Raw genomic sequence first — 115,343 nt, 5'->3', positions numbered from 1 at the left:
ATATGAGTATGAAGGCGATGGCGCTAAAAATAGAGATAGAGAAAAATGGGAAGAACCATAGTACAGCAGCAATAGCTGAACCTAAGATAGGGCTTAATACTTTACCAAAGGTATTTGATGTCTCAATCAAACCTAAGGTGGAGCTTGTCTTCTCTGGATCATCTTTAAACAAATCACCTACTAGAGGCAAGACAATCGGCATAGCACCGGCAGCACCCATGCCTTGCAAAACCCTACCAATAATGATCATCATGTAAGGACTGTCCATTTTCCAGGAAGCCATTCCAGCTATAAGACCACCGATCAATGCTAAAAGTAAGCAAGGCAATATAATTTTCTTTCTCCCAAATCGATCAGATAAATAGCCAGCAACTGGAATAAGAATGATGGCAGCAATTGAGTAGCTAGTTATAATCATACTTGATTGAAAAGAACTAATATCTACCTTTTTCTCCAGTATTGGAAGCACGGGAATAAGCATGGAGTTCCCAAGTGTCATCACTAATGGAATCGAAGCTATACTAATAATAGTCATCTTGCTTACGCTAAGATTTTCATCTTTCTTCCCCAACCTACACACCTCAATTTTTATAGAATAAAGGTATGTTCTCCTGAAGGGATTTTTTTATGCATATATTTATAAGAAATGATTTCTCGTTAAAAATTAAAATAAAGAATAGTAAGCCTGAATTCCGAAGTAAATACCAAAACCTATCATGGATATAGAAGAGATGATGGACACAGTTTTTAAAAGAGGAGTAGATAATAATTTTCTAGAACCACTAGAAATAGTGGCCATCGTCAGATCGACAAGTGTAATTCCTAATAAGATAGTAATACTATACAAAATAACCTCAAGCCCTGATAAAGAGCCGCTTGCTCCACCAACAAGTATGGAACCATAAATTCCAAGCCAAAATAAAATAGTCAAAGGATTCAATAGAGCCATAAGTAACCCAGATAGAAAGGAATGTCTCAACCGTACGACTTTTCGATATTTCGCATCCATAGAAATATTATTTACCGTTAACAAGTTTTCAATCCCTGTGTACATGAGGACAAAAAATCCAAAAGACCAAAGAAACGTTTTCATCATTGGATTGTCAATAAACTGTCCGACACCAAAGTACACCATTAACATGTAGAGAATATCAGTTGCTATTGCTCCTAAACCAAAAAACCAAGCATGAAAAAAACCGTTTTTTATGCCAGTGTTCAGTAAGGTCGCCTTTACAGGGCCGATTGGTGCAGCCAGGGATATACCTAATATAAAATAAGTGGTTAGTGAATTCACATAGAGCCCTCCGTTTAATGTCTTGTCTATGTATATTATTCATAGACAAGGATATCTAGGACTAGTTTTATAGAGTATTTTTATCGACGTTTGAAAGTGTGAGAGAAGGGAAGGATAATGGAAGAAAGCTATTATATATGATATATCTACTATCCTTCATGATTCTGAATAGTCAAATAATATCATGGTATATTCATTGAAGTTTTAAAAGGGATATGCTATTATACAAGTAATACGAATCCTGATGTGTTCGCGAAACGCCAATCAGTTTTGACCGAACAATTATATCGTCGGGAGTCTCACTTTTATTGTTAATGACATGCCCTCTAGTTAGGGACTTCAAAGACAATGAAGAGGACACCCACCTGCTCTGTGCGGGTTCAAAACGATAAGCACTATTAGTCGGCACGATTGGGATTCGTCTATTTAAAAAAGTCCCCTGTATTTGCAGGGGACTTTTTTAGTGGAATGAATAATAAATACATTTACTCTTACAAAACTCTATTATATTTTCATAATTTAAAGCATCTAAATGTCATTATTCTTATAAAAATAAACTTTTTTAAAGTTATTGGTTGATTTTGACTGAAAATTCTTTTTTATAGTGACTGTAAACATAAAAAAAGACCGTTCAAATGGCTATTAAGAACATAAATAGATGATGAAATTGGTTGGTTACAGTTTTTCAGCTTTTTTTATGCGATTAAATTGATTAGCACTTTATCGATGCTAAAGCGGTTTCCATTTATTAATTGGAGCTACAGGCGGCGACTCCTACGGGATGAGGGAGACAGATAAGACATCACAACCATGCGCGTAAGCGATGGGTGATGGCTTATCGCTCACCTCGAGGAAAGCGTCCGGCTGGGGCGGAAATCAATTCTACTCTCTGATTTAAGATTTCTTTGCATCATAAATCAACCCTACCCTTTAACATAGCCTAAAATAAACTGGAAATTAGAGTTACTCTAATCCAATCTAGCATTTCCTAACGCTATAAAATTAGTGAATTTAGTAAATACTTTATCTGTGTACCATAGTACACTCCATCGTTTATAATAAATTTTCGAGGGTAAAATATTAATAGAATAGTACTCGACTGGAACTAATGTGATAATATTTGAGTAGTGAAAAGATAAAACCAACTAATCTTATATAAATGGAGTGTTTTTTTATGTTACATCAATTTTCTAGAAATGAACTTGCGATAGGAAGAGAAGGAGTAGAGCTGTTAAAGAATACAACAGTAGCTATTTTGGGTGTAGGAGGCGTTGGGTCATTTGCCGCGGAAGCATGCGCCCGAAGTGGCGTGGGTAGAATTATTTTAGTAGATAAGGACAATGTGGATATAACAAATATAAATCGTCAATTAGTAGCTTACATGTCTACTGTAGGCCGATCAAAGTCTGAGGTAATGAAAGAAAGAATCGCAGACATTAATCCAGATTGTGAAGTAATTGATATGCATATGTTCTATACCGAAGAAACGTATGAACAATTTTTTGATATGAAAATTGATTATGTTATAGATGCATCGGATACAATAATATATAAAATTCATTTGATGAAAGAATGTTTAAAGCGTGGCATTAAAATAATTTCTAGTATGGGAGCTGCCAACAAAACAGATCCAACTAGATTTAAAATTGCTGATATTTCTAAGACACATACCGATCCACTTGCTAAAGTAATCCGTACAAAGTTACGTAAGGAAGATCGGATCACTAAAGGAATTCCAGTTGTATTTTCAGATGAAAGTCCCATTGTAGTAAGAGAAGACGTAGTAGAAACAGTTGGAAAGCCAGATGCTGCTATCCGTAAAGCTAAGATGCCACCATCCTCTAATGCATTTGTGCCCTCTGTCGTTGGCTTAATTTGTGCTAGTTGGGTAATAAATGACATTACAAAAAATATTACAATTAATAGAGTGCAGTAAATAGGTTGCAGTTTTTTTTACATCACTTATACTAAAACTAATCACATTTCAAACGAGGTGGAATCTAAAATGACTGAAACAACAAATCAGGAAGAGCCAAAGAAAAAAATGACTCTTCAAGAAGCTGTGAAACAAAAGCTAGAAGAAAAGAAAAACCAAGCTGGTGGCGGTAACTTAAAAGGGACTGGTCCAGCAGCTAACCAAAAAATGAAAAGTCAACAAACTAAAAAGGTAAGCAATACACGCAGAAAAATGGGTGTATAATCCTTAAAAGATGAGACAAAACAAAACGCTACCGATTTTTTTCGGTAGCGTTTTAAATTTATATGACTTGTGTTCTCTTTTGACTTTATTTTTCCTTCTTAAAGTTCTCTAAACGATTATAAATAGCGGCCAATCGCTTTTCTTCTCCAGCATCTATCGGATCATAAAATCTTGTGCCGACTAAATTATCTGGAAGATAGGTTTGTTTCACCCAACCGCCGAATGTTCCTATTTTATGATCGTGAGGATATACATAGCCCCCATGCGCAAGTTCCTTAGCACCAGCGTAATGAGTATCCTTTAAATGACTTGGAATATCTCCGGTTTTACCGGCATGGATACTGCTAATCGCCTTATCGAGTGCTACATATGCAGAGTTGGATTTCTCGGATAAGCACATTAAAACTACTGCATTAGCGAGGGGAATACGCGCTTCTGGAAGCCCTAGTCTTTCTGCTGATTGAATTGCCGCTAATACTTGTGGTCCTACTGCAGGATTGGCAAGTCCAATATCCTCATAGCTCATTACCAAAAGTCTTCTACTGACAGCTACCAAATCCCCATTTTCTAAAAGGTGTGCAAGATAATATAAAGCTGCGTCCGTATCACTACCTCTCACTGATTTTTGTAGGGCTGATAATAAGTTATAAAAGTGAGAGCCCTTTTTATCTCCAAATACACCTACGCGATCAATAAGGCTATCCAGCGTAGAATCTTCTACTACGGTAATACCATCTTCTTCAAAGCTTGCAAAAATAGTTGATTCTAATAGAGTCAAAGCCTTACGAGCATCCCCATTCGAGGCATCTGCAATCTTTAATCGTTGTTCTTCTGTTATTTTAATAGGGGTTTTACCGAGACCTTTAACGCTATCCTCTAAAGCTCTTTTTAGAAGAACGTCTACATCCTCCGTAGTAAGCCGCTTCAACTGTTTAATCTCTCCACAACGGGAGCGGATCGCTGGATTGACATCATGGAAAGGATTTTCCGTTGTTGCACCGATCAGAATGATAGAGCCATTTTCAACGTGTGGCAAAAGAGTATCTTGCTGTAGTTTGTTGAATCGATGAATTTCGTCTAAGAATAATATAATTTTTCCACTGATTCTTGCGTCGGCAACAACATCCTCCACGTCTTTCTTCCCAGCTTTAGTTGCATTTAAGGCGACAAAAGGGAGCTTGGTTGTTCCAGCTATGGCAAAAGCCAAAGAGGTTTTGCCTACACCTGGGTCTCCGTACAGAAGCATGGAAGGAACATGCCCATTGATAATCATTTTGTATAATGCTGTATTCTTCCCAATTACATGTTGTTGTCCTGCAATTTCATCTATTGTTTGTGGTCTCATACGATAGGCTAACGGTTCATTTTGCAAAATGAATCTCTCCTTTTTCTATGTATTTATCTAGATTATTTCTTTTAGTGGATCAGGCTAAGCCTAAGTGGTGATAAAACCAAGTATTGTAAGAGAAAAGTTATTATGGCTTTAGAATATATTTGGCTATTTCAGTAAATTAAAAGCTTCAACTAGTTGCATATTTGTTATTTTAACTCAGCCATTTAAGAAACAAATGATTTTTAGTACTTTAAAACGTACATTTGTTCCTTTATTATATAGAAGATGGCACTAAAAGTCATTTTGAAGTCGTTAGCACTATGAGTTATGCTATACTAGGGAAAGAATTTTTTATACCCTGATGAATATAACATTAAACGCAAAAATTATACTTAAGAATGATTAAATAAGTAATTTGTTAAATTAAAATGAGGTGAAAACGTTGAAATTTTCAACAAAGGGTCGGTATGGACTTACCATCATGGTAGCTTTAGGGAAACAGTATGGAGAAGGTCCACATGCTTTACGACAAATTGCTACGGAGCACTCCTTATCTGAAGCTTACTTAGAACAAATTGTATCACCCTTACGTAATGCTGGCTTAGTAAAAAGTGTTAGAGGAGCGTATGGTGGTTATATGCTATCTAAAGCGCCAAATGAGATAACTGCTGGCGACGTTATTCGTGTATTAGAGGGTCCAATTCAAATTGTAGAAGGTATAGATGAGGAAGCAGCGCCACAGCGCGAGCTTTGGTTAAGAATTCGTGATGCAGTTAAAAATGTGCTTGATACGACAACGATTGAAGATTTGTCCAAATACACTGAAGAAAACCCTGATTTGGAAGGGTACATGTTTTATATATAAGGAGTTAAGAGTTCATTATGAATAGAATATATTTAGATCATGCTGCAACAACACCTATGGCAGAGCAAGTTGTTCATACTTTAGTAGAAGAGATGAATAATGTTTATGGCAATGCATCAAGTATCCATCAAACAGGAAGAATTGCTCGAAAAAAATTAGATGATGCTCGTAGAATATTAGCTCAATCAATTGGAGCACAAGAAATTGAAATAACTATAACAAGTGGTGGGACAGAAGCAGACAACTACGCATTATTTGGTACTGCCTATGCCCGTAAAGCTTTAGGTAAACATATTATTACGACACAGATTGAGCATCATGCAATCTTGCATGCATGTCAGCAACTTGAAAAAGAAGGCTTTGAAATAACATACTTACCGGTTGATCAAACAGGCTTAATCAGTATAGATGACTTGAAAAAAGCTTTAAGACAAGATACTATTTTAGTTTCCATTATGTTTGCCAATAACGAGGTAGGTACGATTCAACCTATAAAAGAAATAGGCAACCTATTAAAGGATCATCAAGCATATTTCCATACAGATGCAGTACAAGCATACGGAAGTGTTTCAATTGATGTAAAAGAGACCTATATCGATTTGCTGAGTGTCTCCAGTCATAAAATTAACGGACCAAAAGGAATCGGCTTTCTATATCAAAATAAGGATATTTACCTTAAACCATTATTGTATGGTGGTCAACAGGAGCGCAAAAAACGTGCAGGTACAGAAAATGTTCCGGCAATTGTTGCCTTTGCAAAAGCAGTGGAAATTAAGCAGCAAAACATTAAAAAAAGCAACGAGCATTATCGAACGTTAAGAGATACATTTGTTGAGCAATTACAAACAAATGGAGTAGAGTTTAAAATAAATGGCTCACTAGAAAATTTACTACCTCATGTAGTAAATGTAAGTATCCCCAAAACAGATGTGGAGACTTTTCTCGTACAGTTAGATTTAGCTGGGATTGATGCGTCAAGTGGTTCTGCTTGTACCGCTGGCTCCATTGACCCTTCGCACGTCCTAGTAGCGATGTATGGTGAAAAAACACCTGAGCTGAGAAATTCAGTGCGATTCAGTTTTGGATTAAACAATACAAAAGAAGAAGCAATAGAAGCCGCCAATAAAATAAGTAAAATTATTCTTGGATAACTGAAAAGAGTGAGTTAAATGATGAAGAAAAAAGAAGATACAAGAGTAGTAGTAGGTATGTCTGGTGGAGTTGATTCCTCCGTAGCTGCTTATCTGCTAAAAGAGCAAGGTTACGATGTAATCGGTATATTTATGAAAAACTGGGATGACACCGACGAAAACGGTGTATGTACAGCAACAGAGGATTACGAAGATGTTATAAAGGTTTGTAATCAAATTGGTATCCCTTATTATGCCGTTAACTTTGAAAAACAGTATTGGGATAAAGTATTTTCTTACTTTTTAGAAGAATACAAGGCGGGCAGAACGCCAAACCCTGATGTAATGTGTAACAAGGAAATTAAATTTAAAGCATTTTTAGAGTATGCATTGGCACTTGGAGCTGATTATCTTGCAACAGGACATTATGCACAAGTAGAAGTTAAAGAAGGCCAAACGAGAATGCTGCGTGGTAAGGACAATAACAAAGACCAAACCTATTTCTTAAATCAGCTTAACCAAGAGCAATTAGAAAAGGTTATGTTTCCAATCGGTCATTTAGAGAAGAAAAAAGTCCGTGAGATAGCATTAGAACAAGGTCTAGCAACTGCCACTAAGAAAGACTCTACTGGTATTTGCTTTATAGGTGAAAGAAACTTTAAAGAATTTTTAAGTCAGTACTTACCAGCTAAGCAAGGTACTATGGAAACAATGGACGGTCAAGTAATGGGGAAACATGATGGCTTAATGTACTACACAATTGGTCAACGTCATGGTTTAGGTATAGGTGGAGCTGGAGACCCTTGGTTTGTTATCGGAAAAGACCTAGCAAGAAATGTTTTATTAGTCGGTCAGAATATTAATAATGACGCCTTGTTCTCTACGAGTCTTACAGCTACTGATTTATCATTTACAACTACGCTAGACAAACCATCGTCCTTTACGTGTACGGCGAAATTCCGCTATCGTCAGGAAGATGTCGGAGTTCACGTAGAGCTACTGCCTGAAAATCGTGTTCGTGTAGTATTTGATCAGCCAGTTCGTGCTATCACTCCAGGACAAGCAGTTGTTTTCTATCAAGGAGATGAGTGTCTCGGTGGAGCGACGATAGACGAGGTTTTTAAAGATGGACTTAAATTGGATTACGTTGGTTAATGGAGGTATTGGATTTGAATTACAATGAACTAGGGATACAAGCAATACAAGAAGAAAATTATGAAAAAGCAGCAGAATTGTTTAACAAAGCAATTGAAGAAAACCCAGAAGAATCAATCGGTTTTATCAACTTTGGAAACCTACTAGCTTCTATGAATGAAAACGAACGGGCAGAACGCTTTTTTCAAAAGGCAATCACATTAGACGAAAAAGCTGCAACAGCCTTTTATAGCCTAGCTAATTTGTATTATAATACAGAGCGCTTTGAAGAAGCAGCAAAGCTTTATGAAAAAGCAATTACAAATGGTATTGAAGGTCCAGATGCTTATTTCATGCTAGGAAAAAGCTTTCAGAAGATTGATCAAACGAAGCTTGCACTTCCATATCTTCAAAGAGCTTACGAATTAGACGAGACACAAGATATTCAGATTAAATTAACGTATGGTATCGCTCTGGCAAGCCTTGAAATGTTCGATGTGGCAGAACCAATTTTTAAAGAAATATTAGAGCTAGACCCAGAAAACGCGGATGCCCATTACAACATGGGAGTTTTATATGCAGTGTCTACATCTGACACAGAAAGCGCTCTTAAACATTTAAAAGCAGCTTTTACAATACAACCAAACTATGATCAAGCTAGATATGTATACGATATGATTTCACTACGCAATTAGGAAGTTAGGAGACGATTGAAATGATAAATGAAATAAATAACGAAAAACAATTTATATCTGGTCGACCAATCGTCTCTATCTTTCATAATCCACAAAATCTATTCTCCATTATTAAACTAAAGATAAAATCCACTAATACTACATACACAGATAAAGAAATAATTGTTACAGGTTATTTCCCCCAGTTAGTTTTAGAAGAAGCGTATAAATTTACAGGTGTTATTAAAAATCACCCAAAGTATGGAATACAGTTTCAAGTCGAAACGTTCCAAAAGGAGGTCCCGGCAACAGAGACAGGGATTGTTCATTATCTATCTAGTGATATGTTTCCTGGGATAGGTAGGAAGACCGCGGAGCTAATTGTTAAGAAACTAGGAGAAAATGCGATTAATCGAATTTTAGATGATCCAGCGTCTCTAGATATTATTCCAAAGCTAGGTGAAGATAAAAAACAAACTATTAGAGCCACATTAGAACAAAATTTAGGATTAGAAAAAGTGATGATTCAGTTAAACGAGTGGGGTTTTGGTCCCCAAGTTGCCATGAAAATCTATCAGGCGTATAGAGAAGAAACAATTGCTAAGTTAACAGAAAACCCATATCGTTTAATAGAAGATGTAGAGGGGGTTGGTTTTGTACGTGCCGACGAGTTAGGTTATAAGCTCGGGATAAAAGGAAATCATCCGGATCGTATAAAAGCAGCGATATACCATTTACTTCAAACTTCTTCGCTAAGTGAGGGTCATGTCTTTCAATATGCTGAGCAGCTTTTAGAAGACGTTAAAAGAATGCTTGAAAATGCACAAAGAGAAGAAATCTCTTACGAGTCAATAACACAATGTTGTATAGAGCTAGCTGAGGAAAGTAGGATTGTTGGTGAGGTAAATAAATTTTATATCCCATCTCTCTATTTTTCAGAGGTTGGCATCAGCTCCAAGGTAGAAACTTTACTAATGGCTAAAGATATTCACCAATTTCCTTTAAAAGAAATTAAGAAGCATTTAGGTCCTTTAGAAAAACGTCTTGGCGTTAAATATGCCAATACACAAATCAAGGCTATTGAAACAGCTCTTAATTCGAATATTACCTTATTAACAGGAGGACCTGGGACAGGGAAAACAACCGTTGTACGAGGAATTGTAGAACTATACTCTGAATTGCACGGGCTGTCCTTAGATCCTAAGGAATGGGCGAAGGAGCAAAAGCCCTTTCCAATTGTTCTGGCTGCACCTACCGGTAGAGCAGCCAAGCGCTTAAGTGAATCTACAGAGCTGCCTGCAATGACCATTCATAGATTACTTGGCTTTAATGGCCAAGAGGACACCGATACAGAAGGTAAAGAAATTGAAGGAAGACTAGTTATTATTGATGAGACCTCTATGCTAGATACTTGGCTAGGTCATCAGCTTTTAAAAGCTATCCCTAAGGATGCTCAGGTTATTTTTGTTGGTGACCAAGACCAGCTCCCGCCTGTTGGTCCAGGTCAAGTATTAAAGGACTTACTGGCATCTAAAAGAATTCCAACAGTGGAACTGGTTGATATTTATCGACAATCAGAGGGATCCTCCATTATAGAATTAGCACATGAAATGAAACAAGGAAGTGTACCTGCTACACTTACCGCTAAAACAAAAGATCGATCCTTTATCAAGGCAACGACTGAACAAATCCCTAAAGTAGTAGAACAAGTGTTAAAGGCGGCATTGTCTAAAGGTCAATCCATTCGAGAGATACAAGTGCTAGCTCCTATGTATAGAGGGCCTGCTGGAATAGATGCGTTAAATAAAATGATTCAAGAGATGGTCAATCCGAATACCGATGGAACACGTAAGGAAATGACCTTTGGAGATACAATTTATCGAATAGGCGATAAAGTACTTCAACTAGTAAATCAACCGGAAAGTAACGTTTTTAATGGTGACATGGGGGAAGTTGTTGCTATTTTTAGAGCCAATGAAACGGTTGAGAAGAAAGAGATGCTTGTTGTCTCTTTTGATGGCAATGAAGTTACGTATGAAAAGAATGACTTAAATCAAATTACTCTAGCGTATTGTTGCTCCGTTCATAAATCACAGGGTAGTGAGTTCCAAACAGTCATTATGCCTGTTACGAGAAGCTATATGAAAATGCTTAGACGTAACTTGCTTTACACCGGAATTACTCGTGCTAAAAATTTCTTAATTCTTTGTGGAGATCCAGAGGTATTTAAATTTGGCGTTGAACGAACAGATGACTTGCAGCGTTTAACTACATTAAAAGAACGTTTAGCAGATGAAGAAAAAGAAGAAATAGAGACAAAATCTACATCATCTGTATCTACAAAAAAAAGTAGTACTGAAGAGACGTTGTCTGTTGAGGCTGATGAAGTGGATTCAACATATTTGTCAGCAGATAATTATCATTTAATAGATCCTCTTATAGGTATGAAGGGTATCACCCCATATGAGTTCTTAGATACCGATTGACATAGTACAAATTGTTAATTATAATCAAAATTGCATATAAAACATGATGACGGAGAAAGTACTGTTGTTACCTGAAGAGAGAAGGATTCCTTTGGCTGAAAGAATCCCCAGCGTATAACAATTAGGAAAGCTACTCCTGAGTGCAGCTAATACCTGCCGTAAATCTGCGTTAAGGATTCTTAAGAGACATAATAAGGTTGTATTCTATTATGTAACTAGGGTGGTACCGCGAAATAATAGCTTTCGTCCCTTTTTGGGATGAAGGCTTTTTTTATTTTATTTTGCATAGCGTCAAATCTTTTGTTAAAGAGGAATAATATTATTAGGAGGAATAAAAAAATGAAACATTTAACTGGTGCACAAATTAGACAAATGTATTTAGACTTTTTTATAGAAAAAGGTCATTCACAAGAACCATCTGCTCCACTTGTACCGATTAATGACGCTTCACTTCTTTGGATCAACAGTGGAGTTGCTACGTTAAAAAAATATTTTGATGGACGTGTAATTCCAGAAAATCCAAGAATCACAAATGCACAAAAATCTATTCGTACAAATGATATTGAAAATGTAGGAAAGACAGCTAGACATCATACGTTCTTTGAAATGCTAGGAAACTTCTCAATCGGTGAATATTTTAAAAAAGAAGCAATTCATTGGGCTTGGGAGTTTTTGACTGATGAAAAGTGGATGGGCTTTGAACCTGAAAAGCTATCTATTACCATTCATCCAGAAGATGAAGAGGCATATGTTATTTGGAAGGATGAAATTGGTATTCCAGAAGAGCGTATTATTCGTTTAGAAGGAAACTTCTGGGATATTGGAGAAGGACCGAGTGGACCTAACTCAGAAATTTTCTATGACCGTGGTGAAACCTATGGTAATGATGTAAATGATCCAGAACTTTATCCAGGTGGAGAAAATGATCGATATTTAGAAATCTGGAACTTAGTTTTCTCTGAGTTTAACCATAATCCAGATCACACATATACACCATTACCAAAGCAAAACATCGATACTGGAATGGGCTTGGAGCGTATGGCTAGTGTTGTACAAAATGTTCCAACTAACTTTGATACAGACCTATTCATGCCGATTATCGAGCAAACTGAAACAATTGCAGGTAAGAAGTATCGCCAAAACAAGGAGAATGACGTAGCTTTCAAAGTAATTGCTGACCATATTCGTACCGTTGCATTTGCTATTGGAGATGGGGCTTTACCTTCCAATGAAGGACGCGGTTATGTACTGAGAAGACTTCTTCGCAGAGCTGTCCGTTTTGCAAAACAACTAGGTATCGATCAGCCATTTTTATTTGAGCTTGTACCTGTAGTAGGGGAAATCATGAAGGATTTCTATCCAGAAGTTACAGAGAAAAAAGACTTCATCATGCGTGTTATTAAAACAGAGGAAGAAAGATTCCATGAAACACTACACGATGGGCTTAGCATTTTAGAAAAAGTAATTGAGGAGCAACGTTCAAAAGGTGAGTCATTTATACCTGGAACAACGACTTTTACACTTTATGACACATACGGCTTCCCGATTGAGTTAACAGAGGAATATGCAGAAGAAGCAAATATGACAGTTGATCATGAGGGCTTTAAAGCTGAAATGGAAGCTCAACGTTCTAGAGCACGTGCTGCTCGTCAGAATGTAGATTCTATGCAGGTGCAATCTGCTGTTTTTAGTAACTTACAAGATGAAAGTGAGTTTGTTGGCTACGATACGCTAAGTGTCACTACAAAGGTTACCTCTATTGTACTTGGGCAAGAATTAGTTAAATCTGCTCAAGAAGGCGATGAAGTGAAAATTATTTTAACCCAGACACCTTTCTATGCGGAAAGTGGGGGTCAAATAGCAGATCATGGAACAATTGAAAATGATAATTTCCGTGGGTTTGTAAAGGATGTTCAAAAAGCTCCAAATGGTCAAAATCTACACACTGTTATTATTGAGTCTGGAGAAATGGTGGTTGGGGCTGACATAGTAGCAACAGTAGATCAAACATTAAGAGGCCACACTATAAAAAATCACTCGGCAACACATATTCTACATCAAGCTTTAAAAGACGTTCTAGGAACACATGTAAACCAAGCTGGCTCATATGTTGGACCAGATCGCTTACGTTTTGACTTTTCTCATTTTGGGCAAGTAACGAAAGAAGAGCTAGAAACAATTGAGCGTATAGTTAATGAGAAGGTGTGGGATAATATCCCGGTAGTAACTGGATATCACAATATTGAAGAGGCAAAAAATATGGGTGCCATGGCTCTTTTCGGAGAAAAATATGGAGATATTGTGAGAGTAGTTCAAATGGGAGCTTATTCATTAGAGCTTTGCGGTGGAGTGCATGTGAAAAACACGTCGGAGATAGGCTACTTTAAAATCCTTTCTGAAGGCGGTATCGGTGCAGGAACACGTCGTATTGAAGCAGTTACTGGAAAAGGTGCATTTGAGGTTATTAAAGAGGAAGAAATGCTTCTTACGGAAGCTGCTTCACTAGTAAAAGCTCAACCAAAGGATTTGGTTATGAAGGTTTCTCAATTGTTAGGTGAATTGAAAAACATTCAAAGAGAAAATGAATCATTATCTGCTAAAATCGCTAATAGTCAGGCATCTTCTGTTTTATCATCAGCTCAAACTATTAATGGCATTACGGTGCTCTCTGTTAAAGTAGAAGCTAAGGATAATAATCAGCTAAGACAAATGATGGATGATTTAAAACAAAAAATGGATAATGCTGTCATAGTTTTAGGCGCAGTAGACGAGGAAAAAGTAATGATTTCTGCTGGAGTGACTAAGGATTTAGTAGGTGGGAACTACCATGCTGGAAATATTGTCAAACTAGTCGCTGAACAATGTGGAGGTAAAGGTGGGGGCCGTCCGGACTTTGCCATGGCTGGGGCTAAAGACGCAAGTAAGCTAGAGCTTGCACTTAACTCCGTTTACGAATACATCAAATCAGTTTAAACTATTTCAAAAATAGGGTATACTTAACAAATAACTAAGCAAACATTATTACCAATTTGAAAGCGAGGTGCTGATCATGAGTTCATTTGATAAAACAATGAAATTCAATTTCCCAGAGGAATCGATGGAACAAGAAGTCAAACATGTGATGCTTCAGGTTCACTCTGCATTAGAGGAAAAAGGATATAACTCTATAAATCAAATTGTTGGCTATTTACTTTCTGGTGATCCAGCTTATATTCCTCGCCATCAAGATGCTCGAAATATGATCCGTAAATTAGAACGAGATGAAATTTTAGAGGAGCTAGTTAAGTTCTATATTAAAAAGAATAATGAGGCGTAATTATGAGAATAATGGGTTTAGATGTCGGTTCTCGCACCGTGGGCATTGCAATAAGTGATGCCCTCGGTTGGACAGCCCAGGGAATTGAAACGATCAAAATTAACGAAGATGCACAAGAATTTGGGATGGAACGAATTGATGAATTGGTAAAACAACATCAAGTGAGTGAGTTCGTGGTAGGCTTTCCTAAAAACATGAATAATTCTATCGGACCGCGTGCAGAAGCTTCGGAACAATTTGCCAAGCTGTTAACTGACAAATATAACTTTCCAGTAACATTATGGGATGAAAGATTGACAACTATGGCTGCAGAACGTATGTTAATAGATGCGGATGTTAGTCGTAAAAAACGCAAGCTAGTTATTGACAAAATGGCTGCTGTAATGATTTTACAAGGATATCTTGATAGAAAAAACAGATGAGGTGACCACAAATGGACCACGGACAAGAAAATATCACAATCGTTGATGACAACGGAAATGAACAGCTTTGTAACGTATTATTTACATTTGAATCAGATGAATTCGGTAAATCATATGTACTTTACTACCCTATCGGTGCTGAAGAAGATGAGAACGAAGAAATAGAAATTCATGCTTCTTCTTTCACTCCAAATGAAAACGGAGAAGATGGAGATTTACATCCAATCGAAACAGATGCTGAATGGGATATGATCGAAGAAATGTTAAACACATTTTTAGATGAAACAGAAGAAGACGAAGACTAATTCAAATCTAAAAAGGGTGGACTGAGTATTCTCATTCCATCCTTTTTCTTTTTGTGAAGCATCATGTATAATAAGGGAGAATAAAGGGGGAAAGCCCGTGGAAAACAAATCAAAAAAAGAGATCATGTTTGATCAGATGAAAAACAAAAAAAAAGAAGTAAAACTTGTTAGAAAAATAGTAATGATAATAGCATTGGTTCTCTTGATCATTATTGCTATAGCTGGATTCACTGGTTATAACTATGTAAAAGGTGCTCTTTCACCAATGGATCCTGACTCTACTGAGAAAGTGACTGTTGAAATTCCAATTGGCTCAGGTATCGATAGCATATCTTCGACCCTTGAAAAAAATGGAATAATTAAAAACGCAAAGATTTTTAAATACTATGTTAAGTTTAATAACCAATCTGATTTTCAAGCAGGTACATATGATTTGTCTAAGGATATGACTTTAGATGAAATTATCGAAAGTCTTAAAACTGGTAAAATTTACAGGGAACCACTACTAACCTTAACCATTCCAGAAGGATTGACTCTAGAGCAAATTGGAGATGTAGTGGAGAAGAAGACTGGAAATTCTTCCAAGGAATTCTTTGAACTAGTTACTAACGCTGAATTTGTTGATCGCATGATGAGTAAGTACCCTACATTGTTAACAGAAGAAATCAAAGGGGAAAATATCCGTTACGCATTAGAGGGTTATTTATATCCATCGACATATCCATTTTACGAGGAAAATCCGACAAATGAAGAAATAGCAGAAATGTTATTGGCTCAAACGGACAAAGCATTGGCACCTTATTATGAATTGCTACAAGCAGAAGAAAAGTCAGTTCATTGGCTTTTAACCTTTGCTTCCTTATTGGAAGAAGAGGCAACTGCTCAAACAGACCGTGAAAAAATAGCTAGTGTCTTTTTCAACCGTTTAGAAATTGATATGCCATTACAAACCGACCCGACTGTACTTTATGCTTTAGGAAGCCATAAAGATCGTGTATTATTTGAGGACTTAGAAATTGATAATCCATATAATACTTACCAAAACAAAGGATTACCACCAGGTCCGATTGCAAATGCAGGGAAAATGTCCATAGAGGCAACTTTAGATCCAGAAAAGACAGAATACTTCTATTTCCTAGCTGATAAAGAAGGAAAAAATCATTTTTCTAAGACATATGATGAACATCTTCAAAAAATAGACGAACATTTAAAATAATTAGCATGCAGGAGAAGGAAGGTTATCGCTTTCCTTCTCCTGCTATGTTATTATAAGATGGGTTTTTTACGTATCAGGTTATATTTGTCTGTTGATTATCCTTGTACTTAGGAGTAGAATTTCGGGAAGCAGAGATATCTCCAGTTTACATAACGAAATAACCTTGCATCTAAAAGGAGTTAAGCTATGAACATCAGTGAAGATTTTATGAAAAATCTAATTAAGCCAAGAGAACCTATCTTTATTGAAATGGAGAGCTTTGCAAAAGAAAACCACGTACCAATTATGCAACTGTCGGGAATGGAAGTATTGCTACAGTTACTCTCTTTACAGAAGCCAGCCTCTATTTTAGAACTTGGAACAGCAATCGGTTATTCTTCTATGCGCATGGCCGACAAACTAGAAGCTTCTATAGTCACAGTAGAGCGTGATGAGCAAAAAGCGATGTTAGCTAAGGAATATATTAACCGAGCCAACTTGGAGGAACGCATCAGAGTCATTATTGGAGACGCCTTAGAGTTAGACGAGGATACTTTGAATAATCAAAGATTTGATGCTATTTTTATTGATGCTGCAAAAGGACAATATAAAAAATTCTTTGAAAAGTACGCACCTTTGTTAAACGATAGGGGCGTTATTTACTGTGATAATATATTGTTAAACGGTCTCTCCGAGCTTCCAATAGAAGAGGTTCCAAGAAGGAAAAGAACCATGGTGCGAAACCAGCATCAGTTTATGGAATGGTTAATGCAGCATCCAGACTATGACACAGCATTCTTTTCTGTAGGAGACGGAATGCTAGTAAGTATAAAGAGGTGACAAGCGTGAAAAAAGCAGAATTATTAGTGACACCTAAAAATGTAGAGCACATTCGAGAGCTTATACAGGCGGGTGCAGATGCTTTTTTAGTAGGCGAACAGTATTTTGGGTTAAGGCTAGCAGGAGAATTTACACTAGATGATATTCAAGCAGCGACAAAGCTAGTAAAAGAACATAATAAAAAAATTTACGTTGCCATGAACGGCATTTTTCACAATGACAAAGTAGAAGAACTTGGCCCTTATATGCAGAAAATACAAGAAATTGGTGTAGATGCAATTGTATTTGGTGACCCGGCGGTAATTATTGCTAGGAGAGAGGCGGGAGTTACACTACCTCTTCATTGGAATACTGAACAAACAGCTACTAATTACTTTACAGCAAACTATTGGGGAAAACGTGGTTCTACAAGAGCTGTTTTAGCTCGTGAGCTTAGCTTAGAAGAAGTGATAGATATAAAGGAAAATGCAGAAGTCGAAGTAGAGGCACAGGTGCACGGAATGACGTGTATGTTCCAGTCTAAGCGATCTTTAATCGGCAACTATTTTCTTTTTCAAGATAAAGCAATGGAAGTGGAAAACCGCTCTCAAAATAAAAATATGTTTTTACATGATAAAGAGCGATCGAATAAGTATCCTATCTTCGAGGATCAAAATGGAACCCATATTTTTAGTCCAAATGATATCTGTATGATTGATGAGTTAGATGAGTTTTTAGATGCAGGAGTGGATAGCTTAAAAATTGATGGTATTCTCCATGAAACGTCATATGTAACGGAAGTCACTAGCTACTATCGTCAGGCAATTGATGCGTACTATGAATCACGTTCAGCCTATAAAGAGCTTAAAAAGGAACTACCTAAGAAAATTGAAGCTATTCAACCTCCACTTAGACCCTTGGATACCGGATTCTATTTTAAAGAAACAGTATACTAATTGCGTAGCTCTTAGCTGAAATTATTTTCGGTTCAGAAAGGACAGAATTCATGTGATAAACACGAAAATAGATGAAATAAGTGAATTAGTCGACGGCAAACGTGTCATTACGAAAAAGCCTGAGTTATTGGCTCCGGCCGGTAGTCTAGAAAAATTAAAAATCGCTGTTCATTATGGTGCAGATGCAGTATTTATAGGTGGTAGAGAGTTTGGCTTACGTTCAAACGCAGGTAATTTCTCCATTGATGAAATGCGTGAGGGTGTCGAGTTTGCCAATCGATACGGAGCAAAAATTTATGTTACAACTAATATCTTTGCTCATAACGAAAATATGGACGGGCTAGAGGAGTATTTAAAGTCAATAGAGGCTGCAGGAGTAACTGGAATTATAGTTGCAGATCCTTTAATTATAGAAACCTGTAGGGAGGCAGCTCCTAAGCTAGAAATTCATCTAAGTACTCAACAATCCCTTTCTAACTGGAAAGCAGTCCAATATTGGAAGGAAGAAGGCTTACACCGAGTTGTTTTAGCTCGAGAAACAAGCGGTGAAGAAATAAAGCTAATGAAAGAAAAAGTGGATATAGAGATTGAGACATTTATCCATGGAGCTATGTGTATAGCATATAGCGGTAGATGTACACTCTCTAATCATATGACTGCTCGCGATTCTAACCGCGGTGGTTGCTGCCAATCATGCCGATGGGACTACGATCTCTACGAAGCAAGCTCTAATGGAGAAGAGAAAGCATTATTTGAAGAAGAAGATACTCCTTTTGCTATGAGTCCAAAAGATTTGAAGCTGGTTGAATCTATTCCTAAAATGATTGAAATGGGAATTGATTCTCTAAAAGTAGAAGGTCGTATGAAATCTATTCACTATATAGCTACAGTTATTAGTGTATATCGTAAAGTCATCGATGCTTATTGTGCGGACCCAGAAAACTTTGTTATGAAGCAGGAATGGTTGGAAGAGCTTGAAAAGTGTGCAAACCGAGAAGCAGATACAGCATTCTTTGAGGGTGAACCTGGTGTTGAACAACAAATGTATGGCGTTCATGACAAAAAAATGGGATACGACTTTGTTGGGCTAGTTCTAGACTATAACGATGAAACACAAGTAGTAACATTACAACAGAGAAACTACTTCAAGCCAGGAGATGAAGTAGAATTCTTTGGACCCGAAATCGACAACGTTCGATTGGTAATTGGTGAACTTAAAAATGAAAAGGGAAAAGTTCTAGATGCAGCAAGACATCCCTTAGAAATAGTTCAATTTACATGTCCGACTAAATTATATCCAAACAACATGATGAGAAAGGGGTTAAACTAATGGCTAAACGTACTCCGCTTATCATAGGCATCACTGGTGGTTCCGGTTCAGGAAAGACCAGCGTTACCCAAGCAATTAGTGAAGTTTTTAAAGACCATTCTGTAGTAGTTATTGAACAAGATTATTATTATAAAGACCAAAGCCATTTAGCTTTTGAAGAAAGATTGAATACAAATTACGATCATCCCTTTGCTTTTGACAATGACCTACTTATTCAGCATGTAAATGATTTGCTGAACGACAAAGCAATTGAAAAACCAATTTATGATTATGCACAACACACGCGTTCAAGTGAAACAGTCCTGATCCAACCAAAGGATGTAATCATTTTAGAAGGTATCCTAGTGCTAGAGGACGAGCGTTTAAGAAACCTCATGGATATAAAATTATTTGTAGATACAGACTCGGATTTACGTATTATTCGAAGAATTTTACGTGATATTCATGAGAGGGGCCGTACGGTAGAATCTGTAGTAGAACAATATTTAACAGTCGTTCGCCCGATGCATAATCAGTTTATAGAGCCTACTAAAAGATACGCAGATGTAATTATTCCTGAAGGCGGTCAAAATGAGGTAGCAATCGATTTAATGGTTACAAAAATAAAAACTATTCTTGAAACTAATGCTATTGTATAATATGATGATGAAAGATTTACAAATATTTCATTAAATTCATATCATTTTAACTCGAAGCATATGAATAGGAAATATATGTTTATAAAGAGGGATTTTAAAGGAGTGTATGGAAGTGTCAACTGAGAAACAATTTCCGATGACTGTAGCAGGTAAACGTAAACTAGAAGAAGAATTAGAAGTATTAAAAACTGTAAAACGTAAAGAAGTCGTAGAACGTATTAAGATCGCTCGTAGCTTCGGTGATCTATCGGAGAATTCGGAGTATGATTCTGCTAAGGAAGACCAAGCTTTTGTTGAAGGAAGAATCTCTACAATTGAATCCATGATTCGAAATGCTGTGATTATCGAAGAGGAAGATAATAATGATGTTGTCTCTTTAGGTAAAACAGTGACATTTGTTGAAATTCCAGATGGAGATGAAGAAAGCTACACTATCGTTGGATCTGCTGAAGCTGATCCTTTAGAAGGGCTTATCTCAAACGATTCTCCTATTGCTAAAGGCTTACTTGGAAAGACAACCGGAGATAAAGTGAAAATCCTTACTCCAGGCGGAGAAATGGATGTAGAAATTATTTCTATTTCTTAAGACGGACAATATATTTTCAAAAATGAGGAGTAAACATTTATATGTTTGCTCCTCATTTTAAATTTACAAAGAATTTAAGTATAAATAGTTAAGACCTTTGTCATATTGTTTATTCTTTTTATAACTGTAATGTATTTTTGATATTCCTAAGGATATAAGTGGATGGATTCACTCTTTCTTCTATGCATATTAATGATAGGGCAGAAATGCTATAAAATCCTGAGGACATGTGCTAGGGGAAGGTAATATCTGAGCTCATATGCTCTCATGAAAACGTCCGCTGTAGTGGAAAAAAGCTATTATCGTAGATATTAATTTTGTATCATTCTCTTTTTATCCCTATGATATAATATTTGGAAGAAAAATGAGACTTGCTAAAAGCATTTATATGTATTAAATTAGTTAGCACCTAAAGTTTTGAAACTTAGTTTCTATTATCACGTCTATTATTTATAGTTCTCTATCTTTTAAAAGGAGGAAGAGTATGTCAGAACAAAATCAAAAAATTAACTCACGTTTAAACAAAAATAATCGCAAGAAAAAAACTAATACAATACTGAATGTCTTAATTGGAGTAGTACTTCTGTTAATCATTATTGTAGTTGTTAATTTAGTGACAGGTGATAAAGAGGAAAAAGATATTGCCCAAGAACCAAAAGAAACTGAATCCGTTTCAGAGAGTAGTGAAGTCGAAGAAGAGGAATCAGAAGACGTTGAATTGACTACTGAGGAAATAGCCGAAGAGGACGAACAAAACGAAACAGCCAATGAAGAAAATGATTCGACCACAGAGTCAGGCTCTTCTTCTAACGACTCAAATGAAATTATAGAAGAATCCGATGATCCAAATGTGGAGGCTGTTGTAGTAGACCCTTCGTGGGAACCAATAGGGACAGCTCAAGTAGGAGAACATGTCTCTAGCTATACGAAGGAAACAGTAGATTGGGAAGAGAAGGTTGACGCATTAGCTTACGCGGCAAACTTAGACCCATCTAATATGATTGTCCAATTTCTAGGTAATGGTGGAAGTCCACAAAAGTCTATAGGAACTGTTACTTCTAAAGATGGAAAAGAAATCTATCGTATATCCTTAGAATGGGTCGACGGTCAAGGATGGAAGCCAACCAAAAAAGAAAAGCTGTTATCAGCAAAATAAATATACAATGTGGGAGCGGTACTTGACTAAAGTGCCGCTCTCCTTTACTTTAAAAGAAGTACTTTTAGAGAGGGGTTTTTAATAATGAAGATTGCCGTAATTGGAGCAATGGAAGAAGAAGTAGAATTATTAAGAAATGCGGTTGAAAATGCAAAGACTATAGAAATTGCAAATAGTGAGTTTACAACTGGTACATATAAAAGCCATGAAATAATCCTGTTGAAAAGTGGAATTGGCAAAGTAAATGCAGCCATGTCTACTGCTATTCTTTTAAATGAGTATAAACCAGATTATGTCATTAATACAGGGTCTGCTGGCGGATATGATCCTCAGCTAGAAGTAGGAGCAATTGTTATTTCAGATGAAGTAAGACATCATGACGTAGATGTAACTGCATTTGGATATGAGATGGGACAGGTTCCTCAAATGCCACCTGCATTTAAATCCGACGAGCGTTTAATGAAGCTTGCAGAAGATGCGGTAAATGAAATTGGTGAGCATCAGGCCTCAACAGGCTTAATTGCTACTGGTGATACCTTTATGCATAATCCAGAACGAGTAGAACTAGTTCGCAGTTATTTTCCTTCTATGAAAGCTTGTGAAATGGAAGCTGCTGCCGTCGCGCAGGTTTGTCATCAATTTTCAGTACCATTTGTAGTTATTCGTGCTCTTTCCGATATTGCAGGAAAAGAATCCTCGATTAGCTTTGATGAGTTTCTGCCAGTTGCAGCTAAGCATTCCACACAAATAGTGCTTCGTGTAATTGAAAACATTTAGTTGTCATTAATTGGACAAACTATAGCATAGAATGCATGTAATCAGTATTTCCTATATGTGCTATGATGAAAGTATTAAAAGCTTTCCACAATAGTCTAGGAGGAGATCTGATGGTTTTTATCATGGCTATGTCTGTTTTGGTTACAGCTGTATTAGCATTTGTAATGATTGCCGAAACAAGTGAAGATTAATTTTCTCTAGCTCTCTTGGTGTTTGATCCATCAAGAGAGTTTTTTTCATGGATGTAATACTGATAGAGCTTAACAAGCGCACGCTTTTCAATACGAGAAACATAGCTTCTTGAAATTTTTAATTGCTTAGAAATTTCTTTTTGAGTCATTGGCTCATGGCCCAATAATCCATATCTTCGAACGATGATATCTAGCTCTCGTTTCTCGAGTTGGGATAGGTGTTTATATAAACGATTGGTATCTTCTTCTTCCACTAGCTGTTCGTCCGAGCTTTTATCTAGCCCTTGTAGTAAATCGGTGATTTCTAAAGAATGTCCATCTTTATCCATTCCAATAGGTTCATGTAAAGAAATATCCTTTTGAACTTTTTTTAATGAACGCAAATACATAAGAATTTCATTTTCGATACAACGAGCAGCATATGTTGCTAATTTTGTTTTTTTGGTAGGTGTATAGCTATTAACAGCTTTCATCAGCCCAATTGTTCCAATTGATATATAGTCATCTAAAAGCTCATGCTTCGGGTGAAATTTCTTAACTACGTGTGCAACAAGCCGCATATTACGTTCGATAAGTTCATCTCTTGCTGTGAGGTCTCCATCTAGAAAACGTTGAATCATTACTTGTTCTTCCTCCGGAGAAAGGGGCTGATGGAACGCCTGCCCTTTTAAATAACCAAGCACAAGTGGCAAATCGATGACCATGTTTATAAATGCGGTTAGAAGACCGGAAATTATGTTCACCTCCATCTAGTTATACTTTCAATATATGTGGAATTACGACAAAATATGAAAAAAACGACTGCATTTGCAGTCGCCTTTTAAGAAATATATAATTGCTTAAAGCATATCAGACCTTTTTTAAAGTAAAAGTACTAATCATTAATAATGCAAGAATAATAAATAAAAACATGTACGTAACTGGCGGAACAAAATTAATAGCGAAGTATGATAATGTTAAAATTACTCCGGCAACCGTAATTGGTAGTCCTGTAAAAAATCCATTTGACTCAGAAATATTAAAGCGGGCTAATCTAAATGCGCCACAAGCTATATATATAACAGTAATAATCATTCCTGCAATACTAAATTCCTGTAAAACTAAGGAGTACATTAAAAGAGCAGGTGCAATTCCGAATGATATAATATCACTCATCGAATCTAATTGTTTACCAAGCTCTGACTCTAAGTTGAATCTTCTGGCAACCATGCCATCAAAACGATCTAACAAGCCTGCTATAAATATAAATAACACGCTAAACGTGTAGTATTCATTTACTGTAGCCATAATTGCTGCTCCACCGAATGCTAAATTACCAATTGTTATCATATTAGCAGCCTGCGTTTTTAGTTTTTTTATTGTTTGAGTCATAGCATTTTGTAAATACATTGCAAATCACTCCTTTACAAATAACATATTTGTTCATTATACTTCGAGTAAACAAAAATTGTAAGTAAATTTTTATAGGGAGACTAAGAAATGAAAGAAAAAATATATCAATCTATGATTGAGCTAACCAATGGTAGGTGGTCATCATCATTAATCAAAGGCTTTGCTCAGTCTAATCTCAGTAAGAAAATAATACCTGCCTATATGAAACATTTTAATATAGATCCTTCTGAAATGCCATGTCATCTCCATGAATTTTCTACATTGCATGATTTTTTTGTTCGCCCATTAAAACAAAATAGTAGAAATATAGACCCTGCTGTCAACGGAATTATAAGTCCAGTAGATGCAACTATTGAAACTTTCGGGGATATAACGTATGATGGAATTTTTCATGTAAAAGGAAAACCATACACGCTATATGATATGCTCGGCTCCGACAAAATAGGTAAAGAATATGAAAAAGGTAAATTTATCATTTTATATTTAAGCCCGGCGGAATATCACCGAATCCACTCTCCAATTGATGGGAAGGTCACTCGGCAGTATGTGCTAGGAAAGAAATCCTATCCAGTGAACAAATGGGGACTAGCTTATGGTAAAGAAACAATTAGTGGCAACTATCGGCTATTAACAGAGCTTTTGATGCCTAATGATAAGCGTTGTTTTCATATTAAGGTGGGGGCAATGTTCGTGAATTCCATTGAACTCACTAACAGGGAGTTAGAATGGAAAAAGGGAGAAGAGGTAGGTTACTTTTCTTTCGGTTCAACAGTAGTTTTGTTATTTGAAGAAGACAGTATAGAGTTTTCAAGAGAAATAACTCCTGGAAAGTTTATTCGAATGGGTGAGAGACTCGCAAATATGCTATAATCGTTAAAGAAAAAGTGTCGAAGTGGAGTGTTTGTCTTTGTATTCAAATTTTATACCAAGTGAATTTGTTAGAAGTGTCTTTCATATAACACCGGAAATGTTAAAGGAAAAGGGCGTAAAGGCAATTATTACAGATTTGGATAATACATTAGTTGAATGGGATCGACCAGATGCAACCCCTAAGCTAATAGAATGGTTCACTAATATGAAAGAAGCAGGTATTCAAGTAACCATTGTATCCAATAACAATGAATTACGTGTTAAGTCATTTGCAGATCCATTAGGGATTCCTTTTATATATAAAGCAAAAAAGCCTTTAGGAAAGGCTTTTCGTCATGCTCTTAGTATAATGTCCGTTAAAAAAGAGGAAGTTGTAGTTATTGGTGATCAGCTATTAACGGATGTCTTTGGCGGAAATAGACAAAAGCTCCATACCATTCTAGTGATACCTGTCGCAAAATCAGATGGTTTCGTGACGAAGTTCAATCGTATGGTGGAGAGAAGAATTTTTAGTTACTTGGACAAAAAAGGACAAGTTACATGGGAGGAAGAAGCGTGACAGAAGCACCAAAATGTATAGGTTGTGGAACAGTAATCCAAACCGAGGTAGTTGGAGATCCAGGATATGCTCCTGTTTCTTCGTTAGAAAAAGAGGACATTATTTGCCAGCGTTGTTTTCGTTTAAAAAATTACAATGAGTTGCAGCCGGTATCTTTAACCGATGATGATTTCTTAAAAATCTTAAATGGTTTAGGAACAAAAAAAGGACTAATTGTGAAGATTGTAGATATTTTTGATTTTAACGGAAGCTGGCTACCCGGCCTACACCGATTTGTTGGTAACAATCCGATACTATTAGTAGCAAACAAAGCAGATTTACTGCCGAAATCAGTGAAGAAAAACAAAGTAATCAATTGGATGAAGCAAGAAGCAAAAAAACTTGGCCTATCACCAATTGATGTTCTATTTGTCAGTGCACATAAAGGTACTGGTATGCCAGAAGCTATGGAGGCCATAGAGCATTATCGCAAAGGTGAAAATGTTTACGTAGTAGGCTGTACCAATGTTGGTAAATCTACATTTATAAACAGGATTATTAAACAGGCTACCGGTGTAGAAGCAGTTATCACTACTTCTCATTTTCCTGGGACAACCTTAGACATGATTGAGATACCTTTAGACGATAAAAAAGCTCTATATGATACTCCAGGAATCATCAATCATCATCAAATGGCCCATTTCTTAGATCCATCGGAGCTAAAATATATCACACCTAAAAAAGAAGTGAAGCCAAAGGTTTTCCAACTAAATAGTGAGCAAACTCTCTATCTTGGAGGACTTTCTCGATTTGATTTTATAAAGGGCGAACGATCTGCCTTTACTTGTCATATAGCAAACGATATTCCAATTCATCGTACGAAGCTTGAGAATGCTGATACTTTATGGCAAGAGCATCGCGGTCAATTGTTGTCACCGCCTTCTGAGAAATTTATAGACCTATTACCACCTTTAGTAAGACATGAATTTAAGATAAAAGATGATAAAACGGATATCGTATTTTCAGGACTTGGTTGGATTACCGTGCAAAAAGGCGGAGTTGTGATAGCAGCACATGCTCCTGCCGGTGTAGAGATTTCTATTCGTCCATCTCTTATTTAGGGGGAAGTAAGTTTGAAAAAATGGTTTGCAGTCATAGGTGATCCAATTGCCCATTCATTATCACCTTATATGCATGATGCTTGGCTACAGGAGCAAAATATCAATGCAAGCTACATTCCTATTCATGTGAAGGATGGGAAGCTAGAGGACGCTATCGAAGGTTTAAAGCTTCTGGGGTGTAGTGGATGGAATGTAACGGTACCATATAAAGAAGCCATCATTCCTTTTTTGGACCGCCTGGATGAATCAGCTGCCAAAATTGGAGCTGTAAATACAGTCGTCAAAACCGATGAAGGGGAATTCGTGGGCTATAATACGGATGGATTAGGGTTTATCCGTTCGCTTGGAGTAACTGACCAATCCAATAAAATATTGATGCTCGGTGCAGGCGGGGCAGCTAGAGGAATTATATTTGCCTTTAAGCAGCTGGGATATAAAAATCTATCCGTTGCAAATCGGACATTAGAAAATGCAAAAAAACTTGTAGATGAGCTTCAATTTGGTCAAGCAATTACATACCTAGAGGCAGAGGAACAATTACAATCGTTTGATGTCGTTGTTCAAACAACTCCTCTTGGTATGAAAAGTAAGAGTAAAGAGCTTCCTATTCAACTAAAAGGTATTAAAGAGTATACAATTGTTGCGGATATTGTATATAATCCTTTAGTTACCCCTTTTTTAGAGGAAGCAGAAAAGTACAATGTTCGAACAATTAACGGTTTAGGTATGCTTGTCCATCAAGGTGCCTTAGCTTTTTCATATTGGAACGGAAGTTATCCGAATACAGATGATATGATTCAACGATTGACAGAGCAATTAGGAGGATAATTATGTTAACAGGTAAACAAAAAAGGTTTTTACGTAGTCAAGCTCACCATTTGTCACCAATATTTCAAGTAGGTAAAGGTGGCGTTAATGATGCAATGACTAAGCAAATTAGCGAAGCGTTGGAAGTACGTGAATTGATCAAGATCAGTATTTTACAAAACTGTGAGGATGAAAAGCACGAGGTGGCAGAAGCACTTGCAAAAGGCACTAGAGCAGAGCTTGTCCAGTTAATCGGTTTAACGGTTGTTTTGTACAAGCAGTCTAAAAACAACAAACGAATTGAGCTTCCAAAAGTGAATCGTGCATGACAAAAAAAGTAGGGATATTGGGGGGGACTTTTAACCCTCCACATATTGGCCACTTAATCATTGCAAATGAAGTGTATCATGCACTTCATTTAGATGAAGTAAGACTGATGCCGAATGCTATTCCTCCACATAAATCAAAGGATACAAGAGTTACTTCCGAACAGCGATTAGAAATGCTAAAGCTTGCTATTGAACAGGTGCCATATATGGCTATTGAAACGATTGAGCTTATTCGAGGGGGAACCTCATATACTGTTGATACGATGCAACTATTAACAGAACAAGAAGCAGACACCGAGTTTTATTTCATTATTGGCGGAGACCAGGTAGAGTATTTATCTAAATGGCACCGTATTGACGATCTTTTAAAATTAGTGCGTTTGGTTGGTGTTGCAAGACCAAATACCTCTATCGTGTCTGCATATCCTATTATTACCTTAGATATTCCCCAAATCGATATTTCTTCTACTGTCATACGGGAACGACTGAAGAATGGAGAAACAACAAAATTTCTAATTCCTGCTCAGGTTAGAGAATACATTCAAAAGGAGAATCTGTATGAAATTTGAATCTATGCTTCTTCAAATGAAAGACAGAATGCCAGAGCGCCGTTTTATCCATACGAGAGGTGTAGCCGAGACAGCTACACAGCTTGCAGCTAAATACGGTGAGGATATAGAAAAAGCTGAAATTGCTGGCATATTACATGACAGTGTAAAATATGCAGAAAAGTCCTGGCTGAAAGAAATAATTATCTCAGAGCAAATGGACCCGATGCTTTTAAATTTTCACCATGAATTATGGCATGCTCCTGTGGGAAGCTATGTAGCAAGGCAGGAGTTTAATATTGAAGACGCGGATATTCTTAATGCTATTCAGTATCATACGACGGGCCGGGCAGGGATGTCTAACTTAGAAAAAATCGTCTATATTGCAGATATGATTGAACCTAGTAGAAGTTTCCCTGGAGTAGAAGTATTAAGGGAAATTGCAAATCAAGATTTAGAAGAAGGGATGCTTAGTTGCGTCCAGCACAGCATGACATTTTTGATCAAAAAAAGACAGCCGGTTTTTTCGGATTCATTTCATTGTTATAATGACTTGATACAAAAGAGAGGAAAAGTGAAAGAATGACTTCAAACAAATCATTAGTAGAAATAGCTTATAAAGCGGCAGACGACAAAAGAGCGGAGGATATTGTAATTTTAAATATGCAAGGCGTATCTTTACTTGCGGATTACTTTCTAATTTGTCACGCTAACTCAGATCGTCAAGTTCAAGCGATTGCAAAGGAACTGTTTGAACAAGCAGATAAAGCTGGATTCAATGTAAAACGTATGGAAGGCTTCGATGAGGCTCGTTGGATATTAGTTGATATGGGAGATGTGGTAGCACACGTATTCCATAAAGATGAGCGCTCTTATTATAACCTAGAACGTCTATGGGGCGATGCTCCAATGATTGAAGTAGGACATGACGCATAATGTCTACTTACGACCAGTTCGCCTTCATCTACGATTCGTTGATGTCAGATATACCATATGATAAATATGCAGAATGGGTGCTGGCTAAAGCACCTATTTTTAAAAATAAACGTTTAATGGACATAGGCTGTGGCACAGGTGTACTAAGTGTCAGCTTTGCAAAAGCTGGATATGAAGTAATCGGCATTGATTTATCTGAGTCAATGCTGACAGTTGCCCAAAGTAGAAGCACCGAGCAAAATACAGATATAACGTTTTTGTGCCAGTCTATGACCGATATCGATGGAGTTTCCGATTTAGACGTTGCAGTGATAGCGATAGATTCATTAAACTATCTGGAAACTTTAGAAGAGGTAGAACAAACCTTTCTACAGGTCTATTCTGCATTGAATGAAGAAGGTCAGTTATTCTTTGACATTCACTCGGAATATAAAATGAATCATATCTTTCCTGATGGACCATTTACATATGAAGATGAGCGGGTAGCTTATATATGGAACACGGAGCAAGGAGAAGAAGAACATTCTATTTACCACGATATTACTTTCTTCGTCCGTGATGCTGCATCAGGCTATTACGAAAGATTTGAGGAATCCCATTATCAAAGAAGTTTTCCTCTTGAAGTTTATATAAAACTTTTAGAGCGTGTAGGATTTTCGCAAGTTTATACGGAAACAAATATTTTTGACGAACAGCCCACCGATGAAATTGAAAGATATTTTATACGTGCAGTGAAATAACTCTTTTCAAGAAGAGGTAAATTTGGTATATTTTGTACATCTCCATATCATTTACCTCTTTAAGAAAAGAGGCTGATGCATGATCCCCAAGATTAAATCTAGTAAGCTTAAAAAGCTGATACTCCCTATTGGAGTATTAACTCTCCTAGTGTTTCTATTTCTTCAAAAGCAATTTTTTTCAGCTGTCCCCTCGGCTGAACCAATACAACCCTCCCTTTTAGACGATACAAACTTACAAGAAACTGTAGAAACAATAAACATTGAAGAAGATAACTCCATATTTATAGAAGTTAAAGGAGCTGTCCAAAATCCAGGAGTCTATGAACTCGAAAATGGTGATCGGGTGTTAACTGCTATAGAACTAGCGGGTGGGTATTTGCCTGAAGGTGATAGTAAAACAATTAATCATGCTCAAAAAGTAGAAGATGAGATGATAATTTATGTCCCTTTAGTTGGTGAAGAGGTTGTAACCCCTGCTAATTCCGCTACCAGTTCATCAAAAGATCAGCTGATCAACATTAATAAAGCAGATATACAAGGCTTGACCTCTTTACCAGGAATAGGTCCGGCAAAAGCTGAAGCCATTATTTCTTATAGAGAGGAAAATGGTGGTTTTAAATCTGTTCAGGATTTAATGGAGGTTACTGGAATCGGTCAAAAGACTTTTGAAAAGCTTGAAACTTATATCACTGTTAAATAATAGGCTTGATTGAAGTTTATCCATGAAAGATTTAAACTAAAAGAAGTATTATTTAGGGGGTATTTAATATGGAGAGAATTACATGGGATCAATTTTTCATGGCACAAAGCCACTTATTAGCACTAAGAAGCACATGTACGCGTTTAGCAGTTGGAGCTACCATTGTAAGAGATAGAAGAATCATGGCTGGAGGATATAATGGGTCCATATCGGGTGGGGAGCATTGTATCGATGATGGATGTTATGTAGTTGATAACCATTGTGTTAGAACGGTGCACGCTGAGATGAATGCACTTTTACAATGTGCAAAATATGGTATTACAGTCGGTGGAGCAGACTTATATGTGACCCATTTCCCATGCTTACCTTGTACGAAATCAATCATTCAAGCTGGTATTGCAAGATTGTACTATGCGCAAGACTATAAAAATAATTCCTATGCAATAGAATTACTGAACAAAGCAGGCGTAGAGACCATTCACGTGCCCTTTGACGAGCGTAAGATTGATTTCCTTAGTGACGAGAAGGTAACCCTTTATATGGAGCTTATAACGAAGCTAAGGGACAAGGGAGCAAGTGAGGAGGAACTTCTGCCTTATGAGAGGAAGGTGGCAGAATTATTCGGTTTGGAGGAATCCAAGGTAATGTAATATATGTAGCCTTGTCCATTTTACTTGCTACTCTAGCAGCATTTGAAACGACAAGGCTGCTAATCTTATTCGTGCTATTATTCTGTTGGTTTATTTATAGGCAAATTTCGATAATGTTAACTATTACTATTATTTCTTTAGGCTTCTTTACTTTTTTTTATGTAGATCATATAAATCCAGAAAAGGTCGAACATAAGGACGTAAAAACAATTACTTGGACGGATAACTATCGTATTAATGGGAGATTTATAAGAGGCTTTGCTACTTCAGATACAAACCAAAAGTGGTATGTTCAGCTAAAAATATTAAACGAAGACGATAAAGACTACTTTTCTAATAACTCTTTAACTGGTTTGGAGTTACAAGTTAAGGTGGAAAAAGCTATAGAAAGACCAACTTCTCATAAATATGCTTTTGACATAGAAAAGTATATAAAGAGTCATGGGGCTATTGGTCAAATAGCCGTTGAAGAATATAAAATGTTAACTTTGAAGACGGGATTTAGAACTTATATGGCTAAACAACGCTTCAAACTAAAGCAGCATATCCAACTTACTTTTCCAGCAAGCCTCCAAGCCGAAGCAGAAGCTTTACTAATAGGTAGCAGAGAAAGTATGCCTCTAGATCTTCAGGATGCATATCTGACCCTAGGTATCACTCACTTATTTGCAATCTCTGGTTTACATGTGGCATTAGTAGTGATGTTGCTCTATGAAGTAATGGTGCGTCTAGGCGTTAGAAGAGAAACCGCAAATTGGCTTCTAATTTTAGCATTACCGTTATACGGATTTATTGCAGGAGGAGCTCCCTCGGTATGGAGAGCTGTATCTGTAACAGAAATTTTGTTGATCAGTAGTCTTATAAATAATAAGTTAATCATATCAGATGCATTTTCTTTAAGTTTCATTTTATTTTTGTTTTCCTCTCCTTGGGTTGTTTATCAAACAGGCTTCCAATTATCCTACTTAGCTGCATTTTCACTAATATTTTCCTCAAGCTTGTTAAGATTAAGCAACAATCCTTTAGTTCAGTCCTTTCTTATTACAGCTATTTGTCAGCTGATGGTATACCCTCTCTTAATCTATCAATTTTATGAGATTTCTCTTTCTTCTTTTTTAGCCAACCTTTTGTTTGTTCCTCTATTTTCATTTGTTATACTACCAATTAATATTTTTGTGCTCCCATTGACATTTCTTTCTCCCGTAATCAGCAATATTATTTTTCGAATCTATGAGCCACTACGAATTTGGCTAGATGACTTCATCATTTTTTTAGGTGCATTGCCATTTCAAATGTGGAATCCTGGACAGCCTGAGCTATGGTTAGTCGTGACTGCTTATATAAGTATTTTTACTTTTTTCATTTTAGTAGAGAACAAATCTAAAGTGTTTCTATCACTCTGCATTCTTTTTGTACCAATCGTTATACTCCATTTATCTCCCTATTTTGATACTAAAACTAGAATAACTTATTTAAACGTAGGTCAAGGGGACTCTATTCTTATCGAAATGCCGAAAAGGGAGAAGGTTATTTTAATTGATGCTGGTGGTTTATTAAGATTTGATCAGGAAGAATGGATGGAAAGCGAAAATGTGTATGAGGTTGGTAGACAAGTCGTAGTCCCTTTTTTAAAAGGGAGAGGTTTCAGTAAAATTGACGTGATGATTTTATCTCACGCAGATGCAGACCATATGGAGGGAGCAGAGGAAATTCTTCAAGAGATAAAAGTTGAGGAAGTACATATTACTCCAGGTTCTTATGAGGAAGATGCTATGAAAGACTTAAGAGAAGAAATTAATAAGCAAAGAATCTCAGTTTTTGAGAAAGGGGCGGGAGAAGTGATTGAGTCGTCCTATTATCAGCTTATTTATTTATATCCAAAGGATGTAAACTATGAAGGAAATGATGATTCTTTAGTGCTGTCTATGAAAAATGCATATTTCAAGGGGTTGTTTATAGGAGATTTGGAGAGCAATGGAGAGCGAGTGTTAGCTACAGAGTATTCCAAGCAGATTGAGGGACAAACCATACTTAAGCTGGGCCACCATGGAAGTAAAACTTCTAGTACGCAGCTTTTTTTGGAGAAAGCTAATCCTAAATTTGCCATAGTATCGGCCGGGTTGAATAACCGTTATGGGCATCCGCACCCTGAAGTTGTAGAGCGTCTTAACAAATTGGACATACCCTATTTTCAAACAGGGAAGGATGGGTCTATTGAGGTTATAATAACGAAAAAAGGGGAAGTAACTATTTTTCCACATTAGAATAGAGAAAAGGGTCTTGTCTATAAATTAGACAAAACCCTTCTCATGTATTATCGAGCAAGAAACTCAATAACTACTGCAATTACAAACATAATTGTAAAAAATCCAAAGGAGACTACAAAGCCTACGCCAGAATCGATCGCGTCATTACGCTTCGACTGTACATTTTGCTCAAATTCATTCATTGTTACCCCTCCTATTTCCACATAATTATATAGGATAGCGAAAAAAAAATCTACACACAAACTTTTCTTTTTCGCTATAAATACATAATGTCACAAAGTTTTCACTTCAATTGCGTTATAATAAATATACTAATGATGAGCAAGGAGATTCAAAATGATTTCAGAAAAATGGATGCAAATCTCTAACGGTAAAATATCAAACGTCTATTTATTATATGGCACGGAAGCATATTTTATCGAAGAAACAATAAAAAAATTAAAGAATAAACTCGAAGAAGATGGAGAAGCAGAAGTCATTTACTTCGATTTAGAGGAAAAAAATATTGAACATGTCATTTACGAGGCAGACACACTTCCTTTTTTCTCTGAGAAAAAGTTAATAATCGCCAAAAATGCATTTTTCTTAAAAGCCTCGGAAAAAGGCAAAGAAAAAATTGTTCACGATACTGCTCTACTAGAAAATTGGCTTAAAGATCCTTCTTCTACTGCCATTGTTGTGTTTGTAGCACCTTATGAAAAGCTGGATGAACGCAAAAAGATAACTAAAGCTATAAAGCAAACAGCAAATGTGATTGAAGCTGCTGGTCTACAAATTCATGATTTAAAAAGCTGGGTGTTGCATGAAGTTTCAAATGAAGGAAAAACGATTACAGATGAAGCTATTGAACGACTAATTGAAAGTGGGGGAACAAATTTAGTTCAACTAAGAACAGAAATAGCTAAAATTTCGACATATATCGGAGAAGAGAATGAGATTGATGCAGATACCGTCAAATCTTTACTTGTCAGAACGCTAGAGGAGGACGTTTTCACTTTAGGCAACGCGTATTTATCTGGACGAAAAAGTGAGGCAATGGCGATTTATCATGATTTACTTAAGCGTAAGGAAGATCCTTTGAAGTTAAATGCCTTGATCGCTTCTCAAGTGCGATTAATGATTCAGGTGAGTCATCTTAAGAAAAAAGGCTATCATGCGCAACAAATCGCGTCTCAATTAAAAGTGCACCCTTACAGAGTTAAATTGCTATTTGACAATCCTTTGTTACATCAAGAGGAAAAGCTCTTAAATACATTGAATGACTTGGCTACAGTAGATTTGCAGTTAAAGTCATTGAATACAAATAGAGACCGTATTCTTGAACTATTTTTATTGAAATAATGGCATTGGATTGAAAGATTCTTATGAGTTTAACGGGTAGTATAAGAATAGAGAGCTTGGAAATAGTTCTCCAAGCTCTTTTTTCTATTTCTGAAACTTCTTAGAAAATATGATTTAATGAAAAAAAATAAAGACTGACCGAGTTTGACATCGGAACAGTCTTTTTTATTTACGCTTTTTTCATTAATTGAGCTTTCTTACGAGAAGCTGCGTTTTTATGAATTAAACCTTTAGAAGCTGCTTTTTCAACTTGTTGAATCGCAGTTTTAATAAGTTCTTTTGCGTTTTCATCGTTATTAAGTGCAGCAGTGTCAGCTTTTTTGACAGCAGTACGCATAGCTGATTTTGCCTTTGCATTTTGAGTGTTTAAAGTCTCATTTTTCTTAACACGTTTGATTGCAGATTTAATGTTTGGCATACCTTTCACCTCCTAGTAAGGTCTGAGATGATACATTTTGTTGGTAACTGAATTTATACAACAAGCATTATTTTAACAAACGAAAAAACAAATTGCAATATATAAATGCAAAGAATATTTACTTGACACTTTGAACAAACTATTTTGGAGGTGATTATTATGTGGGGAAGAACAGACTTAATCGATGAATCCGATGAAATGGTAAAGCACCGTTCGGAAAGTCAAAAAGAAACATTGGATAAATCCAAGGGTATAAAATTTGAGGAATCTCGTAATGGCGCTGTATTGGTTACATCGATAGAAGTGGATGCAGAAGGGGAGAAACAGATAGGTAAAAAACAAGGGAAATATATTACCTTGACGGATCTGACCTTAAGTCCAGATGATGAAAAAAGTTTTGAGAATATTGCTAGGACCTTTATTGACCATCTCCGGGATATGCATAAAGAGATTACACTTACAGACCAATCCAAAATATTAATCATTGGTCTTGGAAATGCAACCATTACCCCGGATGCAATTGGTCCAAAAGCAATCGAGTATCTTCAAAATTCATCTTTGACTAATAATGAACGAATAAAGGTAGTCATGTATGCACCAGGTGTTACTGGCCAGACAGGCTTTGAAACAAGCGACTTTGTAAGTGCTATTAGTGAAGCGTTTCAACCGGATTTAATTATAGTGATGGATGCTTTAGCAGCTAGAAATAGCGAGCGTTTATGTAAGACGATCCAAATCACGAATACGGGGATTCACCCAGGATCAGGAGTGGGGAACCAGCGTAAGGAAATTTCTAAAGAAGTATATAACGTTCCTGTCACAGCGATTGGGGTACCTATGGTGGTGGATGGGCCAGTTTTATATGCAGATGCGATTGAACAGGTTATTCATCATGTGGCGGCACGCGTAGAGGAAAAAGGAAAACCATCTTCAGCCTTAGCCGTTACTCCTATGGTTTCTAATAAAACGAATATAGATAAAAAAGTCCTTGAGCCAATATTTGGTGAATGGGTTGGCTGGTCGACGGATGAAAAAAGAAAATTATTTGAGGAAGTATTTGTTGGAAAAAATCCATCCTTATTTGTTACGCCAAAGGAAACAGATTTATGGGTGGAACAGTACGCGTATATGCTTTCTACGGGGATTGAAACCTGGCTTGTAAGTAAATAGGTCGTTCTAAAAATTCTTCTCTTCTCATACGATTGTGTGAGGAGAGTGGAACCTATGACTAATACGTTAAAGAAGCTAACTAGTATTTTATTGCTCTTATTTTTGGCGCCTATTATTATCGCAACAGTCCAAACACCTCTTAGCATGGACATGACAACGGAAAAAGCAGTAGAAAAGAAAAAAGAGGATATCCCGGTTGTTTATGCGGCACAAATTGAAACACCGCCGGTAACTGAGACCGAAACCGAAACCGAAACGGAAGCTGAGGCCGATCCGGTAGCAGAGATTTTGCAGCCGCCACGAAAAGCTTTCGTGTACTTTACCCATTGGCAAGAAGCTTTTAAACCAATTTTAGCTGCCAGCGGAGAAAAAATTGAAATCTATCATCCAGAAAAAAATATTACTAATTTTCAAGAGCAAATTACTGCTCAGTTTGCATTTCATAATGTAGAAACTGATTTTCTAACAAGCGATAATCCACATGGCACAAAAGATTATCACTCGGTTAGACCTTTAGTCCAGAAAGCCTTATCTCAAAACAACTATGATATTGTACTAGACATTCACCGAGACTCTGCAAAAGCAAAAGTGACTACGTTAAAAGTTGGAGAAGAGAGCTATGCAAAAATCATGCTTGTTGTAGGTGGCGAGCATGCAAATTATAAATGGAATGAGCAACTAGCTAATAAACTATCGGAACAAATGAATACAATAGTCCCAGGTATCTCAAGAGGCGTTCTCTTGAAAACTGGAAAAGGTGTAGATGGAGTCTATAATCAAGACCTAAATAAAAACACCATACTTATTGAATTAGGTGGCATTGACAGTACAGAAGTCGAACTAAATAGGACAATTGCAATCTTAGCGAAAGCAGTTTCAAATGTTTTTGATCAACAAAATGCATCCTAACATTGATGTATCGCTTGTTCACTGCTATAATTCATAATAGTTTAATTAGGAGTGAACAAGCATGAATAATGAAGAGAGACTGGCACGACAGAAAAAGATACGAAACTTTTCTATAATCGCCCATATAGATCATGGGAAGTCAACGCTTGCTGACCGTATTTTAGAAAAAACAAAGACGTTAACATCTAGAGAAATGAAAGACCAATTGTTAGACTCTATGGATCTTGAAAGAGAACGTGGAATTACAATTAAATTAAATGCAGTTCAGCTAAAGTATTTGGCACAGGATGGAGAAGAATATATTTTCCATTTGATCGATACCCCTGGACATGTCGATTTTACTTATGAGGTGTCTAGAAGCTTAGCAGCCTGTGAAGGTGCTATTTTAGTTGTAGATGCTGCACAAGGAATTGAAGCACAAACGTTAGCTAACGTTTATCTTGCATTAGATAACGATTTAGAGATTTTACCAGTTATCAATAAAATTGATTTACCTGCAGCTGATCCAGAACGTGTAAAAAAAGAAGTGGAAGAAGTAATTGGTTTAGATGCTTCAGAAGCTGTTCATGCCTCAGCAAAAGCTGGTATTGGTATAGAAGAAATTTTAGAGCAAATCGTGGAAAAAGTCCCTGCGCCAACTGGTGATCCAGAAGCACCTTTAGAAGCATTGATTTTTGACTCATTATTTGATCCATACCGTGGTGTAATTGTTTATATTCGAATTATGCAAGGAACTGTAAAACCCGGAGATCGCATTAAAATGATGTCCTCGGCCAAAGAATTTGATGTAGTAGAAACAGGGGTCTTCACACCTAGAACTACTCAACGTGATGAGTTGACTGTCGGAGATGTTGGTTTCTTAACAGCCTCTATGAAGGATGTTGGAGACTCGAGTGTCGGGGATACTATTACTTTGGCGAATAATCCAGCACAAGTCGCATTAGCGGGTTACCGTAAGATGAATCCGATGGTGTTCTGTGGATTGTACCCAATTGATAACTCTAAATATAATGATCTTCGAGATGCATTAGAAAAACTACAGCTAAATGACTCTGCACTAGAGTTTGAACCAGAATCTTCCCAAGCGCTAGGTTTTGGATATCGCTGTGGCTTCCTTGGATTGCTCCATATGGAGATCATTCAAGAACGTATCGAACGTGAATTTAAAATTGATCTTATTACGACAGCACCAAGTGTTATCTATAATGTAAAGCTGACTAGTGGAGAAACTTTAAAGGTTGATAATCCTTCTATGATGCCAGACGTTCAAAAGGTAGACGCAATAGAGGAGCCTTATGTTAAAGCCTCTATTATGGTTCCAGAGGATTATGTAGGATCTGTTATGGAGCTTTGCCAACGTAAGCGTGGTAACTTCATCACAATGGATTATTTATCTTCTGCTCGTGTAAATATTATCTATGAAATTCCACTATCCGAGATAGTCTATGATTTCTTTGATTCATTAAAATCCAGCACTAAAGGTTATGCTTCCTTTGACTACGAACTTATCGGTTACAAGGAATCTAAACTACAAAAAATGGATATTTTGTTGAACGGGGAAAAAGTAGATGCTTTAAGCTTTATCGTGCACAGAGATTTTGCATACGAGCGCGGGAAGCTGATTGTTGAGAAGCTGAAGGCACTAATTCCGAGACAGCAGTTTGAGGTACCAATTCAAGCGGCAGTCGGACAAAAAATTATTGCACGATCTACGATTAAATCTATGGGTAAAAACGTTTTAGCTAAATGTTACGGGGGAGATATCTCACGTAAACGTAAACTTCTTGAAAAGCAAAAAGAAGGTAAAAAACGTATGAAACAAGTAGGTTCTGTAGAAGTACCTCAAGAAGCGTTTATGGCAGTCCTTAAGATGGATGAGCCGAATAAATAAGTAATACCAAGGTTTAACGTATATTAGTGATTTTGAATAACTAGCATTTGCCACCCTCCTGCCACCGAAATTAGGTTTGGGTGGCAAGTTATTTCAATCCCCATTTCAATCGCATACTTCGCTTACGCATTTCTATATCCAGTCCAATGTGAAATGGAATGTAAAAAGAGTTGTTATCGTAAAGTAAATTGTTATTCTCATTATTAATTCCATGGAGAGCATCTTTAAATCGCTCTCTGTGGTTTTTTTCGTTTATAACCCGGAGTTCTGACATATTGCACAGGGTTTTCGTATATTAGCTTATTAGGATATCCAGCGTGTATTATTGAGTTATTTAATGACGTGTGGAAATAATACGGGTCTTACTTGCAAAACCTTCACTCTTTTATACCATTGAAAAATTTTGAAGAATATCAGGCTTTAAAGCTTTCAACATCTACTTTACAAAAGTAGGATTAATGTGCTTGTTGATGATCCCTTTATAATTCTCGTATGTAAGTTCACCATTACATATTGATTAAACCATAATCCTGTGCGGTCATTTCAGATAGATTATCTTTCATACTATTTGGCATAATAGATTGAAATTTGACGAGCTTTAAAAATAACCTAGAGACAACTTATGACATGTGTTAGACCATCTAAAAATATCTTGTAGGCTGCATCAGTGGCAACAACGACTGGGCGTCCCACCAGGTCGATACTAGGTCTCCCTATTGTCGAATAAAGGTTTTCAACCAATGGATAGATAATGGAAAAATCAATTGCCGCATCTAACTTACGAAAGGGTCTTGTGGTACCAACTGTTCAATAGTCAAGATTTCTAATTGTTCGCGTTCATTGGTTTGATTTTTCGTCATCATATCCATCACCTCATTCATTTTATAGGAGGCCCCGTTGATTGGAGCGAAGAACGGCGACTCCAGCGGGAACAGCGCGAGCTGAAGACCCTGGACTGAGCGCAGCGAGGGAAGCGGCTGAAGCCGTGCCCGCGGAAAGCGTCCGTTCGTAGCGGAAATCAACTCTTCCTCGCGTTACTTCTATTTTTAAAAGAAAAAAGACTGTAGGCATCTTAAAAGAGATGCTTTTTTCTGTGTCACAAAAGCAATTAGCACAATGGGTGAGAGTTCGATACTGGTATGAGCATGGAGAGTTTTCTAAGCTCTCCATGTTTTTTTATTTACTGAGAAGTTTCTTGAAATTCAATATTAACTAATTTACCTGTTTCCGTTGTATATTTAATATTTATAAAAACTCCAAATTCCTTATTGCCATCCTTCATCCACAATTTAAACCTTTCAATGGTTGAATCCTCTTTTGTTTCACTTCCTATATGCAAGTAGTCAATAATAGTCGCATTTGGATATTTAGTTTGTGTCTCCTTTACCGCTAACTTTCCCCATTTCGCGTATGCTGGAACTTGGTCTTGAGCATATGTGCTTGAATACATATTCATGGACACGGTGGTTGCTAATATACATATCCCTATGGCTATAAACGCTTTTTTTATCATCTTCATACCATCTCCTTTTCTTTAAGATGGTTATCTTGCTTAAAATCATTCCAACTTAATAAATAAATCGGAAAATCCAGTGTAACTTCAATAGTTTGAAGGAAGATGAATTATAAGCTATAATTTATGTAGGTAATTTTGGAAAACGGTATTCAAATTAGTGCAATATTTGATGCTTGATAAATAACTAGGAGAAGGAGGCACTATTTGCCTCCTTCTTCGTATTTATAAATGAACGTAGAAAGAAGGCTTATAATGGTACGCGGAGTATATATACACATCCCTTTTTGTCATCAAATATGTAATTATTGTGATTTTAATAAATTCTATTTTCATAATCAGCCAGTAGATGAGTATATTGAGTCTTTAGGGAAAGAAATGGCTCTTTGGAAAGACGATTTATCGAAAGGTCATATAGAAACCATTTTTCTTGGTGGAGGAACTCCTACTTCTTTATCACTTGAACAGTTAGATCGGTTGTTAACGTTTATCCAAGAGCATATCCCACTGGATCATGTAAAGGAGTTCTCATCAGAAGCTAATCCAGATGAGCTTACCCTGGAAAAAATGCAGCTTATGCGAAAATTTGGTGTGAATAGATTAAGCATGGGAGTGCAAACTTTCAATCAAGACTTGTTAAAAGTATTAGGCAGAACACATTCCAATGAACATGTATATAAAGTAATTGAATATGCGAAGGAAACAAATTTCCCCTCTATAAGCATTGATTTAATGTATGGGTTGCCAAATCAAACGATGGAGCAATGGAAGGAATCCCTCCAAGAGGCATTTAAACTGAAGATACCCCATATCTCAGCCTACTCGTTACTAGTTGAGCCTAAGACCATATTCTATAACCTTCTATCAAAAGGGAAATTATCATTACCTGGTGAGGATTTAGAAGCAGAAATGTATGGATTCTTAATGGATGAAATGAAAGCGAACGGATATCACCAATATGAGATTAGTAATTTTTCTCATGAGGGAAAAGCCTCCGAGCATAATCTTTTATATTGGAACAATGACGAATATGTAGGATTAGGGGCTGGTGCCCATGGCTATGTAAATGGAATACGATATTCTAATCATGGCCCTCTTAAAAAGTATATGCAGCAGCTAGATTTAGGTGAAAAGCCTATTATGATGCAAAAAGAGGTTACTTATGAAGAAAAGATGGAAGAAGAGATGTTTTTAGGTCTTCGAAAAAACAGAGGCGTTTCTTTAACCGTCTTCGAACAAAAATACAGCAAGACTTTGCATGAGGTATACGGGAAAGAAATCGAAGAGTTAATTCATAAAGAGCTTGTGGCTTTAGAAGAAGACCACATTTTCCTTACAACTCGAGGACGTTTTGTAGGTAATGAAGTATTTCAATATTTCCTTAAATAATTTGGCGCATAATCGTTGACAGTTTTCTTTAGATTTGATAAGTTTTATATGAGTATTAGCACTCTCTACAGATGAGTGCTAACAGAGGTGATAATCATGCTAACTAACAGGCAATTATTAATATTGCAAGTAACGGTGGATGATTTTATTGATACCGCTCAGCCAGTTGGATCTCGTCAACTTTCGAAAAAGGAGGAAGTACCGTTTAGTCCTGCTACGATTCGAAACGAAATGGCAGATTTAGAAGATATGGGTTATTTAGAAAAGACTCACACCTCTTCTGGCCGTGTGCCATCAGAAAAAGGCTATCGTTACTATGTAGACAACTTACTAACTCCACAAATGGTTTCAAAAGAAGAGATTAAACAAATTCGTTCCGTTTTCGAGGAAAGAAAGGTTGAGACGGAGCAAATAATTCGTAAGTCAGCTAATATTTTGTCTGAACTAACGAGCTATACCTCTATTATGTTAGGCTTAGATGTGAGAAAGCATCGAGTCAAAAGATTTTCAATTGTTCCTCTTACAGACGATTCTGCAGTAGCTATAATCGTTACGGACAGTGGTCATGTTGAAAATCGAGTTTTTTCTATTCCTGAGGCCTTTACTGCTTCCGATATTGAAAAAATGGTCAATATCATAAACGAACATTTAGTTGGTGTATATTTACACGAGCTACAAATGAAGTTAGAAGCTGTCACTCAGTTCGTCTTGCGTCAGAATAACGGTCGGTTAAATGACCTACTTGGTTCTCTAAACCAAGCGATGATCATCGAGCATGAGGATAAAGTGTACTATGGTGGAAAAATGCAATTGTTAAGCCAGCCTGAATTTAATGATGTGGAAAAAGCAAAAAGCATTATGTATTGGATGGAACATGTCAATGAATTCCCTGGACTTTTCCATTTGAACAAAAAAGGCATCAATATCAGTATTGGTTCTGAGAATAACCAATTTGGAATGAATAATTGCAGTATAATCACAGCTTCTTATGATATTGGAGATGAGCAAAGTGGTTCTATTGCCATCATAGGTCCCACGAGAATGGATTACAAACGTGTAGTATCTTTGTTGGATGTAATGAGTGGGGACTTATCTAGAGAGTTGTCTAGAATATTACGAGGTCAACACGATTAAAGGAGAGTTGCTGCTAAATGGAAAATCAAAAAGAAGAAGTAAAAGATGTATCGACTGAAGAAGAATCAGCAGAACAAGAGATGGTAACTGAAGAAGCGATCGAAACTAAAGAAGCAGATGTATCAGAAGAAGCTACTGAAGTAGAAGAAGTAGACGAACTAACGCTTTTGAAACAACAATTAGAAGAAGAACAAGATCGTACGGTAAGACTGCGTGCTGACTTTGAAAACTACAAACGTCGTGTTCAAAAGGATAAAGAAGCAGATTATAAATATCGTGCCCAATCTTTACTTAGCGATTTGTTACCTGTTTTAGACAACTTAGAACGAGCACTTGCTGTTGAAGCTACATCTGAAGAAGCGATTTCTTTAACTAAGGGTGTAGATATGGTTTATCGTTCTCTTGTAGCAGCTGTTGAAAAAGAAGGATTGGAATCAGTTGAGTCAGAGGGGAAACCTTTTGATCCAAATCTTCACCATGCAGTTATGCAGGAAAAAGACGAAAGCCAAGATTCAGGTATTGTTCTTCAAGAACTACAAAAAGGCTACAAATTGAAGGATCGAATTCTTAGACCAGCAATGGTAAAAGTAAACGAATAAAATATAAACTGATTTTTATTGGTGTCCATTAGGTTGCCAGTTATAATATAAATTGCATATAACAGTATTTATTAGGAGGAAAATTGTATGTCAAAAATTATCGGTATTGACTTAGGAACAACAAACTCATGTGTATCTGTACTAGAAGGCGGAGAGCCAAAAGTAATTCCAAATCCAGAAGGAAATCGTACGACTCCATCTGTAGTAGCTTTTAAAAATGGCGAAAAACAGGTCGGGGAAGTAGCCAAACGTCAATCTATTACAAACCCAAATACAATTTCTTCAGTTAAACGTTTAATGGGAACTAGTGAAAAAGTAAGTGCTGAAGGAAAAGACTATACTCCTCAAGAAGTATCAGCAATGATCCTTCAATATTTAAAAGGTTTCGCAGAAGAATACCTTGGAGAAAAGGTTACAAAAGCAGTAATCACTGTTCCTGCATATTTTAATGATGCAGAACGCCAAGCTACAAAAGATGCTGGACGTATTGCAGGTCTAGAAGTTGAGCGTATCATCAACGAACCTACTGCTGCAGCGCTAGCTTACGGCTTAGATAAAATGGATCACGATGAAAAAATCCTTGTTTATGATCTAGGTGGAGGTACATTTGACGTATCTATTCTTGAACTTGGAGATGGCGTATTTGAAGTACTAGCTACAGCTGGGGACAACCGTCTTGGTGGGGATGACTTTGACCAAGTAGTTATGGATTTCCTAGTACAAGAGTTTAAAAAGGATAACGGTATTGATCTTTCTAAAGACAAAATGGCAGTGCAACGTTTGAAAGATGCTGCTGAAAAAGCTAAAAAAGATCTTTCAGGTGTTACTTCAACACAAATCTCATTACCATTTATCACTGCTGGTGAGGCAGGTCCACTTCACTTAGAAGTTACAATGACTCGTGCTAAATTCGATGATTTAACAGCTCATTTAGTAGAGCGTACAATGGTTCCAACTCGTCAAGCATTAAAAGATGCTGGATTATCTTCTTCACAAATTGATAAAGTTATCTTAGTTGGTGGATCTACACGTATTCCAGCTGTACAAGAAGCGATTAAAAAAGAAACAGGTAAAGAGCCACATAAAGGTGTTAACCCAGACGAAGTAGTAGCAATGGGAGCAGCAGTACAAGGTGGAGTATTAACTGGTGACGTAAAAGACGTAGTACTTTTAGACGTAACACCACTTTCTTTAGGTATTGAAACAATGGGCGGAGTATTTACAAAGTTAATTGAACGTAATACAACAATACCAACTTCTAAATCTCAAACTTTCTCAACAGCTGCTGATAACCAACCAGCAGTAGATATCCATGTATTACAAGGTGAGCGACCAATGGCAGCAGACAATAAAACGCTAGGTCGTTTCCAACTTGCGGATATTCCACCAGCACCTCGTGGAGTACCACAAATCGAAGTGACGTTTGATATCGACAAAAATGGTATCGTAAATGTTAAGGCGAAAGATCTTGGAACACAAAAAGAGCAAACAATTACAATTCAATCTAATTCATCTTTATCGGATGAAGAAATTGAACGTATGGTAAAAGAAGCAGAAGCAAATGCTGACGCGGATAAAGTACGCAAAGAAGAAGCAGAAGTTAAGAATGAAGCGGACCAATTAGTGTTTATGACTGAAAAAACACTAAAAGATTTGGAAGGCAAAGTTTCAGACGATGAGAAAAAATCTGCTGAAGATGCAAAAGAAGAGTTAAAAGCAGCTCTAGAAGCTGGAAATTTAGAAGATATTAAAGCGAAAAAAGATAAATTAAACGAAATCGTTCAACAGTTGACTATGAAGCTTTATGAACAAGCACAAGCGGATGCAGCGGCTAACGGACAACAAGAAGACGGGCCATCTGATGACGGTGTAGTCGATGCAGAGTTTGAAGAAGTAAAGGACGATAAAGACAAGTAATGTCAACAGGAAAAGTCAAAGACCGTTTTCGGCTTTGGCTTTTTCCATGTAATTAGTAGCATGGAGAAATACGCTATTTGTTTTGCTATTAGGAATTTATCCATGTTACAATTATCTTTATGTGTAAGTTAACAGAGCAGGAGAGTGAACTATGAGCAAACGTGATTATTACGAAGTCCTTGGAGTAGCCAAGGGAGCTTCTGGAGATGAGATAAAAAAGGCGTATCGCAAATTATCTAAACAGTATCACCCAGATATCAATAAGGATGCTAACGCTGAAGATAAATTTAAGGAAATTTCAGAAGCATATGAAGTATTAAGCGACGATCAAAAACGTGCACAATACGATCAATTCGGTCATGCAGGTCCTAACCAAGGTTTTGGTGGCGGGTTTAGTGGCGCGGATGGATTTGGATTTGAAGATATTTTCAGCTCGTTCTTTGGAGGAGGAGGTTCGCGTCGTCGTGACCCGAATGCTCCTAGAAAAGGAAATGACCTTCAGTACTCTATGACTATAGAATTTGAAGAAGCAGTATTTGGTATGGAAAAAGAGATTGAAGTAGCTAAAGAAGAAACTTGTGATACGTGTAATGGTACTGGAGCTAAAAAAGGCACACATCCAGAAAAATGTACACACTGTAACGGAAACGGCCAAGTTAATGTTACGCAAGATACTCCTTTCGGAAGAATTCAAACGAAACGAGCATGTAATTATTGCGAAGGAACTGGGAAAATTATCAAAGATAAATGTTCAACGTGTCATGGTAATGGAACAGTTAATAAGCGCAAGAAGATTAAAATCACTATTCCAGCGGGTGTAGATGATGGTCAACAATTACGTGTTAGCGGTCAAGGTGAACCAGGTGTAAATGGTGGTCCAGCAGGAGATCTTTACGTTGTATTTAGAGTGAAAGCCGATCCAAGATTTGAACGTGATGGTGACGATATTTATTACGAATTACCTTTGACATTCGCACAAGCGGCACTTGGGGATGAAGTAGAGATTCCAACTGTCCAAGGAAAAGTAAAATTAAAAATCCCAGCGGGCACCCAGTCTTCTACGAAATTCCGTCTTAAAGGAAAAGGTGTAAAAAATGTGCATGGCTATGGCATGGGAGATCAGCATGTAATCGTAAAAGTAATCACGCCTAAGAAATTGACCGAAAAACAAAAACAATTATTACGTGAGTTTGCAGAAATCAGCGGTGATATACCGGAAGAGCAAGGTAGTACATTATTTGACAAAATCAAGAGAACGATAAAAGGCGAATAAGGAGTTGGAGCAAGTGAAATGGTCTGAGCTATCCATTCATACTACTAATGAGGCAGTGGAAGCAGTAAGCAATATTTTGCATGAAGCTGGTGCTAGTGGAGTAGTAATTGAGGATTCAGAAGAGTTGGCTAGAGATAGAGAAGATGTTTTTGGAGAGATCTACAGCTTAAATCCAGATGATTTTCCAGTAGACGGAGTGCGTATTAAAGCTTATTTGGCTGAAACAAGCTTTCTATTAGAAACGGTGGAAGAGATCAAACTTGCGATCAACAACTTACTAAATTTTAATATAGACCTTGGACATAATATTATTACCGTAACCGAAGTAGACGAAGAAGATTGGGCGACAGCTTGGAAAAAGTACTATCACCCAGTTAAAATCTCTAACAGATTTACAATTGTTCCTACTTGGGAAGAATATAATAGAGTGAACTCTGATGAATTAATTATAGAGTTAGATCCAGGTATGGCGTTTGGTACAGGGACACACCCTACTACCGTTATGTGCTTGCAGGCACTTGAAAAAACAGTGAAGCCTAACCTATCAGTTGTTGATGTAGGCACTGGTTCTGGTGTGTTATCTATTGGAGCAGCTAAACTAGGGGCAGCTACAGTTCACGCACTTGATTTAGATGAAGTTGCAGTAAGATCTGCACAAGAAAACATCGCGATCAATAGAGTGAGCGATATTGTAAAAGTTACTCATGGTAATCTATTAGACAATATTACAGAACAAGCAGATATAGTTGTTGCCAATATTTTAGCTGAAATCATTATGACATTTACCGATGATGCTTATACTATTGTTAAGTCTGGTGGGCAATTCATAACTTCTGGAATAATTTCGACTAAAAAAGATGATGTGAAAGCTGCTCTTCAAAATTCTGGTTTTGAAATAGATGAAATAATGATGATGGAAGATTGGGTAACTATCATTTCAAGAAAGCCTGTTAAGTAAAGGAGTAGTTGTCTTGCAACGTTATTTTACAGAAAAACCGTTAGATGAGAATTCTACTATAAAAATTCTTGGAGACGATGCGCATCATATGATTCAAGTGATGCGCATGTCACCTGGTGATGAAGTGTATATAGTGGCCGCTAAAGAAACGTATATTATGACTATTCTTTCTGGAACTAGCAAAGAAGTCATTTTAGAAACAAAAGAACAAGTGTTAAAAACAAATGAAATGCCAATTAAGGTTTCTATTGCCTGTGGATTACCAAAGGGTGACAAACTAGAACTAATCACACAGAAGGCCACTGAACTTGGTATGCATTCCCTCTTTCCTTTTGAAGCAAAGCGCTCTATCGTGAAATGGGACAAGCAAAAAAACGAGAAAAAAATAGCAAGATTGCAAAAGATTGCAAAAGAAGCGGCGGAACAGTCCCATCGCTCATCTATTCCTCACATACATAGTCCTAAGAGCTTGAAAGACCTAATAGAAGTCTCTAAGCAATATGACGTTAAATTTGTTGCTGATGAAGAGGATGCAAAATTAACAGAGCGACAAAAGTTTGCTGACCAATTAAAAAAGGTGTATGATAAACAATCGATACTGATTGTTTTTGGTCCAGAAGGTGGACTTGATAGACATGAGGTTAAGCAACTTTTAGATAATGATTTTCAACCCATTGCACTTGGCCCTAGAATATTAAGAACTGAAACTGCGCCGTTATATGCGCTTGCTGCTATTTCCTATGAATATGAATGAAAGAGGTGTAAGGATATGTCATCCGTTGCATTCCATACATTAGGCTGTAAGGTAAACCATTATGAAACAGAGGCCATTTGGCAACTATTTAAAGAAAATGGTTATGAACGTACAGACTTCGAAAAAAAATCAGACGTTTATGTAATTAATACATGTACTGTAACAAATACTGGTGATAAAAAGAGTAGACAGGTTATACGAAGAGCTATTCGTCAAAACCCTGATGCTGTTATTTGTGTTACCGGCTGTTACGCACAAACCTCTCCTGCAGAAATAATGGCGATTCCTGGCGTGGATATTGTCGTTGGTACCCAAGAGCGTACAAAAATGCTTGGTTACATTGAACAATATAAAATGGAGCGTAAGCCTATTAATGCGGTAGGAAACATTATGAAAAATCGTGTATATGAAGAGCTAGATGTACCTGCTTTTACTGACCGTACACGTGCTTCTCTTAAAATACAAGAAGGATGTAACAATTTCTGTACTTTTTGTATCATTCCTTGGGCACGTGGCTTGATGAGATCCCGAGACCCACAAGAAGTAGTTAGACAAGCACAGCAGTTAGTTGATGCTGGTTATCTAGAAATCGTCTTGACTGGTATACATACTGGTGGATACGGAGAAGATTTAAAGGATTATAATCTTGCTCAATTATTAAGAGATATTGAAACAAATGTAAAGGGACTTAAACGTCTTCGAATTAGTTCAATAGAAGCTAGTCAGTTATCAGATGAAGTAATCGATGTTTTAAAGCAATCGAATATAGTTGTAAGACATTTACACATACCAATTCAGTCAGGCTCAGATACGGTACTAAAAAGAATGCGCAGAAAATATACAATGGAATTTTTTGCGAACCGATTAGATCGTTTAAGAGATGCACTTCCAGATTTGGCGATCACATCTGATGTAATCGTTGGATTCCCTGGAGAAACAGAAGAAGAATTTATGGAAACCTATAGCTTTATTCGCGATCAAAGATTTTCTGAACTACATGTTTTCCCTTACTCAAAACGTACAGGCACCCCTGCCGCTAGAATGGAAAATCAAGTGGATGAAGAAATTAAAAACGAACGAGTACACAGACTTATTAGTTTAAATGATCAGCTGGCTGTAGAATATGCCTCTCGCTTCGAGGGAGAGGTTCTTGAAATCATCCCAGAGGAAGTTATCACTTCAGAAACGGGAGAAACCATGGTAGAAGGCTATACGGATAATTATTTAAAAGTTGCTATACCAGGCTCTGAGGAACTGATCGGAAAATTAGTAAGAGTAAAAATAACGCGAGCAGGCTATCCTCAAAATATTGGTCAATTTGTTCGTGTGTTAGAAGAAGTAAAAGAGCTAGTTTGACTTAGGTCACTAGCTTTTTTTGTTGGAAGAAACATAGTTGCTTGGCTTTTCTTATGTTTACTAGTAATATTAAGAGGTACGTACAACTAAGAAGGAGATTTTAAAATGACAAATAATATAGCAGCACTTATAGATCATACGTTATTAAAGCAAGATGCTACTAAAAATCAAATTGAAAAACTTTGTGGGGAAGCAAAACAACATGTATTTGCATCTGTTTGCGTTAATCCGACTTGGGTTAGCCTAAGTGCTTCTCTATTAAAAGACTCACCGGTTAAGGTATGTACCGTAATCGGATTCCCACTAGGGGCTAGCACAAGCGAAGTAAAAGCATTTGAAACTACGGATGCTATTGAAAAAGGTGCAGATGAAATAGACATGGTTTTAAACGTTGGAGCTTTAAAAGACGGCGATTTTGATTATGTTCAAAAGGATATTGAAGCAGTAGTACAAGCAGCTAAAGGAAAAGCTATTGTAAAAGTAATTTTAGAAACTTGTTTATTAACAAATGAGCAGATCGCTAAAGCTAGTGAATTATCTAAATTAGCTGGGGCAGATTTTGTCAAAACTTCTACTGGTTTTTCAACTGGAGGAGCAACTGTCGAAGCAGTTAAATTAATGCGCGAAACAGTAGGTCCTGAGCTAGGTGTTAAAGCTTCTGGAGGAGTTAGAAGTCTTGCTGATTTAGAAGCTATGGTTGAAGCAGGAGCTACTAGAATAGGTGCAAGTTCTGGTGTAGATATTGTAAATGGCTTAGAAAGTAAGTCAGATTATTAATTGGTGAATATTTAAAACCAAAGTATTGACCAAGTCTATAATATACGGTATAATTTTTTAGTACATAACACTTGGTTATGTACTGACGTGTGTTCGGAGGGAGGGAAAGAGAGATGTCAAAAACTGTCGTTCGCAAAAACGAATCGCTTGAAGATGCTCTTCGCCGCTTCAAACGTACTGTATCTAAAAGTGGTACAATTCAAGAGGTTAGAAAGCGCGAGTTTTATGAAAAACCAAGCGTGAAACGTAAAAAGAAATCAGAAGCTGCACGTAAACGTAAGTGGTAATTTAATCCCAACCATCCCTACGTTCAAAACACGTACTGTATGATTAACATTTACAATTATGTAAACCGAGAAAATTTATTTTCTCGGTTTATTTTAATTTATAGTTTGAAAGAGATTAGCTGTATGTAATATAGGGAGCACTGAAAAAATCCATAAACGAATAGAATTGAGCACTCGAACGATTATCGTTCAAGTGCTTTTTTTGCTTTTTTGCGTAAAAAAGGGATTTGTAATTATATATAGAATGTAAAGAAGATATAGGGCTATTGAATTCTTATGGCCGAAACTTCTGGAAGGGGTGACATATTGAAAATGAAAGAGTTTCAAAAAAGCATACTAATGAGAGGCATTACTTCTTAACTAGGGTATTAACCTCTCAAGGTAATGGGAGGAAAAACTAGAGATGATGAATTTAGAAAACATGATACACGTATTAGCTTCACATACCGTCGCTCAAAACCTCGTTGAATTGTGGGGAAATGATGAGGGATCATTAGAACTATGGCGCGCAAGTTCAAACTTTGTATATGCTTTTAAACAACATCAAAATCAATATTTTTTGCGATTTAGTTTTGAACAGAATCAAACTATGGATCAATGGAAAGCTGAGTTAGAGTATATGCAATATTTATACTTAAATGGTTTTCCATCTGTCGTACCAATTCGTTCAAAGAATGGAGAATTAATTGAAACACTAATGGCTCCTGAAGGAACGTATATGGCTGTTGTCTTTAGTAAAGCAAATGGGATTAACCTGGATTCGGATGATATTACTGAAATACAGATGGAGAAGTGGGGAGAATCACTTGGCTCACTACACTATTTGTCGAAAAAATTCGAGCCTGGATTTGTAAGAAGAAAAAGTTGGTTGGATACAGTGGAGCTCATGGAAGACGTGTTTCAAAGGCACCCTTCGGATCGTATTGCCCTAGAGGAGCTAAATAAAGTTACCTCATGGCTTCAATCGCTACCGAAGGATAATGAGACGTATGGAATTATACACTATGATTTCCAGCTGGATAATATCTTTTTTGAAGAGAATAAAAATAGTTTCAATGTAATCGACTTTGATGATGCAATGTACCATTGGTATGCGATTGATATTGTAACCGCCCTTGATGATTTTATTGGAGAGGAAAATCCTTCTTCAAAAGTATTAATGCGATCTTTTTTGAATGGTTATCGCTCTAAAATGAATCTAGAAAATGATATAGTGGCTCAATTTCCACGGTTTCAAAGATATGCGAATTTATATAAATTCTACAAGTTATCGATTTCACTAGATCATGAAGTCATCATGGATGCTCCGTCTTGGTATGATGGGTTAAGGGGAAAGTTAATGCGTGTGAAAGATGACTTAAGAATAACCTTTCAAAAACCATGGTAGATATAGTGTTGTAGGACAAATAAAGGTATGATTTAGTAGCAATCGAAAAACGATACTAGAAATTATGCCTAAGGGTTCGGTTGATGGAGAGAAAAACAAAAACGTAACTAACAACTTTATTAGTATATGAATTGCAACCAAATTAACAGTATAAAAAACAAGAAAAATGCCCAGGCTTTTATGCCTAGGTATTTTTTTCGTATCGTTCCATTATCTTGCACTAGGTATTAAGACTATACTCTTGGACCACTGTAATCCCGTCTTCAAATCAATTGGCATGAACATAAACAATTAAATTTATCTCATAATCAAAATATTTTTCTTAATAAAATGAAACTTTTAAGATTTTCATCCGTAAACAATAATATACATATAGATGAAGGGAGGTTTAAGTGTGAAATTATCGCGGCTGTTAATTTCTTTTTGTTTGCTGCTTGCCGCTTTTGCTATGTTGACTCCAGCTTTTTCTGCAGACTCCAAGCTAGTCTATAAAGTTCCCGTTTATAAGGAAGTAGAGAATGGTCTGTATGCTTTTTTAAAGCGCTCTATTAAGGAAGCGGAGGAAGCAGGAGCAGATGCCATCATCTTCGATATAAACACGCCAGGAGGGTTTGTAAATTCTGCAGAGAGTATCGTGAACCTGTTAGATTCTACCGATATTCGCAAAATAGCCTATATTAATTCAGAGGCATTATCGGCAGGGGCTTACTTAGCACTGCACACAGATGAAATTTATATGTCACCAAATGGTTCTATGGGAGCTGCAGCTGTCATTGACAATGCAGGAAATGCTGCAGATATGAAAGCAACAAGTGCTTGGAAGGCTAAAATGATAAATGCAGCGGAAAGAACCGGGAAAAAGCCTATTTATGCTCAGGCAATGGCTGATGAATCCGTAGATCTTCCTCAGTACCGAGCAGGAAAGGGAGAATTGTTAACGCTTTCAGCAAATGAGGCCATAGAAGTAGGTTATTCTGAGGGAACTGTTTCGACATTCGCTGAGTTACTAACTGCAAGCAATCTTGAAGGTGCAAAAGTAGTGGAAACAGAGCAAGCTTTTGTAGAAACTCTTGCGCGTATTGTTACAAATCCAGTAGTAGTGCCGATTTTATTATCTCTTGCAAGCTTAGGCTTGGTCCTAGAATTATATTCACCAGGTTTTGGTCTTCCTGGGACGGTAGGATTACTTTCATTAGGTCTTTTCTTTTACGGGCATCTTGTAGCCGGATTGGCAGGGTATGAATCCATTATTTTATTGGTTATAGGTATTATATTAATAATCGCTGAATTTTTTGTACCAGGAGGAATTATTGGTATAATAGGTTTAGCAGCTGTTTTATTTAGTATAATATTAGCAGGTGGTAATCTTTTTTACATGAGTGTTGCTGTTTTAATTGCAATAACAGTAGCTATATTAGGAATGGTGATTATTGTGAAATTCTTTGGTAAAAGAGTGAGATTGTTAAATAAAATGATTTTGACAGATGCTACTACTACTGAGCAAGGGTATGTTTCTAATCAAAATCGTTTAGATTTAGTTGGAAAAATAGCAGAGACGATGACCCAGCTTAGACCTTCAGGAACTATACGTATTGAGAATGAACGTATCGATGCGGTATCTGATGGTAGTTTTATCGGCAAAGATAAGAAAGTAGTAATTATCAAGGTGGAAGGCTCTCGAATTGTTGTTCGAGAAGCAAGAGAAGGGGAGGCAACACAATGATTTCTTCAGGCATGATTGGTACTATAGTTATTATTGTCATTGCATTCATTTTGTTATCGGTATTTTTAACATTTTTCCCGATAGCACTTTGGATTTCAGCATTGGCTGCAGGAGTTAAAATTAGTATTTTCACATTAGTAGGGATGAGGTTACGTCGAGTAATTCCGTCACGTATCGTAAACCCGCTTATTAAAGCACATAAGGCTGGATTAAATGTAACGATCAATCAATTAGAAAGCCATTACTTAGCAGGTGGTAACGTTGACCGAGTTGTTAATGCATTAATCGCTGCACATCGTGCAAACATCGAGTTGACGTTTGAACGTGCAGCTGCTATTGACTTAGCAGGTCGTGACGTATTAGAGGCAGTACAAATGTCTGTTAACCCTAAAGTTATTGAAACACCGTTTATCGCTGGTGTTGCAATGAATGGGATCGAAGTAAAAGCAAAAGCTCGTATTACAGTTCGTGCCAATATCGATCGTTTAGTCGGTGGTGCTGGTGAAGAAACAATCGTAGCCCGTGTTGGTGAAGGTATTGTAAGTACAATTGGTTCTAGTGTAAGTCATGAACGTGTATTAGAAAATCCAGATTTAATTTCACAAACAGTTTTATCTAAAGGATTAGACTCTGGTACTGCATTCGAAATTCTGTCGATTGATATTGCGGACGTTGATGTCGGTAAAAACATTGGGGCAGAGCTCCAAACGGAACAAGCTGAAGCAGACAAGAAAATTGCGCAAGCTAAAGCGGAAGAACGTCGTGCAATGGCTGTAGCATCTGAGCAAGAGATGAAAGCTAAAGTTGTAGAGATGCGTTCTAAAGTAGTGGAAGCTGAGGCAGAGGTTCCTCGCGCAATGGCTGAAGCACTTCGTGAAGGTAATATGGGAGTCATGGATTATATGAATTATAACAACATCAAAGCTGATACTGGCATGAGAGACTCAATCAGCAAGGTTGGAAATGACAAGCCTTCAACGGATGAGTTGAAAGACTAGTATTAGCTTAGAAAGGAGGACTTCTCCTTGGAAGGTTTAATAATACCATTAATAATTATTATCCTTAGTTCATTGTTTGGGAGAAAGAAGCCGGATGAAAAACCTGCACCCAAACCTGCTCCACGTAACATTCAAACTGCTCCACAGCAAAAACCTGTCGAACAAAATCCTTTTAAAAGCTTAGGGGATTTAGCGAAAGAGTTTCAGCAGGAGCAACAACAAGCTAGGCCTGAAAGAAAGCAAACACCTAGAAAGCAAGCTCCTAAACAAGTAGTACAGGCAGAGGTACCTCCAGTAATACAAAAGGCTGGAAGAGAAGCGGGAAGAGACCAAGGCGTGCCAAGGTCAACTGGCCGTCTTTCTGTTCATCAAGTCATACCGACGAATGCAACTAAAAAATCGGTAGTTCATAACATAATGCCTGATACAAAAGAAGAGCTAATGCGTGCAATTGTCTTATCAGAGATATTAGCTCCGCCAAAATCTAAAAGATAACTCATGAACACCCCTTTACATGCATAAATTCATGTAAAGGGGTGTTTTTTATCAAACAATTATTTCCACTCCATGCGAGTATTATGATTGATAACTTTGATGACATTATATTAGATTATGAAATTTCTCTTCTTCGGTTAACAGATACGGAGTTAGTCTGTTCCTACAACCATTATCTTCTAGAAATAAAAGCAGACCGTTTGTCTATAAAGTCCATGTCGATGGAGCGCCTTCATCTTCAGGTAGACAAACTCCTTCACTTTAAACTGACTAGGAAGGAAAGCAGCTGATGCCACAACAATTAATTAGAATCCAATTGCCAAGCTCTACTGATCAGTTTCTATTGTTTCAAAAGCTGTTATCACAACAAATTGAAGTATATCGGGTGTATAGCACAGAAGAAAGCTTGTTCTTTTCTATCAAACGTAAGGATCTTAAAGAGTTTAGAAAGATAAGGAAAACATTAAAGATTTCTGTACATCTAAAAGATGAGACAAAAAATCGTACGATTTCTTTATATTCATATTCCATAATCGGGGTAATCTTTTTTTTCATAATACCAGTGGTTTTGGCACAATTTATATGGAAGATCAATATTGACTCTTATACGCCAGAAAGCAATATTCTAATTACAGAACAACTGAAAGAAATGAAAATTAAAGAACGAATACGTATTTCTTCTTTACCGTCAGAACAAGAAATTCGGCAAAAGCTACTTTTAAAGCATAAGGAGTTCTCTTGGATACACTTCACGCAATCAGGTTCCACTTTAACAGTGACTCCGATGCTTGCTCCAATCACGAAGGAGAGAGAAGTGAAAAATGCTCCTGCATCTCATCTTATTGCTAAAAGAAGCGGCGTTGTTACAGACTTTGAGCTAGTAAAAGGAGTTAGAGCAGTCGAGAAGAATGCTGCTGTAAAAAAAGGTGACATACTTGTAAATGGCTTTGTTACTCAAGGAGAAAAACGAATTATAACTAGCGCAGAGGGCAAGGTCTATGCAAGTTATTGGATAGAGCTTAACTTCGAACTTCCCAAAAAAGTAACCATTGTAAAGCCGACTACTAGAGAAGTACTGATTGAGAAAAAATCCAATAACAGCAATGAATATTGGAAGGAAATTGCTATGCCTCGATTCTTACAGCCATATTTTAAAGCGGGCTATGTACAGGGCAGTGAAAAAGTTACCTATGACTTAAATGAAGAATCAGTAGAGCATTTAGTTCGACCTTTATTATTTCAAAAAATTATGAATGATTTACCGCGAGGCACTCAAATCTTAGAAGATAAAGTTTTACAGATGTCTATAGAAAATGATAAAGTTAAAGGAAAGATATTATTACTAATAAATGAAAATATTGCAACACCACAAGTTATACCCCAAGGAGACGACACATGAGCCAACAAAAACAATTAGATATTAATCTACAGGATCCAACTGAAGCAGTAATGCTGCTTGGTATTTCAGATAAGAATATTAAACTGATTGAAGAAGAGTTGAAGGTGCAGTTGATCACCAGAGGAGAACTAATACAAATTGCTGGTGAAGAACAAAATGTAGAAGATGCAAGGCAGCTAATCATACAACTTCTACTTGTAATACGAAAAGGTATTAATATTAACCTTCGAGACGTAACCACAGCTATAGAAATGAGTGCAAATGGAACAATTGAATATTTTGCAAGTCTTTATGATGAAGAAATAGCTCGAAATACAAAAGGGAAAGCAATACGGGCAAAAACCATTGGTCAAAGAGAGTATGTCCACGGTATTAGACATACTGATTTAACGTTTGGAATTGGACCAGCCGGTACGGGAAAAACTTACCTTGCTGTAGTAATGGCTACTCAAGCTTTAAAAAATGCACACGTTAAGAGAATCATTTTAACACGTCCAGCAGTTGAGGCAGGGGAAAGTCTAGGATTCCTACCAGGAGATCTAAAAGAGAAGGTAGACCCTTATTTACGTCCTTTGTATGATGCGTTACATGATGTATTAGGAACAGAGCAAACGGATCGCCTTATGGAACGAGGTACAATAGAAATTGCTCCTCTTGCTTATATGCGCGGTAGAACGTTAGATGATGCTTTTGTTATTCTGGACGAGGCCCAAAATACTACAAAAGCTCAAATGAAAATGTTCTTAACACGATTAGGCTTTGGTTCAAAAATGGTCATAACAGGAGATAAAACTCAAATAGATTTACCAAAAGGTGCAGAGTCAGGTCTCATAGTAGCAGAAAAAATACTACATCAAGTTTCTGGCATACACTTCCAATATTTAGAGCAAGGCGACGTAGTACGTCACCCATTAGTTGCTAAAATTATATCTGCATATGAAGAGCAGTAGTCAATAAGTTAAACGTGAAATCATCAACTGATTTCACGTTTTTATTTCTTTTTAAAGGCAGTTAATTCCTTAGAAAATAGAAACCCGAAAACTTTATCTGATCGTAGAATTTTTGAGATTTTTTATTTTCCTCGCATAGAAGATGAACCAGTAACCGCCAGATAACGTCATCATTCTAACTATAAACCAGTCATTTCAGATAAATTGGTCAAATTTTGAAAATATAAGGTATAATAAAGAGAATAGTAGACGAGGGGATGATAGGATGAAGTCTTTAATGATCAAGTGGAGAAAATGGCGAGAAAGTAAATATCTCCCTTTAATTATTATCCTTCTAACTTCCATAAGTATGTTTCTATTGGTTAAGGGAAGCGTGCAAGAAAATACATATGATATATCCTTAATGAACTTAGCACCTGAAACCATCCGTTCAGTTAAAACGATGGAAGACCCAATAAAAACTGAAGAAGAAAAAGACCAGGCTGCTTCAGAAGTAAATCCCGTCTATCAATTTCAGGATGAAACAGCTGAAAATCAGGCGACTATCATTGAGTCTATTTTCGATAGTGTAATAGAGATTAAGCAATCTATCACAAGTGATGAGCCTGAAGCAGCAACAGATAGTCTTCAAAGACTAAAAAAAGAAATGAACGTTCTAGCAGAAAATGCTAGCTTTGTACCGTTAACTGACGATGCACTGAGTATATTATTAAGTCAAAACATAGCAACTATAAATGATGTTAAAGAAAAGCTTCCAATCCTAGTAGAAGAAACATTAAGTGAACCGATTAGGAATGAAAATTTAGGTACAGAAAGAGATAAGGTTGTTCAGAAAGTCCGAACTACTTTTAATTATCCAGATAGTTTTACGAGCGTTTTAGTATCTATAGCTCGAGGCTCCATAATAGCTACAGAAACAAAAAACGATGAACTAACTGAGCTACGCATGGAACAAGCTAGAGCTAGCGTAGAACCAACTAGAATATTACAAGGTCAAATACTCGTTCAAAAAGGGGAAATTGTCAGTAAAGATGTGTATCGTCAACTAGAGCTATTAGGAATGCTGACTGATAAATCATCGTATAAACAATATATAGGTGTAGCTCTTTTTGTATTGATGACAATGTGGGTGCTTTTCGGACAAACCATTCGTTTTAAAGACCCTAATGTTATCAACGTGAAAAATCTGATTGTTGTGGCTTTTAGTGTTATTGTATCCGTCTTGATGATGAAAGTGCTACAATCAGTAGCGTACAATTTTGATGTTGTTATTGCATTTTTGTTTCCTACTGCAATGGTATCTATGTTAGTTTATATTCTAGTCAATGAAAGAGCGGCTTTTATATCTAGCTTTGTCGTAGCGGCCTATGCAGGGATTATTTTTCAAGAAGGATATACGAATATCTTTCAAATGGAAGTTGCTTTATACATACTCTTTGGTGGTATAGCAGGTGTTTTTGCCGTACAGCGTATGTACAATAATTCTCAAATTTTACGTTCAAGCTTAATTGTTGCGTCTATAAATTTAACGTTTATCTTATTTTATCTGTTAATGACAAAGACAACTTATGAGTTTGTTGATGTAGCTTTCTATATTGGCGCTGCCTTAATATCTGGTATATTATCCGGGGCTCTTACACTTGGTATTTTGCCTTTCTTTGAGTCGCTTTTTGGAATCTTATCCACAATGAGGCTCATAGAACTTTCTAACCCAAATCATCCATTACTTAAGAAAATTTTAACTGAAACCCCAGGTACGTATCATCACAGTCTGATGGTGGCAAACTTAGCAGAAGCAGCTTGTGAGGCAATCGGAGCGAATGGCTTGCTAGCTAGAGTTGGATGTTATTATCATGATATTGGAAAAACCAATCGACCTGGGTTCTTTATAGAAAACCAAGTGAACGGCTATAATCCACATGATAACCTTTCTCCAGAAGCTAGCAGGGATATTATTATTTCTCATGCAACAGATGGGGCAAATATTTTAAAGAAACATAAGCTACCGAAAGAAATCGTAGATGTGGCGGAACAGCACCACGGCACTAGCTTATTGAAATTCTTTTATTATAAAGCGAAAGAAAGTAATCCTAATACTACTGAGGAGTCCTATAGATATCCTGGGCCAAAGCCACAGACGAAAGAAATTGCAATTATTTCAATTGCAGATAGCGTAGAAGCTGCTGTAAGGTCCATGAAGGAACCAAGTGGAGAGAAAATCCACAGTCTGATTAAATCCATTATTAAAGATAAGGTAATTGATGGACAATTAGACGAATGCGACTTATCATTCAAAGAAATAAAGAAAATTGAAGAAAGCTTCTGCTCTACAATGAATGGCACATTTCATTCGAGAATAGAATACCCTAAATAAATAGTAAGGAGTCAATAATATGTTAGAACTAGATTTAATGGACGAAACAAATACTTTAACTAAAGAAGCTATTGCACTAGTAGAAAAAGTACTACAATCTGCAGCAGGGCAATTGAATGTGAAAAATGAGAGCGAAGTAAGTGTTACGTTTGTTACAAACGATCAAATTCAAGAAATCAATAAAAATTATCGGAACAAAGATATGCCTACAGATGTAATATCTTTTGCTATGGAAGAAATGGGTGAAGGTGAAATAGAAATTAAAGACGCTGACATACCCACTTTGCTTGGAGATATCATTATTTCTGTAGAACGTACGATTGAACAAGCGCAAGCATACGGGCATACCTTTGAACGCGAGCTTGCTTTTTTAGCCGTCCATGGTTTTTTACACCTATTAGGGTATGATCATGGGACAGAAGAAGAAGAAAAAGAAATGTTTGGTCTACAAGAGAAAATTTTGCAGGAGTTTGGTTTGAAGCGTGAAGGCCATGAACTTTCATAAGTTTGGAAAGTCCTTTGTCTATGCTACACAGGGAGTTATACATGCTATAAAGACAGAGCAGAATTTCAGGCTACATTTGCTTGCTGCAGGTATAGTATTCATTGCAAGTTTATTAACTGGCCTCTCTAAATGGGAATGGATAATCGTTGTTATGCTCATTTTTGGTATGTTCATGATAGAATTAGTTAATACGTCCGTAGAAAGAATTGTAGACCTTGCTTCTCCGGACTTCCATCCTTTAGCCAAACAGGCTAAGGATCTTGCTGCAGGCGCATGTCTAGTCTATGCACTCTGCACAGTAATAGTAGGTTTAATTATATTCATACCGAAATGGTCGGTAATCTTATTTTAAAGGTGTGATTTTATATGAAGAAAGAAGAATTACTAAAAGCATCTATCACAGCCATGGAAAAAGCATACGTTCCGTATTCCAAATTTCCTGTAGGAGCAGCTTTACTTACTAAAAGTGGAGAAGTTATTTTAGGCTGTAATATTGAAAATGCATCTTTTGGGTTAACAAACTGTGCTGAGCGAACTGCCGTTTTTAAAGCTGTGTCAGAAGGTATAAAAAACTTTACAGCAATAGCTATCGCTGGAGATACAGATGGACCAATTTCACCATGCGGAGCATGTAGACAAGTTTTAGCGGAGTTCTGCGAGCCTAATATGCCCGTATATTTAACAAACTTAAAAGGAAATGTAACAGAAACGACGGTATCAGAATTATTGCCTGGAGCTTTTACAACGGAGGATTTAAATTATGCTGCAAAACAATGAAGGATATAAATCAGGATTCATATCAATAATCGGACGACCAAATGTAGGTAAATCTACATTTCTAAACCGTGTAATAGGGCAAAAGATAGCAATAATGAGTGATAAGCCACAAACGACTCGCAACAAGGTACAAGGAGTTCTTACTTTAGATCAAAGTCAAATGATTTTTATTGATACCCCGGGTATTCATAAGCCTAAGCATAAATTAGGTGACTTTATGTTAAAAGTTGCAAAAAATACGCTACGTGAAGTAGATGTAATTATATTTATGGTAAATGCTACAGAGCCAAGAGGTAAAGGTGATGAATTTATCATTGATCTCTTAGAAAAAAACGAAACTCCCGTATTTTTAGTGATCAATAAAATAGACCAAGTACATCCAGATGATTTAATCGGAATAATTGAGTCTTATAAAGATAAATATGATTTTGCTGAAATCGTTCCTATTTCTGCTCTTCAAGGTAATAATGTAGAAAGACTATTAGAAACAATCCAATCATATTTACCGGAAGGTCCACAATATTATCCAGCGGACCAAGTAACTGACCATCCAGAGAGATTTATCATCTCTGAACTGATCCGTGAGAAAGTATTGCACTTGACTAGAGAAGAAATACCACACTCAATTGCAGTTGTAATTGACAAGATAAAAAAAGAAGAAGATACAGATAAAGACATGATCCGTGTTATGGCTACTATTATTGTAGAACGTGATTCTCAAAAAGGTATTGTAATCGGTAAAAGAGGTGCACTTCTAAAAGAAGTTGGGACAAGAGCTCGTCATGATATTGAAATGCTTTTAGGAACTAAAGTGTTCCTAGAACTTTGGGTGAAGGTTCAAAAGGATTGGCGCAATAAATCTGCCCATCTAAAAGATTATGGATTTAGAGAAGACGAATATTAATATAGAGGAAGCATAGAAGGAAGGGAAGGCTTTTGCTTCAAAAAGTAGAAGGGATTGTCTTACGTACCTCCTCCTACGGAGAAACAGATAAAGTAGTAACTATATTCTCTCGAGAGCTTGGTAAAAGGGCTGCGATGGCTCGTGGAGCTAAAAAGCCAACTAGCCGTCTGTCTTCAATCTCCCAGCCTTTTACGTATGCTTATTTTTTAATACAACAAGGGAGAGGGATGGGGTCTCTACAACAAGGTGAAATAATTGACTCGATGCGTGTTATTCGAGAAGATATTTTTACTACAGCTTATGCTAGTTTTATTATGGAGCTAGTAGATAAACTAATTGATGATGAATCTCCTAAACCGCATGTGTTTACAATTTTACAGCAAGCATTAGAGGCAATATCAGAGGGCTATGATCCAGAAGCCATTAGCTTGTTTGTTGAGTGGAAGATGTTATCCGTAGCTGGAATATATCCGGTACTTCATCAGTGTGCCAATTGTGGAGCAACAGATGGGGAATTTGCATTCTCTTTTGCTCAAATCGGTTTTTTATGTCATCGTTGTTTTACAATTGACCCTTATTTAATTCGTTTAACACCCTCACAGGTGAAGTTAATCCGAACATTTTATACCGTTCCTATTGACCAGGTTGGTAAGCTAACTTTGAAAAAAGAGACGAAGGGCTTTATAAAAAAAATCGTCCGTACCATATACAATGAGCAGGTTGGAGTTCGTTTAAAATCTCAAGGGTTTCTAGACCAAATGGAAAAAACACCTGAGTTTTTCCAGCCTAAAAAAGATTCTCATTCGGAAGAATAATTCCGGATGAGTTTTTTTATTGGAAATAATAAATAAAAAAAGCCTGCAAATTGTATCCGTAATTGGATTTGTTTTGCAGGCTTAATTTATTTGGCAATGTTTCTAATTAAAATTGTATTTGCTCTTCAATATAAGCTTTTACTTCTGAAATAGGCATTCTTGTTTGTTCCATTGAATCACGATGACGCACCGTAACTTGGCCGTCCGTCTCTGAATCAAAGTCATACGTGATACAGAATGGTGTACCGATTTCATCTTGTCGACGGTAACGTTTACCAATGGATTGAGACTCATCATAGTCAACCATGAAATGCTTGCTAAGGTCAGAGAATAATGCAGTTGCACCTTCAGATAGCTTCTTCGATAAAGGCAAGATCGCTGCTTTTACCGGAGCCAGAGCAGGGTGGAAGCGTAAAACTGTTCGTTGGTCGTCGCCTTCTAGTTGCTCCACGTCATAAGCCTCGCATAAGAATGCCAATGTTACACGGTCAGCACCTAGAGATGGCTCGATGCAATATGGTACATATCTTTCATTGGTTACTGGGTCGATATAATTGAAATCTTCACCAGAGTGTTCCATATGCTGCTTCAAATCGAAGTCAGTTCTATCGGCAATACCCCATAGTTCACCCCAACCGAATGGGAATTTATATTCAATGTCTGTTGTTGCATTCGAGTAATGCGAAAGTTCGTCGTCAGAGTGGTCTCTTAAACGAATGCTATTCTCCGAAACACCTAAGTTAAGTAACCATTGACGGCAATAATTGCGCCAGAACTCAAACCATTCCATGTCTTCACCAGGCTTACAGAAAAACTCTAGCTCCATTTGTTCAAATTCTCTCGTACGGAACGTGAAGTTACCAGGAGTGATTTCATTTCGGAAACTTTTTCCGACTTGGGCAATACCGAATGGCATTTTTTTACGCATAGAACGCTGTACATTTTTATAGTTAACAAAAATACCTTGTGCTGTTTCTGGACGTAAAAAGATTTCGTTCGTAGAAGATTCCGTTACACCTTGGAACGTTTTGAACATCAAGTTAAATTGACGAATTTCCGTGTAATCATATGCACCACAAGAAGGACAAACTACATTATGCTCCTTCATGATTTCTTCCATTTTCTCAAAGGAAAGGCCATCTATTACCATTTCAATTCCTTTTTTATCTAATGCATCCTCGATGATTTTATCCACTCGGTGACGTGATTTACATTTTTTACAGTCGATCATTGGATCATTGAAGTTACCAATATGACCTGAAGCGACCCATGTTTTTGGGTTCATAAGAATAGCAGCATCTAAACCTACATTATATGGTGACTCTTGTACAAATTTTTTCCACCAAGCTTTTTTTACATTGTTTTTAAGCTCTACTCCAAGTGGACCGTAATCCCATGTATTTGCCAAACCTCCATAAATTTCAGAGCCAGGGAATACAAAGCCTCTTTGTTTTGCTAAACTTACTACATTTTCCATTGAAAATTCCATTTGACATACCTCCATTTTGATAAAAGCTTTTAAAGAAAAAAATGAAACAAAAAAACTCGTCTCCGGGCCTCAATAGCCCGGGGACGAGTTTATAACCCGCGGTTCCACCCCGATTGGTTGTATGTATGACAACCCTCTTTAAAAACTTAAGCTCCAAGCTGCCGTTTCCTGTAGATGTGGTCTTTCACTGTCACCACTCGCTTTATGTTACAGTACTTATAATGCTCTTCAACGCTTTAATATTATTGATGATTGTATCATATGCTTCTTTATTTAGCAATGTGATGGATAATGGTATATAATTATTTAGAATAAGTATAACTAAGTATAAACTTTGAGGCGGTGAGTCCAATCGAACTCAACAAACGGCAAGTCGAAATTTTGGACATTGTAAAAGGGAATGGACCTATTACTGGTGAACAAATTGCAGAACGACTTAATCTGACTAGGTCAACTCTAAGACCTGATCTTGCGATATTAACGATGGCTGGCTTTCTGGATGCTCGACCTCGTGTAGGTTATTTTTACTCAGGTAAGAAAACCAGTCAGGCAATCTCTGATAGCATTGCACAAATGCTCGTAAAGGATTTTCAGTCTATCCCCGTTGTTGTAGAAGAAAGTATGTCGGTTTACGATGCAATATGCCATATGTTTTTAGAGGATGTTGGCTCTTTGTTTGTCGTTGATAAAAAATCAGTATTATCCGGTGTGCTTTCTAGGAAAGACTTTTTACGAACAAGTATCGGAAACCAAGACTTAACCAAAATGCCGGTACATATGATTATGACTAGGATGCCAAATATTACGTATTGTCTAAAGGAAGATACATTAATTGAGGTAGCAAATAAATTAATGAGTCGGCAAATAGATTCGTTACCGGTAGTAAAAGAGTCGAAAGACGGTCTAGAGATTGTTGGAAGAATAACTAAAACAAATATTACACGAGCCTTCTTATCTTTAGCTGATGACCATGATTTATGAGGAGTGAAAGAATGAAAATGTTAAACCTATTTATTGTCTCAGACTCCATTGGGGAAACTGGCGAGCTAGTAGCTAGAGCTGCAGTAAGCCAATTTAGACCAGGTCTGCAGCATACCAAACTAAAAAGATTTACCCATATCGATTCTTTGGATCATATAAAAGAAATTACTGCTTTAGCTAAAGACCAGAATGCAAGTATCTTATATACATTAGTTCAACAGGAAATGAGAGAAGCTATTGTTAAGTATTGCAAAGAATATGACTTAGAGTGTGTAGATCTTATCGGCCCTGTAATTAATCTACTTGAAAAGAAACTAGATGAAAAATCTTTTGAAGAGCCTGGTCTCGTTCGAAAGCTGGATGAAGATTACTTTAAAAAAATTGAAGCAGTAGAGTTTGCTGTAAAATATGACGATGGCAGAGATCCAAGAGGGTTATTGCAGGCGGATATTGTACTAATAGGTGTCTCCCGCACTTCTAAAACACCTTTATCGCAATACTTGGCAAACAAACGCTATAAGGTTGCGAACGTACCATTAGTTCCAGAAGTAGAGCCGCCAGAAGAACTTTTCCAAATAGATCCTTCGAAATGCTTCGGTCTTATCATTACTCCTGACAAATTAAACTCCATTAGAAGAGAAAGATTAATCGCAATTGGTCTTAAAGATGATGCATCTTACGCCAAAGTGGAACGTATTAATGAAGAAATTGCGCATTTTCAAAAAGTGGTAGAAAGAATTGGCTGTAAGGTTATTGATGTGACAAATCGAGCGGTAGAAGAAACAGCAAATCTAGTAATAACTCAAATTCAACAAAAATAATTTGAAATTTTGGACCGATTCACAATTGTGAAAAGGTTTTTTTATGTACGAAAGCGAATTAAAAGTATAGATTAATATATTGAAATGTTTTATAATATTTATTTGTGGAAAAAAGAAATTTTTCGTATTATCATGTAAATATTTTGTCGATTCTTGCAGGATTTTTCTTAAGTCTCTCGAATTAATACTAAGTAGTAAGTAAAGATGGTGAATTCATGAATCGTATAGAAGAAGAAGTAATCGAACAAGTTAGAAATAATACAGACATAGTTGATGTAATTAGTGAATTTGTTCAGCTTACAAAAAGAGGTAGAAACTTTTTCGGTCTCTGTCCATTTCATGGTGAACAAACCCCATCTTTTTCTGTCACTCAAGAAAAGCAAATTTTTCATTGCTTTGGCTGTGGAGCTGGTGGAAATGTAATTACGTTTTTAATGGACATTGAGAATCTCTCATTCCATGAAGCTGTTAGTAAATTAGGTAGCCGTCTAGGAATGCAGATTGAACATAAGGCAACCGAAATTTCTGAAGAGAAAGCACCGGTCTCCAAAGAAGTATCTCTTATGAAAAAAGCGCATGAATTTGCTAGCGAATATTTTCATCATCTTTTACTTCACACGGAGGAAGGAGAAAATGCATTACATTACTTACAAGAAAGAGGGTTTTCTACCGAACTCATCGAAAAGTATAAAATAGGATGGTCATTGCCTAGCTGGGATGCCCTAACTACCTTATTAGAGAGAAAAGGTATGGATTTGCAAGAAATTGAGAAAACTGGACTTATTATTAGAAAAGAAAATGAATTGAAGTATTTTGACCGCTTTCGTGGAAGAATTATGTTTCCTGTTTTCGACGAAACTGGCCATGTAGTTGCGTTCTCTGGAAGGATTCTTGGTAAGAAGGAAAATGAAGCCAAATATTTAAATAGTCCTGAATCCCCTATCTTTCAAAAAAGCCAGATACTCTATAACTTAGATAAAGCGCGACTAGACATTAGGAAAAAACGCAACGTGGTTATTTTTGAAGGCTTTTTAGATGTTATATCGGCGTCTAAAGCGGGTATAACAAATGGTGTTGCAACAATGGGAACAGCATTAACGTCTCAACATATAACCAAGCTGAATAGATTAACCTCCAATGTTACCCTTTGTTTCGATGGAGACAAGGCAGGGATGGAAGCAGCAAAAAGAGCAGCAATCTCTTTACAAGGGCAAAATATTCAGACAGAGGTTGCTATTATTCCGGATGCTATGGATCCAGATGATTATATTAAGAATTATGGGGAAGAAGCTTTTAAGGAGAAAATTATTGAAAAGCCTCATTCTTATCTTTCATTTATGATGATTGTTTCCAAAAGAGATAAGAATTTTAATAACGAAAATGATACCCTTCAGTATATTCAAGAAATATTGGAAATACTGAGTGAGAGAAGCTCTTCTGTAGAAAGGGATCTGTATGTTCGACAGCTTTCTCAGGAAACAAATGTATCCGAAGAAGCTATCTATCAACATTTACGGAAAATACAGGGGAAAAAAGCAAGAGACACTAAAAGTAGTAATCATAGCAACAATTCCATTCCTTTAGCTGCTCCTCAAGAGCTGCCTAAAAAGAAACGAACTCTTTCAGCTGATGAAAGAGCAGAAAGAATTTTATTAGCACATATGCTCCATAATCCGCAGGTAATCGATATTGCAATTAGAACTATAAGTGATGGCCCGTGTTTTATAAGGGACGCATACGAAGCTGCGTACGTTCGTTTGATGGGGTATTACGAAGATTATCCGGAAGGTGACTATCAACGGTTTTTAGAAGTATTAAACGACGGTGAATTAAGGAAAATAGTAATGGAAGCTGCGCTCTCAGAACGTGATCCAGAACATGAAACTGAAGAAGTCATGGACTGTTTGCGCCATATTAGAAAATACCGGATAGAGCAGCAAATTGGGCAAAAGTTACATGAAGCTAAAGAGGCTGAAAAAATGACGGATATAACTAAAGCGCTCCAACTGGCACAAGAGGCCATTCAGTTAAAAAAATCTTTAGTAAATTTTCAATAATCATCCGGTAGTAAAAGGAGGAATTCTTATGGCGGACAAGTCTGAACGTACAAAAGAAACGGACATCGAATTATCATTATTAGAAGCAAAGAAACAACTGATTGAGTTAGGTAAAAAGAATGGTGAGGTAACTTATCATGATATAGCAGATAAATTAGCGTCTTTCGATTTAGAATCAGATCAAATCGAGGAATTCATTGATCAGCTAGAAGGCAAGGGTATTGAACTTGGGCGTAAAGCTGGAGATGAGGAAGATTTAGATCGTTTGATGAAGGGGAAGGAAGAAGAAACTTTTGACCTTAATGATTTAAGTGTTCCCCCAGGTGTTAAAATCAATGATCCTGTACGCATGTACTTAAAAGAAATTGGTCGAGTAGACCTTTTAAAGGCATCAGAGGAAATTGCACTTGCTGAGAGAATAGAGCAAGGTGATGAAGAAGCGAGAAAGCGTCTAGCAGAGGCGAACTTACGTTTAGTTGTAAGTATTGCGAAGCGATATGTTGGTCGTGGTATGCTTTTCTTAGATTTAATTCAAGAAGGAAATATGGGTCTTATTAAAGCAGTAGAGAAATTCGATCACAGAAAAGGATTTAAATTCAGTACGTATGCAACTTGGTGGATTCGCCAGGCAATAACTCGTGCAATTGCTGACCAAGCAAGAACTATTCGTATACCAGTGCATATGGTCGAAACAATTAACAAACTGATTCGTGTGCAACGTCAATTACTTCAAGACTTAGGACGTGAGCCTTCTCCAGAAGAAATTGGAGAAGAAATGGATCTTCCAGCAGAAAAAGTTCGTGAAATCTTGAAAATTGCTCAAGAGCCTGTTTCCTTAGAAACACCTATTGGGGAAGAAGATGATTCACATTTAGGTGATTTTATTGAAGATGCCGATGCACAGTCACCATCGGATCATGCAGCATATGAGCTTCTTAAAGAGCAATTAGAAGATGTACTAGACACTTTAACTGACCGTGAAGAAAATGTACTCCGTTTACGATTTGGTTTAGATGATGGACGTACAAGAACACTTGAAGAAGTAGGTAAAGTTTTTGGTGTTACTCGTGAACGTATTCGTCAAATTGAAGCGAAGGCATTAAGAAAATTACGCCATCCTTCTAGAAGCAAACGTTTAAAAGATTTCTTAGAATAATCAAGAGACATCCTGACAAAGGGTGTCTTTTTTACAGGTTTTTTTAGTGCCTTTTTTCTCCTGAAAAGTGGGATTACCCATCTCACTTTTCTTTTATTTCAAGGTGTTCGTAAAAATGCACTTGAAACTAGCCGAAAAGATTAGTATAAAGAGATATAGGGAAAAGAGGATGGATATGTCTATTCAACGAAAAAAAGTAATATTGAATGAAATTGCTTTTTGGAAGCAAAATAAGCTACTTCCCGAGCATTACTGTGATTTTCTTACAGCTCTTTATGCTCAAGGGGAAGGAGAGGGAACTGAAGGAACCAACGAAGGTATACTAGCAAGGGAAGCGAAAAAGTCGAAGCTGAAAGTAATCTCGGCTACTTCTATTATAAGTCTCATTACGCTCGCACTTTTAGGCTCACTAGTTTTCATAACAACGGCCGTTATTATACCAATTATTTTATCGGGAATTGCAATTCTAGTTTTTACGTACATATCTATTAAAAAGTTTAGTCAAAGTTCAATCTTACCACCCTTACTATTAGTATTTTCTGCGTTATTACTATTAGGAATTACTTTTAAAATATGGGAAGCTTTTTTCATAACGGAGCCTACTACACTAGTAATTATGATTGCAGTTAACTGCATATTATGGTTATTTTCTGGCTTTCGTTTGAAGCTAATTTATTTTACTATTTCCGGTATTGTGGGACTCTTATTGATATTTATATACATCTCTATTACATTTTTTACATAGAATACAATTTTTAATGATTGAAATTTCACGTGACTAGTGGAATTTCTTTTTTTGAGTTAATGAACCAACACATGCGCATAGAGAGTGCTCCATAGAAAGCTTCTGACAGGAGTGGATGTACTTTCTTTAAATGTATTTTATATTTCTCTTTTGGGATTAAAAGATTAATAAAGAAAAATAGATTCAAATTCGTTTTAATATGATTATTTACATAATCTTTTGTATAATAAAAAAGTAAGCGTTTTTATTTACAAAGGGGATGGAATAAAATGAATTTTGATTTAACGCAGGAACACCAAATGATTCGTAAAACGATTCGAGAGTTTGCTAGTGAGGTTGTAGCTCCCGGAGCAATTGAGCGAGACAAAACGAAGGAATTTCCAAAAGAAATCTTTAAACAGTTAGCCGACATGGGGATGATGGGCTTACCGTTTTCAGAGGAGTATGGTGGAGCAGGAGCTGATACAGTTAGCTTTGCTATTGTGACTGAAGAATTGAGTCGTGCCTGTGCATCAACTGGTATTACCTATTCAGCTCATATATCACTAGGCGGAGCACCGCTAAGCTTGTTCGGAACAGAAGAACAAAAACAAAAGTACTTAGTTCCAATTTGTACGGGAGAATCTTTAGGTGCTTTTGGATTAACAGAGCCAAATGCTGGATCAGATGCTGGAGGAACTCAAACAACTGCAAAAGAAGAAGGTAATGATTTTGTTATAAATGGAAGCAAGGCGTTTATTACAAACGCTAGTTATGCAAAACATCTTGCACTGACTGCTATTACAGGTATGTCAGATGGTAAAAAAGAGATTTCTGCTATTATAGTTCCAACTGATGCAGATGGTTTTACAGTAATTGATAACTATGAAAAAATGGGGTTAAATGCCTCTAACACGACTGAATTAGTGATAGAAAATGTTAGAGTACCTCAAGAAAACTTATTAGGTAAACGAGGAAATGGTTTCAGACAATTTCTTGTTACATTAGACGGTGGAAGAATAGGAATAGGTGCAATGGCAGTAGGGATTGCTCAAGCTGCATTTGACCGAGCACTCCAATATTCCAAGGAACGTAAACAGTTTGGAAAAACATTATCAGAGTTTCAAATTACACAGTTTAAACTAGCAGATATGGCAATGAAGATTGAATTAGCAAGAACGATGGTGCATAAAGCTGCTTGGTTAAAGGACCAAGGACGACCGTTTGGTAAAGAGGCATCTATGTGTAAACTATATGCTTCTGAAATTGCAATGGAGGTTGCTGATCAAGCAATTCAGCTTCATGGCGGATATGGATATATGAAAGAATATGAAGTAGAACGCTATATGAGAGATGCGAAACTTCTTGAAATTGGAGAAGGTACTTCAGAGGTGCAACGAATGGTAATAGCTAGACATATTGGTTGTTAAACATTAAAAATATGTCGATTTTGTCACAAAGCTATAAAACTTTCTTCAATAACACTTTTCGTTTTCGACACAATGGAGTACAATATGAGTGTTGACTAATTCTATATTAGAAAAGAATGTATAAAAGAAGGAGGGTTAACTATGCAAAAGAATCCAATTATCCCATTTATACTTATTATGGCATTTGGTATCGGTTTAATTTTCTTCCTATCTATCGATGGAGTAGGTAATAAAGCAGAAATTACGGCTGAACATGAAGCTGCTGAAGGCGGAGAATCTGCTGAAGGTGGAGAAGAAGCTACTGCTGGTGAATTCGATCCTGAAGCACTTGCTCAAGGAAAATGTATCAGCTGTCACGGTAACACTTATGAAGGCGGAATGGGGCCATCATTAGTGGGTACAGCATTGTCTGAAGATGAAATTAAAGACATTTTAGCTAATGGTAAAGGTTCAATGCCTGGTGGTTTAGTACCAGAAGCAAACCTTGATGAAATGGCTGCTTGGGTCAAATCTCTAGGTGAATAAGATTTTAAGAAAAGACCTCTAGATTCTTTTTAAGAATCGAGGTCTTTTTTTATTTTTGTTATAATAATGGTGAGGTGTATAGAATGAATGCGAAAAACTTATCAGATAGACTGAAAACTGTGGCATCCTTTGTCGAACAGGATACAATTTTAGCGGATATAGGAAGTGACCATGCTTATCTTCCATGTTACTTGGTCCACCAATCCATAATCTCTAAAGCAATTGCTGGAGAGGTAGTAAAGGGACCATTTGAATCTGCAGTGAAGCAAGTGAAAAGTGAAGGCCTGGAAAAGCAAATTGAAGTGCGTTTTGGAGACGGTCTGCAAGTGATTGAAGACGAGGACCAAGTGGGCACCGTTACAATTGCTGGGATGGGTGGTCCGTTAATTGCTTCCATACTAGAAGCAGGTAAGCATAAACTTACTAACGTTCACACGCTCATTCTTCAACCGAACATTCACGCAAAAGCAATTAGAGAATGGGCAATTAAAGAAGGCTGGAATGTTGATCAAGAAACAATTTTGGAGGAGCATACCAAAATTTATGAAGTAATTGTACTTAAAAAAGGAAATATGGTGCTTAATGAACAGGAGCTTTTATTAGGACCAATTTTAATGCAAAGCCGTACAAGTGTATTTCAGAAAAAATGGTCAGTCGAAATGAAAGAATGGGAAAGAATACTGACTCAATTAAAAAATATTCCACCAACTCCGGAAGTTTTACAAAAAGTAGAGGAAATAGAGAATAAAATCTCGTTAGTGAAGGAGCTGTTGTAAACATGAAGCAAACCAATGGACAACATCTTATTTCTATCTTTGAAGAATGGGCACCACGCTCCTTAGCGGTAGAGGGAGATTCGGTAGGTCTTCAAATCGGTAGATTAGATAAGCTTGTTACGAAGGTGCTTGTGACATTAGATGTGAACGACGAAGTGGTTGATGAAGCAATTGAGCAAGGGTGTCAGCTAATCATTGCTCATCATCCTCCTATTTACAGTAAGCTTAAGAATATACGTACAGATATGCCACAAGGACGTCTGTTTGAAAAACTGATTAAGCATGATATTGCTGTATATGCTGCTCATACGAATTTGGATATAGCTACTGGAGGGGTTAATGATCTATTAGCTGAAGCACTGAAGCTAGAGAATATTTCTATATTAGAACCAACTACCTCCGAAAACTTAATGAAGCTTGAAGTATTTACTCCTAAAGAAGCTACTGAAACCGTTAGAAAGGCTCTAGCAGAGGCTGGAGCAGGTAATATAGGGGATTATAATAGCTGTAGCTTTACAACCTCTGGAGAAGGCCGGTTTAAGCCTGAGGAAAGTGCTGAGCCTTATATCGGGAAGCCAAATGAGTTAGCTGTTGTAAAAGAGGAAAAAATAGAGGTAGTATTACCTGAATCTAAGAAAAACAAAGTATTAAGAGCCCTGTTAAATTATCATCCCTATGAAGAACCTGCATACAATTTGATGAGTTTGGATACTCAGGTCAACGAAATGGGGCTTGGAAGAATAGGGTTATTACCAAAGAAAGTTTCTTTGGCGGATTATGCAAATACCGTCAAATCATTGCTAAACGTACCTTTTGTTCGAGTAGTTGGACCGCTTGATAAACCCATTCAAAAGGTGGCAGTACTAGGCGGAGATGGTAACAAATATATTTCGATTGCTAAAAGGGCAGGGGCAGATGTTTTTATAACCGGGGACTTATATTTTCATATTGCACAAGATGCATTAGCGATGGGACTTGCTGTTATTGATCCTGGCCACCATATTGAACAAATTATGAAAATTGGCGTTGCAAAATATATGCAAGCGGAGTGCCTAAATAAAAAACTGGACTGTGAATTCATCGCTTCTAAGATATCTACAGAACCTTTTAAACTTATTTGACTATAACGTGCTATTCTACCAAAAAAATAAAGCTTCGAAAATTTTACTATTAGTAAATTTTCGAAGCTTATTTTAGAGTATCTTCTATATCGACCTCTACATAATTAAGTTACTTTGTTAGTTAACTGTATAAGGCTCTATTTTAGTAACTGGTTTAGGAACTTTAATCTTAGGTAGAATTTTCTCGGGAAGTACTTTTTTTGTTGTATCATGAGTTGTAGGATCATTTGGATCGTATTTCTCTAAAAACTGGATGACTTCCTTAACAATCGGTGTTGGTGTGGAAGCTCCGGCAGTCACTGCTACATGGTTAACATTGTCTAGCCATTCTAATTTAAGATCAGATATATCGCCGACTCGGTAAGATGGAGTGCCTGCAATTTCCTCTGAAACTTGTGTAAGTCTATTAGAGTTATTACTCATTGGATCACCAACAACAATTAGTAGCTCAGCTTCTCCTGCTTGCTCCGCAACCGCTTCTTGTCTAACTTGAGTGGCAAGACAAATTTCTTTGTGTACCTCAATGTGAGGAAACTTTTCTTTCAGCTTTTCCATGAGATGAACAACGTCCCATTGTGACATAGTAGTTTGATTTGTGACTAATAATTTTGTATTAGAAAGGGAAAGACTTTCAATATCCTCATTTGTTTGAACAAGATGGACTTTAGTTGGGGCAACCCCGATTGCTCCTTCAGGTTCAGGATGCCCTTTTTTCCCGATATAAATAATATCATAGCCTTCTGCTGTTTTTTCTTTTATTAAATCATGGGTAACGGTAACATCAGGGCATGTGGCATCAATGGAAACTAATCCTTTTTTGCGAGCTAATTCCTTTACCTCTGGTGAAACTCCATGCGCTGTAAAAATGACCGTTCCTGTATCGACCTTTGATAGAATATCTAAGCGATTTTCTCCATCTAAAGTAATAATACCATCCTGCTCAAATGCATCTGTTACATGTTTATTGTGAACAATCATTCCTAATATATAAATTGGACGTGGAAGAGATGAATCCATTGCTGCATTCCTTGCAATAACCATTGCATCCACCACACCATAACAATATCCTCTAGGCGAAATTTTTTGTACAATCATCTTTAAGAAACTCCCTTCAATACGAGCATACTCATATTATAGCGGAGGAAAGAGATGATTACAAAATATTAAAATGGTGGCTGGAAAATTCGCGGTAAAGAGACACCGCCAGTAGATGCTACGGTACTAGCTGCTCGGGCAACAGCTGGAGCTGCCGCTGAAGCTGCTGTAGTAGCGGTAGCCGCGGTAGCCGCTGTAGTTGCTGCGCTAGCTGCGGCACCTGCAGCAGGGGCTGCAGAGAATCCACGGTAAAGTCTTAAAAGAGCAGGTACATTTTGAAGCATTGGAGCCCATTGTTTAACCATCGGTGTGATTTGTTGTGCAGTATTTATAAACTTATCAGCAGTTTGCAAATAAGACATGGTTTTACTGCTTAATCCTCCAGCACTTGCTGCTGCCGCACCCGCTGTAGCTGCGGCACCTGCTGTAGCAGCACCTTGAGCGAACCCTTGCGGCCCAGGACCGAAATTAGGCGGGCCTCCTGGACTAAATCCTCCTGGACGTGGAGGACCTTGACCAAAATCATTCGGAACCGGTGGACCTCCTTGGTTAAATCCACCAATTGGCGGAGTAGGAACAGGATCTGCAGAACCACCATTGCCTTGGAATTGTCTTATAAAATTTGAAATTGGCCCACTCGCTTGCCCACTTGGTGCTTGATTGAAATTGGGTGGAGGAGGGGGCGTGTTTTGGAAAGAATTTGGATTGCCAAAATTAGAGAAATTATTTCTTCTCTGAGCAAATGGATAAAATGATTCATAGCGCAATTTATTTCTCATCTCCTTTCGAACAAACAGACTATTCTATTCTATGCAAATTATCGGTTTTATGTACAAATCATGTTACAATATAGGTATGATAGGGAGGGACTAAAATGTCCAAATATACAGATTATAATTTTCAACCGTTTTTACTAGAAGCTATAAATAAATTAGGCTTCCAAGAACCAACACCAATCCAAAAAGAAATGATTCCATTAGTCTTGAAAGGTAAAAGTGCAATTGGTCAAGCGCATACAGGAACTGGGAAAACACATAGTTTCTTAATACCAATTGTTGAAAAAATTGATGCTAGTAAGCAAGCAGTTCAAGCAATAATTACTTCTCCGACTAGAGAGCTCGCAACTCAAATATATAAAGAGTTGAACAAATTAGTGGAAGGTACTGAAATCCAAACTAAGCTATTTATCGGAGGAACTGACAAAGCTCGTTCAATCGAAAAGTTAAAGACACAGCCTCAAATAGTCGTTGGTACTCCAGGTCGACTTCGTGATTTAACAGTTGAGCAGGCACTTTTAGTTCATACCGCAAAAGTATTAGTGGTGGATGAAGCCGATCTTGCATTTGATTTAGGTTTTATCAATGAAATCGATCAGTTTGCATCAAAAATGCCAGATGAATTAGAAATGTTCGTATTCTCTGCGACCATACCAGAAAAACTACAACCATTCCTTAAGAAATATATGGATTCACCTGTGCATATTAAAATAGGTGACAAACGTCCGGTCGCTGATGGAATCGACTTTACTGTTGTCCCTGTACGTAGTAAGTCTCGTAAAAAAAGATTATTAGACGTTATTGAAGGTATTAATCCTTATTTAGCGATTATCTTTGCTAATACGAAACAGAATGCGGATGAAGTAGCACACTATTTACAAGGAAACGGCATAAAAGTTGGCGTTGTTCACGGAGATGTTTCTCCACGTGATCGTAAACGAGTGATGAAGCAAATACACGAATTAGAATATCAATACATTGTGGCTACTGACTTAGCAGCTCGTGGAATCGATATTCCAGGAGTAAGCCATGTCATTAATTACGAAATACCCGATGACCTTGAATTTTTCATTCACCGAGTTGGTAGAACTGCCCGCGCAGGACTAACTGGAACAGCTATTACCTTATTTGAACCATCTGATGAAGATGCTTTAAATCGTATTGAAAAGATGGGTATTACATTTGAGCATAAAGATGTAAGTAATGGCGAATGGTCTGAATTGAAAGAGAGACATGCTAGAAATAATAGAACTAAAGTCGAAAATGAGATAGATGCAAAAGCAAAAGCGTTGGTTAGAAAGCCTAAAAAGGTTAAACCAGGATATAAACGAAACATGAAATGGGAAATGGATAAAGTTAAGAAAAGAGAACGTCGCATCAAAAACCGTAAGAAATAAGGGGGAACTTCCATGCTACTAGGATCACATGTTTCCATGAGTGGAAAAGAAATGTTGCTAGCTTCTAGTAAAGAGGCGGCGTCGTATGGTGCCAATACATTTATGATTTATACGGGTGCACCACAGAATACGCGCAGAAAACCAATAGATGAGTTAAACATTGAAGCTGGCGTTGTGCACATGAAGGAAAACGGCATAAATAATATTGTCGTTCATGCACCTTATATTATTAATTTGGGTAATACAACGAAGCCAGAAACGTTTGCTTTAGGTGTAGACTTTCTACAAAAAGAGGTAGAGCGCACTGCAGCTATAGGAGCTACACAAATCGTATTGCATCCTGGTGCACATGTTGGAGCTGGAGCTGATGCTGGCATTCAAAAGATTATCGAAGGCTTAAACGAAGTTTTAAGCTCTGATTATCCTGTCCAAATTGCTTTAGAAACAATGGCGGGAAAAGGCTCTGAATGTGGTAAGACTTTTGAAGAGCTTGCACAAATATTTGATGGTGTGAAAAATAATGATCGCTTGTCGGTTTGTATGGATACGTGTCATATCCATGATGCCGGATATGATGTTGTAAACGATTTTGATGGCGTCTTAAATAATTTTGATCATTTGGTTGGAATTGACCGATTAAAAGTTCTACACATCAATGATAGTAAAAATATTTGTGGAGCAGCTAAAGATCGTCATGAAAACATAGGGTTTGGTGAAATTGGCTTTGAGGCATTGCAATATGTAGTGCATCATCCACAGCTGATAAATATCCCTAAAATTTTAGAGACTCCTTTCGTTGGTGTGGATGCCAAATCAAAGAAAGCTCCATATAAAATGGAGATTGAGATGCTACGCTCGAAAACGTTTGACCCAAATGCATTAGAACTACTAACTGTTTAAATATAATCAATTTAGGACCCTCTCTTTTCATTGAAAAGAAGAGGGGCCTTTTTCTTTCAATTGCTCGTATAAAGCAATTGCACGTTTTTCTCCTAAAATGCTTATAAGTTTTTGCTGAATAGCATTAGGTACACCTAATACCAACCAAGTAATAGATATTTCTTGCAGTAAGGGGTAGACGCCCTCTATTTCTTTATCTGATAATTTCACATCAAACCCTTTGAGTATTTTCTTAAACTCTTTTTTTGAACAGGTTTGTAGCTGAATAATAAACTTAGCAATATCCACTAGAACATCCTTTCAAGCATTTTTATTTACACTATACGATTTATCCTCTATACTTTTATTTTGTAAATCGTAATCATTCTTAATTAGAATAGAGGAAACAAAATTGGCCTTACCATTAATTCAATTACATAATATTTCATACAAATATGAACAAACACAAGCCTTAATCGATATAAATTTAGTTATTAAGGAAGGCGATTTTCTAGCTATTATCGGTCCCAATGGCTCTGGGAAATCAACCTTATTAAAGATAATGTTGGGCTTATTGAAGCCATCAAACGGGAATGTACTTCTCTTTGGGAAGCCAGCTAATCAGTTTAAGGAAAGAGAATGGATCGGATATGTTTCCCAAAAGTCCAATTCGTTCAATTCTGGCTTTCCAGCAACCGTAAGTGAAGTCGTTAGAAGTGGAGTTGTTAAACAAATAGGTCTGTTTAAACGTTTTCCGGATGATGTTAAAATACAAGTTCGTCAAGCGTTAAAAGCAGTAGGAATGGAAGACTTCGCTCAAAAAAATATTGGAGAGCTTTCTGGAGGCCAGCAACAGCGCGTATTTATCGCAAGGGCTTTGATTAGTAATCCAAAAGTGTTAATACTAGACGAGCCTACCGTTGGAATTGATAGTAAAAATGTTCGTTCATTTTATAATATGTTAGTACACTTAAATCGTGAACATAACATTTCCATCGTATTAGTTACACATGATGTGGACGCAGTATCAACAAGTATAAGCCACGTAGCTTGCCTAAATCAGAGAATTCATTTTCACGGCTTTAAAAAAGATATGGAATCGATGAGCGAGGAACAATTAGAATCGTGGTACGGTCATTCGGTCCGTAAAGTAGAACACCAGGGTGAGGTACAGTCATGATAGAGTCTATTTTTCAGTATGAGTTTTTACAAAATGCATTTGCTTCCGGGTTGATTATTGGAATTATTGCTCCATTATTAGGTGTGTTTATTGTTGTCAGAAGATTATCCTTAATCGCTGATGCACTGAGCCATGTAACCCTTGCCGGAATAGCAGGCAGTCTTTATCTTAGTCAATCTGTAGGAGCACTTGCGCTACTAAACCCATTATATTTAGGCATTGTGGCTTCTGTTACTGGTTCTCTTTTTATAGAGAGGCTTCGTCGCTTATATAAACATTATGAAGAATTAGCGATTCCAATAATTATGTCAGCAGGTTTAGGGTTTGGTGCAATATTTATCTCTTTAGCGGAAGGATTCAGCTCTGACTTGTTTAGTTATTTATTTGGATCGGTGTCTGCGGTTAGTAGACAGGATCTTTGGATAGTTATTTGTATAGCAGTGGTCGTCTTCTTATTTTTAGGATTATTGTTTAAAGAACTATTTGTACTATCCTTTGATGAAGAGTATGCAAAGGCATCTGGTCTTCCTGCTAAGTGGATTCACATGCTATTCATGATCGTCACAGCTCTAGTAATAGCTGCCTCTATGCGAATTGTGGGGATCTTACTTGTTTCCTCTTTAATGACCTTACCTGTAGCTGCTGCTATGAGATTGTCAAAAAGCTTTAAACAGGCGCTCATTCTTTCAGTAGTATTTGGTGAGCTAGCTGTCCTTATTGGATTAGTAAGTGCATTTTACCTTGATTTAGCCCCGGGAGGTACCATTGTAGTTACATCTATTGTCATTTTACTTGGAGCTATTTTTGTTAAAAAGATGGGTAGAAAGGGAGCGGTGGCAACGTGAATATAGATAAAGCATGGGATATTCTTAAAAAAGAGGGTTTTAAAAAAACAGACAAGCGAGAACAAATTCTTGATATTTTTTCTAAAACAACCAAGTATATTACTGCTAGAGATATATTAGACGTCATGATGGAGGAGCATCCAGGCATGAGCTATGATACTATTTACCGTAATCTTAGTACTTTTGTTGAGCTTGGTATTTTAGAAGAAACAGAGCTTGCCGGCGAAAAGAATTTTCGCATGCAATGTGAAGTAGACCATCACCACCATCATTTTATTTGTTTGAAATGTGGCAACATTAAAGAAATAAATTATTGCCCGATGGAAACTCTCCAAAATTCGATTCCTGGATATGAAATTGAAAATCACAAGTTTGAGATTTACGGCAACTGTCCAGAGTGTCATTAAAAATTTATTCTATTAGGAATAGTGCTGAACAAAACTTTCCTCCACATAAAAAGCCTCGAAAACTCTACGACCTAGTAAAGTTTTCAAGGCTTCTATTTGCATTCCTGCAGTTGTTTTCCTTTATAGGTCACTATCTGCGGGGCACGTCTTCAATCTCCTCGTCGCATTGCTCCTGTTTAGGTTTTTGCGCTCGCTTGTTCCCCCAGCAGCGCCTTCTGCATTTCAAACAACAATAGAGTAATTTCTCAAGAAATTACCTTACTTTATAAAATAAAAATGAGAAATCAAGTTGCCGATTTCTCGTTTTTTATATACTGTCTAATTATGTCCCGGTCTCATTTTTATTAGGCTATGTGAACGGTGCAAATCTTTAAAAAGATGATACTTACGCTCTAATATAAATTAGCTGCTTATTCCTACAGAAGTATTTTCATACGAGCTGTCAGTTAACGCCTTGTAGATAAAATCAGCTACATCTGCTCTTGAAATTGATTTTCCGGAACTAGGAACGCTTGTAGCAGACTCTTTATAATTCCCAGTAAATGCTTTGTCCGTTAGTCCCATAGGTCTTACAATCGTATACGTTAAATTATTGGATTTGATATATTCAATCGCATTCTTATGATCGGCTAACACGTTACCAAGCATCTTCATCATCATCTTGCCCATTAATCCAGGTATTTCATTTTCTACACCTGCCGAAGCAGTATAAACAATGCGGCTTACATTATTTGCTACCATTCCATCAACTACATTTTTCATCATATTCTCTAGTTGCGTTGATTTTTTCATCCCGGTAGTGGAGCCTAGACACGAAACAACGGCATCTTTTCCGTTTATAGCCGCTTCGACAGCTTGCTTGTCAAAAGCATCTCCTTGAATAATAGTTAGATTCTCGTGATTAATCTCTAGCTTGGAAGGTGTACGAATATAAGCAGTGACAGAATGACCGTTGTCTAATGCCAATTTAGTAAAATGTTTACCTACTCCACCGCTAGCTCCAAATATAATAATGTCCATTCGCAATTCCTCTTTTCATTTGTTTTGGTTAATGTTTTGCTTTTTGTAGCCATTAACATTCTGCGATCTTATGCAAAGTCATGAAGTTGGTTTATATCTAAAAAAAGGAGGTAACCCTTAACAGGTTACCCCTTCAACTTTTTATTTAATTGTCATCGAAAATTCCTTTTCAATCCAATTGTTAGCCTCAATCCAGTTATTCACTCGAATGACTCCCTTAGGAGCTGGCTGCTGGTTATATGGGGTATTGAACAATAATACAGGTATATCTAGTTCTTCATTTATTTCAACAGCATTGTCATGCTTGTCTTCGAAAAATACATGAACCCCATGCTTTCTTGCAGTTTCAATTTTGTTATGCGTACCAATCAATTCGATATGGTCATATAGGAGCTCTTGCTCTTTAAACCAGTTTAGCGTTACATCCATCACGTTTTCTCCACGAGCTGAGATGAAGTATAGCTCATACTTTTCCTTCCATGCTGATAAAACAGCTTTCGCATCAGCCTGGATAGGGGATGTAGCGTAAATGACTGGCTCAGAGGATTTAAACCATTCATAAAATTCCTTTTGGTCTACTTCAAAAGCTTTAGTTAAGTCATATTCTTTAATATCCTCTAATTGCAAGTTGCATTTAAATGCTTCATTTATATGAGGTAGCAAAGAAGTAGGGCAAGTTACTGTCCCATCTATATCAATGCCGAAACGTACATTCGTCATTTATATCTCTCCTTAAGCTTGTTGAGCTTCAATTTCCTTTTGTTGCTTTTCTAACTCTTGTTTCGCAAAATATTCAGCTGCGATTTTATCAATTTCAATCTTCAGTTCATCTACCATAGTTTCCTCTGGCACTTTGCGAACTATTTTTCCTTTACGGAACAATAGACCTTCGCCACGTGCACCAGCAATTCCGATATCAGCTTCACGAGCTTCTCCAGGACCGTTTACTGCACAGCCTAGTACTGCTACTTTAATAGGTGCTTTAATATGGGAGATATACTCTTCCACTTCATTTGCAATAGAAATTAAGTCGATTTCAATACGTCCACATGTAGGGCAAGAAATTAATGTAGCCGCATTAGAAGAAAGACCAAATACTTTTAGCAGCTCACGAGCTACTTTTACTTCCTCCACTGGGTCTGCACTTAACGATACACGTAATGTGTTTCCGATACCCATGGCTAAGAGTGTTCCTAGGCCGGCAGCACTCTTAATAGATCCAGCGAACAAAGTTCCGGACTCAGTAATCCCTAAGTGTAATGGATAATCAAATGCCTCAGAAGCCTTGCGATATGCTTCGATTGCAAGATTAACATCAGAAGCCTTCATCGAAACGATAATATCATGAAAATCCAAGTCTTCTAGGATTTTAATATGGTGTAGAGCACTTTCTACCATACCGTCTGCAGTAGGATAGCCATATTTCTCTAAGATTTTTTTCTCTAATGAACCAGCATTTACTCCAATACGAATTGGAATACCTTTTGCTTTAGCGGCATTAACTACAGCTTCTACTTTTTCTTTACGCCCGATGTTACCAGGGTTAATACGAATTTTATCAGCACCTTGCTCGATTGCAATTAGTGCTAATTTATAATCAAAATGGATGTCCACTACTAATGGAATATTAATACGTTTTTTTATCTCGCCGATCGAATAAGCAGCACGTTCATCTGGACAAGCTACACGAACAACCTGACAACCAGCTTCCTCTAAACGTAATATTTCAGCTACGGTTGCTTCCACATCATGTGTTTTAGTTGTTGTCATACTTTGAATAAAAAGTTCGTTACTGCCACCTATAGTTAAGTTTCCAACTCGTACAGGACGAGTTTTGGAACGATGAATTATTTCACTCATGAAATTCTCTCCTTCTTGAGGCTTTATGCCGTCACTATCCACCATTTTATCAGTCTTTCAAACGAATTGACAAGGAAGAAACCTCTAATTTTCTTTTTTACAGTTTGATTGTGATGTATAAACAGGTAAAAGTACTTTTTCTCCAACATGAAATGATTGCTTTTTTAAGTGTGGATTAAGCTCGTAAAAATCATTTAATCGTTTAGTAAAAGAAATTTCTTCACTAGTTGGGTAAATGGCAAACAACGAATAGATTGTTTCTCCGGGCATAATCTCAGCAACTATATATTCTGGAGATTCCATACATTCTTCTATTAAGACTTCACTTGAATAAGCTAGTGGGATTGTTCCTTCAAACAAATCTACCTTAATAATATAAAACGATATAAAAAGTATAATGGTTGCTATAAATAGTTTCATAAAAAAAATCCCCCCTAAACAACTCTATGTCGGAGGAGGGGACATTATGCTATTTCTTTATTGGATAATATTTTAAAGAAATATATAAATAGACAAAGGTAACAGCATAGATTCCTAGCTGAATCCAATCGTTAGACCATTGCAGGATTGCAATGACAATAGAAATGACCATAGGCACCGTACTAGCAAACAGCGTAGTTCTCCAAAGGTGTCGATATTCTCCACGTCGTTTTAAAAGAAGAAGTATTAGGGTACCTAAATAGGCAAAGATACTAATACGGACAAATATAAACATAGTATTTAAAACAAATAAAAATAGAAATGCAAAGGGATAGATTAACCATTGAATATCAGAAAAGTATTCGATTAGTCCTTCTACATTTTGTTGTTGTTCTGAAATACCGTTTATAAATCCGAAAAAGGAGATTGCGGTCATGAAAAATACGTAGATAAACACGTATTGCATTACCTTTCCGATTGGAATAAGTCGAAATGCAGCAATTTTTTTAGGGCTATGTAGGCTTGCTTTAAATAGCTGAAATAAATTCATAAATTTCACCCTTTCTATTCTATATTATCATCATCAGAATGAACTAAACAAAGTAAATTTAATTTTACTTTGTTAAGATATTGTAAAGAATGGCGGGTAAGTGTTTACATAAGCTAAACAAATTAACGATAATAGAAAATGAATGAATTTGTCGAAATAGGAGTTGAAGGACATCGTGGAATTGGAATGGCAACAGATGTTGTTTGAATTTTTTGGAGGACTTGGGATATTCTTATTCTCCATTAAGTATATGGGAGATGGTTTACAAAAATCGGCTGGAGATCGCCTAAGAGATATTTTAGATCGCTATACTACTAACCCTTTTATGGGAGTTTTAGTCGGAATCATTGTAACTGTATTAATTCAATCTAGTTCTGGGACAACTGTAATTACAGTAGGTCTAGTAAGTGCAGGGTTTATGAAATTGCGACAGGCTATTGGTGTAATAATGGGAGCAAATATAGGAACAACAATAACTGCGTTTATCATAGGCTTTGATGTTGGGGGCTATGCACTTCCAATTATGGCAATAGGGGCGTTCTTAATTTTCTTTTTTAAGAAACATATTGTACAAAATGTAGGGGAAGTTATATTTGGATTTGGTGGGTTATTCCTCGGGCTTGAACTAATGAGTGGCGGTATGAAGCCTTTAAGAGAGTTAGAAGCATTCACTGATTTCACTCTCGCAATGAGTGATCATTCCTTCCTTGGTTTATTGGCAGGAACAATTTTTACGTTAATAGTACAAAGCTCCAGTGCAACTGTTGCTATATTGCAAGGTCTATATTCAGAAAATTTACTCTCTCTACAAGGAGCCCTACCAGTACTTTTTGGAGATAATATAGGTACTACAATTACAGCTATATTAGCTTCTTTAGGTGCATCTGTTGCTGCAAAGAGAGCAGCTGCAACTCATGTTCTATTTAATGTCATTGGTTCAGTAATTTTCTTAATTTTGTTAATTCCATTTACTCTTTATATTGAGTGGATCTCTGGAGTACTAGATTTAGAAAGCAAGATGCAAATAGCTTTTGCTCACGGTTCCTTTAACGTGGCAAATACAATTATTCAATTTCCATTGATTGGGGCTTGGGCATATCTTGTTACTAAGTTAATACCTGGAGACGATGTTTCCATAGAATATAAGCCTAAACATTTAGATGTTAACTTCATCGAACAATCACCATCCATCGCTATCGGACAGGCTAAAGAGGAAATCTTACGTATGGGAGCTCTAAGTATACAAGGATTAGAGAAAACATATGCTTATCTAAAAACAAAGAACAAGCGTGATTCAGATTTGGCTTATCAAGTTGAAGACGCATTAAATAATTTAGATCAAAAAATTACAGATTACTTAGTAAAAATCTCTTCGCAGCCATTGTCGGATCAAGATTCTAGCCGACATAATATGCTAATGGATACCGTTCGGGACATTGAAAGAGTTGGAGATCATTTTGAGAACATTTTGGAACTGATAGAATACCAAGAAGTCCACCGAATAGTTTTAACTCCAGATGCATTAGATGATGTTTCTGAGATGTTTGAGTTAACGATAAAAACAGTAGAAAAAGCAATAGAAGCTCTGAATACTAATGATGTAAAATTAGCACAAGAAGTAGCAGAACAAGAGAATGTTATAGATAAAATGGAAAGACAATTTAGAAAAAATCACATTCTACGAGTAAACGAAGGTAAATGTTCAGGTCAAGCAGGTATTATGTTTGTAGACATTTTAAGTAACTTAGAGCGAATCGGAGACCATGCTTGTAATGTGGCAGAAGCCGTATTGGGGAGACGCACATGATAGAGGTTACTGGCTGGATTTTAATAATAGCAAGTTTTGCAATAGCTTATATCGGTACTTTTTATCCTATTATTCCTTCAGTAGTATTCATGCTACTTGGTTATATTTTATATGGATTGTTCTTTTCTTTTACTGAATTGACTTGGCTGTTCTGGACAATACAAATATTATTTGTCATTCTTTTGTTTGGAGCGGATATGGCTGCCAATGCGCTTGGTGTTAAAAAATTTGGTGGAACGAAGGCCGGAGTTTGGGGCAGTACAATAGGCTTGTTGTTTGGACCTTTTGTTATTCCTGTCGCTGGTATCATAATTGGACCATTCCTTGGTGCTGTAATAGCTGAGCTAATCGTGACAAGAGAAGGATTAAAACATGCGATTAAATCTGGTATAGGATCTTTAATTGGGTTCTTAACTTCTTCCATTGCTAAAGTGGTAATATTAACTGTAATGCTAGTGGTATTTGTTCTCTTTGTATAACTCAGTCAAAAGTAGGAGAACAATAATAGGCTATTTTAATTGAACGTTTGATCATATTTTGATACGCTAATAAATGGGTAGAAAATTACTATATTATTCTTTAGGAGGAAACTATAATGGCATACGAATTACCACAATTACCTTACGCTTACGATGCACTTGAACCACATATCGACAAGGAAACGATGAACATTCATCACACGAAACACCACAATACTTATGTAACAAACTTAAACAATGCGGTAGCTGGTAAAGCTGATTTAGAAAACAAATCAGTAGAAGAACTAATTGCTAATATCGACGCTCTTCCAGAAGACATTAAAACAGCAGTTCGTAACAATGGTGGTGGGCACGCTAACCACTCATTATTCTGGCAACTATTATCACCAAATGGTGGCGGTACTCCAACTGGAGATTTAGCTCAAGCAATTGATGCAAAATTCGGTAGCTTTGATGCTTTCAAAGAAGAGTTTGCTAAAGCAGCAACAACTCGTTTTGGTTCTGGCTGGGCTTGGTTATCTGTATCAAACGGAGAGTTAGAAATTTCTTCGACTGCAAACCAAGATTCACCTATCATGGAAGGTAAAACTCCATTATTAGGATTAGATGTTTGGGAGCATGCTTACTACTTAAATTACCAAAACCGTCGTCCTGATTACATTTCTTCTTTCTGGAATGTTGTAAACTGGGATGAAGTTTCAAAACGTTACGCTTCAGCAAAATAATTATTATTATAAAAAGTCAATAAAAAGAAACTTAGCACACACTTTTTCGTCTAAAAGTGTGTGCTTTTTATGTTACACTAGTAAGTAAAGAAAATTATTTAACAAGTAGGTGATATCATGCGAAAAATTTCAAAAAAACGTGCACAAAGTATAAAAGCAAAACAAAGGAAAAACATTACTTTTCGTATGAACATTCTTTTCTTTTCTATTTTTATTTTATTTACCCTCTTAATCCTCAGACTAGGATACCTTCAAATTGTAAAAGGTGAGGAGTACGTTAGTAAACTAGAGAGTACCGAGGAGACTTCTGTAAATACTAGTGTTCCACGAGGACGATTATATGATAGTGAAGGTCGTATACTAGTCGACAATAAACCACAAAAGGTAATAACTTATACAAAAATGCAGACAACGAAATCCGAGGATATGTTAGAAACTGCAAAGAAATTGAGTAAGTTAATTGAGAAGGATACAGACAATATTACAAAAAGTGATCGTCAAGACTATTGGTTAAGAGAGAATCCGGAAGAAGCTAAAAAACTCATAACAGATAAAGAACGAAACGAAATTGAATCTAATGAAGAGTTAACGAAGAGTGAAAAGAACAGGGCGGTTGATCGTTTACAAAGAAGTAAGCTTACTGAAGAACATCTCAATTCCTTTACCCCCGAGGAAGAGGAAATTATTGCTATCTATCGAGAAATGGCTGCAGGCTATGCCTTATCACCACAAATTATTAAAGGTGACGAAATGAACAAGGAAGAAGGAGACATAAAAGAGGTTACAGCTGAGGAATTTGCTAGAGTTTCCGAGAGACTGGGAGACCCAGATATGGCCGGGGTAAACACGACAACTGACTGGAGACGTGTAAAAAACTCAACCTTAGCAGTATTAGGAAGCGTATCCTCTCCTAAAAAAGGACTTCCAAATGAGCGACTAAATTATTTCTTATCTAGAGACTACACTCGTAATGATCGAGTAGGAACCTCTTATATCGAACAACAATATGAAGAAATACTACAAGGACAAAAAACGGTAGTAAAAAATATAACAGACGGTAAAGGTCGAGTGATTGATGTAAGTACCATTTATGATGGAAAACCAGGGAATGAGCTCGTATTGACGATTGATAGCCAGGTTCAGCTCGAAATGGAAGGGATTATTGAAAGACAGCTTCTTCAAATGAAAAACAATAATGCAGGAACAAATTATTTAAACAGTGCATTCTTAGTTATATTAGACCCATATACGGGAGATGTCTTATCTTTAGTAGGTAAAAGGCTGGTAAAAGAGAATGGTAAATGGGCTGTACAAGACTATGCCTATGGATCATTTAAAACTGGCTATGAGCTCGGGTCTACTGTTAAGCCTGCGACTGTACTAACGGCTTACAGAGAAAATGCGATTAGTATAGGGGAGTATATGGTAGATGAGCCTATTCGTATTAAGGGTTCAGCGCCAAAAAGCTCTGTATTTAATAGAGGCTCAAGAATTCGTTTAAATGATTTAACAGCTTTAGAACGTTCATCCAATGTGTATATGTTTAAAATAGCATACGCCTTGGCTGGCAAAACATACCAGGCGAATCAACCGGTCAGCTTTGGAGCAGAAGCATTTTTAAAGATGCGTAATGGGTATGCTCAGTTTGGCTTAGGTGTCCCAACTGGCATAGACTTACCAGGAGAATCTACTGGTGTTATCGGTAAAACAGAGTCAGGTAAATTACTAGATTTAAGTATTGGTCAGTATGATACGTACACTCCATTACAGTTAGCTCAATATACTGCGACTATTGCTAACGGTGGTAAACGAATTAAACCGCATGTCGTAAAAGAAATTCGTGAGCCATCAGAGGATGGTGTCACTCTAGGGAAGTTAGTAAAAGAAATTAAACCGACCGTTTTAAATGTGGTAGATAATTCGCAGGAAGAGATCAATCATGTTCGAAAAGGGATGCAACGCGTTTATTTTGGAAAGCAAGGTACAGGTGCTAGAGCTTTTGGTAACGCACCTTATACAGCAGCAGGTAAAACAGGAACGGCCCAGTCATACTATAAGGATGACACGATGAAAGAATCAGTTAGAACAGTTAATTTAACTCATGTAGGTTTTGCACCTTATGATAACCCAGAAATTGCTTATGCGATTGTTGTACCTCATGCATTCACTGAATCCTCTTATAAAACAAATTATACGAGTGTAATGGCTCGTGAGGTTGTAGATACTTACTTTAATATACAGAAAAAGAAAAGTACGTTAGAAAATAACGAATCTACGGCAACACCTCCTATCAAACCGGCATTCACAAATGACCAAATTGATGAAGGAGAAGAAAAAAATGTAACTGATGAACAGTAAATAAGGGCTAGAGTTCAATCTCTTGCCACATCAAAAGTGAAATTGCGACTGTGCAATTTCACTTTTTTTATTTAAACATTTCACAAAACATGATCTAGGAAGTCTCTAAGCTCAGCAGAAGGCTGTAGGATAGCAAAGTGGTATTTTGGGTCAGTGACTTTTTATAAGAAGGAAACCTTTCATCTGTGAATTGTTAGAAAGTAAATCTACAAACAATAGGCTTTCCAAAATATAGATGTAAACATTATAATGTTTGAATTTACAAACTATTTACATCTCCTTTATACCCACTCAATATACAAACTTTAAAGTAAGTCTTGTAAGACAGAAAATATACTTTAGGGGGAAATACCTGATGAAAAGCTGGAAATACTTTTTATTAACAACTATGGCAGGATTGACATTTGTTCTGGGAGCCTGCGGATCAGATTCTACAGAAGGAGCAGAGGCAGAATCCGATATTAGCTCATCAGAAGCGGGTGAACCCCAAGCAGAAGGTGTCTTGGAAGGGAAAGTTTCTGGAGATGGATCAAGCACGGTGGCGCCTATCTTAGAAGCAGTGGTAGAGGAGTATGCAGCTGAACAGTCCGAAGTACAGGTTACGGTGGGAGTGTCAGGAACAGGTGGAGGTTTTGAAAAGTTTATAGCTGGTGACACTGATTTTTCTAATGCATCACGCCCTATTAAAGAAGAAGAAAAGCAAAAGCTAGCAGAAGCAAATATTGACTTCTCAGAATTTCAAATTGCGTACGACGGATTATCCCTAGTAGTAAATAAAGAAAATGACTGGGTAGATTCTTTAACTATAGAAGAATTACAAAAGATGTGGATAGAAGATGGGACAAAGAAAAAATGGTCAGATATTAACCCAGAGTGGCCAGAGGAAGAGATTGTATACTACTCCCCAGGCACGGATTCTGGCACATATGACTACTTTGATGAAGTGATATTAGATGAAGCGGATTTGGTTAAAAGTGCAACGTTATCTGAAGATGACAATGTTCTTGTGCAAGGAGTACAAGGTGACAAAAATGCGATTGGTTTCTTTGGGTATGCATACTATCTAGCTAACCAAGAGACATTAAAGGTAGTTAAAGTAAACGGGGTTGAACCTACAAACGAAACAATCGAATCTGGAGATTATTCACCGTTGTCACGTCCCTTATTCGTTTACGCTAACAATCGTGCCATTAAAGAAAATCCAGCTTTCTATGATTTCATGAAATTTACCATTGAACATGCCGGTGATATGGCAGAGGCGGTTGGATATGTTAGTTTACCTGAAGAAAACTATAATAAAGGGCTTGCAGACATAGAGGCACTTAAGTAATAGAGATTTATATGTGGAAGATTTATGAGTAGCTTGCTGCTGCTCATTTCTTTCGTTGGAAAAGGGGGATTTTCTGTGGTAAAAAGACTAACCGAGAGCACTTCCATTCAAGAACTAATCGTAAAATCTCGCGCAGGTAACTCTAAAAAATTTGAAAAGATTATTCCATATATCCTCATGCTTATTGCATCTGTCTCTGTCCTTACGACTTTTGGAATAATAATAACGTTAGTAGTAGAAACAATTATTTTCTTTTCCCGTATTTCGATTACAGAATTCTTATTTGGAACGGAATGGTATCCATTTGCAAATACAGAGCAGCTGTTTGGGATTCTGCCATTAATAGTAGGAACATTGAAGGTGGCTTTTATAGCTGGGATTGTTGCAGTCCCATTTGGTATTGGTTCAGCAATTTATTTAAGTGAATATGCAAGTGATAAAACAAGAAGAATTATTAAGCCTATTTTAGAAGTATTAGCAGGTATTCCTACTATTGTGTATGGTTTTTTTGCATTAACTTTTGTCACTCCTTTATTGCAACAGATCATACCTGATTTAAAAATATTTAATGCCTTGAGTCCAGGAATTGTCGTTGGTATAATGATTTTACCAATGATTGTTTCATTGTCGGAGGATGCCATGTCATCCGTACCAAACTCCATTAGAGAAGGCGCAGTAGCAATTGGCTCAACGAAATTAGAAGTAGCTTTAAAGATCGTCTTACCTGCTGCAGTTTCCGGAGTTATCGCTTCTATTGTGCTTGCCATGTCTAGAGCAATCGGCGAAACTATGATCGTTTCTTTGGCAGGGGGTTCAACACCAAAGTTTGACTGGGATATAACAGAATCTATTCAAACAATGACGGCCTACATTGTCCAAGTGTCTTCTGGTGATGCCGGTTATGGAACCACCATTTACTATTCGATCTATGCAGTAGGTTTTACATTATTCTTATTTACGTTGTTCATGAACTATCTTGCTCATGTTATATCGAAAAGATTTCGGGAGGAATATTAAATGAGATACGTGGAACATGAGACGGTAGTGAAAAGGATGACTAGTAGGCTGACGATAAATATGGTGTTTAAATTTATTTTTCTATTAACTACATTATTTGCTTTATTAGCTTTGGGTATTTTATTCTACCGAATTATTTCGCAAGGTGCGGGTTACATTACACCTGAATTTTTTCAAAACTATGGTTCCAGATTTCCAGAAAAAGCAGGTATTAAAGCGGCATTGGTGGGATCTATTTGGTTGATGGGAGTTGTCGCTCCAGTTTCCTTAATATTAGGAGTTGGAACAGCAATATATTTAGAGGAATATGCAAAGAAAAATAGATGGAATGATTTTATAAGGATGAATATATCTAATCTAGCGGGAGTTCCATCCGTTGTTTTTGGATTGTTAGGATTAACTATTTTTGTGCGTGCATTGGCATTAGGGAATAGTGTATTAGCAGCTGGCTTTACTATGAGCTTGTTAATCTTACCGGTAATTATTGTGGCATCTCAAGAAGCTATACGCTCTGTTCCATCGGAGGTTCGGGAAGCTTCTTATGGAATGGGAGCAACCAAATGGCAAACAATTATTAAAATAGTGCTTCCTTCAGCTATTCCCGGGGTTTTGACTGGTGCAATTTTAGCATTGTCTCGAGCTGTCGGTGAAACTGCTCCGTTAGTTGTTATAGGTGTACCAGTTATTATACATTTTCTACCCGATGGACCGTTAAGCCAATTTACAGCTCTTCCTATGCAAATTTACGATTGGGCAAAAAGACCACAAGTGGATTTTCAATATGTTGCAGCTGCGGGAATATTAGTTTTGATGATTTTCTTACTGTTTATGAATGCAATAGCAGTTTTCATCCGTAACAAATTCCAAAAACGATACTAGGGAGGACCCATCAATGGTATATGCTAAACAGAAAAGAACTGTCCAAGATTCCAGCTCAACTAACATCGTATATGATACAAAGGATTTAAATTTGTGGTACGGTGCACACCATGCTTTAAAAAATATAAATTTGCAAATACATGAAAACGAAGTCACTGCAATCATTGGTCCATCAGGCTGTGGTAAATCTACATATATTAAAACTTTAAACAGAATGGTAGAATTAGTCTCAACAGTAAAAATTTCTGGAGAAATAACTTATCGTAATAGAAGTATTTTTAAAGCAGACTATACCGTAGAGGAGTTAAGAACAAAGGTAGGTATGGTGTTTCAGAAACCAAACCCTTTTCCAAAATCGATATATGACAATATAGCGTATGGTCCTAGGATACATGGGATTAGGAACAAGAAAATACTAGATGAAATTGTGGAGAATAGCCTACGCGGAGCAGCTATTTGGGATGAGGTAAAAGATCGTTTAAATGCAAATGCCTATAGCCTTTCTGGTGGGCAACAGCAAAGGATTTGTATAGCACGTTGTCTGGCAATTGAACCTGATGTAATTCTGATGGATGAACCGACTTCAGCGCTTGACCCAATCTCTACTTTAAAAGTAGAAGAGTTAATGGCCGAGCTAAAGAAGGATTATTCCATTATAATTGTTACACACAATATGCAGCAGGCAGCAAGGATTTCAGATAAAACTGCTTTTTTCTTAAATGGCGAAATAATTGAATTTGACCAAACAAATGTTATTTTTTCAACCCCGGAGGATATACGCACAGAGGATTATATTTCGGGCCGCTTTGGATAACGAAAGGGGAAAAACATTATGGTAGGAAGAGAGAAATTTAATGAAGAGCTTAAACAAGTACAGCAGCTATTGGTTGAAATGAGTAACACAGCTATACAAACAATTGACCATGCAATGGATTATTTATTGGCAAATGATATTGAAGGTGCATTAACCATTATTAATAATGATGTTCATATTAACCGAATGGAAGAGGAAATTAATGATCGGGTTATTTTACTTATTGCAAAGCAGCAACCAGTGGCTACAGACTTAAGAAGGCTAATGGTTTTAGTGAAAATTGCTGCAGATATGGAGCGTATAGGGGACTATGCCGTAAATATTGCAAAAGAAACTATTCGTATAGGTAAAGACGAACATATTGCACCCATTTACTTGTTAGATGAAATGCGTGTAAAAACAATTGCTATGTTAAAACAAACGTTAACAGCATTTATAAAAGAAGATATGGAAGAAGCTAAAGCAATCGCTAAGCTAGATGATGAGGTCGATGAAATGTACGGCTACACAATTAAAACTTTATTAGGAGTAGGGGTAAGTGATCCCACTCAATTGAGTCAGGTAACACAACTATCCTTTGTCTGTCGATATCTCGAAAGGTCTGCCGATCATGCAACTAACATGGCAGAGCGTCTTTTATATTTACTTAAAGGAAGACATTATGAGTTAAACAATTAAAGCATACGAATATAGCTAAAACAATATTTTAAAAAGTGTAAAAAGCTCCCTCCATTTTACCGAATGATAAAATGGAGGGAGCTTTTCTAGATGTATTTATTCTCGCCGTTTAGTTAGTGATCAACTCTGTAATTTGTTTGATAGTCATGGAAGAGTTAACTTCATAATTCCCTATTTGGATTCGTCCTGCCAAATTTTGATCTACTATATAATCGTGTAAATCCATTTGGTTTTGAATGATTCCAGCTTCCTCTAATAAAGAACTAATGTCAGAGGATGTCATGCCTGAAGTGATGGATAAAGTAAAGCCTTGAACAGGCGGAGATGATGCTTGTTGTTTGTTTTCTTCTTTATGTGGTTCACTTGGTTGCTCTTTTTGTGCATTTTCCAAGTTTAGTTGGAGTTGAGCAAGCTGCTCTTTGACACTCGATAACTCTTTTTGAGATTGCTCATATGCTTGGTTCGTAACAACACCAGTCGAAGTTATATCTTCTTGGAAAAACCTTTGATCTATTTGAATCATGGTGCCGGCAAGGAATAAGCCAATGCCTAAGAAAAGAATAGATGTTTTTTTCATCCCTGAGAACCGCCTATTACTGATTTAACTTCCTCTACAGAAAGAGAGGAGCGAGTGCTAATTTCCTTTAAGGAGTATCCTTGCTTATGTAATTCCAGTACTTGATTTCTTATTATTTCATGTACAATTGGTTTTACCACGGTTTGACTTTTTTTAGGGGTAGCATGGATAGGTTCAATCAATAATTCTTCTTCAATAACCTTCATTCGCCGTTTAAGAGCACTTGTTTCCTGGTAGACAGTAAAAGAAAGATCCTCTACTTCTGCTTCCACTTTTTTAGAAGTGTCCTTAACAAAGAAAGAAATTGCGATTAAAAGTACCCCGAGAGCCATAATTATAAATGATAAGTCCACTTTTTTTCACCTCAAAATTTAAATATCTTCTATCTATACTACCATAATGGAAAAAACTTTAAACAAAATCTTCTATAATATTGTAGATTTTCTTCAATTGTGTGCTATAATTGGTTAGTCGTATAAATCATGCTCAAGTTTTATATTTAATCCTGGCAAAGAGTGGGAGGGACAACCATGCGCGTTAATATTACATTAGCTTGTACAGATTGCGGAGAGCGCAACTATATTTCTAAGAAAAACAAGCGTAACAATCCAGAACGTCTTGAACTTAAAAAATATTGCTCTCGTGAAAAGAAAATGACTCTTCATAGAGAAACTAAATAATAACCTAAACCAAAACCTTTAATGGTTTTGGTTTTTTTCTTTAGCTAATCTAATATTGGGGGTAAAAATATGTCCAAACAATTAATAAGAAAAAAAATGCAGGAGAATTTATCTAGATTAGATTATGATTCATACATATTATATTCCGAGCAAATAAAAATAAATTTTTTACAAGAAATTTCTACCTTAAATTTTCAAACGATTGGCCTTACGATATCTTCTTTTCCAGAGGTAGATACGGAGGGACTCATTAAGGAACTTTGGAGTATGGGGAAGACAGTAGTTGTACCAAAATGTTCTCCCAAAAGTCGAGCGATGACTTTTTATCACATAGAAAGCTACGATCAGCTTGAAACGGTCTACATGAATCTAAGGGAGCCAAATCCAAATATTACGAGGGCTATTAGTTCGGATGCAATTGAGTTGTTAATTGTCCCTGGTATTGTGTATAATAAGTCAGGTTATCGGATCGGGTACGGTGGTGGATATTATGATCGATTCTTATCTACTTACCTTGGCGTAACAATGTCCTTGGCTTTTGATATGCAGGTTAATAATGAAGTAGTACGTGAACAGTTCGATCTACCGGTTGACCGCATAATAACTGAGAGTGCAACCATACCATGTTATGAATATCGAAAAAAGGATGATTGTAATTGAAGTCTGTATATGATGTGATGCAGCTATTAAAACGTTTTGGAATTTATGTATATACGAAGGATCGAGTAGCAGATCTTGAAATAATGGAAGAGGAAATAAAAGAATTATATACTTTGCAGATGATCCAGCCTCAGGATTTTCAACAGGCTGTATTATTACTTAGACAAGAAAAAAGTAGAATCATTAAAACTTTATGACTAGTAAATAATAAGCTGGCATAAGACTAAAAAGCTATATTACGAAAGAAATGAAACTTTTCGGGTTTGAGAACGTCTAATAAAGGGTATATAAAAAAGGGATTGTAAAATTTTATATGAATATCCCAATTCATTGATATTGATTTATTGTCAATAAAGGATTAATATATACACTGTTACTTTACTCGCATAAGGAGTAAATAAGGAGGATGTAGGCATTGAAAAATAACTGGCCCAAACATTCTATTCTTGTAATTGCAATTGTGGCAACTTGGATAAAAACGTATATTGTGTACCACACGAGCTTTGATATGAAAATCGAGAATATGATGCAACAATTTATTTTATTTATTAACCCATTGAGCTTTTTGCTCCTGATCTATGGAATTTCTTTATTTTATAAAACCAATAAGGCTCGAAATAGACATATAGTAATTACTAGTGTGATACTTTCCATAGTGCTTTATGCAAATGCTGTATTTTATCGCTTTTTCACGGATTTCATAACCATTCCAGTCTTGTTTCAAACAAGTAATTTTGGAGATTTAGGTTCTTCTGCAGCAGCAAGTATCTTCCTTACTGATATTTTCTATTTCACCGATATTGCGATTATTTTAATCGCGATGAAATGGTTAAAAACTAGAGAAAAAGGTACGAGTATTAAACCAGCAACAAGAAGAGCATATTTTGTGCTTTCTGCTGCTATATTATTTTTAAATTTAGGACTTTCTGAAATTGAGAGACCTCAGCTTCTAACAAGAAGTTTTGACAGAGAGATGCTTGTTAAAAATCTTGGCTCATACAATTACCATTTATACGACATTTATATTCAATCCAAGTCCCATGCTCAACGTGCACTTGCAGATGGAAGTGAGTTAGTCGAAGTAAATAACTATGTACGCTCAAATCAAGCAGATCCGAATGAGGAAATGTTTGGCTTAGCTAAAGACAGAAACCTAATTGTTGTTTCTATGGAATCTTTACAGTCGTTTGTTTTAAATAACGAAATGAACGGGCATGAAGTAACACCATTCTTAAACAGTCTAACGAACGATAAAGATACATTTTATTTTTCAAATTTCTATCATCAAACAGGATTAGGGAAAACATCTGATTCAGAGTTTCTTATAGAAAATTCTCTTTATCCTTTAGGTGGCGGTGCGGTATTCTTTACACACGGAGAAAACACATACCACTCAATGGCAGAACGTTTAAATGAGGAAGGTTACTTTACGAACGTCATGCACTCTAACAAGAAAAGCTTTTGGAACCGAGATATGATGTACCAGTCGCTTAATATTCAAAAGTTTTATGATGTAATGAGTTATGATGTAAATGATGAAAACTCAGTAAACTGGGGACTAAAGGATATTCCATTCCTAGAGCAATCTGTAGATTTAATGACAGAAATGCCTGAGCCTTTTTATTCACGTTTAATCACGTTGACGAATCACCATCCATTTACATTGGATGAAGAAGATATGTTAATACCTGAATATGATTCTAATTCTGGAACATTAAATAGATACTTCCAATCCGTTCGTTACATGGATGAATCATTAAAAGTATTCTTTGATGAATTAAAAGAAAAAGGATTATATGATAATTCTATTATTGTGATGTATGGAGACCATTATGGTATTTCTGAAAATCATAATGCTGCAATGTCTAAGTATTTAGGAAAAGAAATCACGCCTTATGAGTCTGCTAAGTTACAAAGCGTTCCTATGTTCGTTCATATCCCAAATAGTGATGCTGGGAAAGAAATTACGGATATTTCCGGTCAAATTGACTTACGTCCAACAATTTTACACTTATTAGGTTTAGAAACGAATAAGGATATGCAATTAGGTGCAGATATTTTCTCTGAGGATCACGAGGAATTTGTTATTTTCCGTAATGGTGGTTTTGTTACAGAAGATTATTTATACACTGCAAACACATGTTATGAGAATGGAACAGGTCTAGAGGTCGAGATGGAAAACTGTCAACCATATGTTGATCGAGCAACACAGGCACTAGGCTATTCCGATAAAATTATCAATGGAGATTTGCTACGATTCTATGATTTAAAGACAGGTAATCTTTTAATTGATGAAACGAAGGATTCAACTGAATAATTTCTTAAAAGCACAGACTAAAAAGTCTGTGCTTTTTTAGCTGATAAATAAACTTCATAAAAATTACTGGCGTCTTTTAGTTAAATCTTAAGCAGTTAGAAAAGTCTTGATTTTATTATGTCCTTTTCAAAATTTAAAGCTAAAAATTATCTAGATAATGTAAAGTGGTGTGACTTTTTATGTTATCCTATAAAATAACGAGTATTATTTTATTGAATTAGCTCATTAGAAAAAGTTAGAGAATAAAATATAAGATGTTTAGTTTTTTTTGAAACAAAATGTAGTTTGAATCGTCTAATGTGTATAGGATGAAGGGGGGAGAATGTTGAAAAAAGCTTTATTATTTATATTTTGTATAATGTTTTTACAGGCCTGCACAGAAACAGAGAAGTCACCAGAAGTTCCCCCTGACGATATCTCCGAGCAGCCCACATCTGCAAATGAAAATGATATCACAAATAATATCCCATCTATTCATTTAGAACGTAACAAATTTCATAGTGTTATTGGTTGGTTATCTGATGATGAAATCTTACTTATATTGGTCGACAAAGGAGAGTGGATTTTAAAATCTTACTCGGTCACTAAAGAAGAATGGAAAGAGATTTATAGAACTAATACACCAGTGATTCAAGGAATGATTCATCCGAGCAAAGAAATGATAGTTTTACATACTTCTATCAATTCCTCCTCAGCTGAGGTGCAATTAATACATATGAACGGTGTAGTGGAGCAAAGCTTGTATTTTGAATCTGCTGAACTGTACATGGATTGGCATCCAACAGATCCAAATTTAATTGCTTTCACTGCTTTTTATGAAGATTGGAGTTATAACAGCGTAGTTTACAATGGACATACGCAAGAAATGGAAGCGATTGATGTAGAGAATCCATTTGTAAAGTGGTTGGACAGCGAGAATTTAATGGTATTCGATTGGAGTGAAACTAGTTTAGATGGAAGTAATCTAAAACAGTATTCTATAGCTGATCATTCCATTAAGGCTACGGAGTGGAGTAATATTATAGATGTACAAAACTTAGGGGATTCTCTAGTCTATATTCAAATAGATGAAGAAAACATGCAATTTAAGTATCACTTAGTGAACAAAAGTAGTGGAAAGAGCTTTGACTGGGTATCTCCAGCCGTAAGTAATTACTCCGAGTGGGTTATACCTACCATATCCATAATCTATCCAAATAGCTTTATTGCCTTCCAAGCGAAAGAAAAGGGAAATAAGGATGAAACAAACGAAAAAAGTACAATAGGTATGTACTCCATAGAAGGGGAAAAACAATATGGGGAAATAATAGAACGACCTATTGACTGCTCGCCAAACGGTATGATTTGTCTTGGTGGATATGAGAAAGAGCAATGGATTAACTTAAATACCTTAAAAGAAGGTAAATGGTTAAATATATTGGAATAGAAAAAGCTGCTATACATTTGTATAGCAGCTTTTTCTGTATGTTTTAGTGTAAGCTTGGTGGAAAGCCTTGGTTGATTACTGTCATAACTGTAAAGAAACCAAAAACTGCAAATGTACCAAAGTTAAATAAAACACTTAGTAAATTTTTTTCTTTGATTGCTTGGTAAGTGCCTATAATAGCTAGCACTGTAACAAGACCAAAAATAACTATTAATAAGTTCATGAAAGACACTCCTTCCGACATATAAAATAAATGTCGCGATTGCATATTCCTCTTCTATTGTAATTGTTATCTGTTCTTTTGTCGAGTAATAAAAGTGGCGAAAGATTGAACAAAGGTAAACAAATCGTTTAATATAGAGAAGAGGTGAAATTATGTTAAATATACGTACATATCCATTAGGTTTTATACAAACGAATTGCTACGTCATTTCCAATGCTAAAAAAGAATGCCTAATTTTTGATCCAGGAGGCAACGGAGAGCAGTTAATTAAGGAGCTAAACAGGCTACATTTAAAACCAATTGCCATACTGCTGACCCATGCTCACTTTGATCATATTGGGGCTGTAGATGACGTAAGAGATGCATATCATATTCCAGTCTATATACATCCTACAGAAAAGACATGGTTAACTAATGCGGAGAAGAATGGTTCTGCTAAATATGCAGAAATCCCAAATATTATTGCTAAAGAAGCCGACGTAATGTTAAACCATGAAGAAAAGATGAGTATTGGTGATTTTGAATTTACCATCTCTCACACACCAGGACATTCTCCAGGCAGCATAACCTATTACTTTGAATCAGATGGCTTTGCAATAGTTGGAGATACGTTATTCCAAAACAGTATAGGTCGTACAGATCTACCTGGTGGTAACGAGAAGCAGCTGTTAAAGTCGATACACACAAAGCTATTAACACTTCCTGTAGAAACTGTAATATATCCTGGGCATGGCCCAGCATCAACTGTTCAAGCAGAAATGGACAGCAATCCATTTTTGAATGGGTTTTAATAAAGACCAAATAAAAAGCAGCCTCCATTATATGTGGAAGCTGCTTTGGACTTTATTAATGTCCACCTGGTACATGTATGAATGTAGTGTAGTATGTAAAACCAGCGAAGAAGAACATTAAGTAAGCCCCGAAGATGTACATATACATACGCTCAGATAGGTTTAAGAACCCTAAAAGAAGGAATAACCCCGTATTTGCTAAAAATAGTAAAGACGCTTCTGTCATATCACCTAAATAAAACATAACTGCAAAAATCCCTGTCCAGAATGCCATTACTTTATACATATTGCCCAATTGTAGTCCCTCCTTTTGCAAAGAATACAAATAATTCTCCTATTCATTATAAATGAAAGTGTTCTTACATGTAAACTGATTATTAAATATCTACATATGAATAACATAAGTTTGTCACAATTAAGATACATCTTCAATTCATTATAGAACTTCGACGTGATATACGCAATTAATACAGTGATTTTGCTTGCTTTCTAACTGGATGAATGAATTCTCTGGGAATAACTTGTCAAACTGACCTTTTAGAAAGGATTCATGTAATAAGCATATAAATTGTGGGTATTTATTTAAAAAATCTTTATAAGGACAATTGAATATAGAAAAAGTGATAACTTTTTTATTGTTCTTTTCCATGATAGTAGGGATATAACCTATAGAGTGGGCAGTTTCCTTTAAAATATCCAGTCTCTCTTCAAAGGACATGCTATCCATTAGTGTATGATTAACCACTTTTTGTCCATTTTGATAAGCGATATCCTTAGCTTTTTCAAGCGCTTCCTCACCCATTGTATCCACTAATTCCAATAGCCATTCAAGCAGTAAATGATTTTCTTGTTTAGGAAAACTTAAATGTATTGGTTCTTCAGCAACAACATAAACTCTTGCTGGCCGACCACCTTTTTCGTTTTTAACGAATTTCGAAGTCAGTAGCTTCGCTTCGTTAAGTTTTGTAAGATGTAGTCTAGCCACATTTGGATGAATACCAAAATGTTGGGCAATTTGCTGTACATTTACTTCCTTATTTTCTTTTATAATATATTGATAGATTGAGTATCTAGTCTCATCTGCCAGGGTACCTGTTAGTTTTAATGTATTGGACAAGTATATCCCACCTTCCATTAATTTTATTATAAGGGAGAATTTAAGAATGACAAACGATATTATCTAATAAACAAAAATTGTGAAAAATCACTTTATTTATTTAGAAATAGGAAGTATACTATGTTTTATAAGCTTCGTGCGGCCAAGCTTGTGACTGGGGAAAGGACGACTAAATGCAGCAAGAAGAAAATGTAGTGGAACAAAGATGCTTCCAACTATTAAAGAAGGCACATCAATTTGGAGCTTCTGATCTTCACATGATTCCCAATGAAGAAAATTACATCTATTATTTCAAGAAGACATCCCAAATGTTCGAGGCGGGTCAGCTGCCATTAAATCTCGGGATTAGAATCATATCATACTTCAAGTTTTTATCCTCTCTTGATATCAGCGAAAAACGAAAACCACAAAGCGGTTCCTTCCAACATATGTTTAACTCACAAAAATTTTCGTTTCGAGTTTCTACCTTACCATCTGTGTATGGAAAGGAAAGCTTAGTCATTCGACTTCAACAGCACGACAATGCAAAAATTATCCACTCGCTTTCCTTATTTAGAGGAGCATCAGACAAAATCGTAGAGCTTGCTAACCAACGACAAGGAATGATTCTATTTGTTGGACCAACTGGCTCAGGTAAGTCTACATCTATGTATTCATTGACAAAATACTGTGCAGAAAATATGAACCGGCATGTCATTTCTTTAGAGGACCCTGTTGAAAATAGCCAATCATATCTACTTCAAATTCAAGTGAATGAGCGTTCAGGTGTTACGTATGCCAAAGGGCTAAAAGCCATCTTAAGGCACTCGCCAGACGTTATTATGATTGGAGAGATAAGAGATGAGGATACGGCTAAAGCGGCAATACAGGCTTCTTTAACGGGCCACTTAGTAGTATCCACGATTCATGCCAAGGACGGATTAGGTGCTTTATATAGACTAATGGATCTTGGTATTAGTATTGATGAATTAAAACAAACGGTAACCGGTGTTGTCACTCAAAGATTGGTAAGTGTAGTAAAAACAAAAAGTCCAGAACTATCTGCCATATATGAAATTATTGCAGATGATGTTTTAGAGGGTGCCTTACTCTCGATAAGTGAAGGAAATACTTTCAAGGTTCCAGTTCCCTTAACTCTTTCGTACCAAATAGAAAGGGGAATCAGGGAAGGTGTTATTAAAATCAATTAAAGATTATCTCCGTAAGAAGGATGAAACCATACACGCTTCTATGCATGCCTCTTTTTTGAAAAGGTTAAGTGAGTTGCTTAATGAGGGATATACATTTCATGAAGCGATTACTATGTTATTACCATTTCATGTGAAGAACATACATGTGGTACAAACGAAAGTGACGGACATACAAAAAAGAGGGCTTGGTGTAATAGAAGTATTTAGGGTGCTGGGTTTTCCTAATCGTTTACTTCTTCCTATTTATTTGGCATCCCAGCATGGACATTTAGCAGAGACAACAGAAGTTTTAGCTGTTAACTCTGCTTTCAATGAACAAGCAAGAAAACGTTTGAAAAACCTCTTGTTATATCCCTTATTTTTGTTTGTCATAATATTTTTGTTGTTCTCTGTTTTTCGAATTTACTTTATTCCCAATATGGAAACCTTGCTTTCTAAAAACTCCGCCCAATCTGACAGTTCCCTAGCATTAACCAATACCCTACTAAACCTTCCTAACATCTTTATAGTTTCTCTCTTCTCTATGATATTACTCTGTCTAGTTCTATGGCTCCTGCTTAGAAGGAAAAGTATGGAGATTAAAATTATATTCTTTAAACGAACTCCCATTTTGAATAGTTGGTTTCGTTTACTAGTGACCAGAATATTCTCTAGGGAGATAGGGGTACTTCTAGAGAGTGGTATGTCTCTTCAAGAATCCTTTACTGCTTTAATCCACCAAAAAGAAAATAAAATACTGCAGTACATTGTATTTCAAATGAACGAAAAAGTAATTTATGGCTCCTCATTTTCAGAAGGTGTCATACTAGTGGATTGTTTTACTGATGATTTTCATCAATTTATTGTTCATGGAGAAAATAATGGCTACCTAGGCAAAGAACTTACACTTTATAGTGACTTTATAAACAAGCGCGTAGAGGAAAAACTATCCCGTTACTTAAGTATTATTCAACCTTTGATGTTCTTAATACTTGCAGTTTTTATAGTGGGTGCTTATTTGGCAATCTTACTACCAGTATATGAAATGATTAATATAATTTAAAGGAGCTAATCAAATGAAAAACTTATTAAAATCTAATAGAGGTTTTACTTTAATTGAAATGATGATTGTACTGCTAATTATATCTGTACTAATATTAATCTCGATTCCAAATGTCACAAAGCATTCAGCAAATATTGATAAGAAGGGCTGTGCAGCCTACATTAAAATGGTTGAAGGACAAGTGCAAGCCTATAAGATAGATAATAATAAAACTCCTTTACTTTCAGATTTAACTGTAGATGAATATTTGGGAGCAAATAATAAAAGTTGTCCTAACGGGGATGAAATTGATATTGAAAATGGAAAAGTGATTATTAAGGAAGTAGCTAATGGAGGAAATTAAAAAACAAGCTGGATTTACTTTGATCGAGACTACATTAATGCTAATGATTGTTATGGTAATTAGCTCTGCGGTTATTTATGGAACGTCTAATAAAGTAATCGAGCTAGAGGAAAAAAGATTTTTTCGCCAATTTCAGTTAGATGTGCAACGAGCGCAAGCTCTGGCGTTAAGTCAGGAGCAATATATCGTTTTAAAATTTGGAAACAAAGGAACAAGCTATTCCACGACAAACTCGAATATAACTTTATTTGAAAATAGGCTGCCTTCACATATTAGTTTATCGGAGGACAGTAAATTAAAGGAAGTTATTTTTCTGCCAAGTGGTATGGTTAGAAATTTTGGGAGCTTTGCTTTCTTGACTTCAAAAGAAACGAAACTAGTTACTGTGCATATTGGTACTGGTAAATTAGCGTATGAACAATAAGGGATTCTCTTGGGCAGAGACCATATTAACTTTATTTATTACTTTTATGATTGCTACAATACTTCTACCTTTACTCACAAATATGAATGTGAAGCTTGAAGACAAAAAGAGAAAATACCACTCGGCGATCGTCATGAATGAAGCAGCTAAATTATTCGTGACAGAAAATATAAAAAACGGATCTCTTACTATAGAAAGTGTAACGTTTAACTTTCAAATTGATGAACAACAGGTTTGTGTAGAATATGAAGGTGTGAGAGGAGAGATGAATAACTGTATAGAGATCTCATCGGTAAATTAAGAAAGCAAAATGGTTATACTTTTATCGATGGTATTTTACAACTATCGGTATTTATTATCTTTGCTCAAATAATGGTGCTAATAATGTGGTCGTTATATACGACTGAAAAAAAGGTGACGGATCCACAAGAAGTGGAATGGGGTTTATTCATACAATACGTGGAAGCTTACCTAAATAATGTAGACAGTATCATGGTCCAAAAAAGCCAGCCAGGAATCCGTTTTATAAAAGAAGGGGAAGAGTTTGATGTAGAATACGCATCAAACGTAATTCGAAAACAAAAGAATAGATTGGGGAACGAGCCTCTCCTCTTAAATGTACAAGCACTTAAAGTTAGTATGGAAGGACAAAATATTACATTCTTCGTCACTTTTTTTAATGGTCAACAGAAGGAGCACACCATGTATGTTACGTATTCTAAATGAGCAAAAAGGTGCTTTGCTACTAGCTTCCACCATCCTACTTTCCATTGTCTGTTTTTCCATTCTCACCATTACTGCCGCATACCAATCTAAATATCGAACGTATGATTTGTTGGAAATCCGTCATATTAGTGATACTATCAATAAAATGAGTATTTTTATTGATCAAGAAAATAATCCTGGTATGTAGTGAGTTGATGAAAAATGTACAAGATCTATTTAGTAGGCTTTATGGGGAGCGGTAAGAGCGCTGTCGGAAGAAGGCTGAGCTACCATTTAAAAATGCCTTACTATGATATGGATAAAGAAATTGTCAAAAAACAGAAAATGTCGATACCTGAAATATTTGAGCAGCACGGTGAGGCATATTTTAGGAAATTAGAGACGGAGTTTTTGCAAACCTTTCGAAATGAATCTTGTATTATTTCTACGGGTGGTGGTGTAGCCACACTTGAACGGAATATTAAAATTATGAGAAATAATGGACTAGTTTTATTTTTAGACGCAACATTCGAAGATATTTGGATGCGTATAAAAACGGATAAAAATAGGCCAATCGTTCAAAGGAGTACGAAGGAAGAATTACAGCAACTTTATAATACGCGGAGAAGAAGCTACAAAAAGGCTGCTCATATTACTATTAGAACCGAAAACAGGCATATTCGACAAATAACAGAATACGCAGGATTTCAAGTAAATCGACTCAAAGGCGAATGATTTATCAATTTCTTTAAATATTCGTTCGTCTTTAGATAGTTTTTGTAAAAATGATTGCGCTCTCTTATGTTCAATGTTAGGATATAGACAAAGCTAGTGATATTTCTATATTTAGCGGATGATTATACGGGGAGAGAACGCATCACTGCGTCGCCGAAGGAGCAAGTAATTATTTATGAATCTCTCAGGCAAATGGACTCGTATAGGACGCAACTCTGGAGAGTGCTTTCAAAGTTAAGTGGAAAGCCACCAAAGGGGAAAGCCAACTTATGGTAAACTTTCAGGTGCCAGGACAGAGAACCCTTGTTAAGTTAAAGGGGGTTTTCTGTCCTTTTTGTGATTTTTAAACCATGTACCTTTAATGCCCTATGCTTTTTCTACCTATTTAAAGGAGGAATTTAAATTGTCAGAACAGTTAAAACGAACGCCGTTGTATGATGTCTATTCATCGCATGGAGGAAAAACAATCGATTTTGGTGGCTGGGAATTACCTGTTCAGTTTTCAAGTATTAAGGAAGAGCACGAAGCTGTTCGTACGAAGGCTGGATTGTTTGATGTTTCCCATATGGGAGAAATTTTCGTAAGTGGGCCACAAAGTGAAAACTACATACAAGGTTTAGTTACCAATGACATTTCTAAATTAGTTAATGGTCAAGCACAGTATAATGTCATGTGTTATAAAGACGGCGGAATTGTTGACGACCTATTGGTTTATAAGCTAGAGGATCAGCATTATTTATTGGTTGTGAATGCTGGTAATATAGAAAAAGATTTTGAGTGGATGAAAGAAAATCTTATAGAAGATGTTGAGTTAAATAATAGCTCCAATGACTATGGACTATTAGCTTTGCAAGGTCCAAAGGCACAAGAAATTCTTCAAAAGTTAACGACACAGGATTTAGCAGAAATTAAATTTTTCCGCTTTAAAGATAAAGTAGAAGTCGCTGGCAAAGAAGTAATCGTATCAAGAACTGGTTATACGGGAGAAGATGGTTTTGAAATCTATGCATCTAGTAATGATCTAACAGATTTATGGAGCAGCATACTAGAGGCAGGTAAAGATGAAGGATTACTTCCATGTGGGCTTGGAGCTCGAGACACATTACGCTTTGAAGCTTGCCTACCATTATATGGCCAAGAATTATCTAAAGATATTACGCCATTAGAAGCAGGGCTTGGATTCGTAGTGAAACTGAATAAAGAGCAGGATTTTAATGGGAAGTCAGTATTGGTAGAACAAAAAGAAAATGGTGTTCCGAGAAAGAGTATTGGGATCGAAATGATTGATAAAGGAATTCCACGTACTGGTTATCCAGTATACAAAGATGGAGTTCAAATTGGTTTTGTTACTACCGGTACGCAATCACCTACATCTAAAAAGAATATCGGTCTAGCTTTAATTGACGCAACATTTGCTGAAATCGGACAGGAACTTGAAATTGAAATACGTAACAAACGATTAAAAGCAGTAACTGTAGCTACTCCGTTTTATAAAAGAGAAAAATAAGACAAAGAAAGAGGTTGTCCATTGATGAAGCAGCATCGTTATTTACCAATGACTGAACAAGATCAAAAAGAAATGTTAGACGTAATCGGCATTTCTTCTATTGATGAATTGTTTGCAGATATCCCAGAAAAGGTTCGTTTTAAAGGGGAATATAATATTAAACCTGCTAAAGCAGAATCTGCTCTTCTTAAGGAATTAAGCCAGCTAGCTGCTAAAAATGCAGATAGTAGACAATATGCGTCTTTCTTAGGTGCTGGAGTATATGATCATTTCAAGCCTATCATTGTGGATCATGTTATTTCACGTTCTGAATTTTATACAGCTTATACACCATATCAACCCGAGATTTCTCAAGGGGAGCTTCAAGCTATTTTTGAATTCCAAACGATGATTTGCGAATTGACTGGAATGGATCTTGCAAACTCCTCTATGTATGACGGAGGTACTGCGCTTGCAGAAGCGGGTAACCTTGCAGCAGGACACACAAAGCGCAAGAAGTTAGTTGTTTCTGAGGCGATCCATCCGGAGTATATTGATGTAGTGAAGGTTTATGCAAAGGGTCAAAATGTAGATGTAGTTACTGTACCGATGAAAGATGGGGTTACAGACGTAGTTAAGCTAGAAGAAGCAGTCGATGAAGATACAGCAGCAGTTATGGTTCAATATCCTAACTTCTTCGGTCAAATTGAAGACCTAGCAAAAATTGAACAAGTTACACATGAGAAAAAAGCGTTGTTCGTTGTTTCAGCTAATCCACTTGCATTAGGTGCTTTAACGCCACCTGGTAAGTTCGGTGCGGATATTACAGTTGGGGATGCTCAGCCTTTTGGTATTGCGGAAGCATTTGGTGGACCACATTGTGGTTACTTCGCGGTAACTTCTAAGCTGATGCGTAAGGTCCCTGGTCGTCTTGTTGGAGAAACAACAGATGAGGAAGGTCGCCGTGGTTTTGTGTTAACACTACAAGCGCGTGAACAGCACATTCGTCGTGACAAAGCTACTTCTAATATCTGTTCTAACCAAGCATTAAATGCACTTGCTGCATCTGTAGCGATGACGGCACTTGGTAAAAAAGGTGTAAAAGAAATGGCTATTCAAAATATAACGAAGACTCACTATGCAAAGCTAGCATTTGAAAAAGCTGGTTTTGAAGTACCTTTCCAAGGAGCTCATTTTAATGAAATCGTCGTGAAAGTGAATGGCTCAGTAGCTGCTGCAAATAGTAAGCTTTTAGAAAAAGGTATCATTGGTGGATTTGATTTGGGTCGTATTAACTCGGATCTGAAAAACCACGTATTAATTGCAGTAACAGAACAACGCACTAAAGAAGAAATAGATGCACTCGTGCAAGAAATGGGGGCTCTTTATGCATAAGGACAATCAACCACTAATTTTTGAAATAACAAAAGAAGGTCGAGTAGGATATAGCCTACCGGAGCTAGATGTTCCAGAAGTAGATTTGTCATCCATATTGCCTGCAGGAATGTTACGTGAAGAAGAGGCAGAGCTTCCAGAAGTATCTGAGCTTGACATTATGCGTCACTATACAGCTTTATCTAACAGAAACCATGGTGTGGATACAGGATTCTATCCACTTGGTTCTTGTACAATGAAATACAATCCCAAAATTAATGAATCTGTTGCAAGATTCCCTGGATTTGCAAACATTCACCCACTTCAAGAAGAGTCAACTGTTCAAGGTGCAATGGAACTGTTATATGAACTACAAACATCTCTAGTTGAAATAACTGGTATGGATGAGGTTACACTTCAACCAGCAGCTGGTGCCCACGGTGAGTGGACAGCGCTGATGATGATTCGTGCTTTCCATGAATCAAATGGGGACACACAACGTACGAAGGTAATTGTACCTGACTCTGCGCATGGTACAAATCCAGCATCTGCAACAGTAGCAGGGTTTGAAACTATTACTGTTAAGTCTAATGAGGACGGCTTAGTAGACTTAGAGGATCTACGTCGTGTTGCTGGGCCAGATACAGCTGCCTTGATGCTTACTAACCCTAACACGTTAGGTTTATTTGAAGAACATATCCTAGAGCTAGCAGAAATCATTCACGGGGTAGGCGGTAAGCTTTATTACGATGGTGCCAACTTAAATGCCGTTATGTCTAAAGCGCGACCTGGAGATATGGGCTTTGACTGTGTTCATTTAAACTTGCATAAGACGTTTACTGGCCCTCATGGTGGTGGAGGTCCGGGCTCTGGACCAGTTGGAGTGAAAGCGGATCTGATTCCTTTCCTTCCAAGTCCAGTTCTTGTAAAAGAAGATAACAAATATACGTTTGACTATAACCGTCCACAATCTATTGGCCGAGTGAAACCGTTCTACGGTAACTTTGGTATCAATGTGCGTGCGTACACATATATTCGTTCTATGGGTCCAGATGGTCTAAAGGCAGTAACAGAATACGCTGTGTTAAATGCTAACTATATGATGAGACGCTTGGAAGCTTATTACGACCTTCCATACAACCGTCATTGTAAGCATGAATTCGTATTAAGTGGACGTCGTCAGAAGAAATTAGGCGTTCGTACATTAGATATGGCTAAGCGTCTGTTAGACTTTGGTTATCATCCACCAACAATCTACTTCCCATTGAACGTAGAAGAAGGCATGATGATTGAGCCGACTGAAACAGAATCCAAAGAAACGTTAGATGCATTCTGTGATGCAATGATTCAAATTGCTAAAGAGGTTGAAGAAAACCCAGAAATCGTTCAAAATGCACCACATACAACCGTGATCAATCGTTTAGACGAAACAAAAGCTGCACGTAAGCCAGTACTTCGATACACTAAAGCATAATGAAAAGTGCGATCCTTAAGGGTCGCACTTTTTTTTTACGTTTTTAATGAAATACGAATGAAAAAAAGAAACGGTTACTTTCATATGCTTTCTAACAATTTAAAATAAACCGGTTATAAATTTATGTGAACGGTGATAAATCTCCACGAACGGTCATAAATTCACCTGAACGGTCATAAATCTATTCAAACGATTATAAAAGTTAATTGAACGGTCATAAATCTTCATTAGCGGTTATAAATATATGTTTTCCGCACTTCATTCTTTTTTTGAAACTAATTCACTATTTTTTTCGTACCAATAATAAAAGTTAAAGGCGAAAGGAAGATATAATCATGAACCTAGAAGAGTATAAAAAGCGAGCGGCAGCGCAAGAGGATTGGTCACCAGGATGGGATGCAATCGATAGAGTTTTTGAGGAGCTTTATCCAAACCAAGAACCTGCTCATTTTGGGACAGACCTACATGCTCGGGCTTGGTTAGGTGGGGATCAATATATTGATGGATATAGTATTTATCAGTCACCTAATGGGTACAAGCATATGGTGACTTATGGGATGACCGACTTGTATGTGAATGATCAATCGTTCGGTGGTAAATGGAGTGGCTGGGGATATGAAATGACGATTAAATTGGCAGAGGAAAATGTAGAGGATTGTTTATGGGCAGTATCCATGCTTTCTAATCTTGCCAGCTATACATATACGCAGAAAAAACCTTTTGAGCCATTTCAGTATGTTGCTGGTAATGGGGGTTCCATCCATATTGGAGTAGACTCTGCGATTACAGCGTTGCTTGTTATAGATGATCCAGAGCTTACAGGGATAGATAGTGTTCATGGTAGAGTTGACTTTCTTCAAGTGGTTGGAATCACCCAAAGGGAATTAGAATTATTAATAGAGGATCCAAGTAACGTCGTGCTTCTTTCGGAGAGAATGAAAAAAGATAACCCTTACTTCATTACTGATATGAAAAGAACAAAGTCGTATATTTGATATACCGAGTCAACTATAAAAGTAGCAATTTACCATTAAATTTCTTTAGAGGTAAGAGAGGATTCTAGTGGGATGAGAATGTTAAGTGCTACAGCCTTACGAGCGACAGCGACTGGTGGTGTTTTATCAGTTAACCACCGGAATTGCATCCTCCAATATCAAAGAGGAAAAAGATAATTTATGAATAAAAACAAATATTTAACATATTTGAAACTTTTACCTAAATAGGTTCGTATACCCTTATAGAGCGATAGAAGAGGTCTACCTAGGGGGAACAATATGTACAGATGGATTAATTTATTAGGTAAATTTCTTTTAGGTATTATTGGGATTGTTTTAATTAGCTGCGTTCCCATCGTCTTGTTTCAAGTAGGTAGCCTCTTTGACTTTTCTTTCTATTTACGAACAATTTTTGAGGTATGTAAAAGCTTGTTTTTACCGTCTGAATGGCATCTTAGCTATCTAGTAATGCAAACAATGGAGATTATTCCGATTAGCATATCGGAATACTTGAAGGGCCCTTATTTATATTCTATGACGATACTGATAGTCTCTTTGTTGTTTTCCTTGTTTTTTTCATTTATATTGGCTATTTTTACGACTATTTCAAATGGTCCGGTCCAAAAGCTTTTACTACAATTTGCAAATATACTAACTGCGATTCCTGATTTTGCATACATATTTCTTATCCAACTAGCCGTAGTACAACTGTATACGATGACAGGTTTACGAATTCTTTCTTTTTATAGCTTAGGGGGAGAGAGGGTTTATGCGGCTCCTGTCATTTGCCTATCGGTGATACCAGCCATTTTGTTTTATAAGTTATTGGTGCTTTTATTTAAACAAGAGCTGGACCAGCCATATGTAGAGCTTGCTAGATCCAAGGGGCTTTCTAATGTCGAGGTGCTGATTAAGCACTGTACCCGTAATGTTCTGCAGAGTGTCTTCTTTCAATCAAAATCAATCGTCTGGCTCACATTGTCCTCCTTGTTCATAGTAGAGTATCTTTTTGGGATAGAAGGGATTCTACACTATTTAACGAATGATTTTAGTCCAAAGGGTATTACTTTCATCTTACTATCGATATTCATACCATTTTTTCTATTCTATTCGATTGTTGAGAATCTGGTTAAACGGGGTCGACTGGAAAAAGCGTTATGTTTGAAGGGTTGCGAGTTCCGCTCATAGATCGATTTCAGTGGAAAGCATTTTTTCGATACAAAACTAAGGCACATACACGGAGATTCAATATTTTCTCCAGACAACGTGTGAATATCACAATTCCTGCATTAATAATTGTTGGACTATTCAGTGTGTCCGTCGCCTATTATTTTATCTTTCATGACGATGTAGAGCAGGTAAATTTTTTATATGACGAGAACGGTAGCCTTATCGGAAGGCCACCACTGCCTCCATCTACTAGTATTATTTTTGGTACAGATCCATATGGATATTCTATTCTTCAGCAACTGCTTGTTGGAACAAAATATACAATTGGTATGACTGTATTAATTGCTACGATCAGAGTAGGCGGAGGATATTTACTAGGAATTCTATATGCATTCTTTTTGAACGAAAGATGGAGAAAGGTAATAAATAGTATCGCCGATGGTATGCACTTTTTACCATTAACATTATTAATGTTTATTTTACTTTTACCAATTTTAACCATTTCAACAAGTGGATTAGAAACAAGCTTAGGAGAAAGGCTTTTTATCCAAGCTTTGATCATGTCCGTGTTAGTCCTTCCCATAACTACTAGTCTTATAGGGAATGAAATGAATGAGGCAATAAAAAAAGAATATGTGCAAAGTTCAGCTGTAATGGGCGGGTCATTAATATGGGTTATTCTGAAGCATATCAACCCCCAAATAGGAAGAAAACTTTGGTTATATTGGTCTCAGCATGTAGTACAAGTACTTCAAACATTAGTACATTTAGGGGTTTTATCTATTTTTGTCGGAGGAGCGATAAGCTTTCCAGATAGTGCGAGACTTTCTCCAGTCATTTACGAATTATCTGGAATGATATCTATTGCAAAGGAAGTATTTTTAACGAGACAACTATGGCTGATTCTACCACCATTAGCTATATTTATGCTTCTTATCTTTTGCTTTCAGAAGATAGCAGAGGGCTTCACAGAAAAAGAAATGCAGTTAGGTATACAAAAGAAACGGCGGGAGTTTAAATGGCTTTATATTACAAGGAAGATGGGGAACAAAATGAACAAATAATACTCTTTCTACATGGCGGAGGAGTAGGAGGCTGGATGTGGGACGAACAGGTACAGTACTTTAAAGGAAAATATCATTGTATAGTACCTGATCTCCCAGGTCATGGTCGTGAGGGCACTGAAAAAGTGCCTTTAAAACGTTTAGATGTAGAGTATGAATGCAGGTTCTGTTCATCTTCTACTATTTTCTGAATCCATGTCTTTCCGTTCCGAGCGGATGCTTTCCAGGGGGCGGCC

At 36.7% G+C, this 115,343-nt stretch carries 126 protein-coding genes, 1 other RNA gene, 1 pseudogene, 1 riboswitch and 1 other annotated feature (1 of these 130 running past the window's edge); of the genes and pseudogenes, 104 read left to right on the top strand and 24 right to left on the bottom strand.

What is annotated here, in order from left to right; genetic code table 11:
* On the bottom strand, window positions 1-535 hold the 5' end (the start) of the coding sequence (locus tag M3627_RS10590; RefSeq protein WP_251555620.1) for an MFS transporter. Its footprint begins 674 nt before the window's first position; the window shows 535 of its 1,209 coding nt (coding positions 1-535); the start codon lies at window positions 533-535; its stop codon lies beyond the left edge, outside the window.
* Window positions 536-664: 129 nt separating this feature from the next.
* Window positions 665-1,294, bottom strand: a complete 630-nt coding sequence (locus M3627_RS10585; protein ID WP_169358014.1) for a LysE family transporter — start codon at window positions 1,292-1,294, stop codon at window positions 665-667.
* Window positions 1,295-1,529: 235 nt separating this feature from the next.
* Between M3627_RS10585 and ssrS the strand changes: the two genes are divergently transcribed.
* The 3 genes from ssrS to M3627_RS10570 all read left to right on the top strand — a co-directional run bounded on the left by ssrS (window position 1,530) and on the right by M3627_RS10570 (window position 3,494).
* Window positions 1,530-1,716, top strand: a non-coding RNA gene (gene ssrS / locus M3627_RS10580) — 6S RNA.
* Between the two features lie 752 nt (window positions 1,717-2,468).
* The gene (locus M3627_RS10575) at window positions 2,469-3,230 is read left to right on the top strand and encodes a tRNA threonylcarbamoyladenosine dehydratase (protein ID WP_169358015.1); all 762 of its coding nucleotides are present in this window, start codon (window positions 2,469-2,471) and stop codon (window positions 3,228-3,230) included.
* A 69-nt stretch (window positions 3,231-3,299) separates the two neighbouring features.
* Window positions 3,300-3,494 (top strand): hypothetical protein, encoded by a 195-nt coding sequence (locus M3627_RS10570; RefSeq protein ID WP_251555610.1) that lies wholly within the window; start codon window positions 3,300-3,302, stop codon window positions 3,492-3,494.
* An 85-nt stretch (window positions 3,495-3,579) separates the two neighbouring features.
* Here the strand turns inward: M3627_RS10570 and M3627_RS10565 are convergent, their stop codons facing one another.
* Window positions 3,580-4,866 (bottom strand): replication-associated recombination protein A, encoded by a 1,287-nt coding sequence (locus M3627_RS10565; protein WP_251555609.1) that lies wholly within the window; start codon window positions 4,864-4,866, stop codon window positions 3,580-3,582.
* Window positions 4,867-5,269: 403 nt separating this feature from the next.
* Here M3627_RS10565 and cymR point away from each other — a divergent pair, with 403 nt between their 5' ends.
* The 18 genes from cymR to M3627_RS20830 all read left to right on the top strand — a co-directional run bounded on the left by cymR (window position 5,270) and on the right by M3627_RS20830 (window position 22,807).
* The gene (gene cymR / locus M3627_RS10560; protein ID WP_169358018.1) at window positions 5,270-5,692 is read left to right on the top strand and encodes a cysteine metabolism transcriptional regulator CymR; all 423 of its coding nucleotides are present in this window, start codon (window positions 5,270-5,272) and stop codon (window positions 5,690-5,692) included.
* Between the two features lie 17 nt (window positions 5,693-5,709).
* The gene (locus M3627_RS10555) at window positions 5,710-6,843 is read left to right on the top strand and encodes a cysteine desulfurase family protein (RefSeq protein ID WP_251555608.1); all 1,134 of its coding nucleotides are present in this window, start codon (window positions 5,710-5,712) and stop codon (window positions 6,841-6,843) included.
* An 18-nt stretch (window positions 6,844-6,861) separates the two neighbouring features.
* Entirely contained in the window at window positions 6,862-7,977 is a 1,116-nt protein-coding gene (mnmA, locus tag M3627_RS10550) for a tRNA 2-thiouridine(34) synthase MnmA (protein ID WP_251555607.1), read from the top strand.
* 14 nt (window positions 7,978-7,991) lie between these two features.
* Complete coding sequence (locus M3627_RS10545; protein ID WP_251555606.1) at window positions 7,992-8,651, top strand: tetratricopeptide repeat protein; 660 nt, start codon at window positions 7,992-7,994, stop codon at window positions 8,649-8,651.
* A 20-nt stretch (window positions 8,652-8,671) separates the two neighbouring features.
* The gene (gene recD2, locus M3627_RS10540; protein WP_251555605.1) at window positions 8,672-11,116 is read left to right on the top strand and encodes an SF1B family DNA helicase RecD2; all 2,445 of its coding nucleotides are present in this window, start codon (window positions 8,672-8,674) and stop codon (window positions 11,114-11,116) included.
* 37 nt (window positions 11,117-11,153) lie between these two features.
* Window positions 11,154-11,370 (top strand) — a binding site (T-box leader).
* Between the two features lie 85 nt (window positions 11,371-11,455).
* Window positions 11,456-14,089 carry an alanine--tRNA ligase gene (gene alaS, locus M3627_RS10535; RefSeq protein ID WP_251555604.1) on the top strand — a complete coding sequence of 878 codons (2,634 nt, stop codon included), beginning with the start codon at window positions 11,456-11,458 and terminating at the stop codon, window positions 14,087-14,089.
* Between the two features lie 76 nt (window positions 14,090-14,165).
* Window positions 14,166-14,432, top strand: coding sequence for an IreB family regulatory phosphoprotein (locus tag M3627_RS10530; protein WP_053588802.1), 267 nt, complete (start codon window positions 14,166-14,168; stop codon window positions 14,430-14,432).
* Window positions 14,433-14,434: 2 nt separating this feature from the next.
* Window positions 14,435-14,854: a Holliday junction resolvase RuvX gene (ruvX, locus tag M3627_RS10525; protein ID WP_169358024.1), complete on the top strand. Its 420-nt coding sequence runs from the start codon at window positions 14,435-14,437 to the stop codon at window positions 14,852-14,854.
* An 11-nt stretch (window positions 14,855-14,865) separates the two neighbouring features.
* Entirely contained in the window at window positions 14,866-15,159 is a 294-nt protein-coding gene (locus M3627_RS10520; protein ID WP_251555603.1) for a DUF1292 domain-containing protein, read from the top strand.
* A 97-nt stretch (window positions 15,160-15,256) separates the two neighbouring features.
* On the top strand, window positions 15,257-16,375 hold the full coding sequence (gene mltG / locus M3627_RS10515; RefSeq protein ID WP_251555602.1) for an endolytic transglycosylase MltG: 1,119 nt from the start codon (window positions 15,257-15,259) through the stop codon (window positions 16,373-16,375).
* 186 nt (window positions 16,376-16,561) lie between these two features.
* Entirely contained in the window at window positions 16,562-17,194 is a 633-nt protein-coding gene (locus tag M3627_RS10510; protein ID WP_251555601.1) for an O-methyltransferase, read from the top strand.
* Between the two features lie 5 nt (window positions 17,195-17,199).
* Window positions 17,200-18,129 (top strand): peptidase U32 family protein, encoded by a 930-nt coding sequence (locus M3627_RS10505; RefSeq protein WP_251555600.1) that lies wholly within the window; start codon window positions 17,200-17,202, stop codon window positions 18,127-18,129.
* A gap of 55 nt (window positions 18,130-18,184) precedes the next feature.
* The gene (locus M3627_RS10500) at window positions 18,185-19,459 is read left to right on the top strand and encodes a peptidase U32 family protein (protein WP_251555619.1); all 1,275 of its coding nucleotides are present in this window, start codon (window positions 18,185-18,187) and stop codon (window positions 19,457-19,459) included.
* Window positions 19,459-20,097: a uridine kinase gene (udk, locus tag M3627_RS10495; protein ID WP_251555599.1), complete on the top strand. Its 639-nt coding sequence runs from the start codon at window positions 19,459-19,461 to the stop codon at window positions 20,095-20,097. The genes M3627_RS10500 and udk overlap by 1 nt, the downstream gene beginning before the upstream one ends.
* A 112-nt stretch (window positions 20,098-20,209) precedes the next feature.
* Window positions 20,210-20,683, top strand: coding sequence for a transcription elongation factor GreA (greA, locus tag M3627_RS10490; protein WP_251555598.1), 474 nt, complete (start codon window positions 20,210-20,212; stop codon window positions 20,681-20,683).
* Between the two features lie 484 nt (window positions 20,684-21,167).
* Window positions 21,168-21,839: a YrrS family protein gene (locus M3627_RS10485; RefSeq protein WP_251555597.1), complete on the top strand. Its 672-nt coding sequence runs from the start codon at window positions 21,168-21,170 to the stop codon at window positions 21,837-21,839.
* Between the two features lie 84 nt (window positions 21,840-21,923).
* A complete protein-coding gene (mtnN, locus tag M3627_RS10480) occupies window positions 21,924-22,616 on the top strand; it encodes a 5'-methylthioadenosine/S-adenosylhomocysteine nucleosidase (protein ID WP_169358031.1) in 693 nt (230 codons plus the stop codon).
* Between the two features lie 62 nt (window positions 22,617-22,678).
* The gene (locus M3627_RS20830; RefSeq protein ID WP_285841691.1) at window positions 22,679-22,807 is read left to right on the top strand and encodes a hypothetical protein; all 129 of its coding nucleotides are present in this window, start codon (window positions 22,679-22,681) and stop codon (window positions 22,805-22,807) included.
* Here M3627_RS20830 and sigK read toward each other — a convergent pair.
* Both sigK and pssA read right to left on the bottom strand, forming a co-directional pair.
* The gene (sigK, locus tag M3627_RS10475) at window positions 22,804-23,541 is read right to left on the bottom strand and encodes an RNA polymerase sporulation sigma factor SigK (RefSeq protein WP_169358308.1); all 738 of its coding nucleotides are present in this window, start codon (window positions 23,539-23,541) and stop codon (window positions 22,804-22,806) included. The two genes, M3627_RS20830 and sigK, sit on opposite strands and share 4 nt — an antisense overlap.
* 115 nt (window positions 23,542-23,656) lie before the next feature.
* A complete protein-coding gene (gene pssA, locus M3627_RS10470) occupies window positions 23,657-24,196 on the bottom strand; it encodes a CDP-diacylglycerol--serine O-phosphatidyltransferase (RefSeq protein ID WP_169358032.1) in 540 nt (179 codons plus the stop codon).
* Window positions 24,197-24,286: 90 nt separating this feature from the next.
* Between pssA and M3627_RS10465 the strand changes: the two genes are divergently transcribed.
* The 12 genes from M3627_RS10465 (at window position 24,287) to M3627_RS10410 (ending at window position 33,702) form a co-directional block, all read left to right on the top strand.
* Complete coding sequence (locus tag M3627_RS10465; protein ID WP_169358033.1) at window positions 24,287-25,069, top strand: phosphatidylserine decarboxylase; 783 nt, start codon at window positions 24,287-24,289, stop codon at window positions 25,067-25,069.
* Window positions 25,070-25,106: 37 nt separating this feature from the next.
* On the top strand, window positions 25,107-25,628 hold the full coding sequence (locus tag M3627_RS10460) for a YqeG family HAD IIIA-type phosphatase (RefSeq protein ID WP_169358034.1): 522 nt from the start codon (window positions 25,107-25,109) through the stop codon (window positions 25,626-25,628).
* On the top strand, window positions 25,625-26,728 hold the full coding sequence (yqeH, locus tag M3627_RS10455) for a ribosome biogenesis GTPase YqeH (protein WP_169358035.1): 1,104 nt from the start codon (window positions 25,625-25,627) through the stop codon (window positions 26,726-26,728). The genes M3627_RS10460 and yqeH overlap by 4 nt, the downstream gene beginning before the upstream one ends.
* A 12-nt stretch (window positions 26,729-26,740) precedes the next feature.
* On the top strand, window positions 26,741-27,556 hold the full coding sequence (gene aroE, locus M3627_RS10450) for a shikimate dehydrogenase (RefSeq protein WP_169358036.1): 816 nt from the start codon (window positions 26,741-26,743) through the stop codon (window positions 27,554-27,556).
* Window positions 27,557-27,558: 2 nt separating this feature from the next.
* Complete coding sequence (yhbY, locus tag M3627_RS10445) at window positions 27,559-27,864, top strand: ribosome assembly RNA-binding protein YhbY (RefSeq protein ID WP_169358037.1); 306 nt, start codon at window positions 27,559-27,561, stop codon at window positions 27,862-27,864.
* On the top strand, window positions 27,861-28,433 hold the full coding sequence (locus M3627_RS10440; RefSeq protein WP_169358038.1) for a nicotinate-nucleotide adenylyltransferase: 573 nt from the start codon (window positions 27,861-27,863) through the stop codon (window positions 28,431-28,433). The genes yhbY and M3627_RS10440 overlap by 4 nt, the downstream gene beginning before the upstream one ends.
* Entirely contained in the window at window positions 28,423-28,998 is a 576-nt protein-coding gene (gene yqeK / locus M3627_RS10435) for a bis(5'-nucleosyl)-tetraphosphatase (symmetrical) YqeK (protein WP_251555596.1), read from the top strand. Before M3627_RS10440 ends, yqeK begins: the two co-directional genes overlap by 11 nt.
* Window positions 28,995-29,348, top strand: a complete 354-nt coding sequence (gene rsfS, locus M3627_RS10430) for a ribosome silencing factor (RefSeq protein WP_169358040.1) — start codon at window positions 28,995-28,997, stop codon at window positions 29,346-29,348. Before yqeK ends, rsfS begins: the two co-directional genes overlap by 4 nt.
* On the top strand, window positions 29,348-30,088 hold the full coding sequence (locus M3627_RS10425; RefSeq protein ID WP_251555595.1) for a class I SAM-dependent DNA methyltransferase: 741 nt from the start codon (window positions 29,348-29,350) through the stop codon (window positions 30,086-30,088). The genes rsfS and M3627_RS10425 overlap by 1 nt, the downstream gene beginning before the upstream one ends.
* A gap of 79 nt (window positions 30,089-30,167) precedes the next feature.
* Window positions 30,168-30,788: a helix-hairpin-helix domain-containing protein gene (locus M3627_RS10420; RefSeq protein ID WP_169358042.1), complete on the top strand. Its 621-nt coding sequence runs from the start codon at window positions 30,168-30,170 to the stop codon at window positions 30,786-30,788.
* Window positions 30,789-30,856: 68 nt separating this feature from the next.
* Complete coding sequence (locus M3627_RS10415; protein WP_169358043.1) at window positions 30,857-31,438, top strand: ComE operon protein 2; 582 nt, start codon at window positions 30,857-30,859, stop codon at window positions 31,436-31,438.
* 11 nt (window positions 31,439-31,449) lie between these two features.
* A complete protein-coding gene (locus M3627_RS10410; protein ID WP_251555594.1) occupies window positions 31,450-33,702 on the top strand; it encodes a DNA internalization-related competence protein ComEC/Rec2 in 2,253 nt (750 codons plus the stop codon).
* Window positions 33,703-33,752: 50 nt separating this feature from the next.
* Here M3627_RS10410 and M3627_RS10405 read toward each other — a convergent pair whose 3' ends face one another.
* Complete coding sequence (locus M3627_RS10405) at window positions 33,753-33,887, bottom strand: YqzM family protein (RefSeq protein WP_169358045.1); 135 nt, start codon at window positions 33,885-33,887, stop codon at window positions 33,753-33,755.
* Between the two features lie 154 nt (window positions 33,888-34,041).
* Between M3627_RS10405 and holA the strand changes: the two genes are divergently transcribed.
* Entirely contained in the window at window positions 34,042-35,046 is a 1,005-nt protein-coding gene (gene holA, locus M3627_RS10400) for a DNA polymerase III subunit delta (RefSeq protein ID WP_251555593.1), read from the top strand.
* 169 nt (window positions 35,047-35,215) lie between these two features.
* On the opposite strand, the gene rpsT is transcribed toward holA, so the two are convergent.
* Window positions 35,216-35,464 (bottom strand): 30S ribosomal protein S20, encoded by a 249-nt coding sequence (gene rpsT, locus M3627_RS10395; RefSeq protein WP_169358047.1) that lies wholly within the window; start codon window positions 35,462-35,464, stop codon window positions 35,216-35,218.
* 159 nt (window positions 35,465-35,623) lie between these two features.
* Here rpsT and gpr point away from each other — a divergent pair, with 159 nt between their 5' ends.
* The 3 genes from gpr (at window position 35,624) to lepA (ending at window position 39,434) form a co-directional block, all read left to right on the top strand.
* Window positions 35,624-36,634 carry a GPR endopeptidase gene (gene gpr, locus M3627_RS10390; RefSeq protein WP_251555592.1) on the top strand — a complete coding sequence of 337 codons (1,011 nt, stop codon included), beginning with the start codon at window positions 35,624-35,626 and terminating at the stop codon, window positions 36,632-36,634.
* A 54-nt stretch (window positions 36,635-36,688) separates the two neighbouring features.
* Entirely contained in the window at window positions 36,689-37,543 is an 855-nt protein-coding gene (spoIIP, locus tag M3627_RS10385; protein WP_251555591.1) for a stage II sporulation protein P, read from the top strand.
* A gap of 61 nt (window positions 37,544-37,604) precedes the next feature.
* Entirely contained in the window at window positions 37,605-39,434 is a 1,830-nt protein-coding gene (lepA, locus tag M3627_RS10380) for a translation elongation factor 4 (RefSeq protein WP_251555590.1), read from the top strand.
* Window positions 39,435-39,870: 436 nt separating this feature from the next.
* Here lepA and M3627_RS21060 read toward each other — a convergent pair whose 3' ends face one another.
* The 3 genes and pseudogenes from M3627_RS21060 to M3627_RS10370 all read right to left on the bottom strand — a co-directional run bounded on the left by M3627_RS21060 (window position 39,871) and on the right by M3627_RS10370 (window position 40,953).
* Window positions 39,871-39,948, bottom strand: a complete 78-nt coding sequence (locus M3627_RS21060; protein WP_169358309.1) for a tyrosine-type recombinase/integrase — start codon at window positions 39,946-39,948, stop codon at window positions 39,871-39,873.
* Window positions 39,949-40,124: 176 nt separating this feature from the next.
* Window positions 40,125-40,297: pseudogene (locus M3627_RS10375) on the bottom strand (transposase); the annotation flags it as partial.
* 317 nt (window positions 40,298-40,614) lie between these two features.
* On the bottom strand, window positions 40,615-40,953 hold the full coding sequence (locus M3627_RS10370) for a DUF3889 domain-containing protein (RefSeq protein ID WP_251555589.1): 339 nt from the start codon (window positions 40,951-40,953) through the stop codon (window positions 40,615-40,617).
* 249 nt (window positions 40,954-41,202) lie between these two features.
* Between M3627_RS10370 and hemW the strand changes: the two genes are divergently transcribed.
* The 23 genes from hemW to recO all read left to right on the top strand — a co-directional run bounded on the left by hemW (window position 41,203) and on the right by recO (window position 63,718).
* The gene (gene hemW / locus M3627_RS10365; protein WP_251555588.1) at window positions 41,203-42,336 is read left to right on the top strand and encodes a radical SAM family heme chaperone HemW; all 1,134 of its coding nucleotides are present in this window, start codon (window positions 41,203-41,205) and stop codon (window positions 42,334-42,336) included.
* 96 nt (window positions 42,337-42,432) lie between these two features.
* Entirely contained in the window at window positions 42,433-43,470 is a 1,038-nt protein-coding gene (gene hrcA, locus M3627_RS10360; protein WP_169358053.1) for a heat-inducible transcriptional repressor HrcA, read from the top strand.
* Window positions 43,471-43,487: 17 nt separating this feature from the next.
* On the top strand, window positions 43,488-44,069 hold the full coding sequence (gene grpE, locus M3627_RS10355; protein WP_251555587.1) for a nucleotide exchange factor GrpE: 582 nt from the start codon (window positions 43,488-43,490) through the stop codon (window positions 44,067-44,069).
* Between the two features lie 87 nt (window positions 44,070-44,156).
* A complete protein-coding gene (gene dnaK, locus M3627_RS10350) occupies window positions 44,157-45,986 on the top strand; it encodes a molecular chaperone DnaK (RefSeq protein ID WP_169358055.1) in 1,830 nt (609 codons plus the stop codon).
* A 151-nt stretch (window positions 45,987-46,137) separates the two neighbouring features.
* Complete coding sequence (gene dnaJ, locus M3627_RS10345; protein WP_251555586.1) at window positions 46,138-47,259, top strand: molecular chaperone DnaJ; 1,122 nt, start codon at window positions 46,138-46,140, stop codon at window positions 47,257-47,259.
* Between the two features lie 13 nt (window positions 47,260-47,272).
* Window positions 47,273-48,217, top strand: coding sequence for a 50S ribosomal protein L11 methyltransferase (gene prmA / locus M3627_RS10340; protein ID WP_251555585.1), 945 nt, complete (start codon window positions 47,273-47,275; stop codon window positions 48,215-48,217).
* A gap of 13 nt (window positions 48,218-48,230) precedes the next feature.
* The gene (locus tag M3627_RS10335) at window positions 48,231-48,971 is read left to right on the top strand and encodes a 16S rRNA (uracil(1498)-N(3))-methyltransferase (protein WP_169358058.1); all 741 of its coding nucleotides are present in this window, start codon (window positions 48,231-48,233) and stop codon (window positions 48,969-48,971) included.
* 15 nt (window positions 48,972-48,986) lie between these two features.
* Window positions 48,987-50,327 carry a tRNA (N(6)-L-threonylcarbamoyladenosine(37)-C(2))-methylthiotransferase MtaB gene (gene mtaB, locus M3627_RS10330; protein WP_251555584.1) on the top strand — a complete coding sequence of 447 codons (1,341 nt, stop codon included), beginning with the start codon at window positions 48,987-48,989 and terminating at the stop codon, window positions 50,325-50,327.
* A 105-nt stretch (window positions 50,328-50,432) separates the two neighbouring features.
* Complete coding sequence (deoC, locus tag M3627_RS10325; RefSeq protein ID WP_169358060.1) at window positions 50,433-51,104, top strand: deoxyribose-phosphate aldolase; 672 nt, start codon at window positions 50,433-50,435, stop codon at window positions 51,102-51,104.
* Window positions 51,105-51,217: 113 nt separating this feature from the next.
* Window positions 51,218-51,391 carry a 30S ribosomal protein S21 gene (rpsU, locus tag M3627_RS10320; RefSeq protein WP_004227078.1) on the top strand — a complete coding sequence of 58 codons (174 nt, stop codon included), beginning with the start codon at window positions 51,218-51,220 and terminating at the stop codon, window positions 51,389-51,391.
* Between the two features lie 403 nt (window positions 51,392-51,794).
* Window positions 51,795-52,778 (top strand): phosphotransferase enzyme family protein, encoded by a 984-nt coding sequence (locus tag M3627_RS10315; protein ID WP_251555583.1) that lies wholly within the window; start codon window positions 51,795-51,797, stop codon window positions 52,776-52,778.
* Window positions 52,779-53,172: 394 nt separating this feature from the next.
* Complete coding sequence (locus tag M3627_RS10310; RefSeq protein ID WP_251555582.1) at window positions 53,173-54,501, top strand: NfeD family protein; 1,329 nt, start codon at window positions 53,173-53,175, stop codon at window positions 54,499-54,501.
* An 11-nt stretch (window positions 54,502-54,512) separates the two neighbouring features.
* A complete protein-coding gene (gene floA / locus M3627_RS10305) occupies window positions 54,513-55,499 on the top strand; it encodes a flotillin-like protein FloA (RefSeq protein WP_169358310.1) in 987 nt (328 codons plus the stop codon).
* 27 nt (window positions 55,500-55,526) lie between these two features.
* Window positions 55,527-55,994: a hypothetical protein gene (locus M3627_RS10300; RefSeq protein ID WP_251555581.1), complete on the top strand. Its 468-nt coding sequence runs from the start codon at window positions 55,527-55,529 to the stop codon at window positions 55,992-55,994.
* A gap of 83 nt (window positions 55,995-56,077) precedes the next feature.
* Window positions 56,078-56,284, top strand: a complete 207-nt coding sequence (locus tag M3627_RS10295) for a hypothetical protein (RefSeq protein WP_251555580.1) — start codon at window positions 56,078-56,080, stop codon at window positions 56,282-56,284.
* A complete protein-coding gene (locus tag M3627_RS10290) occupies window positions 56,284-57,393 on the top strand; it encodes a sporulation protein YqfD (RefSeq protein WP_251555579.1) in 1,110 nt (369 codons plus the stop codon). Before M3627_RS10295 ends, M3627_RS10290 begins: the two co-directional genes overlap by 1 nt.
* Entirely contained in the window at window positions 57,390-58,343 is a 954-nt protein-coding gene (locus M3627_RS10285; protein WP_251555578.1) for a PhoH family protein, read from the top strand. Before M3627_RS10290 ends, M3627_RS10285 begins: the two co-directional genes overlap by 4 nt.
* 265 nt (window positions 58,344-58,608) lie before the next feature.
* Window positions 58,609-60,717, top strand: a complete 2,109-nt coding sequence (locus M3627_RS10280; RefSeq protein ID WP_251555577.1) for an HD family phosphohydrolase — start codon at window positions 58,609-58,611, stop codon at window positions 60,715-60,717.
* 19 nt (window positions 60,718-60,736) lie between these two features.
* Window positions 60,737-61,222 (top strand): rRNA maturation RNase YbeY, encoded by a 486-nt coding sequence (gene ybeY, locus M3627_RS10275; RefSeq protein ID WP_169358067.1) that lies wholly within the window; start codon window positions 60,737-60,739, stop codon window positions 61,220-61,222.
* Window positions 61,209-61,574 (top strand): diacylglycerol kinase family protein, encoded by a 366-nt coding sequence (locus M3627_RS10270; protein ID WP_169358311.1) that lies wholly within the window; start codon window positions 61,209-61,211, stop codon window positions 61,572-61,574. Before ybeY ends, M3627_RS10270 begins: the two co-directional genes overlap by 14 nt.
* A 14-nt stretch (window positions 61,575-61,588) precedes the next feature.
* Entirely contained in the window at window positions 61,589-61,999 is a 411-nt protein-coding gene (locus M3627_RS10265) for a cytidine deaminase (RefSeq protein WP_251555576.1), read from the top strand.
* Window positions 61,983-62,903 carry a GTPase Era gene (gene era, locus M3627_RS10260; RefSeq protein ID WP_251555575.1) on the top strand — a complete coding sequence of 307 codons (921 nt, stop codon included), beginning with the start codon at window positions 61,983-61,985 and terminating at the stop codon, window positions 62,901-62,903. The genes M3627_RS10265 and era overlap by 17 nt, the downstream gene beginning before the upstream one ends.
* A 32-nt stretch (window positions 62,904-62,935) precedes the next feature.
* Entirely contained in the window at window positions 62,936-63,718 is a 783-nt protein-coding gene (gene recO, locus M3627_RS10255; protein ID WP_169358070.1) for a DNA repair protein RecO, read from the top strand.
* A 106-nt stretch (window positions 63,719-63,824) separates the two neighbouring features.
* Here the strand turns inward: recO and M3627_RS10250 are convergent, their stop codons facing one another.
* Window positions 63,825-65,207, bottom strand: coding sequence for a glycine--tRNA ligase (locus M3627_RS10250; protein WP_169358071.1), 1,383 nt, complete (start codon window positions 65,205-65,207; stop codon window positions 63,825-63,827).
* A gap of 342 nt (window positions 65,208-65,549) precedes the next feature.
* Between M3627_RS10250 and ccpN the strand changes: the two genes are divergently transcribed.
* The 9 genes from ccpN to M3627_RS10205 all read left to right on the top strand — a co-directional run bounded on the left by ccpN (window position 65,550) and on the right by M3627_RS10205 (window position 74,798).
* On the top strand, window positions 65,550-66,188 hold the full coding sequence (ccpN, locus tag M3627_RS10245) for a transcriptional regulator CcpN (protein WP_169358072.1): 639 nt from the start codon (window positions 65,550-65,552) through the stop codon (window positions 66,186-66,188).
* Window positions 66,189-66,199: 11 nt separating this feature from the next.
* The gene (locus tag M3627_RS10240; protein WP_169358073.1) at window positions 66,200-67,009 is read left to right on the top strand and encodes a pyruvate, water dikinase regulatory protein; all 810 of its coding nucleotides are present in this window, start codon (window positions 66,200-66,202) and stop codon (window positions 67,007-67,009) included.
* 215 nt (window positions 67,010-67,224) lie between these two features.
* Window positions 67,225-69,066 carry a DNA primase gene (gene dnaG, locus M3627_RS10235; protein WP_169358074.1) on the top strand — a complete coding sequence of 614 codons (1,842 nt, stop codon included), beginning with the start codon at window positions 67,225-67,227 and terminating at the stop codon, window positions 69,064-69,066.
* A 28-nt stretch (window positions 69,067-69,094) separates the two neighbouring features.
* On the top strand, window positions 69,095-70,222 hold the full coding sequence (gene rpoD / locus M3627_RS10230; RefSeq protein WP_169358075.1) for an RNA polymerase sigma factor RpoD: 1,128 nt from the start codon (window positions 69,095-69,097) through the stop codon (window positions 70,220-70,222).
* Between the two features lie 175 nt (window positions 70,223-70,397).
* Window positions 70,398-70,967, top strand: coding sequence for a hypothetical protein (locus M3627_RS10225; RefSeq protein ID WP_251555574.1), 570 nt, complete (start codon window positions 70,398-70,400; stop codon window positions 70,965-70,967).
* Between the two features lie 269 nt (window positions 70,968-71,236).
* Window positions 71,237-72,376 carry an acyl-CoA dehydrogenase family protein gene (locus tag M3627_RS10220; RefSeq protein WP_169358077.1) on the top strand — a complete coding sequence of 380 codons (1,140 nt, stop codon included), beginning with the start codon at window positions 71,237-71,239 and terminating at the stop codon, window positions 72,374-72,376.
* 141 nt (window positions 72,377-72,517) lie between these two features.
* Window positions 72,518-72,901: a cytochrome c550 gene (cccA, locus tag M3627_RS10215; protein WP_169358078.1), complete on the top strand. Its 384-nt coding sequence runs from the start codon at window positions 72,518-72,520 to the stop codon at window positions 72,899-72,901.
* 83 nt (window positions 72,902-72,984) lie between these two features.
* Window positions 72,985-73,677 (top strand): tRNA (adenine(22)-N(1))-methyltransferase, encoded by a 693-nt coding sequence (locus M3627_RS10210; RefSeq protein ID WP_169358079.1) that lies wholly within the window; start codon window positions 72,985-72,987, stop codon window positions 73,675-73,677.
* A 2-nt stretch (window positions 73,678-73,679) separates the two neighbouring features.
* Window positions 73,680-74,798: a Nif3-like dinuclear metal center hexameric protein gene (locus M3627_RS10205; protein ID WP_251555573.1), complete on the top strand. Its 1,119-nt coding sequence runs from the start codon at window positions 73,680-73,682 to the stop codon at window positions 74,796-74,798.
* A gap of 117 nt (window positions 74,799-74,915) precedes the next feature.
* On the opposite strand, the gene M3627_RS10200 is transcribed toward M3627_RS10205, so the two are convergent.
* Entirely contained in the window at window positions 74,916-75,893 is a 978-nt protein-coding gene (locus tag M3627_RS10200; RefSeq protein ID WP_169358081.1) for a 4-hydroxy-3-methylbut-2-enyl diphosphate reductase, read from the bottom strand.
* Between the two features lie 68 nt (window positions 75,894-75,961).
* Window positions 75,962-76,672 (bottom strand): VrrA/YqfQ family protein, encoded by a 711-nt coding sequence (vrrA, locus tag M3627_RS10195; protein WP_169358082.1) that lies wholly within the window; start codon window positions 76,670-76,672, stop codon window positions 75,962-75,964.
* Between the two features lie 95 nt (window positions 76,673-76,767).
* On the opposite strand from vrrA, the gene M3627_RS10190 reads away from it, so the two are divergent.
* Entirely contained in the window at window positions 76,768-78,066 is a 1,299-nt protein-coding gene (locus tag M3627_RS10190) for a DEAD/DEAH box helicase (RefSeq protein WP_251555572.1), read from the top strand.
* A gap of 12 nt (window positions 78,067-78,078) precedes the next feature.
* Window positions 78,079-78,966 (top strand): deoxyribonuclease IV, encoded by an 888-nt coding sequence (locus M3627_RS10185; protein WP_169358084.1) that lies wholly within the window; start codon window positions 78,079-78,081, stop codon window positions 78,964-78,966.
* Window positions 78,967-78,993: 27 nt separating this feature from the next.
* Here the strand turns inward: M3627_RS10185 and M3627_RS10180 are convergent, their stop codons facing one another.
* Entirely contained in the window at window positions 78,994-79,254 is a 261-nt protein-coding gene (locus tag M3627_RS10180; RefSeq protein WP_169358085.1) for a hypothetical protein, read from the bottom strand.
* Between the two features lie 103 nt (window positions 79,255-79,357).
* On the opposite strand from M3627_RS10180, the gene M3627_RS10175 reads away from it, so the two are divergent.
* Genes M3627_RS10175 through M3627_RS10165 form a run of 3 tightly spaced genes read left to right on the top strand, consistent with a single transcriptional unit; the run spans window position 79,358 to window position 81,377 of the window.
* Entirely contained in the window at window positions 79,358-80,125 is a 768-nt protein-coding gene (locus M3627_RS10175; RefSeq protein WP_251555571.1) for a metal ABC transporter ATP-binding protein, read from the top strand.
* The gene (locus M3627_RS10170; protein ID WP_169358087.1) at window positions 80,122-80,970 is read left to right on the top strand and encodes a metal ABC transporter permease; all 849 of its coding nucleotides are present in this window, start codon (window positions 80,122-80,124) and stop codon (window positions 80,968-80,970) included. The genes M3627_RS10175 and M3627_RS10170 overlap by 4 nt, the downstream gene beginning before the upstream one ends.
* Window positions 80,967-81,377, top strand: a complete 411-nt coding sequence (locus tag M3627_RS10165) for a Fur family transcriptional regulator (RefSeq protein ID WP_169358088.1) — start codon at window positions 80,967-80,969, stop codon at window positions 81,375-81,377. Before M3627_RS10170 ends, M3627_RS10165 begins: the two co-directional genes overlap by 4 nt.
* A gap of 402 nt (window positions 81,378-81,779) precedes the next feature.
* On the opposite strand, the gene M3627_RS10160 is transcribed toward M3627_RS10165, so the two are convergent.
* From M3627_RS10160 to M3627_RS10140, 5 genes are all read right to left on the bottom strand, one after another.
* Window positions 81,780-82,397, bottom strand: a complete 618-nt coding sequence (locus M3627_RS10160; RefSeq protein ID WP_251555561.1) for an NAD(P)-dependent oxidoreductase — start codon at window positions 82,395-82,397, stop codon at window positions 81,780-81,782.
* Between the two features lie 141 nt (window positions 82,398-82,538).
* Complete coding sequence (locus tag M3627_RS10155) at window positions 82,539-83,117, bottom strand: hypothetical protein (protein WP_169358090.1); 579 nt, start codon at window positions 83,115-83,117, stop codon at window positions 82,539-82,541.
* Between the two features lie 12 nt (window positions 83,118-83,129).
* A complete protein-coding gene (gene ispG, locus M3627_RS10150; RefSeq protein WP_251555618.1) occupies window positions 83,130-84,248 on the bottom strand; it encodes a flavodoxin-dependent (E)-4-hydroxy-3-methylbut-2-enyl-diphosphate synthase in 1,119 nt (372 codons plus the stop codon).
* Window positions 84,249-84,341: 93 nt separating this feature from the next.
* Complete coding sequence (locus tag M3627_RS10145) at window positions 84,342-84,677, bottom strand: hypothetical protein (RefSeq protein WP_169358092.1); 336 nt, start codon at window positions 84,675-84,677, stop codon at window positions 84,342-84,344.
* Between the two features lie 49 nt (window positions 84,678-84,726).
* Window positions 84,727-85,227, bottom strand: a complete 501-nt coding sequence (locus tag M3627_RS10140) for a DUF1189 family protein (RefSeq protein ID WP_169358093.1) — start codon at window positions 85,225-85,227, stop codon at window positions 84,727-84,729.
* Window positions 85,228-85,402: 175 nt separating this feature from the next.
* On the opposite strand from M3627_RS10140, the gene M3627_RS10135 reads away from it, so the two are divergent.
* The 9 genes from M3627_RS10135 to phoU all read left to right on the top strand — a co-directional run bounded on the left by M3627_RS10135 (window position 85,403) and on the right by phoU (window position 95,314).
* On the top strand, window positions 85,403-87,034 hold the full coding sequence (locus tag M3627_RS10135) for a Na/Pi cotransporter family protein (protein WP_251555559.1): 1,632 nt from the start codon (window positions 85,403-85,405) through the stop codon (window positions 87,032-87,034).
* Window positions 87,034-87,513, top strand: a complete 480-nt coding sequence (locus tag M3627_RS10130; protein ID WP_251555617.1) for a DUF456 domain-containing protein — start codon at window positions 87,034-87,036, stop codon at window positions 87,511-87,513. The genes M3627_RS10135 and M3627_RS10130 overlap by 1 nt, the downstream gene beginning before the upstream one ends.
* A gap of 116 nt (window positions 87,514-87,629) precedes the next feature.
* Window positions 87,630-88,238, top strand: a complete 609-nt coding sequence (locus M3627_RS10125; RefSeq protein ID WP_169358095.1) for a superoxide dismutase — start codon at window positions 87,630-87,632, stop codon at window positions 88,236-88,238.
* Between the two features lie 117 nt (window positions 88,239-88,355).
* Window positions 88,356-90,596, top strand: a complete 2,241-nt coding sequence (locus tag M3627_RS10120) for a peptidoglycan D,D-transpeptidase FtsI family protein (protein WP_251555557.1) — start codon at window positions 88,356-88,358, stop codon at window positions 90,594-90,596.
* A gap of 355 nt (window positions 90,597-90,951) precedes the next feature.
* Entirely contained in the window at window positions 90,952-91,926 is a 975-nt protein-coding gene (locus M3627_RS10115) for a PstS family phosphate ABC transporter substrate-binding protein (RefSeq protein ID WP_251555555.1), read from the top strand.
* Window positions 91,927-92,001: 75 nt separating this feature from the next.
* A complete protein-coding gene (gene pstC / locus M3627_RS10110) occupies window positions 92,002-92,943 on the top strand; it encodes a phosphate ABC transporter permease subunit PstC (protein ID WP_481900270.1) in 942 nt (313 codons plus the stop codon).
* Window positions 92,944-93,822, top strand: coding sequence for a phosphate ABC transporter permease PstA (gene pstA / locus M3627_RS10105; protein ID WP_169358099.1), 879 nt, complete (start codon window positions 92,944-92,946; stop codon window positions 93,820-93,822).
* A 13-nt stretch (window positions 93,823-93,835) separates the two neighbouring features.
* Window positions 93,836-94,636: a phosphate ABC transporter ATP-binding protein PstB gene (gene pstB / locus M3627_RS10100; RefSeq protein WP_251555553.1), complete on the top strand. Its 801-nt coding sequence runs from the start codon at window positions 93,836-93,838 to the stop codon at window positions 94,634-94,636.
* Window positions 94,637-94,654: 18 nt separating this feature from the next.
* Window positions 94,655-95,314, top strand: a complete 660-nt coding sequence (gene phoU, locus M3627_RS10095) for a phosphate signaling complex protein PhoU (protein WP_251555551.1) — start codon at window positions 94,655-94,657, stop codon at window positions 95,312-95,314.
* Window positions 95,315-95,423: 109 nt separating this feature from the next.
* Here phoU and M3627_RS10090 read toward each other — a convergent pair whose 3' ends face one another.
* Window positions 95,424-95,891, bottom strand: coding sequence for an MltG/YceG/YrrL family protein (locus M3627_RS10090; protein ID WP_169358102.1), 468 nt, complete (start codon window positions 95,889-95,891; stop codon window positions 95,424-95,426).
* Entirely contained in the window at window positions 95,888-96,244 is a 357-nt protein-coding gene (locus M3627_RS10085; protein WP_169358103.1) for a hypothetical protein, read from the bottom strand. Before M3627_RS10085 ends, M3627_RS10090 begins: the two co-directional genes overlap by 4 nt.
* 177 nt (window positions 96,245-96,421) lie before the next feature.
* Here M3627_RS10085 and rpmG point away from each other — a divergent pair, with 177 nt between their 5' ends.
* From rpmG to M3627_RS10060, 5 genes are all read left to right on the top strand, one after another.
* Window positions 96,422-96,571, top strand: coding sequence for a 50S ribosomal protein L33 (gene rpmG, locus M3627_RS10080; RefSeq protein WP_053588882.1), 150 nt, complete (start codon window positions 96,422-96,424; stop codon window positions 96,569-96,571).
* A gap of 69 nt (window positions 96,572-96,640) precedes the next feature.
* Window positions 96,641-97,231: a 5-formyltetrahydrofolate cyclo-ligase gene (locus M3627_RS10075; protein WP_169358104.1), complete on the top strand. Its 591-nt coding sequence runs from the start codon at window positions 96,641-96,643 to the stop codon at window positions 97,229-97,231.
* Window positions 97,228-97,428 carry a YqgQ family protein gene (locus M3627_RS10070; RefSeq protein WP_169358105.1) on the top strand — a complete coding sequence of 67 codons (201 nt, stop codon included), beginning with the start codon at window positions 97,228-97,230 and terminating at the stop codon, window positions 97,426-97,428. Before M3627_RS10075 ends, M3627_RS10070 begins: the two co-directional genes overlap by 4 nt.
* 218 nt (window positions 97,429-97,646) lie before the next feature.
* The gene (locus M3627_RS10065) at window positions 97,647-99,548 is read left to right on the top strand and encodes an LTA synthase family protein (RefSeq protein WP_169358106.1); all 1,902 of its coding nucleotides are present in this window, start codon (window positions 97,647-97,649) and stop codon (window positions 99,546-99,548) included.
* Window positions 99,549-99,873: 325 nt separating this feature from the next.
* A complete protein-coding gene (locus M3627_RS10060) occupies window positions 99,874-100,974 on the top strand; it encodes a YqgU-like beta propeller domain-containing protein (RefSeq protein WP_251555543.1) in 1,101 nt (366 codons plus the stop codon).
* Between the two features lie 43 nt (window positions 100,975-101,017).
* Here M3627_RS10060 and M3627_RS10055 read toward each other — a convergent pair whose 3' ends face one another.
* Window positions 101,018-101,197 carry a DUF2759 domain-containing protein gene (locus M3627_RS10055; RefSeq protein WP_169358108.1) on the bottom strand — a complete coding sequence of 60 codons (180 nt, stop codon included), beginning with the start codon at window positions 101,195-101,197 and terminating at the stop codon, window positions 101,018-101,020.
* A gap of 152 nt (window positions 101,198-101,349) precedes the next feature.
* On the opposite strand from M3627_RS10055, the gene M3627_RS10050 reads away from it, so the two are divergent.
* Window positions 101,350-101,988, top strand: a complete 639-nt coding sequence (locus M3627_RS10050) for an MBL fold metallo-hydrolase (protein WP_251555534.1) — start codon at window positions 101,350-101,352, stop codon at window positions 101,986-101,988.
* Window positions 101,989-102,043: 55 nt separating this feature from the next.
* On the opposite strand, the gene M3627_RS10045 is transcribed toward M3627_RS10050, so the two are convergent.
* Window positions 102,044-102,283, bottom strand: a complete 240-nt coding sequence (locus M3627_RS10045) for a DUF2626 family protein (protein WP_169358110.1) — start codon at window positions 102,281-102,283, stop codon at window positions 102,044-102,046.
* A gap of 141 nt (window positions 102,284-102,424) precedes the next feature.
* Window positions 102,425-103,105 carry a helix-turn-helix transcriptional regulator gene (locus M3627_RS10040; protein ID WP_251555532.1) on the bottom strand — a complete coding sequence of 227 codons (681 nt, stop codon included), beginning with the start codon at window positions 103,103-103,105 and terminating at the stop codon, window positions 102,425-102,427.
* A 173-nt stretch (window positions 103,106-103,278) separates the two neighbouring features.
* Here M3627_RS10040 and comGA point away from each other — a divergent pair, with 173 nt between their 5' ends.
* From comGA to M3627_RS09965, 15 genes are all read left to right on the top strand, one after another.
* Window positions 103,279-104,295, top strand: coding sequence for a competence type IV pilus ATPase ComGA (gene comGA, locus M3627_RS10035; RefSeq protein ID WP_169358112.1), 1,017 nt, complete (start codon window positions 103,279-103,281; stop codon window positions 104,293-104,295).
* On the top strand, window positions 104,276-105,337 hold the full coding sequence (gene comGB / locus M3627_RS10030; protein WP_251555530.1) for a competence type IV pilus assembly protein ComGB: 1,062 nt from the start codon (window positions 104,276-104,278) through the stop codon (window positions 105,335-105,337). Before comGA ends, comGB begins: the two co-directional genes overlap by 20 nt.
* A 13-nt stretch (window positions 105,338-105,350) precedes the next feature.
* On the top strand, window positions 105,351-105,680 hold the full coding sequence (comGC, locus tag M3627_RS10025; RefSeq protein WP_169358114.1) for a competence type IV pilus major pilin ComGC: 330 nt from the start codon (window positions 105,351-105,353) through the stop codon (window positions 105,678-105,680).
* Window positions 105,667-106,104: a competence type IV pilus minor pilin ComGD gene (comGD, locus tag M3627_RS10020; protein WP_251555528.1), complete on the top strand. Its 438-nt coding sequence runs from the start codon at window positions 105,667-105,669 to the stop codon at window positions 106,102-106,104. The genes comGC and comGD overlap by 14 nt, the downstream gene beginning before the upstream one ends.
* An 82-nt stretch (window positions 106,105-106,186) precedes the next feature.
* The gene (locus tag M3627_RS10015) at window positions 106,187-106,405 is read left to right on the top strand and encodes a hypothetical protein (protein ID WP_251555526.1); all 219 of its coding nucleotides are present in this window, start codon (window positions 106,187-106,189) and stop codon (window positions 106,403-106,405) included.
* On the top strand, window positions 106,378-106,830 hold the full coding sequence (gene comGF / locus M3627_RS10010) for a competence type IV pilus minor pilin ComGF (protein WP_277347063.1): 453 nt from the start codon (window positions 106,378-106,380) through the stop codon (window positions 106,828-106,830). The genes M3627_RS10015 and comGF overlap by 28 nt, the downstream gene beginning before the upstream one ends.
* Complete coding sequence (locus M3627_RS10005) at window positions 106,811-107,017, top strand: hypothetical protein (RefSeq protein WP_169358118.1); 207 nt, start codon at window positions 106,811-106,813, stop codon at window positions 107,015-107,017. The genes comGF and M3627_RS10005 overlap by 20 nt, the downstream gene beginning before the upstream one ends.
* Window positions 107,018-107,031: 14 nt before the next feature.
* Window positions 107,032-107,544, top strand: coding sequence for a shikimate kinase (locus M3627_RS10000; RefSeq protein WP_169358119.1), 513 nt, complete (start codon window positions 107,032-107,034; stop codon window positions 107,542-107,544).
* Window positions 107,545-107,662: 118 nt separating this feature from the next.
* Window positions 107,663-107,754: riboswitch (glycine riboswitch) on the top strand.
* A 193-nt stretch (window positions 107,755-107,947) separates the two neighbouring features.
* Window positions 107,948-109,051, top strand: coding sequence for a glycine cleavage system aminomethyltransferase GcvT (gcvT, locus tag M3627_RS09995; RefSeq protein ID WP_483315285.1), 1,104 nt, complete (start codon window positions 107,948-107,950; stop codon window positions 109,049-109,051).
* 24 nt (window positions 109,052-109,075) lie between these two features.
* Window positions 109,076-110,425 (top strand): aminomethyl-transferring glycine dehydrogenase subunit GcvPA, encoded by a 1,350-nt coding sequence (gene gcvPA, locus M3627_RS09990; RefSeq protein ID WP_251555616.1) that lies wholly within the window; start codon window positions 109,076-109,078, stop codon window positions 110,423-110,425.
* Window positions 110,418-111,878, top strand: coding sequence for an aminomethyl-transferring glycine dehydrogenase subunit GcvPB (gcvPB, locus tag M3627_RS09985; protein WP_169358121.1), 1,461 nt, complete (start codon window positions 110,418-110,420; stop codon window positions 111,876-111,878). Before gcvPA ends, gcvPB begins: the two co-directional genes overlap by 8 nt.
* A 335-nt stretch (window positions 111,879-112,213) precedes the next feature.
* Window positions 112,214-112,873, top strand: a complete 660-nt coding sequence (locus tag M3627_RS09980) for a suppressor of fused domain protein (protein WP_169358122.1) — start codon at window positions 112,214-112,216, stop codon at window positions 112,871-112,873.
* 279 nt (window positions 112,874-113,152) lie between these two features.
* On the top strand, window positions 113,153-114,061 hold the full coding sequence (locus tag M3627_RS09975) for an ABC transporter permease subunit (protein WP_251555503.1): 909 nt from the start codon (window positions 113,153-113,155) through the stop codon (window positions 114,059-114,061).
* Between the two features lie 80 nt (window positions 114,062-114,141).
* A complete protein-coding gene (locus tag M3627_RS09970) occupies window positions 114,142-115,107 on the top strand; it encodes an ABC transporter permease subunit (protein WP_251555500.1) in 966 nt (321 codons plus the stop codon).
* Window positions 115,062-115,298, top strand: a complete 237-nt coding sequence (locus M3627_RS09965) for an alpha/beta fold hydrolase (RefSeq protein ID WP_251555498.1) — start codon at window positions 115,062-115,064, stop codon at window positions 115,296-115,298. The genes M3627_RS09970 and M3627_RS09965 overlap by 46 nt, the downstream gene beginning before the upstream one ends.
* Window positions 115,299-115,343 lie beyond the last annotated feature (45 nt).

It is taken from the genome of Psychrobacillus sp. MER TA 171 (genome assembly GCF_023713305.1).
In the GTDB taxonomy this organism is placed as follows: Bacteria; Bacillota; Bacilli; order Bacillales_A; family Planococcaceae; genus Psychrobacillus.
The sequence above is the reverse complement of the archived record's forward strand: the minus strand, read 5'-3'. Positions and strand labels throughout refer to the sequence as shown.

What these genes read in the sequence shown, in the direction of transcription:
- M3627_RS10575 (WP_169358015.1), top strand. Translation starts at nt 2,469, where the DNA reads ATGTTACATCAATTTTCTAGAAATGAACTTGCGATAGGAAGAGAAGGA.
- M3627_RS10570 (WP_251555610.1), top strand. Translation starts at nt 3,300, where the DNA reads ATGACTGAAACAACAAATCAGGAAGAGCCAAAGAAAAAAATGACTCTT.
- M3627_RS10555 (WP_251555608.1), top strand. Translation starts at nt 5,710, where the DNA reads ATGAATAGAATATATTTAGATCATGCTGCAACAACACCTATGGCAGAG.
- mnmA (WP_251555607.1), top strand. Translation starts at nt 6,862, where the DNA reads ATGATGAAGAAAAAAGAAGATACAAGAGTAGTAGTAGGTATGTCTGGT.
- recD2 (WP_251555605.1), top strand. Translation starts at nt 8,672, where the DNA reads ATGATAAATGAAATAAATAACGAAAAACAATTTATATCTGGTCGACCA.
- alaS (WP_251555604.1), top strand. Translation starts at nt 11,456, where the DNA reads ATGAAACATTTAACTGGTGCACAAATTAGACAAATGTATTTAGACTTT.
- M3627_RS10530 (WP_053588802.1), top strand. Translation starts at nt 14,166, where the DNA reads ATGAGTTCATTTGATAAAACAATGAAATTCAATTTCCCAGAGGAATCG.
- ruvX (WP_169358024.1), top strand. Translation starts at nt 14,435, where the DNA reads ATGAGAATAATGGGTTTAGATGTCGGTTCTCGCACCGTGGGCATTGCA.
- M3627_RS10520 (WP_251555603.1), top strand. Translation starts at nt 14,866, where the DNA reads ATGGACCACGGACAAGAAAATATCACAATCGTTGATGACAACGGAAAT.
- M3627_RS10510 (WP_251555601.1), top strand. Translation starts at nt 16,562, where the DNA reads ATGAACATCAGTGAAGATTTTATGAAAAATCTAATTAAGCCAAGAGAA.
- udk (WP_251555599.1), top strand. Translation starts at nt 19,459, where the DNA reads ATGGCTAAACGTACTCCGCTTATCATAGGCATCACTGGTGGTTCCGGT.
- M3627_RS10485 (WP_251555597.1), top strand. Translation starts at nt 21,168, where the DNA reads ATGTCAGAACAAAATCAAAAAATTAACTCACGTTTAAACAAAAATAAT.
- mtnN (WP_169358031.1), top strand. Translation starts at nt 21,924, where the DNA reads ATGAAGATTGCCGTAATTGGAGCAATGGAAGAAGAAGTAGAATTATTA.
- M3627_RS20830 (WP_285841691.1), top strand. Translation starts at nt 22,679, where the DNA reads ATGATGAAAGTATTAAAAGCTTTCCACAATAGTCTAGGAGGAGATCTG.
- pssA (WP_169358032.1), bottom strand. Translation starts at nt 24,196, where the DNA reads ATGTATTTACAAAATGCTATGACTCAAACAATAAAAAAACTAAAAACG.
- M3627_RS10465 (WP_169358033.1), top strand. Translation starts at nt 24,287, where the DNA reads ATGAAAGAAAAAATATATCAATCTATGATTGAGCTAACCAATGGTAGG.
- yhbY (WP_169358037.1), top strand. Translation starts at nt 27,559, where the DNA reads ATGTTAACAGGTAAACAAAAAAGGTTTTTACGTAGTCAAGCTCACCAT.
- M3627_RS10440 (WP_169358038.1), top strand. Translation starts at nt 27,861, where the DNA reads ATGACAAAAAAAGTAGGGATATTGGGGGGGACTTTTAACCCTCCACAT.
- yqeK (WP_251555596.1), top strand. Translation starts at nt 28,423, where the DNA reads ATGAAATTTGAATCTATGCTTCTTCAAATGAAAGACAGAATGCCAGAG.
- rsfS (WP_169358040.1), top strand. Translation starts at nt 28,995, where the DNA reads ATGACTTCAAACAAATCATTAGTAGAAATAGCTTATAAAGCGGCAGAC.
- M3627_RS10425 (WP_251555595.1), top strand. Translation starts at nt 29,348, where the DNA reads ATGTCTACTTACGACCAGTTCGCCTTCATCTACGATTCGTTGATGTCA.
- M3627_RS10420 (WP_169358042.1), top strand. Translation starts at nt 30,168, where the DNA reads ATGATCCCCAAGATTAAATCTAGTAAGCTTAAAAAGCTGATACTCCCT.
- M3627_RS10415 (WP_169358043.1), top strand. Translation starts at nt 30,857, where the DNA reads ATGGAGAGAATTACATGGGATCAATTTTTCATGGCACAAAGCCACTTA.
- M3627_RS10405 (WP_169358045.1), bottom strand. Translation starts at nt 33,887, where the DNA reads ATGAATGAATTTGAGCAAAATGTACAGTCGAAGCGTAATGACGCGATC.
- holA (WP_251555593.1), top strand. Translation starts at nt 34,042, where the DNA reads ATGATTTCAGAAAAATGGATGCAAATCTCTAACGGTAAAATATCAAAC.
- rpsT (WP_169358047.1), bottom strand. Translation starts at nt 35,464, where the DNA reads ATGCCAAACATTAAATCTGCAATCAAACGTGTTAAGAAAAATGAGACT.
- gpr (WP_251555592.1), top strand. Translation starts at nt 35,624, where the DNA reads ATGTGGGGAAGAACAGACTTAATCGATGAATCCGATGAAATGGTAAAG.
- spoIIP (WP_251555591.1), top strand. Translation starts at nt 36,689, where the DNA reads ATGACTAATACGTTAAAGAAGCTAACTAGTATTTTATTGCTCTTATTT.
- lepA (WP_251555590.1), top strand. Translation starts at nt 37,605, where the DNA reads ATGAATAATGAAGAGAGACTGGCACGACAGAAAAAGATACGAAACTTT.
- M3627_RS10370 (WP_251555589.1), bottom strand. Translation starts at nt 40,953, where the DNA reads ATGAAGATGATAAAAAAAGCGTTTATAGCCATAGGGATATGTATATTA.
- hemW (WP_251555588.1), top strand. Translation starts at nt 41,203, where the DNA reads ATGGTACGCGGAGTATATATACACATCCCTTTTTGTCATCAAATATGT.
- hrcA (WP_169358053.1), top strand. Translation starts at nt 42,433, where the DNA reads ATGCTAACTAACAGGCAATTATTAATATTGCAAGTAACGGTGGATGAT.
- grpE (WP_251555587.1), top strand. Translation starts at nt 43,488, where the DNA reads ATGGAAAATCAAAAAGAAGAAGTAAAAGATGTATCGACTGAAGAAGAA.
- dnaK (WP_169358055.1), top strand. Translation starts at nt 44,157, where the DNA reads ATGTCAAAAATTATCGGTATTGACTTAGGAACAACAAACTCATGTGTA.
- dnaJ (WP_251555586.1), top strand. Translation starts at nt 46,138, where the DNA reads ATGAGCAAACGTGATTATTACGAAGTCCTTGGAGTAGCCAAGGGAGCT.
- mtaB (WP_251555584.1), top strand. Translation starts at nt 48,987, where the DNA reads ATGTCATCCGTTGCATTCCATACATTAGGCTGTAAGGTAAACCATTAT.
- deoC (WP_169358060.1), top strand. Translation starts at nt 50,433, where the DNA reads ATGACAAATAATATAGCAGCACTTATAGATCATACGTTATTAAAGCAA.
- rpsU (WP_004227078.1), top strand. Translation starts at nt 51,218, where the DNA reads ATGTCAAAAACTGTCGTTCGCAAAAACGAATCGCTTGAAGATGCTCTT.
- M3627_RS10315 (WP_251555583.1), top strand. Translation starts at nt 51,795, where the DNA reads ATGATGAATTTAGAAAACATGATACACGTATTAGCTTCACATACCGTC.
- floA (WP_169358310.1), top strand. Translation starts at nt 54,513, where the DNA reads ATGATTGGTACTATAGTTATTATTGTCATTGCATTCATTTTGTTATCG.
- M3627_RS10295 (WP_251555580.1), top strand. Translation starts at nt 56,078, where the DNA reads ATGATTGATAACTTTGATGACATTATATTAGATTATGAAATTTCTCTT.
- M3627_RS10290 (WP_251555579.1), top strand. Translation starts at nt 56,284, where the DNA reads ATGCCACAACAATTAATTAGAATCCAATTGCCAAGCTCTACTGATCAG.
- M3627_RS10285 (WP_251555578.1), top strand. Translation starts at nt 57,390, where the DNA reads ATGAGCCAACAAAAACAATTAGATATTAATCTACAGGATCCAACTGAA.
- M3627_RS10280 (WP_251555577.1), top strand. Translation starts at nt 58,609, where the DNA reads ATGAAGTCTTTAATGATCAAGTGGAGAAAATGGCGAGAAAGTAAATAT.
- ybeY (WP_169358067.1), top strand. Translation starts at nt 60,737, where the DNA reads ATGTTAGAACTAGATTTAATGGACGAAACAAATACTTTAACTAAAGAA.
- M3627_RS10270 (WP_169358311.1), top strand. Translation starts at nt 61,209, where the DNA reads ATGAACTTTCATAAGTTTGGAAAGTCCTTTGTCTATGCTACACAGGGA.
- M3627_RS10265 (WP_251555576.1), top strand. Translation starts at nt 61,589, where the DNA reads ATGAAGAAAGAAGAATTACTAAAAGCATCTATCACAGCCATGGAAAAA.
- era (WP_251555575.1), top strand. Translation starts at nt 61,983, where the DNA reads ATGCTGCAAAACAATGAAGGATATAAATCAGGATTCATATCAATAATC.
- M3627_RS10250 (WP_169358071.1), bottom strand. Translation starts at nt 65,207, where the DNA reads ATGGAATTTTCAATGGAAAATGTAGTAAGTTTAGCAAAACAAAGAGGC.
- M3627_RS10240 (WP_169358073.1), top strand. Translation starts at nt 66,200, where the DNA reads ATGAAAATGTTAAACCTATTTATTGTCTCAGACTCCATTGGGGAAACT.
- dnaG (WP_169358074.1), top strand. Translation starts at nt 67,225, where the DNA reads ATGAATCGTATAGAAGAAGAAGTAATCGAACAAGTTAGAAATAATACA.
- rpoD (WP_169358075.1), top strand. Translation starts at nt 69,095, where the DNA reads ATGGCGGACAAGTCTGAACGTACAAAAGAAACGGACATCGAATTATCA.
- M3627_RS10225 (WP_251555574.1), top strand. Translation starts at nt 70,398, where the DNA reads ATGTCTATTCAACGAAAAAAAGTAATATTGAATGAAATTGCTTTTTGG.
- M3627_RS10220 (WP_169358077.1), top strand. Translation starts at nt 71,237, where the DNA reads ATGAATTTTGATTTAACGCAGGAACACCAAATGATTCGTAAAACGATT.
- cccA (WP_169358078.1), top strand. Translation starts at nt 72,518, where the DNA reads ATGCAAAAGAATCCAATTATCCCATTTATACTTATTATGGCATTTGGT.
- M3627_RS10210 (WP_169358079.1), top strand. Translation starts at nt 72,985, where the DNA reads ATGAATGCGAAAAACTTATCAGATAGACTGAAAACTGTGGCATCCTTT.
- M3627_RS10205 (WP_251555573.1), top strand. Translation starts at nt 73,680, where the DNA reads ATGAAGCAAACCAATGGACAACATCTTATTTCTATCTTTGAAGAATGG.
- M3627_RS10200 (WP_169358081.1), bottom strand. Translation starts at nt 75,893, where the DNA reads ATGATTGTACAAAAAATTTCGCCTAGAGGATATTGTTATGGTGTGGTG.
- vrrA (WP_169358082.1), bottom strand. Translation starts at nt 76,672, where the DNA reads ATGAGAAATAAATTGCGCTATGAATCATTTTATCCATTTGCTCAGAGA.
- M3627_RS10190 (WP_251555572.1), top strand. Translation starts at nt 76,768, where the DNA reads ATGTCCAAATATACAGATTATAATTTTCAACCGTTTTTACTAGAAGCT.
- M3627_RS10185 (WP_169358084.1), top strand. Translation starts at nt 78,079, where the DNA reads ATGCTACTAGGATCACATGTTTCCATGAGTGGAAAAGAAATGTTGCTA.
- M3627_RS10170 (WP_169358087.1), top strand. Translation starts at nt 80,122, where the DNA reads ATGATAGAGTCTATTTTTCAGTATGAGTTTTTACAAAATGCATTTGCT.
- M3627_RS10160 (WP_251555561.1), bottom strand. Translation starts at nt 82,397, where the DNA reads ATGGACATTATTATATTTGGAGCTAGCGGTGGAGTAGGTAAACATTTT.
- M3627_RS10155 (WP_169358090.1), bottom strand. Translation starts at nt 83,117, where the DNA reads ATGACGAATGTACGTTTCGGCATTGATATAGATGGGACAGTAACTTGC.
- M3627_RS10145 (WP_169358092.1), bottom strand. Translation starts at nt 84,677, where the DNA reads ATGAAACTATTTATAGCAACCATTATACTTTTTATATCGTTTTATATT.
- M3627_RS10140 (WP_169358093.1), bottom strand. Translation starts at nt 85,227, where the DNA reads ATGAATTTATTTCAGCTATTTAAAGCAAGCCTACATAGCCCTAAAAAA.
- M3627_RS10125 (WP_169358095.1), top strand. Translation starts at nt 87,630, where the DNA reads ATGGCATACGAATTACCACAATTACCTTACGCTTACGATGCACTTGAA.
- M3627_RS10120 (WP_251555557.1), top strand. Translation starts at nt 88,356, where the DNA reads ATGCGAAAAATTTCAAAAAAACGTGCACAAAGTATAAAAGCAAAACAA.
- M3627_RS10115 (WP_251555555.1), top strand. Translation starts at nt 90,952, where the DNA reads ATGAAAAGCTGGAAATACTTTTTATTAACAACTATGGCAGGATTGACA.
- pstA (WP_169358099.1), top strand. Translation starts at nt 92,944, where the DNA reads ATGAGATACGTGGAACATGAGACGGTAGTGAAAAGGATGACTAGTAGG.
- pstB (WP_251555553.1), top strand. Translation starts at nt 93,836, where the DNA reads ATGGTATATGCTAAACAGAAAAGAACTGTCCAAGATTCCAGCTCAACT.
- phoU (WP_251555551.1), top strand. Translation starts at nt 94,655, where the DNA reads ATGGTAGGAAGAGAGAAATTTAATGAAGAGCTTAAACAAGTACAGCAG.
- M3627_RS10090 (WP_169358102.1), bottom strand. Translation starts at nt 95,891, where the DNA reads ATGAAAAAAACATCTATTCTTTTCTTAGGCATTGGCTTATTCCTTGCC.
- rpmG (WP_053588882.1), top strand. Translation starts at nt 96,422, where the DNA reads ATGCGCGTTAATATTACATTAGCTTGTACAGATTGCGGAGAGCGCAAC.
- M3627_RS10075 (WP_169358104.1), top strand. Translation starts at nt 96,641, where the DNA reads ATGTCCAAACAATTAATAAGAAAAAAAATGCAGGAGAATTTATCTAGA.
- M3627_RS10055 (WP_169358108.1), bottom strand. Translation starts at nt 101,197, where the DNA reads ATGAACTTATTAATAGTTATTTTTGGTCTTGTTACAGTGCTAGCTATT.
- M3627_RS10050 (WP_251555534.1), top strand. Translation starts at nt 101,350, where the DNA reads ATGTTAAATATACGTACATATCCATTAGGTTTTATACAAACGAATTGC.
- comGA (WP_169358112.1), top strand. Translation starts at nt 103,279, where the DNA reads ATGCAGCAAGAAGAAAATGTAGTGGAACAAAGATGCTTCCAACTATTA.
- comGC (WP_169358114.1), top strand. Translation starts at nt 105,351, where the DNA reads ATGAAAAACTTATTAAAATCTAATAGAGGTTTTACTTTAATTGAAATG.
- comGD (WP_251555528.1), top strand. Translation starts at nt 105,667, where the DNA reads ATGGAGGAAATTAAAAAACAAGCTGGATTTACTTTGATCGAGACTACA.
- M3627_RS10015 (WP_251555526.1), top strand. Translation starts at nt 106,187, where the DNA reads ATGAATGTGAAGCTTGAAGACAAAAAGAGAAAATACCACTCGGCGATC.
- M3627_RS10005 (WP_169358118.1), top strand. Translation starts at nt 106,811, where the DNA reads ATGTTACGTATTCTAAATGAGCAAAAAGGTGCTTTGCTACTAGCTTCC.
- M3627_RS10000 (WP_169358119.1), top strand. Translation starts at nt 107,032, where the DNA reads ATGTACAAGATCTATTTAGTAGGCTTTATGGGGAGCGGTAAGAGCGCT.
- gcvPA (WP_251555616.1), top strand. Translation starts at nt 109,076, where the DNA reads ATGAAGCAGCATCGTTATTTACCAATGACTGAACAAGATCAAAAAGAA.
- gcvPB (WP_169358121.1), top strand. Translation starts at nt 110,418, where the DNA reads ATGCATAAGGACAATCAACCACTAATTTTTGAAATAACAAAAGAAGGT.
- M3627_RS09980 (WP_169358122.1), top strand. Translation starts at nt 112,214, where the DNA reads ATGAACCTAGAAGAGTATAAAAAGCGAGCGGCAGCGCAAGAGGATTGG.
- M3627_RS09975 (WP_251555503.1), top strand. Translation starts at nt 113,153, where the DNA reads ATGTACAGATGGATTAATTTATTAGGTAAATTTCTTTTAGGTATTATT.
- M3627_RS09965 (WP_251555498.1), top strand. Translation starts at nt 115,062, where the DNA reads ATGGCTTTATATTACAAGGAAGATGGGGAACAAAATGAACAAATAATA.